This is a genomic window from Embleya sp. NPDC050154, from assembly GCF_044460165.1.
Lineage (GTDB): Bacteria > Actinomycetota > Actinomycetes > Streptomycetales > Streptomycetaceae > Embleya.
Genome location: NZ_JBITJP010000017.1, coordinates 56340 through 171682, shown reverse-complemented (window position 1 = coordinate 171682; position 115343 = coordinate 56340). Strand labels below are relative to the sequence as shown.

At 71.4% G+C, this 115343-nt stretch carries 91 protein-coding genes (2 of these 91 cut by a window edge); 51 read left to right on the top strand and 40 right to left on the bottom strand.

The window, feature by feature from the left end:
- Positions 1–653, bottom strand: partial view of an ATP-grasp domain-containing protein gene (locus ACIBSV_RS31775; protein ID WP_395869131.1) — the 5' portion only. It extends 556 nt beyond the left edge of the window; the window shows 653 of its 1209 coding nt (coding positions 1–653); the start codon lies at positions 651–653; the stop codon falls past the left edge of the window.
- A 186-nt stretch (positions 654–839) separates the two neighbouring features.
- Between ACIBSV_RS31775 and ACIBSV_RS31770 the strand changes: the two genes are divergently transcribed.
- Entirely contained in the window at positions 840–2027 is a 1188-nt protein-coding gene (locus ACIBSV_RS31770) for an FAD-dependent oxidoreductase (RefSeq protein WP_395869129.1), read from the top strand.
- A 76-nt stretch (positions 2028–2103) separates the two neighbouring features.
- Here ACIBSV_RS31770 and ACIBSV_RS31765 read toward each other — a convergent pair whose 3' ends face one another.
- The 6 genes from ACIBSV_RS31765 to ACIBSV_RS31740 all read right to left on the bottom strand — a co-directional run bounded on the left by ACIBSV_RS31765 (position 2104) and on the right by ACIBSV_RS31740 (position 12458).
- Positions 2104–4380: an FdhF/YdeP family oxidoreductase gene (locus ACIBSV_RS31765; protein ID WP_395869127.1), complete on the bottom strand. Its 2277-nt coding sequence runs from the start codon at positions 4378–4380 to the stop codon at positions 2104–2106.
- 86 nt (positions 4381–4466) lie between these two features.
- The gene (locus ACIBSV_RS31760; protein ID WP_395869125.1) at positions 4467–5630 is read right to left on the bottom strand and encodes a globin domain-containing protein; all 1164 of its coding nucleotides are present in this window, start codon (positions 5628–5630) and stop codon (positions 4467–4469) included.
- A 295-nt stretch (positions 5631–5925) separates the two neighbouring features.
- Complete coding sequence (locus ACIBSV_RS31755) at positions 5926–7506, bottom strand: extracellular solute-binding protein (protein ID WP_395869123.1); 1581 nt, start codon at positions 7504–7506, stop codon at positions 5926–5928.
- 169 nt (positions 7507–7675) lie between these two features.
- The gene (locus ACIBSV_RS31750) at positions 7676–10114 is read right to left on the bottom strand and encodes a serine/threonine-protein kinase (protein WP_395869121.1); all 2439 of its coding nucleotides are present in this window, start codon (positions 10112–10114) and stop codon (positions 7676–7678) included.
- A 167-nt stretch (positions 10115–10281) separates the two neighbouring features.
- On the bottom strand, positions 10282–11439 hold the full coding sequence (locus ACIBSV_RS31745; RefSeq protein ID WP_395869119.1) for an acyl-CoA dehydrogenase family protein: 1158 nt from the start codon (positions 11437–11439) through the stop codon (positions 10282–10284).
- The gene (locus ACIBSV_RS31740; protein ID WP_395869117.1) at positions 11439–12458 is read right to left on the bottom strand and encodes an acyl-CoA dehydrogenase family protein; all 1020 of its coding nucleotides are present in this window, start codon (positions 12456–12458) and stop codon (positions 11439–11441) included. The genes ACIBSV_RS31745 and ACIBSV_RS31740 overlap by 1 nt, the downstream gene beginning before the upstream one ends.
- Before the next feature lie 288 nt (positions 12459–12746).
- On the opposite strand from ACIBSV_RS31740, the gene ACIBSV_RS31735 reads away from it, so the two are divergent.
- From ACIBSV_RS31735 to ACIBSV_RS31725, 3 genes are all read left to right on the top strand, one after another.
- Positions 12747–13817 carry a hypothetical protein gene (locus ACIBSV_RS31735; RefSeq protein WP_395869115.1) on the top strand — a complete coding sequence of 357 codons (1071 nt, stop codon included), beginning with the start codon at positions 12747–12749 and terminating at the stop codon, positions 13815–13817.
- Between the two features lie 406 nt (positions 13818–14223).
- On the top strand, positions 14224–14658 hold the full coding sequence (locus tag ACIBSV_RS31730) for an ATP-binding protein (RefSeq protein ID WP_395869113.1): 435 nt from the start codon (positions 14224–14226) through the stop codon (positions 14656–14658).
- Between the two features lie 419 nt (positions 14659–15077).
- Positions 15078–15314, top strand: coding sequence for a DUF397 domain-containing protein (locus tag ACIBSV_RS31725; protein ID WP_020554482.1), 237 nt, complete (start codon positions 15078–15080; stop codon positions 15312–15314).
- A gap of 60 nt (positions 15315–15374) precedes the next feature.
- Here ACIBSV_RS31725 and ACIBSV_RS31720 read toward each other — a convergent pair whose 3' ends face one another.
- Positions 15375–16241, bottom strand: a complete 867-nt coding sequence (locus ACIBSV_RS31720; protein WP_395869111.1) for a helix-turn-helix domain-containing protein — start codon at positions 16239–16241, stop codon at positions 15375–15377.
- A gap of 486 nt (positions 16242–16727) precedes the next feature.
- Here ACIBSV_RS31720 and ACIBSV_RS31715 point away from each other — a divergent pair, with 486 nt between their 5' ends.
- The gene (locus ACIBSV_RS31715; protein WP_395869109.1) at positions 16728–18125 is read left to right on the top strand and encodes an SWIM zinc finger family protein; all 1398 of its coding nucleotides are present in this window, start codon (positions 16728–16730) and stop codon (positions 18123–18125) included.
- Positions 18122–20938 carry a DUF6493 family protein gene (locus ACIBSV_RS31710; RefSeq protein WP_395869107.1) on the top strand — a complete coding sequence of 939 codons (2817 nt, stop codon included), beginning with the start codon at positions 18122–18124 and terminating at the stop codon, positions 20936–20938. The genes ACIBSV_RS31715 and ACIBSV_RS31710 overlap by 4 nt, the downstream gene beginning before the upstream one ends.
- Positions 20939–21022: 84 nt before the next feature.
- Here the strand turns inward: ACIBSV_RS31710 and ACIBSV_RS31705 are convergent, their stop codons facing one another.
- Positions 21023–21694, bottom strand: a complete 672-nt coding sequence (locus tag ACIBSV_RS31705) for an O-methyltransferase (protein WP_395869105.1) — start codon at positions 21692–21694, stop codon at positions 21023–21025.
- A gap of 4 nt (positions 21695–21698) precedes the next feature.
- On the bottom strand, positions 21699–22544 hold the full coding sequence (locus ACIBSV_RS31700; protein WP_395869103.1) for an arylamine N-acetyltransferase: 846 nt from the start codon (positions 22542–22544) through the stop codon (positions 21699–21701).
- A 168-nt stretch (positions 22545–22712) separates the two neighbouring features.
- On the opposite strand from ACIBSV_RS31700, the gene ACIBSV_RS31695 reads away from it, so the two are divergent.
- The gene (locus ACIBSV_RS31695) at positions 22713–23126 is read left to right on the top strand and encodes an ankyrin repeat domain-containing protein (RefSeq protein WP_395869101.1); all 414 of its coding nucleotides are present in this window, start codon (positions 22713–22715) and stop codon (positions 23124–23126) included.
- Positions 23127–23203: 77 nt separating this feature from the next.
- Entirely contained in the window at positions 23204–23875 is a 672-nt protein-coding gene (locus ACIBSV_RS31690) for a hypothetical protein (RefSeq protein WP_395869099.1), read from the top strand.
- 33 nt (positions 23876–23908) lie between these two features.
- Here the strand turns inward: ACIBSV_RS31690 and ACIBSV_RS31685 are convergent, their stop codons facing one another.
- The 3 genes from ACIBSV_RS31685 to ACIBSV_RS31675 form a co-directional block, all read right to left on the bottom strand.
- Positions 23909–25276, bottom strand: a complete 1368-nt coding sequence (locus ACIBSV_RS31685; RefSeq protein ID WP_395869098.1) for a M16 family metallopeptidase — start codon at positions 25274–25276, stop codon at positions 23909–23911.
- Positions 25273–26610 carry a M16 family metallopeptidase gene (locus tag ACIBSV_RS31680; protein ID WP_395869096.1) on the bottom strand — a complete coding sequence of 446 codons (1338 nt, stop codon included), beginning with the start codon at positions 26608–26610 and terminating at the stop codon, positions 25273–25275. The genes ACIBSV_RS31685 and ACIBSV_RS31680 overlap by 4 nt, the downstream gene beginning before the upstream one ends.
- A 177-nt stretch (positions 26611–26787) precedes the next feature.
- On the bottom strand, positions 26788–27216 hold the full coding sequence (locus ACIBSV_RS31675) for an SRPBCC family protein (RefSeq protein ID WP_395869094.1): 429 nt from the start codon (positions 27214–27216) through the stop codon (positions 26788–26790).
- Between the two features lie 181 nt (positions 27217–27397).
- Between ACIBSV_RS31675 and ACIBSV_RS31670 the strand changes: the two genes are divergently transcribed.
- A complete protein-coding gene (locus ACIBSV_RS31670; RefSeq protein WP_395869266.1) occupies positions 27398–29632 on the top strand; it encodes an ATP-dependent RecD-like DNA helicase in 2235 nt (744 codons plus the stop codon).
- 88 nt (positions 29633–29720) lie between these two features.
- Here the strand turns inward: ACIBSV_RS31670 and pssA are convergent, their stop codons facing one another.
- The 4 genes from pssA to ACIBSV_RS31650 all read right to left on the bottom strand — a co-directional run bounded on the left by pssA (position 29721) and on the right by ACIBSV_RS31650 (position 34570).
- Positions 29721–30569, bottom strand: coding sequence for a CDP-diacylglycerol--serine O-phosphatidyltransferase (gene pssA / locus ACIBSV_RS31665; protein WP_395869092.1), 849 nt, complete (start codon positions 30567–30569; stop codon positions 29721–29723).
- Complete coding sequence (locus tag ACIBSV_RS31660) at positions 30556–31221, bottom strand: phosphatidylserine decarboxylase (protein ID WP_395869264.1); 666 nt, start codon at positions 31219–31221, stop codon at positions 30556–30558. Before ACIBSV_RS31660 ends, pssA begins: the two co-directional genes overlap by 14 nt.
- 394 nt (positions 31222–31615) lie before the next feature.
- On the bottom strand, positions 31616–33316 hold the full coding sequence (locus ACIBSV_RS31655) for an amidohydrolase family protein (RefSeq protein ID WP_395869090.1): 1701 nt from the start codon (positions 33314–33316) through the stop codon (positions 31616–31618).
- Positions 33317–33682: 366 nt separating this feature from the next.
- Positions 33683–34570 (bottom strand): NAD(P)-dependent oxidoreductase, encoded by an 888-nt coding sequence (locus tag ACIBSV_RS31650; protein ID WP_395869088.1) that lies wholly within the window; start codon positions 34568–34570, stop codon positions 33683–33685.
- 257 nt (positions 34571–34827) lie between these two features.
- Between ACIBSV_RS31650 and ACIBSV_RS31645 the strand changes: the two genes are divergently transcribed.
- Positions 34828–35322 carry a hypothetical protein gene (locus ACIBSV_RS31645; protein ID WP_395869086.1) on the top strand — a complete coding sequence of 165 codons (495 nt, stop codon included), beginning with the start codon at positions 34828–34830 and terminating at the stop codon, positions 35320–35322.
- A gap of 201 nt (positions 35323–35523) precedes the next feature.
- Positions 35524–36657 carry a hypothetical protein gene (locus ACIBSV_RS31640; protein ID WP_395869084.1) on the top strand — a complete coding sequence of 378 codons (1134 nt, stop codon included), beginning with the start codon at positions 35524–35526 and terminating at the stop codon, positions 36655–36657.
- 40 nt (positions 36658–36697) lie between these two features.
- Here ACIBSV_RS31640 and ACIBSV_RS31635 read toward each other — a convergent pair whose 3' ends face one another.
- Entirely contained in the window at positions 36698–37960 is a 1263-nt protein-coding gene (locus tag ACIBSV_RS31635; protein ID WP_395869082.1) for a phytanoyl-CoA dioxygenase family protein, read from the bottom strand.
- A 112-nt stretch (positions 37961–38072) separates the two neighbouring features.
- On the bottom strand, positions 38073–41585 hold the full coding sequence (locus ACIBSV_RS31630; RefSeq protein ID WP_395869080.1) for an ATP-binding protein: 3513 nt from the start codon (positions 41583–41585) through the stop codon (positions 38073–38075).
- A gap of 323 nt (positions 41586–41908) precedes the next feature.
- Between ACIBSV_RS31630 and ACIBSV_RS31625 the strand changes: the two genes are divergently transcribed.
- From ACIBSV_RS31625 to ACIBSV_RS31615, 3 genes are all read left to right on the top strand, one after another.
- The gene (locus tag ACIBSV_RS31625) at positions 41909–42787 is read left to right on the top strand and encodes an alpha/beta hydrolase (protein ID WP_395869078.1); all 879 of its coding nucleotides are present in this window, start codon (positions 41909–41911) and stop codon (positions 42785–42787) included.
- A 179-nt stretch (positions 42788–42966) separates the two neighbouring features.
- Positions 42967–43641 (top strand): peptidyl-tRNA hydrolase, encoded by a 675-nt coding sequence (locus ACIBSV_RS31620; protein ID WP_395869076.1) that lies wholly within the window; start codon positions 42967–42969, stop codon positions 43639–43641.
- Between the two features lie 340 nt (positions 43642–43981).
- Positions 43982–44362, top strand: a complete 381-nt coding sequence (locus ACIBSV_RS31615; protein WP_395869074.1) for an STAS domain-containing protein — start codon at positions 43982–43984, stop codon at positions 44360–44362.
- A gap of 501 nt (positions 44363–44863) precedes the next feature.
- Here ACIBSV_RS31615 and ACIBSV_RS31610 read toward each other — a convergent pair.
- Entirely contained in the window at positions 44864–45859 is a 996-nt protein-coding gene (locus tag ACIBSV_RS31610; RefSeq protein ID WP_395869072.1) for a B12-binding domain-containing protein, read from the bottom strand.
- Complete coding sequence (locus ACIBSV_RS31605) at positions 45856–47586, bottom strand: PP2C family protein-serine/threonine phosphatase (protein ID WP_395869070.1); 1731 nt, start codon at positions 47584–47586, stop codon at positions 45856–45858. Before ACIBSV_RS31605 ends, ACIBSV_RS31610 begins: the two co-directional genes overlap by 4 nt.
- A gap of 280 nt (positions 47587–47866) precedes the next feature.
- Between ACIBSV_RS31605 and ACIBSV_RS31600 the strand changes: the two genes are divergently transcribed.
- Positions 47867–48262: an STAS domain-containing protein gene (locus tag ACIBSV_RS31600; RefSeq protein ID WP_395869068.1), complete on the top strand. Its 396-nt coding sequence runs from the start codon at positions 47867–47869 to the stop codon at positions 48260–48262.
- Between the two features lie 168 nt (positions 48263–48430).
- Here the strand turns inward: ACIBSV_RS31600 and ACIBSV_RS31595 are convergent, their stop codons facing one another.
- Both ACIBSV_RS31595 and ACIBSV_RS31590 read right to left on the bottom strand, forming a co-directional pair.
- Positions 48431–49618, bottom strand: a complete 1188-nt coding sequence (locus ACIBSV_RS31595) for a phytanoyl-CoA dioxygenase family protein (RefSeq protein WP_395869066.1) — start codon at positions 49616–49618, stop codon at positions 48431–48433.
- Positions 49619–49931: 313 nt separating this feature from the next.
- On the bottom strand, positions 49932–50675 hold the full coding sequence (locus ACIBSV_RS31590) for a FadR/GntR family transcriptional regulator (RefSeq protein WP_395869064.1): 744 nt from the start codon (positions 50673–50675) through the stop codon (positions 49932–49934).
- Positions 50676–50938: 263 nt separating this feature from the next.
- On the opposite strand from ACIBSV_RS31590, the gene ACIBSV_RS31585 reads away from it, so the two are divergent.
- The 5 genes from ACIBSV_RS31585 (at position 50939) to ACIBSV_RS31565 (ending at position 55334) form a co-directional block, all read left to right on the top strand.
- A complete protein-coding gene (locus tag ACIBSV_RS31585) occupies positions 50939–51679 on the top strand; it encodes a (Fe-S)-binding protein (RefSeq protein WP_395869062.1) in 741 nt (246 codons plus the stop codon).
- Positions 51676–53247, top strand: a complete 1572-nt coding sequence (locus tag ACIBSV_RS31580; protein WP_395869060.1) for a lactate utilization protein B — start codon at positions 51676–51678, stop codon at positions 53245–53247. The genes ACIBSV_RS31585 and ACIBSV_RS31580 overlap by 4 nt, the downstream gene beginning before the upstream one ends.
- Positions 53244–53945, top strand: coding sequence for a lactate utilization protein C (locus ACIBSV_RS31575; RefSeq protein ID WP_395869058.1), 702 nt, complete (start codon positions 53244–53246; stop codon positions 53943–53945). Before ACIBSV_RS31580 ends, ACIBSV_RS31575 begins: the two co-directional genes overlap by 4 nt.
- 30 nt (positions 53946–53975) lie before the next feature.
- Positions 53976–54650 (top strand): hypothetical protein, encoded by a 675-nt coding sequence (locus ACIBSV_RS31570; protein WP_395869056.1) that lies wholly within the window; start codon positions 53976–53978, stop codon positions 54648–54650.
- 135 nt (positions 54651–54785) lie between these two features.
- On the top strand, positions 54786–55334 hold the full coding sequence (locus ACIBSV_RS31565; RefSeq protein ID WP_395869262.1) for a type 1 glutamine amidotransferase domain-containing protein: 549 nt from the start codon (positions 54786–54788) through the stop codon (positions 55332–55334).
- A gap of 33 nt (positions 55335–55367) precedes the next feature.
- On the opposite strand, the gene ACIBSV_RS31560 is transcribed toward ACIBSV_RS31565, so the two are convergent.
- Complete coding sequence (locus ACIBSV_RS31560; protein ID WP_395869054.1) at positions 55368–55937, bottom strand: hypothetical protein; 570 nt, start codon at positions 55935–55937, stop codon at positions 55368–55370.
- Positions 55938–56024: 87 nt separating this feature from the next.
- Between ACIBSV_RS31560 and ACIBSV_RS31555 the strand changes: the two genes are divergently transcribed.
- From ACIBSV_RS31555 to ACIBSV_RS31545, 3 genes are all read left to right on the top strand, one after another.
- Entirely contained in the window at positions 56025–56702 is a 678-nt protein-coding gene (locus ACIBSV_RS31555; RefSeq protein WP_395869052.1) for a response regulator transcription factor, read from the top strand.
- Positions 56703–56845: 143 nt separating this feature from the next.
- Positions 56846–58207 (top strand): sensor histidine kinase, encoded by a 1362-nt coding sequence (locus tag ACIBSV_RS31550; protein ID WP_395869260.1) that lies wholly within the window; start codon positions 56846–56848, stop codon positions 58205–58207.
- A 1132-nt stretch (positions 58208–59339) separates the two neighbouring features.
- Positions 59340–63326 carry a discoidin domain-containing protein gene (locus ACIBSV_RS31545; RefSeq protein ID WP_395869050.1) on the top strand — a complete coding sequence of 1329 codons (3987 nt, stop codon included), beginning with the start codon at positions 59340–59342 and terminating at the stop codon, positions 63324–63326.
- Positions 63327–63385: 59 nt separating this feature from the next.
- Here ACIBSV_RS31545 and ACIBSV_RS31540 read toward each other — a convergent pair whose 3' ends face one another.
- Together ACIBSV_RS31540 and ACIBSV_RS31535 are read right to left on the bottom strand one after the other, a co-directional pair.
- Positions 63386–64615, bottom strand: a complete 1230-nt coding sequence (locus tag ACIBSV_RS31540; RefSeq protein WP_395869048.1) for a styrene monooxygenase/indole monooxygenase family protein — start codon at positions 64613–64615, stop codon at positions 63386–63388.
- A gap of 110 nt (positions 64616–64725) precedes the next feature.
- Positions 64726–65883 (bottom strand): hypothetical protein, encoded by a 1158-nt coding sequence (locus ACIBSV_RS31535; protein WP_395869046.1) that lies wholly within the window; start codon positions 65881–65883, stop codon positions 64726–64728.
- Between the two features lie 175 nt (positions 65884–66058).
- Between ACIBSV_RS31535 and ACIBSV_RS31530 the strand changes: the two genes are divergently transcribed.
- The gene (locus ACIBSV_RS31530) at positions 66059–67258 is read left to right on the top strand and encodes a CaiB/BaiF CoA transferase family protein (protein WP_395869044.1); all 1200 of its coding nucleotides are present in this window, start codon (positions 66059–66061) and stop codon (positions 67256–67258) included.
- 260 nt (positions 67259–67518) lie between these two features.
- Here ACIBSV_RS31530 and ACIBSV_RS31525 read toward each other — a convergent pair whose 3' ends face one another.
- The gene (locus tag ACIBSV_RS31525; protein WP_395869042.1) at positions 67519–68046 is read right to left on the bottom strand and encodes a hypothetical protein; all 528 of its coding nucleotides are present in this window, start codon (positions 68044–68046) and stop codon (positions 67519–67521) included.
- Positions 68047–68213: 167 nt separating this feature from the next.
- Here ACIBSV_RS31525 and ACIBSV_RS31520 point away from each other — a divergent pair, with 167 nt between their 5' ends.
- Both ACIBSV_RS31520 and ACIBSV_RS31515 read left to right on the top strand, forming a co-directional pair.
- Positions 68214–70727 (top strand): DEAD/DEAH box helicase, encoded by a 2514-nt coding sequence (locus ACIBSV_RS31520; RefSeq protein WP_395869040.1) that lies wholly within the window; start codon positions 68214–68216, stop codon positions 70725–70727.
- A 33-nt stretch (positions 70728–70760) separates the two neighbouring features.
- On the top strand, positions 70761–71147 hold the full coding sequence (locus tag ACIBSV_RS31515) for a hypothetical protein (protein WP_395869038.1): 387 nt from the start codon (positions 70761–70763) through the stop codon (positions 71145–71147).
- Between the two features lie 88 nt (positions 71148–71235).
- Here the strand turns inward: ACIBSV_RS31515 and ACIBSV_RS31510 are convergent, their stop codons facing one another.
- The gene (locus ACIBSV_RS31510; RefSeq protein ID WP_395869036.1) at positions 71236–72555 is read right to left on the bottom strand and encodes an ammonium transporter; all 1320 of its coding nucleotides are present in this window, start codon (positions 72553–72555) and stop codon (positions 71236–71238) included.
- A gap of 212 nt (positions 72556–72767) precedes the next feature.
- Positions 72768–73661 (bottom strand): IclR family transcriptional regulator, encoded by an 894-nt coding sequence (locus tag ACIBSV_RS31505; RefSeq protein ID WP_395869034.1) that lies wholly within the window; start codon positions 73659–73661, stop codon positions 72768–72770.
- Positions 73662–73780: 119 nt separating this feature from the next.
- Between ACIBSV_RS31505 and ACIBSV_RS31500 the strand changes: the two genes are divergently transcribed.
- The 4 genes from ACIBSV_RS31500 to ACIBSV_RS31485 all read left to right on the top strand — a co-directional run bounded on the left by ACIBSV_RS31500 (position 73781) and on the right by ACIBSV_RS31485 (position 79139).
- Complete coding sequence (locus tag ACIBSV_RS31500) at positions 73781–74893, top strand: LLM class flavin-dependent oxidoreductase (protein WP_395869031.1); 1113 nt, start codon at positions 73781–73783, stop codon at positions 74891–74893.
- Positions 74894–74931: 38 nt separating this feature from the next.
- Positions 74932–76530, top strand: a complete 1599-nt coding sequence (locus ACIBSV_RS31495; protein WP_395869029.1) for an alpha/beta hydrolase — start codon at positions 74932–74934, stop codon at positions 76528–76530.
- Between the two features lie 119 nt (positions 76531–76649).
- Entirely contained in the window at positions 76650–78602 is a 1953-nt protein-coding gene (locus ACIBSV_RS31490) for a TerD family protein (RefSeq protein WP_395869027.1), read from the top strand.
- A gap of 102 nt (positions 78603–78704) precedes the next feature.
- Positions 78705–79139: an SRPBCC family protein gene (locus ACIBSV_RS31485; protein ID WP_395869025.1), complete on the top strand. Its 435-nt coding sequence runs from the start codon at positions 78705–78707 to the stop codon at positions 79137–79139.
- 96 nt (positions 79140–79235) lie between these two features.
- On the opposite strand, the gene ACIBSV_RS31480 is transcribed toward ACIBSV_RS31485, so the two are convergent.
- Entirely contained in the window at positions 79236–79955 is a 720-nt protein-coding gene (locus ACIBSV_RS31480) for a M50 family metallopeptidase (protein ID WP_395869023.1), read from the bottom strand.
- An 85-nt stretch (positions 79956–80040) separates the two neighbouring features.
- The gene (locus tag ACIBSV_RS31475) at positions 80041–81045 is read right to left on the bottom strand and encodes a hypothetical protein (RefSeq protein WP_395869021.1); all 1005 of its coding nucleotides are present in this window, start codon (positions 81043–81045) and stop codon (positions 80041–80043) included.
- Between the two features lie 181 nt (positions 81046–81226).
- Between ACIBSV_RS31475 and ACIBSV_RS31470 the strand changes: the two genes are divergently transcribed.
- Entirely contained in the window at positions 81227–82018 is a 792-nt protein-coding gene (locus tag ACIBSV_RS31470; RefSeq protein ID WP_395869020.1) for an ATP-grasp domain-containing protein, read from the top strand.
- Positions 82019–82071: 53 nt separating this feature from the next.
- Here the strand turns inward: ACIBSV_RS31470 and ACIBSV_RS31465 are convergent, their stop codons facing one another.
- Positions 82072–82551: a hypothetical protein gene (locus ACIBSV_RS31465; protein WP_395869018.1), complete on the bottom strand. Its 480-nt coding sequence runs from the start codon at positions 82549–82551 to the stop codon at positions 82072–82074.
- A 305-nt stretch (positions 82552–82856) separates the two neighbouring features.
- Between ACIBSV_RS31465 and ACIBSV_RS31460 the strand changes: the two genes are divergently transcribed.
- The 8 genes from ACIBSV_RS31460 to ACIBSV_RS31425 all read left to right on the top strand — a co-directional run bounded on the left by ACIBSV_RS31460 (position 82857) and on the right by ACIBSV_RS31425 (position 93278).
- A complete protein-coding gene (locus tag ACIBSV_RS31460) occupies positions 82857–83780 on the top strand; it encodes a helix-turn-helix domain-containing protein (RefSeq protein WP_395869016.1) in 924 nt (307 codons plus the stop codon).
- On the top strand, positions 83773–83964 hold the full coding sequence (locus tag ACIBSV_RS31455; RefSeq protein ID WP_395869014.1) for a DUF397 domain-containing protein: 192 nt from the start codon (positions 83773–83775) through the stop codon (positions 83962–83964). The genes ACIBSV_RS31460 and ACIBSV_RS31455 overlap by 8 nt, the downstream gene beginning before the upstream one ends.
- A gap of 240 nt (positions 83965–84204) precedes the next feature.
- Positions 84205–86811: a valine--tRNA ligase gene (gene valS, locus ACIBSV_RS31450; protein ID WP_395869012.1), complete on the top strand. Its 2607-nt coding sequence runs from the start codon at positions 84205–84207 to the stop codon at positions 86809–86811.
- 96 nt (positions 86812–86907) lie between these two features.
- On the top strand, positions 86908–87846 hold the full coding sequence (locus tag ACIBSV_RS31445) for a hypothetical protein (protein WP_395869010.1): 939 nt from the start codon (positions 86908–86910) through the stop codon (positions 87844–87846).
- A gap of 262 nt (positions 87847–88108) precedes the next feature.
- Entirely contained in the window at positions 88109–90076 is a 1968-nt protein-coding gene (locus tag ACIBSV_RS31440; protein WP_395869008.1) for a SpoIIE family protein phosphatase, read from the top strand.
- A gap of 155 nt (positions 90077–90231) precedes the next feature.
- The gene (locus ACIBSV_RS31435) at positions 90232–91164 is read left to right on the top strand and encodes a hemin ABC transporter substrate-binding protein (RefSeq protein ID WP_395869006.1); all 933 of its coding nucleotides are present in this window, start codon (positions 90232–90234) and stop codon (positions 91162–91164) included.
- A gap of 189 nt (positions 91165–91353) precedes the next feature.
- Positions 91354–92454 (top strand): FecCD family ABC transporter permease, encoded by a 1101-nt coding sequence (locus ACIBSV_RS31430; RefSeq protein WP_395869258.1) that lies wholly within the window; start codon positions 91354–91356, stop codon positions 92452–92454.
- On the top strand, positions 92454–93278 hold the full coding sequence (locus tag ACIBSV_RS31425) for a heme ABC transporter ATP-binding protein (RefSeq protein WP_395869004.1): 825 nt from the start codon (positions 92454–92456) through the stop codon (positions 93276–93278). Before ACIBSV_RS31430 ends, ACIBSV_RS31425 begins: the two co-directional genes overlap by 1 nt.
- Before the next feature lie 145 nt (positions 93279–93423).
- Here ACIBSV_RS31425 and ACIBSV_RS31420 read toward each other — a convergent pair whose 3' ends face one another.
- Entirely contained in the window at positions 93424–94347 is a 924-nt protein-coding gene (locus ACIBSV_RS31420) for an alpha/beta hydrolase (protein ID WP_395869002.1), read from the bottom strand.
- Positions 94348–94431: 84 nt separating this feature from the next.
- A complete protein-coding gene (locus ACIBSV_RS31415) occupies positions 94432–95610 on the bottom strand; it encodes an FAD-dependent monooxygenase (RefSeq protein WP_395869000.1) in 1179 nt (392 codons plus the stop codon).
- A gap of 169 nt (positions 95611–95779) precedes the next feature.
- Here ACIBSV_RS31415 and ACIBSV_RS31410 point away from each other — a divergent pair, with 169 nt between their 5' ends.
- On the top strand, positions 95780–96472 hold the full coding sequence (locus ACIBSV_RS31410; RefSeq protein WP_395868999.1) for a TetR/AcrR family transcriptional regulator: 693 nt from the start codon (positions 95780–95782) through the stop codon (positions 96470–96472).
- Positions 96473–96533: 61 nt separating this feature from the next.
- Positions 96534–98096, top strand: coding sequence for an APC family permease (locus ACIBSV_RS31405; protein ID WP_395869256.1), 1563 nt, complete (start codon positions 96534–96536; stop codon positions 98094–98096).
- A gap of 98 nt (positions 98097–98194) precedes the next feature.
- Here ACIBSV_RS31405 and ACIBSV_RS31400 read toward each other — a convergent pair whose 3' ends face one another.
- The 3 genes from ACIBSV_RS31400 to ACIBSV_RS31390 all read right to left on the bottom strand — a co-directional run bounded on the left by ACIBSV_RS31400 (position 98195) and on the right by ACIBSV_RS31390 (position 99806).
- Positions 98195–98794, bottom strand: a complete 600-nt coding sequence (locus ACIBSV_RS31400; RefSeq protein WP_395868997.1) for a hypothetical protein — start codon at positions 98792–98794, stop codon at positions 98195–98197.
- Between the two features lie 575 nt (positions 98795–99369).
- On the bottom strand, positions 99370–99558 hold the full coding sequence (locus ACIBSV_RS31395; protein ID WP_395868995.1) for a hypothetical protein: 189 nt from the start codon (positions 99556–99558) through the stop codon (positions 99370–99372).
- Positions 99555–99806 (bottom strand): hypothetical protein, encoded by a 252-nt coding sequence (locus tag ACIBSV_RS31390; RefSeq protein WP_395868993.1) that lies wholly within the window; start codon positions 99804–99806, stop codon positions 99555–99557. Before ACIBSV_RS31390 ends, ACIBSV_RS31395 begins: the two co-directional genes overlap by 4 nt.
- A 107-nt stretch (positions 99807–99913) precedes the next feature.
- On the opposite strand from ACIBSV_RS31390, the gene ACIBSV_RS31385 reads away from it, so the two are divergent.
- Together ACIBSV_RS31385 and ACIBSV_RS31380 are read left to right on the top strand one after the other, a co-directional pair.
- On the top strand, positions 99914–100732 hold the full coding sequence (locus ACIBSV_RS31385; protein WP_395868991.1) for a helix-turn-helix domain-containing protein: 819 nt from the start codon (positions 99914–99916) through the stop codon (positions 100730–100732).
- Positions 100729–100926, top strand: a complete 198-nt coding sequence (locus tag ACIBSV_RS31380; RefSeq protein WP_395868989.1) for a DUF397 domain-containing protein — start codon at positions 100729–100731, stop codon at positions 100924–100926. The genes ACIBSV_RS31385 and ACIBSV_RS31380 overlap by 4 nt, the downstream gene beginning before the upstream one ends.
- 70 nt (positions 100927–100996) lie before the next feature.
- Here the strand turns inward: ACIBSV_RS31380 and ACIBSV_RS31375 are convergent, their stop codons facing one another.
- Complete coding sequence (locus ACIBSV_RS31375) at positions 100997–101689, bottom strand: DNA polymerase beta superfamily protein (protein ID WP_395868987.1); 693 nt, start codon at positions 101687–101689, stop codon at positions 100997–100999.
- A 104-nt stretch (positions 101690–101793) separates the two neighbouring features.
- Positions 101794–102510, bottom strand: a complete 717-nt coding sequence (locus ACIBSV_RS31370) for a hypothetical protein (protein ID WP_395868985.1) — start codon at positions 102508–102510, stop codon at positions 101794–101796.
- A gap of 219 nt (positions 102511–102729) precedes the next feature.
- On the opposite strand from ACIBSV_RS31370, the gene ACIBSV_RS31365 reads away from it, so the two are divergent.
- From ACIBSV_RS31365 to ACIBSV_RS31330, 8 genes are all read left to right on the top strand, one after another.
- Positions 102730–103542: a hypothetical protein gene (locus tag ACIBSV_RS31365; protein ID WP_395868983.1), complete on the top strand. Its 813-nt coding sequence runs from the start codon at positions 102730–102732 to the stop codon at positions 103540–103542.
- Between the two features lie 355 nt (positions 103543–103897).
- Positions 103898–105496 carry an acyl-CoA carboxylase subunit beta gene (locus ACIBSV_RS31360; protein WP_395868981.1) on the top strand — a complete coding sequence of 533 codons (1599 nt, stop codon included), beginning with the start codon at positions 103898–103900 and terminating at the stop codon, positions 105494–105496.
- Between the two features lie 183 nt (positions 105497–105679).
- Positions 105680–107662, top strand: a complete 1983-nt coding sequence (locus tag ACIBSV_RS31355; RefSeq protein ID WP_395868979.1) for an acetyl/propionyl/methylcrotonyl-CoA carboxylase subunit alpha — start codon at positions 105680–105682, stop codon at positions 107660–107662.
- On the top strand, positions 107659–109446 hold the full coding sequence (locus ACIBSV_RS31350) for an acyclic terpene utilization AtuA family protein (protein ID WP_395868977.1): 1788 nt from the start codon (positions 107659–107661) through the stop codon (positions 109444–109446). The genes ACIBSV_RS31355 and ACIBSV_RS31350 overlap by 4 nt, the downstream gene beginning before the upstream one ends.
- A 3-nt stretch (positions 109447–109449) precedes the next feature.
- Entirely contained in the window at positions 109450–110616 is a 1167-nt protein-coding gene (locus ACIBSV_RS31345; protein ID WP_395868975.1) for an acyl-CoA dehydrogenase family protein, read from the top strand.
- A gap of 230 nt (positions 110617–110846) precedes the next feature.
- Positions 110847–112124, top strand: a complete 1278-nt coding sequence (locus ACIBSV_RS31340; RefSeq protein ID WP_395868973.1) for an alpha/beta hydrolase — start codon at positions 110847–110849, stop codon at positions 112122–112124.
- A 224-nt stretch (positions 112125–112348) separates the two neighbouring features.
- A complete protein-coding gene (locus tag ACIBSV_RS31335; protein WP_395868971.1) occupies positions 112349–113911 on the top strand; it encodes an AMP-binding protein in 1563 nt (520 codons plus the stop codon).
- A 52-nt stretch (positions 113912–113963) separates the two neighbouring features.
- Positions 113964–114923 (top strand): DUF1152 domain-containing protein, encoded by a 960-nt coding sequence (locus ACIBSV_RS31330; protein ID WP_395868969.1) that lies wholly within the window; start codon positions 113964–113966, stop codon positions 114921–114923.
- An 80-nt stretch (positions 114924–115003) separates the two neighbouring features.
- Here the strand turns inward: ACIBSV_RS31330 and ACIBSV_RS31325 are convergent, their stop codons facing one another.
- A protein-coding gene (locus ACIBSV_RS31325; protein ID WP_395868967.1) for a DUF6745 domain-containing protein crosses the window boundary here: on the bottom strand, positions 115004–115343 show its final stretch. 1217 nt of this gene lie beyond the right edge of the window; only the last 340 of its 1557 coding nucleotides appear in the window; the start codon falls outside the window, past its right edge — the gene reads right to left on this strand; its stop codon occupies positions 115004–115006.

Sequence of the window (115343 nt, the reverse complement as noted above, 5' to 3'; positions counted from 1 at the left end):
TGCGCGCTCTCGCGCGGCACGTACGCCTGCAACAGCACCCCGCGCGGCACGTGGACCGACGCGAGCAGGGCGCGCTCGCTGCGCACGAGGGTGGTGCCCCGCACCACCGGGGCGCGCAGTCGATCCCACGGCGCCAGGTTCTTGACCACCACCGGGTACCCCAACTCCCTTGCGTGAAAGAGGAGTTGCTCGCGATCGATGGGGAAGCGGGTATCCGGCGCGGACACCTCGTGGGCCAGGCAGCGTCGGTACAGCCCGCGCTTGTCCGCCAGGTCGGCGGGCAGGTCCGGGTCGATTTTCGGCAGCAGGAAACACTCCGCGAGCCGGTCCTGCGCGCCGGCGGCGAGCAGCGCGGCCTCGTCGTCGGTGGGCACCAGCACCGCGCGGGCGGGCAACCGGCGTCCGATCCACAACAACCGGTCGATCAGCGCCGCCGGGTCCTCCAGGCCGGTCGTGGGCCATACATGCCGCCGGCGCAGATGTCGGGACAGCGCGGTGGGGGTGAAGGCGTCCTCGACCACCGCGTGCACCGCCACCCCCGCGCGGCCGAGCGAGCGCACCGCGCCCACCGAACCTTGATGCAGCGGATAGCGGCCGACCTTGAACAGCAAGGCCGGCACCGCACGATCCAGCTCGACCCCTCGCCCGCCCATGTCGTCGCCTCCCCGTCCGGACCTTTCTAGCAGCGCGAACCGACTTTTCACCGAATAAGCCAACAATTCGTACGGAACGTCAAGCGCCGTGCACCGAGCACCGAGCACCGAACGCCGAGTACCGAACGCCGAAGAACAAAGGGTCGGAGAACAAATGCCGAAAACCGAACACCGAAGGACATCGTCATGACCGTCGCCATCGTCGGAGCCGGCCCCTACGGCCTCTCGCTTGCCGCCCACCTGCGCCGACTCGGGGTCACCACCCGAGTGTTCGGCGAACCCATGGAGAGTTGGCGGCGACACATGCCGGCCGGGATGCTGCTCAAATCCCGACCCGACGCGTCCTCGATCTCCGCGCCCGGACCCGGATACGGCCTGGCCGCTTTCCAACGTGCCCGGGGCGAGCGGCCGTCCACGGGTGACCAGCCGGTCCCGCGCGAGACCTTCGTGGCCTACGGTCGGTGGTTCGCCGATCGCCTCGTGCCGGATGTGGAGCGGGTGCGGATCACCGGCCTCGAACCGGCCGGGCACGGCTTCGTGCTCGGCCGCGAGGACGGTACCGAGGTCGAGGTGGACGCCGTCGTGCTGGCCACCGGGCTCGCCGCGCATCGCTACGTGCCGCCCGTGCTCGAACGCCTGGGCACCGACCTGGTCTCGCACCCCGCCGAGCACCCGGACCTGGCCGAACTGGGCGCGGACCGGGACATCGTGGTGATCGGCTCGGGCCAATCGGCGCTGGAGAGCGCCGCGTTGCTGCACGAGGGCGGCGCCGTGCGGGTGCGCGTGTTCGGCCGGGCGGACCGGGTGCGGTTCGGCACACCGCCCGTGCCGGGGCGGATCCGGCGGCTGACCCCGGACTCGCCGCTGGGCGAGGGGTGGTCGGTGGCCGCCGCGGCGCACGGACCGGCCGCGTTCCGGCTGCTGCCCGCGTGTGTGCGGGTCGACCTGGCCCGGCGCATCCTGGGGCCCTCGGCCGCGTGGTGGCTGCGGGACCGTCTGGACGGGCGGGTCCCGGTCCGGGACGCGCAGAGGGTCGTCGGGGCCCGCCGCGAGCCGGACGGACGGGCGCGGATGTTGCTCCGGGACCGCACCGGTTATCAGCGCGAGGTGCACGCCGACCACGTGCTCGCGGCGACCGGCTATCGGGTCGACCTGGCCGCGCTGGGTTTCCTCGCGCCGCACGTGCGGCGGCGGATCGCCACGGTGGCCGGACTGCCCGCACTGGACGCCGCGTTCGAGACCACCGTGCCGGGTCTGTACGTCAGCGGCCCGCCCGCGGCAGCCACCTTCGGCCCGGTGGTCCGCTTCGTGCACGGCACCGGCTTCGCCTCTCGCCGACTGGCGGCCGTGCTCGCGGCGCGCTTCCAGGGATAGCCGGCGCGGCGCCGGCGAGCGCCGGGCGGACCCGGGTCCGCCCGGCGCTCGTTCGGCACGCGAGCACGGCCGAGGCTCAGTGCGTGTGCGGCTCCAGACGGACCACGATCGACTTGGAGGTCGGTGTGTTGCTCTCGTCCGCCGTGCTGTCCAGCGGCACCAGCACGTTGGTCTCCGGGAAGTAGGCCGCGCAGCAACCCGCCGCGGTGTCGTAGGACACCACCCTGAACGACGGCGCGCGGCGTTCGGTGCCGTCCTGCCACTCGCTGACCAGATCGACCAGGGAGCCGTCCGCGACGCCGAGTTCGGCCAGGTCGGCCGGGTTCACGAAGACCACCCGCCGGCCCTGCTTGATCCCGCGATAGCGGTCGTCGAGTCCGTAGATCGTGGTGTTGTACTGGTCGTGCGAGCGCACCGTCTGCAGGATCAGCCGGCCCGCCGGCACCCGCAGCACCGCGAGGTCGTTGCGGGAGAAGTTGGCCTTGCCGGTCGTGGTCGGGAACCTGCGCTGGTCGCGCGGCCCGTGCGGCAGTACGAACCCGCCGGGCTCGCGCACCCGGCGGTTGAAGTCGGTGAAGCCCGGGATCACCCGCTCGATCCGGTCCCGGATCAGGTCGTAGTCGCGGGCGAAGTCGCGCCAGGGCACCGATACCCGGTCGCCGAGCACACGTTCGGCCAGCCCGCACACGATCGCCACTTCGGAGCGCAGGTGCGCGGAGGCCGGCGGCAGCTTGCCGCGCGACATGTGCACAGCGCTCATCGAGTCCTCGACGGTGACGAACTGGTCCCGCTCGGTGCGACCGAGCGTGGGCAGGATCAGCGCCCGCCGCCCGGTGACCGCGTGCGAGCGGTTGAGCTTGGTGGACACCTGGACGGTGAGCCGGGTCGCCCGCAACGCGGCCTCGGTGGCCGCCGTGTCCGGCGTCGCGGAGACGAAGTTGCCGCCCACCGCGACGAACACCCGAACCGCGTCGTCGCGCATCGCCCGGATCGCGTCCACCACGTCGTGCCCGTGGGCGCGCGGCGGGGCGAAGCCGAACTCCTTCTCCAACGCGTCCAGAAAGGCCGGCGAGGGCTTCTCGTAGATGCCCATCGTCCGGTCGCCCTGCACGTTGCTGTGCCCGCGGACCGGACACACGCCCGCGCCCGGCCGACCCACATTGCCGCGCAGGAGCAGGAAGTTGACCACCTCGCGGATGGTCGGCACGGAGTTCTTGTGCTGGGTCAGGCCCATCGCCCAACACACCACGATCCGTTGCGAGTCGAGCACCCGCCGATGGATGCGCTCGATCCCGTCGCGGGTCAGCCCGGTCGCCTCCAGCACGTCGTCCCACGGCGTGGTCCGTACGTCCGCCGCGAACTCCTCGAAGCCGTGCGTGTATTCGTCGATGAACGCGCGATCGAGCACGCTGCCCGGCGCGGCGTCCTCGGCCTCCAGGAGCAGTCGGTTCAGGGCCCGGAACAGCGCGAGGTCGCCGTTCACCCGGATCTGCGCGAACTCGTCGGTCAGTTGTGTGCCCGACCCGAGCACGCCGGTGACCTTCTGCGGATTCTTGAACCGCAGCAGCCCGGCCTCGGGCAACGGGTTCACCGCCACGATCGAGGCGCCCGCCTGCTTGGCCTTCTCCAGCGCGGACAACATCCGGGGGTGGTTGGTGCCCGGGTTCTGGCCCACCACGAAGATCAGATCCGCCTGATACAGATCCTCCAGCGACACGCTGCCCTTGCCCACGCCGAGCGTCTGGGTCAGCGCCGAGCCGCTCGACTCGTGGCACATGTTGGAGCAGTCCGGCAGGTTGTTCGTGCCGAACGCGCGCACGAACAGCTGGTACACGAACGCGGCCTCGTTGCTGGTGCGCCCCGACGTGTAGAACGCCGCCTGATCCGGCGAGTCCAGTGCCGCCAATTCCTCGGCGACCACCCCGAAGGCGTCCTCCCACGAGATGGGCGCGTAGTGCGAGGCGCCCTCGGCGAGGTACATCGGCTCGGTCAGCCGGCCCTGCTGGCCCAGCCAGTAGTCCGACTTCCCGGCCAGCTCGGCGACCGGGTGCGCGGCGAAGAAGTCCGCGCCCACCCGGCGCACGGTGGCCTCCTCGGCGACCGCCTTCGCGCCGTTCTCGCAGAACTCGGCGACGCTGCGGTGCTCCGGTTCCGGCCACGCGCACCCGGGACAGTCGAAGCCCTGCTTCTGGTTGACCTGGACCAGGGTCAGCAGGCTGCGCCGCACCCCCATCTGGCGACCGGCATGGCGCAGCGACCAGGCGACGGCCGGCAGACCGGCCGCGTACTCCTTCGGCGGGCCGACCACCAAGCCCTCGTCCCCGACGTCGTCCACGGGCGGCTTGCTCACCATGCGGGCGCTCCTGCTGCTCGAAACCGGCCGTTTCGATACGACCCTGTCGGCCGTACGTTACGCCCTCACCGCCGCGTGTCCGCAGCTCAGCACCCCTGGAGCAGCCGGGGGCCCTGGGCGATCCCGTCCAGGCTCTCGGTGTGCAGGCGCTGCGGCGCCACGCCCAGCTCGCCGGTCAGCCGGTGGGTGGTGGCCCGGACCATGGCCGCGGATCCGCTGACGAACACGTCGTGGTCGTGCCAGTGGCCGTACCGGGCCAGCACGTCCGGCAGCGCGCCCTGGTCGCCGGCGAACGAGCGGTCGTGGGTGACCGCGGGGATCACGTTCAGCCACGGGTACATCTCCGCCATCGCGGACAGCGCGTTCAGGTCGTACAGGTCCACCCCGTACTTCGCGCCGATGAACACGTGGGCGCGGTTCGCCAACTGGCGCTGCGCCATGTGCTGGACCAGCGCCTTGATCGGTGCCAGGCCGGTCCCGGAGGCCACGCACAACGTGCGGCGCAGGGTCTCGCCGCGCAACACCAGACCGCCGCGCGCGGGGCCCAGGCGGATGTGGTCGCCGACCCGGGCGCGGTGTACCAGCGCGTTGCTCACCCAGCCGGCCGGCACCGCGTGCACGTGCAGTTCGAGTCGGCCGTCCACGCGCGGGGCGTTCGCGATCGAGTAGTGCCGCCATATCCTCGGCCACCACGGCGTCTCCACGGTGACGTGTTGGCCCGGGTGGTAGGGCAGCGGGTGATCGGGCTGGACGGTGAGCACCGCGATGTCCCGCCCGCGCGGTTCATGTGCGGTGATCACCGCGTCCCACCAGGGCGGCGCCTCCTCGGCGTCGTCGGCGACGGCCTCGATCATCACCTCCGCCGCCCACGTGTAGACCTCCAGCCAGGCGGCCTGGAGCTCGGCTGTCCAGCGGGTGCCCAGGTAGCGGGCCAGCGCGCCGATCAGCGCGCTGCCGACCGCGTGGTAGTGCTCGTCGAGGACGCCGTACTTGCGGTGGTCCCGGCCCAACTGGCGCAGGAAGCGGCGCAACTCGTGCGGCTCGTCGCTGCCCGCGCCCAATCGCAACAGCGCGGCGAGCAGGCGGTCGCGCTGCAGGTTCATGGCCGGCGGGAACAGGGCGCGCAGATCGGGGCGTTGCAGGAACAGCAGGGCGTAGAAGTGCGAGACCAGATCGTGCGCGGCGGGGGCGACGGCCCGGAGGCTGCCGCGGAGCAGATCGGCCCGGGAGGGATCGGGACTTCCGGACATGGCGGACCGCATCCTCGTGTGCTCGGAGAGCGACCCCCGCGGTCGGACATGTACTGCCGAATCCGGAAACCGCGGGTCGCCCGAAAGGGGAAGTACCCGACGGTATGCGGCGGCTCGAATGCGGAGGGTGGGTAATGCGGGAAGCCCGCCGCGGGTGGCCGCGGCGGGCTTACGCTTGAGGATTTCTTGCGCCGTGTGGGTGATGGCGCGGTCGGGCCGGCGGCCGGCGCCCGACGCTCCGATCAAGCGGGGGGCGTCGCGTACGGTCGGGGCGACCCGTGCGCCCGACGCGCGATCAGACCTGGAGGTCCTTGTCGTACGTGGCGGCGATCATCGCGTCCGCGCGCCTGCCGGCCGTGTCCGGGTCGACCCCCTTCGCCAGCACGTCCTCGGCGAGGGTCTTGAGCGGGGCGGACGACCAGCCGGGCGCCTGCGGATACTTCCGCCCCTGCGCCAGCGCCGCCACGGTGGCCGCCCGCATCGGGTTCGCCGTGCCGGACGTGGTGGTCAGGCCGGCCAGCGCGGGCGGCATCTCGTTCTCGTTCGCCCAGCGCTCCTGCCAGGTCGCCGAGGCGAACACCCGGAGCAGATTGACCGCCCCCGCCGGATGCGCGGTCTTCGCCGACACCGCCAGCACCCCGCCCCACACGCCGACCGCTCCCGGCCGGCCCGGGTCGCGGCCGGGTATCGGGAAGGCGGCCAGGTTGCGCGCCGTCTCGGGCGCGGTGCGCAGCACGGACGGGAAGACCCAGTCGGGCTGGATCATCATCGCCGCCCGGCCGCTCCCGAGCACGGCGGTGATCGAGCCCGCCGGGTCCTGGAACTCCTCGGCGTCCTTGGCCGCGGTGGAGTACGCCTGGAGCCGCCGGAAGAAGGTGACCCCCGCACGACCGGCCGGGCTGCCCAGCCGGCCCGTCCAGCGCTCGTTCGCGGCTACGGCTATCTCGCAACCGTCCTCGAACAGGCAGGCCGCGAGCGTTTGCCAGGCCTTGCCGGCCAGATGCAGCGCCTCGATGTTCGGGTTGCCCGCGTGGTGGGCCTTGATCCTGTCGAGTTGGGCGAGCCACTCGTCGCGGGTGCGCGGCACCACGAACCCGGCCGGGTCGCACAGCCGTTTGTCGTAGACCACCACCGGCGCGTACACGTCCATCGGCAGTGCGTACAGCTTGCCGTCGAACGTACACGCGGCTCGGGCCGCGGGATGCCAGGCGTCGACGTTCAACCGGGCGGCATACGGCGTCAGGTCGAGCAGATCACCGCGTCGGACCCGACGGGCCAGGCCCAGGGTCTGCGCCTGGAAGACGTCGGGACCGTTGCCCGCCGCGATCGCGGTGTCCAGTTTTCGGGCGTCGATGGTGTCCTGGACCTCGACCCGGGCGGTCCCGTACGGATCCGCCTTGAGCAGGGCGGCGGCCAGGTCGGTGTTCGTCCGGGCCTGGTCGACACCCGCGGTCAGCAGCTTCTCCAGCCACAGCGTGAGGGTGTACGGGCCGCTTTCGGCGGTGGGCGGCCCCGCGGTGGCCGGTGGGGCCGGGGGAGCGGGCGGCCCGGAGGTCGGGTCGGGCCCCGGCCCCGGCGGCGCGGCCGTCTTGTCGTCGCCGCGGGTGAGCAGCCACGCGGCGACACCACCACCGGCCGCGACGGCCGCCGCGACCGAGCCGGCCACGATCACCTTGCGCCGGGACGAACCGCCGCCGGGCGGCGGCGGAGTGGGACCCCAACCCGGCGGCGGCATGTTCGGGTACTGCGGCGGCGGCCCGCCCGGGTGCTGCGGGGGCGGTGGCACGGCCGTCGGCGCGTACGTGGGCCGAGGGGGTGGGTTGGCCGACGGGTCATCCTCCGATGACGCCTGCGGGTCGTCGTTCCACGACGGCACGGTGCGGCTCCTCCGAGTTGGCGGGACAGGGGCGTGCGCAAACCCTAGGCCGGGCACTCTCCGTCACCGATGGGGAGATCCGTTGGGAACCGCCCGGGGCAGTCGGAACCCCCGGGGGATCCGTGGGGAACCACCCGGGAGAGCCGTCCGGTACCGCCCGCGAGATCCGTCAGGCCGGTGTCACCCCGAATTCGCGGGCCACGATCGCGTTCGCCGCCGCGGCCGCGGCCAGCGGATCACTGCCGGCCAGTGTCTGCCGGGACAATTCGGCCAGCGGGCGCTCGGACCACCCGGGGGCTCCCGGATACGCCCGCCCGCCCACGGGCAGCGCCGTGACCGAGGCCGGGATCATCGGGTTGTCCGGCGGCACGGACCGGTCCAGACCGGTGCGCACCGGTACCAACCGACCCTGGGCCGCGATCCGCGCGCGCCAGCGCTCGGTGGCCACCAGCGCCAGCAGATCGATCGCGGCCTCCTTGAACAGACTGGCGGCGTTCACCGCGAGCACCGTGCCGCGCACCCCGACCGCGGCCGGCTTGCCGGCGGTGCGGCCCGGGATCGGGAACGCGCCCAGCACCGCGCGCAACGCCGGATTCGCCGCCACCACGGCGTCGTAGAGCGTGGAATCGGCGATCGCGGACGCGATGTTGCCCTTCGCGACCCGGGCCGCGACCGCCGGGTCGTCGTTGCCCACACCGGTCGCGTCCGCGGCGTAGGACTGCAGGTGCCGGAAGAACCTGGCTCCCTCGACCGAACCCGGCAGGTCGAGCGTGCCGCGCCACGCGTCGCCCTCCTGGACCGCGATCGTGCCGTCGTCCTCCCACACGCACGAGGCCAGGATCGGCCAGGCCCCACCGGGTACGTACAGCGCCCGGTAGTCGGGGTTGGTCGCGTTGGCCAGGCGCAGCTTCTCCAAGTCCGCGACCCAGCTCACCCGGTCGGTGGGCACACCCACCTGCCCGGCCTGGAACAGCCCCTTGTCGTACAGCACCACCGGTACGTTCGCGGCCAGCGGCAGCGCCATGAGCCGGCCCGCGGAGGTGGCCGAGGCGCGTACGGCGGGGAACCAGGTGCCCGCGTCCAACCGGCTCTGATGCGGAGTCAGGTCCATGATCAGGTCGGCCGCCTTGAACCGGGCCAACGCGAGCAGGTCCAACTCGAACACGTCGGGCCCGCGACCGGCGCGCAGCGCCTGCTCCAGGGCCTGCGTGTAGCCGGCCTTCGGCTGGAGCCGGCTGCCCAGCCGCACCCCGGAACCGCTCTTGCCGAACTCCAGGCCCAGGTCGCCGAGCATCGCGGCGGGCAGCAGGTTCTCGGTGGTCCAGACGGTGAGTTCCTGGACCGCGGCGGGTGCGCTCGGGCCGGACGGGCGGGCCGGACTGGACGGTGGCGCCGGCTGCGTCGGCGTGGCCTTGGGCGACGAGTCGCCGCCCCCGCCGAGCGCCCAGGCCGCCGCGCCGCCGCCGACCACGGCGGCGCCGGCGGCGACCGCCAGGAAACCGCGGCGGGACTTGGCCCGGGAGCCGGCCCGGCGGGTGCGGGCAGGCGGCTGCTCCCGGGTGGGCGGCGTGGCGGGCTCGGGTGTGGCGGGCGCCGCCGAGGGGGCCGGGACCTCGGCCGGCGCGGGCTCGGGTTCGGCGGGCGTGGGAGGCGCGGGCTCGCTGCCGGGCGGTGGGGCGGGCACGGTGCCCGCCGCGTACGGCTCGCTGCCGGGCATCGGCTCGGGCGGCTCCCACGGGTTGGCCACCCGTTCGGCCACCCACGCGGCGGTCGCCGAGGGCAGCCAGGTCGGCCCCGGGGTGCCGGCCGCGACCCGGACCACCTCCTCGGGGTCGGGGCGTCGGGTCGGGTCCTTGACCAGGCAGGCGGCGATCAGGTTGCGCAACGACGCCGGCACGTCGCCGAGTTCGGGATCGCCTTCGGCGACCCGGTCGGCGGCGGAACCCGCGCCGCCGTGATCGAAGGGCCCCGTGCCGGTCGCGGCGAACGCGAGCACGGACCCGAGCGAGAACACGTCGGTCGGCGGACCCACGCTCAGATCCCGTACCTGCTCGGGCGAACGGAAACCGGGGGAGTCGAGCACGGTGCCGATCACCACGCCGTCGGCGGTCACCGACGAGCCGGTCGACCCGTGCGCGATCCCCAGTTGCGGCAGCAGGGGGCCGTCCGGGCCGAGCAGCACCGCACCGGGGTCGAGTCGCCCGTGGTACAGCCCGACCGCGTGCAACCGGCCGAGCAGCGCGGCCAGTTCACCGGCGAGTACGCGCAGCGAATGACCGGGCAGCGGGCCGTGCCGGCGGACCGTCTCGGCCAGCGTCGGGCCCGCGAGGTGGGTGGTGGCGTACCAGAGCTGACGGCCGGTGACGTCGGCGTCCAGGATCATCGCCGTGCCCGGCCCGGCCAACCGCCGCGCGGCGTCCACCTCTTCGGCGAACCGGGCCCGGAACGCCGGATCACGCCCGAGGTCGGCCCGGATCACCCGCACGACGACGGGGGCGTCGTCGTGCGCGGCACCCAGATAGGTACGAGCCGTGGTCCCTTCACCCAGGCGGCCCACCAATCGGTAGGCGCCAATGTTCGAAGGGTCCTCGTCGTGCAGCGGCCGCATGGCTGAAACTCCGTTTCGCTCACCGGTGTGAACGGTGCCGAAGTCTGCCATGAAGCGGCCGGTGATCCGGCCACCCGTTCGGCCGCCCGCCATCCGTGCCCGCCATATCCGTAAACACCGGGCAGCGCGTCACCGGTCGGCGCCACCCGGTGGCGCCGACCGGTCCGCTACCGGGCCCGAGGCAGTCCCAGGCGATGCTCGGCGATGTTGTTGCGCTGGATCTCGCTCGTCCCGCCGTAGATGGTGGTCACCGGAGCGTCCCGTGCGGCGTGGTCGACGAACCACGCGTCCCCCGGTTCGCCGAGCAGCCCCTCGGGTCCGGCCATGTCCAGGCACGCCTCGGCGGCGCGGTTGTACGACTCGCTCGCGTACAGCTTGGCGATCGAACCCTCGGTCGTCGGCAACCCGCCCGCGCTCGCGATCAGCGCCGGGCGCAACGCGAGCAGCGCGGTGATCTCGTTGTCGATCGCGATCCGCGCGAGCCGCTTGCGCACCGAGGTGTCGTCCATCGCCCCGGTCTCCGCCGCCCAACGGGTGAACCGCCGCAGCAGCGACACGCCCTGGTTCATGTTGCCGAACACGCCGCGCTCGTAGGCCAGCGCCACCTTCATCACGCCCCACCCGCCGTCGACCTCGCCGAGCCGCCAGCGGTCGGGCACCCGGACGTCGGTGAAGTAGGTGATGTTGGTGCGGTCCCCGCCCATCGTCTCCACCGGCTGGAAGGAGATGCCCGGCAGGTCCATCGGCACCAGGAACATGGTCAGACCGCGGTGCTTGGCCACGTCCGGGTCGGTGCGGGTCAGCAGGATCACGTAGCCGGCCTCGTGCACGAGCGTGGTGAACATCTTCTGCCCGTTCACCAGCCACACCGGCTCGTCCTCGGGGTGTCCCAGGATGCGCTCCGCGCGGGTGGCCGCCGCGGCCACGTCCGACCCCGACCCCGGCTCGCTGTAGCCCAGTGCCGCGATCGCCTCGCCGCGGTGGAATCGGGGCAGCACCTCGGCCAGATGGAACGCGCTGCCGATCTGTTCGACGATGCCCGCCACCAGCATCGTGTTGGCCAACCCGAAGAACGGCGCGTCGGCCAGCCCCAGTTCGTCGAAGAAGACGTACAACTCCAACGGATCGCGACCGGTGCTTCGCCCGGGCCCGGCCATGCCCTCGGCGATCACCCCGGTCGCGGCCAGCGCGCGATGGAACTCCCAGTCGTGGAAGGTGCCGGTGCGCCGGGCCCGCTCGATCATCTCCTCGGTCAGGTGTTCCGCGACGAACGCCCGGATCCACCGCCGGAACTCCTCGACCGATTCCTTGGGCTCGAAGTCCATCAGAGGCTCCCCACGGGTCCGAAGAGGTCGTCGGCCAGGCGTTGGTACTCCTCGTCCGGATCACCCAGGACCAGCGGCCAGCCGCGGGCCCGCCGGAAGTAGAGCTGGATGTCGTATTCGAGGGTCACCCCGTATCCGCCGTGGAAGTGCACCGCGCGATACGTGGTGGTGCGCGCCACGTCGGTCGCGGCCAGGAACGCCATCGTGGCGAGCCGGGCGGCTTCGGCCGGATCGCCCTCGTCGGCGCACCACGCGGCGCGCGCGGCCAGCAGCCGGATCCCGTCCAGCGGCCCGACCAGATCGGCCAACCCCTGCTGGACCGCCTGGAACGCGCCGATCGGCTTGCCGAACTGCTCGCGCTCCAGCGTGTACGCCACGGCGATCTCCAACGCGCGCTCGGCCAGCCCGGCCAGCGTGGCCGCCGTATACAACTGCCACTCGCGGCGCAGCGCCGCGTAGCGCCGCGCGGCCTCCTCACCGGCCGCCAGCACCACCCGCCCGCCCCGGTCGTCGCGTACGTACCGGTCGGCCAGCGGGGCGCAGGCGTGGTTGACCGGAGCGGTCATCGGCGGCTCGCCGCGGACGGCGACCAGTTCGTCCTCGTCCAGGGCCACCACGATGTGCGCGACAGCGCCGCCGGGGACCAGGCGGGCCACACCGTCCACGGCGGGGCGCAGCGCGGGCGCCGCGATCAACGTGCCCTCGGCCGCCTCCGCGCACCACGGCGTGTCGAGCAACAGCCGGGACGCGGCCAGGTGGCCGCTCAGCGGCACCGGCGCCAGTGCCCGGCCGGCCTCGTGCAACACCGGGGTCAGATCCAGACGGCCGGCCCCGCCGCCGCCGACCCGTTCGGGCAGCGCCATCCCGGGCGCGCCCATCGCGGCCAATCGTCGCCACAGGTCGGCCGCGAATCCCAGCGGCTCGGCCGCGCGGACCACGGAAATCGGGCATCGGTCCGTGAAGAACTCCGAAAAAGCGGCCCGTACCGCCTTTTGATCCTCCGTCGGTTCAAGATCCACCGGCGACCTCCGTTCACACCTCGCCGCTCGCACGAGCCGGCGAGCGCACGCTAGCCCCTGTCGGTACACCGATCCATGGCGTCGTCGGTCGAAGTGACCGATGTGCCGGAGATCTCGATCCCATGACATTACTTGCCAGTAGCTGACTGGCGGGTTGCTCTTTGCGAAGATCGGCTGCCCGAGTGACAAACAACGAGAACAGTTGCTTTCCGCCGTGCGGATCCCCGGTGATCGCGATGATCACCCATACGATCCGAGGAATAACGGAAAGCGAAGGGAGAACCCGCTGTGCGTGCATACCGCCACGTGGCGCTGGTGCTGATCGCCCTGCTGGGTGCGGCCCTGATCATCTTCCCGCTGGCCGCCGGCCTGCCGAAGAAGACGCAGGCTGTCGACGATCTGACCAATGACTTCCGCCCCGCCTTCACCCCGGCCGCGATCGCGCAGAGCCGGACCGACCTGGTCACGATGAACGAGATGCTCGCGCAGCTCCAGGCGGAGACGCTGCCCGGTCTCGCGAGCCAGGCCGGGATCACCACGCCGGCGTTGATCAACCTGATGGGGGTCACCGCTCCCGAGGTCGGCAAGGGCCTCAAGGAACTGCCCACGATCATGCCCCGGTTCAACAAGCTCGCGGGCACGATGGAGGCGCAGGCCGGGAACTTCCGCCAGGCCGACGACATTCCGACGGCCCACGCGCCCAACACCGCGGTCACGTACCTCTATCTGATCCCGGGCGTCGTGCTGCTCGTGGTCGGCGCGGGCGGTCTGCTGTTCTCCTTCGTCGGCACCAGGGTGGTGCTGAGCACGGTGTGTCTGGCGCTCGCGGCGGTGGTCGGTCTCGGCATGGTGATCGGTGTCTTCGCCACCGGCGTGATCGGCAAGACCAAGGCGTCCGAGAAGATGTTCACCGCCTTCCGGCCCACCTTCACCGACGCCGGCTACCAGCAGGCGCACAACGACCTGGACACGCTGGGCAAGATGGCGGTCGGGATGAAGACGAAGTCGATCCCGTCGATGGCCGCGCTGCTGCGCAAGCCGGTGCCGCAGTTCACCGCCGAGTTGGCCACGCAATACCCCAAGGTCGGCAAGGGGCTGGTGGAGACCGATCGCATCCTGGCCAAGTTCGACGCGCTCGTGGAGAACATCGGCGCGAACATCGACACCTTCGAGAACGCGGACAGCATCCCGGACAAGGACACCGAGGTGTCGGTCATGCCGTGGCTGCTGTTCGGCCCGGGTCTGGCGGTGTTCCTGCTCGCCGGTTCGGCCCTGGTGACCGGGTTCACAGGACGCGGCAACGGCACCGCCGAGCCGAGCGTGGGCGCGTCGCGGCAGCCCTCGGACGCGTCGGTCTGAGCACCCGAACGCACACGGTCGGGAGTCGGCCGACCGCCGTGCGCGTAGAATGTCCGGATTATTCCTGTGGTAAGACCAAAAGAAGGAAAAGACCGGTTCACTGATATGTCCGGGATCCGGACGGAAAGTGATCGTTGGTCGATCGAAATGCACGTGCATCGGCGCGGTGCAGACGCAGAAATCGTCGATGCACGTGCATCCGGTCTTGCAGTTGGGGTCGGCATCCTCATAATGAAGTGTGTGCATGTGCACGCGCATGTGCATGGACGCTCTGTGAGGCGAGTCCTCTGGCGGCGTTCCCAACAGGCCGGGGACCAGTACCCGCTCGGAGGCACGGATGACCGTCGCGAGTCCCGCAGGGTTCCGGACGTCGACGTTTCAGTGGATGGAGCCTCTGGCCGGGGATATGGGCCCAACATCCGATATCGCGATACAAGCCCTCGCCGCGCGCCGCGAGTCGGTCAAGGCCGCTCGTGACTTCACCCAGTCGGTGCTCGCCGGCTGGGGCGCCGCCTGCCTGGAGGACGACCTCGCCCTGGTCGTGTCCGAGCTCGTCACCAACGCGCTGTGCCACGGACTGGGCGCCGGCCGCGACGACGCGACCGACGTGGCGCACAACATCCAACTCGCGCTCCTGCGCAAGGGCGAGCGCGTCATGTGCGCGGTCCAGGATCCCGGTGAGAGCCTCCCGGAGACCCAGGCCGGCGGCGAGGACGAGGAGTCCGGGCGGGGCCTGTATCTGGTCGGCTGTTTCAGTGATTCGTGGGGCTGGTTCCCGCTCGACGGCATGGGTCGACGCACCGGAAAGGTCGTCTGGGCGATGTTCGAGATACCGGCCTGACAAACACGTTCCGCAGCTTGCGAACAGCATTGCGTTGCGGGATCGCGTTGCAGCTTTGTGGAGAGTTCTAATTCACATTCGGAAGCGGCAACCGAATTAGGGTGCCAAGCGTTTACCCGTCGATCCTTCGACGGGTTTTCTGCATTCTTACGCCCGTTTCGTCCCTCGCCGCTTAAGCAGCTTTTACGCTTCCTTTGAAACCTTGAGGAATGCATGAGCCCTCCCGTGTGAGTGAAGTCGGGCTGCGCTATCATCACCGTTGTACGCTGCATATGCATGGTCAGATGCACGTGCATGCGTAAGTCGGACCGGTTCTGGAAGAAATTGCGACGGACCGGGACGAAGGAACGACACGTGCCGCAACCGGGGGGCGGGCGACCGCCGTCGGGTCGCTCGGCGAGAGGTCCAGGAGAAGCGTCATGCAGGCAACGCACAACGGGGTATCGGCGACCGCGCTCGACGGGGTCACCTGGCAGAAGAGTCGCCGCAGCAACTCGCAAGGCAATTGCGTCGAAATGGCGGCGTTGCCGGACGGCGACGTCGCGGTCCGCAATTCGCGCCACCCCGACGGGCCGGCGCTGATCTATACGCGCGCCGAGATCGAGGCGCTCATCCTCGGGGTCAAGGACGGGGACTTCGACAACCTGCTCGCGTGAAAACCCGCCCGGGACGCTCCGCCCGGGTGGGCCGCCCGAGGGCGTTCACAAGCGGAATCCTCAGTTCTCCTTAAGGATCCGCTGCAGCAGGTCCACACTCTTGTCCGGCGGCATGCCGTCCACGCTGAGCCGGTCCATGACCTCGGTGTACGCGTCGACCTCGTCGCGCTTGTCCAGATACAGCGCGCTCGTGAGCTGTTCCAGGTAGACCACGTCGGGCAGGTCGCTCTCCGGGAACCGCAACAACAGGAACGGGCCGCCCTCGGCGGCGTGCGCGCCGAACCGGAACGGCATGATCTGGATCGTGACGTTCGGCAGGGCGGCCATCTCGATCAGGTGCCGGACCTGATCGCGCATCACGTCCCGACCGCCGATCGGGCGCCGCAGGGCCGCCTCGTCCAGCACGACCCACAGCCTGGGCGGCTTGTCGCGGTACAGGATCGACTGGCGCTGCATCCGCAGACCCACCCGGCGGTCCACCTCGGCCGCCGACGCGGACGGCTGCCCGGCGATCACCACGGCCCGCGCGTACTCCGCGGTCTGGAGCAGGCCGGGCACGAACTGCACCTCGTAGGTGCGGATCACCGAGGCGGCCTCCTCCAGGCCCACATAGACCTGGAACCAACTCGGCAGGATGTCGTTGTAGTTGTGCCACCAGCCCTGGGCGTTGGCCTCCGCCGCGAGGCCCAGGAGGGCGGCCCGCTCGGTCTCGTCGCCCACGCCGTACATCGTGAGGAGATCAGCCACGTCGCGCTCCTTGAAGCTGACGCGCCCCAGTTCCATTCGACTGATCTTGGATTCGGAGGCCCGGATCTCGTAACCGGCCTCCTCCCGCGAAATCCCCTTCGCTTCGCGCAGACGGCGAAGCTGGGAACCGAGGAGAATACGGCGAACCGTCGAGCCGCTCCCCGGCTGCGTTGCGGGCATCTGCTACCTCCGGCTGAATGGACCAGCGCATAGTATGCCGGCGCGTTGCCACGCGTCCTCGGATCATGGTTACAACAGCACTCTCTTGACGATGTGCCACCACCCACCCGAGTCGTCCGTGTGCCGCAGTTCGGCTTGTCACGTTCAGGCCCCGGGCCCCAGCCGCCCATGCTCGCACAGGTGATACCACCTAATCGATGCCGTGGCACCGCGAATCCCCCTCTACTGTCCGGTAATCCGGATGTTTCCGACGAACGAACGGCCCGATACGCACGCTCCGCGCGCGATCCGTGACACGTGCCGTATCCACCGCCGTGTGGGTGACCCGCGAGGCACCCGCACGCGGCGCGCCGAAGCCGTCCACGAGGGCTTTGGGGCGGTCCCGAAGGCGCGGTGAAAGTACGCCCGTCCGGGCGGTGTCGATGCCCGTGACGACGCGTAGCGGACCCGACTCCCGCTGTCGGACGCGGTGTCTACGGTTTCCACATGTCCTCCCCGGTGCACTCCTTCACCTATTTGCGATCGTCCGAGCTCGCCGCCGTCGACGGCGGACGCTCGCTGGGTCTGCAGACCTGCGGCGGCCTGAGTTCGCACGGCCTGACCCCCTTCCCGCGCTTCTTCGACGGCTTCCTGACCGCGCCGGAGGCGGCGGCGGGCGGGCTGCTCGCGGTCGCCGACGTCGCGGCGGCGCGGTACCACCAACCGATGCGCCCGGGCCTGCTCGACCCGGTGGTGACCGGAAACGGCGATCGGCTCCGCTTCGAGTCGTTCTCGGCGTGCTGCGGCGTGCACGCGCGCCTGGACGTACTGCCCGCCGGCATCGACGGCGAGATGTTCGGCACCGGCACCACCAACGTGGACGTCAACGCGCCGCTGCGCGAGGCGCTCGCGAAGGTCGGCGGCGCGGATCCGCTGCACCTGGCGGTCGGGCCCGACGACGTGACGGTGACCACCTTCGACGGGCCGGTCGTGGAGAAGAAGGTCCCGCTGCCCGAGCGCTGGCTGCGCGGATTCGCCGAAGTCCAGGTGATCTCGGGCGGGTTCGACCTGCGCGCCGAACTCGCGGCGGGCGAGGCGGTGCGCTTCCTGCGGGCCCTGCCGCGCGGCGCCCGGCAGGCGCTGTGGGCGGTCCCGGCCGGGCGTTCGCTGCGGCTGACCGCCCGCCCGCTGCCGGGCGCGGTGTGCCTGCCCGGGCCGGACCGACTCCAGGCGCTCACCCGGCTGCTGCGACACGCCCTCGCGCTGCGCGTGTACGGACCCGCGGTGCACGCGCGCAGCAGCGCGGTGTCGTCCGCGTGGGAGATCGAACTGCCGGGCATGCGACTGACCTTGACGCTCTCCCCGGACCCGGCCCGGGGCTTCTCCGGCGAGGGCGCGGTGCTCACCGGCCTGGCCGTCGACTCCGGCGCCGCGGACGCCGACCTGATCTCGGCCCTGCTGGCCTGGGAACCCCGGGTGGAGATCGGCGAGTTGGCCGCACGATCCGGGCTGGACACCGAGCGGGTGCGGGCCGCGCTGGTGCGCCTGGGCACCGGTGGCCGGATCGGCTACGACGTCGCGGAGGCGACCTACTACCACCGCGAGCTGCCCTACGACACCGGCAGCGTCGAGCGGATGAACCCGCGGCTGCGGGACGCGCACGCGTTGGTCGCGGCGGGCGCCGTGACGCTGACCGGGACCGGAGAGAGCGCCACCGTGCGCAGCGGCGAGCACACCTACGGGTTGCGGTTGGCCGGGGCGGGCAGTTGCACGTGCCGGTGGTGGGCCGAATACCGGGGCGGACGCGGACCCTGCAAGCATCTGCTCGCCACGCAGATCGTGCGCGGGCGGGCGCACACCGACCCGACCGCGACGGCGCCCGCACCGCAGGAGGCGAACCGATGACCGAGCCGACGACCGGGAGCGAGCCGACGACCGGCGCCGCATCGCAGGCCCGCGAGCCGCTCACCTGGGCGCGGGTCGAGGCAGCCCTGGTCGAACAGGACCGTGCGGGCGGGGCTCCGGCGCCGATCGTGGCCCTGTTCGCCGGGCGCACCGAGGCCGAGCGCCGCAAGCTGGTGCCGCGATACAAGGAGGCGGTCCGCTCGCACCGAAACTCCTCGCGCGGCCTGCGCACGCTGCGCTACGTGGGCGTCGCGTGCCTGGGTGGACCCGCCGGGATCGCCCAGTGGCTCTCCCGCGAGGACATGACCTGGCCCTCGGGCCCGGACACCGGCGAACAGGCCGTCCACACGCTGCTGGCCGAGCGCGACCCGGCCTGGATACCGGACATCGTGAACCGGCTCGCCACGAGGATGTCGGTGGACACCTGGGGCAACCACTGGGACGTGGTGGACGCCCTGGTGCGCGGAAGCGGCCTGCCCACGCCGACCACGGCCGGTTTCGTGGTCCGCTGGGTGGACAAGGTGGGCCGGGAGACCTTCGGCACCGGACCCGCGCTCGCGGAACGGCTGCGCGCCGACCCCTACTTCACCGACCTGCTGCCTGCGCTGTTCGAGGTCCCCGGCGTCGGACAGCTCCTGGAGAACCACGAGTCCTGGAGCCGGACCGGGTTCGCGGGCTGGGGCGCGACCTTGGCCGAGCTCGCCGACGCGAAGGTGATCGAGCGGGACACCGTCCTGGACGGCTGCGTCTCCCGCCTGCTGCGCGGCGAACGCCCGGGCTCACTGCGCGCATTCGTCCGCCTGCACGACGCGATGGCGCCCACCGACGACGAGCTCGCCGCCCGCGTCGACTCCTATCTGCGGCTGCTTCCGGACGCGCCGTCGCCGGTGGCCGGCCTGGCCCAGGACGTGCTGCGTCGGCTGGACGTGGCGGACCGACTGGACCCGGAGCGCATCGCCGAGGCGGCCCGGAGCGTGCTGTTTCGTACCGAGAAGAAACTCGTCCGCACCCAACTCATCTGGCTGGGCCAGGCGATCAAGCGCCACCCGGATCACGCCGGAATGCTGCTGGCCACCGCGGGCACCGCTTTCGGGTCGGTCGCCGTCGACCTCCAGGAGCGCGCGCTCGCGCTGATCACCAAACACGTCGGCAAGCTCCCGGCCGACCAGGCCGCTCTCGTCTACGACGAGGTGCGCGCGCAACTGTCGCTGCTCGGCGACGCGTTGCGTCCGGAGGCGGCGGCGCTGGTCGGCGAGAGCGCGGTCGTGGAGCCCGACCGGGGGATCGCCCTCGTGCCGCCGCCGGTGCGCGAGTTGCCGCCGCCGATCGGCTCGCTCGAGGAACTGGTCGAGGAACTCGCGGTGTTGTTCGCCCGCACCGACAACCCGTGGGTGAGCCCGCGTGGCCGCAACACCGACCCACTCGCGGTGGAGCGGATCGTCTCCGCGATGCTGCGCGAACACGAGCGCGACCGCGAGGCGTTGCACACCGCGCTGCTTCCGCTCACCGAGCGGCACGCGCACATCATCGAACAGCAGTGGTTCATCCATCAGGTACAGGGCGCGGTCGGCGCGATGGTGGCCGCCGCCACCGGTTACGGCGGCTCCCGATCCGGCTGGTTCCGCAGCCTGTTCGGCAAGGGCACCGAGGCCTCCGACCACGACCTGATCCCCGGCTCCAGGGTGGACGTCGAGCGACTCGAACCGGTGCAGCGCTTCCTGCTCGCGCGCCTGTACGAGGTGGGCACCCGGCTGCGGACGCCGCGCGGCGGCCCGCACCTGGCCGAGATCGCCGACGCCACCGGCCTGGTGGACCCCGAGGCCCTCGTGGCGGGCCTGGAACGGTACGAGGTCTCCGGGCACAGCCCCTGGCGGCGCGACGTCGACCAGGCACTGCTGCGGCTGCCCGCCGAGATCGACCCCGCGGTGCTCGCCCGAGCCGGCCGGCTCACCTCGCCCGCCGGCCTGCGGGTGGCCCGAATGCTGGCCGCGGGCGGTCCGCCGGCCGGGTTCGTCGAGCGCCGGCGCTTCGCCCGGATCCACCGCGAGTTCTCGTATCGGGACCGGGACTGGACGCACTTCGACGGCCCGCTGGCCCTGATCGCCCCCGGTGACCCCGACACGCGGCCGCAGGGCACGGTGCCCGAGAGCGCGCTGCCCATGTACGACCTGTCCGACCCGGGTGCCGCCGCCCGCAGGCCGGCATGGTCCGAGAACACCGAGCCGGATCTGCACTGTTGGCCACTCGTGCTGCCCCGGGACCGCGACGTGCTCGGCGCGCATCTGGCGATCCGGACCCAGCGCGGGATCGACGGGCCCTGCCGAGGCGCGGAGATCCTGCCCGCGTTGGCCGAGTCGCACGGACCGCTCGGATCCGGCATCTCGCTGGCGCTGGCCTACGCGCTGGGCGCACAGGCGGCCGAGGATCGTACCGCCGCAGTGGACGCGCTGGTCACCCTGGCGGCCAGGGGCGACGCGTGGGACACCCTCGGGCTGGGCCGCGACATCGGCGAGGCGGTCCGTACCCGGGGTCTGAAGACCACGCGCGTGGTCGCCTCGTTGCGCGAGGCGTCCCGGGCCGGCGCGGGCGAGGCGGTGTGGGGCGTGTTGAGCGGCTTCCTGCCCGACCTGCTCGCCGGTACCAAGACCACGGGCCTCGCGGACGCGCTGGCGGTGGCCGCGGAGAGCGCCGCGGGCGGCGGCGCGCGGGCGGTGTCGATCGCGGGGCTGGACGCGCTGGCCGACCGCAAGGGAAGCTCCCGCGCGGTCACCGAGGCGAAGCGGTTGCGCGCGATCCTGGCCGACGGGGGCTGAGGGCACGACGGCCGAGCGTACGGTGGATGGGCGCCCGGCACGTGGGCGCCGGACGGGTCGAGGACGGCCCGTCCGGCGCGCCGCTCACAACTCGTCCAGATCCTTCACCCGGGCCAGCGTGACGCCGTCCGCGACCGGGAGCATCACCGGCTCGACCCTCGGGTCGGCCCGCACGTGTTCGTTGAAGGCGTGCACGGCCTCCGGCGTCGGGTCGCCGCCCGGCTTGAGCACCAGGCCGCTGTAGAGCACGTTGTCGACGATCAGCAGGCCATTGGGGCGCATCCGCGGGACCAGCGCCTCCCAGTAGGAGATGTAGCCGTCCTTGTTCGCGTCCAGGAACGCCAGGTCGATGTGCGGGTGCGAGGGCAGCGCGTCCAGCGTCTCCAGCGCCGGCGCGATGCGCAGGTCGATCCGGTCCTCCACGCCCGCCTCGCGCCACGCCTCGCGGGCGATCGCGGTCCACTCCTCGGACACGTCGCAGCACAGCAGTCGGCCGCCCTCGGCCAGGCCCTTGGCGATGCACAGCGCGGAATAGCCGGTGAACGTGCCGACCTCGACCGCGACCTTCGGCCGGACCACACCCGAGAGCAGGGTCAACAGCGCACCCTGTTCGGCGGGCACCTGCAAGCCGGCGAACCGGCCCATCTCCCTGGTCCGTTCGATCACGCCGCGCTGGACCTCGTCCGGTGCGATCGAGTGGTCGAGGACGTAGTCGTACAGCTCGGCGGTGACCTGCACCTGCTTGTCGAAGGACATTGCCTCAACTCTCCTCTGGTCGCGCGGGTGGACGCGCACGCTCGGGCGGCGCGGGGAACACGGTGTCCCAGGGCAGCAACAGGCCGAAGTCGTGGACCAGGAGCCGAAGTACCTCGTGGTCGTCCTTCAACTCGCGCTCCTCTCGGGAGCCGTCGCTGCGCACCACGGTCAACAGGCGGTCCTCGATGTACGCGCGCTCGTGCGGACCGCTGCGCTGCACTCGCAGGGTATGCCGGAACGGCGAGCTCGGGTGCGTCGCGGCGTACCAGTTCGCCACCTCGAAGTCGACCGACTCGCGGCGCTCCAGGGTGAAGGCGTACACGGTGAACCAGCCCTGTCCGCCGTACACGGTCTGCAGCAGCCACAGATCGTCCTCGCGCACGAGCCGGAACCGCCAGGCTCCCTGCGGACTCGCCACGCCCGGCAGCAGCGGCAGCGGCTCCAACAGGCCGCCGCTGCCGAACCCGACGTCGGCGATATAGGGGTGCGCCTCGCCGGGCACCTCGACCGCGAGCAGCGTGTGGGTCATCGGCCGGATCGCGTCCGAGCCCATCCGCACCCGCGCGGCCAACCGGGTGACGCCGAAGCCCAGCGCCTCCAACACCCCGGCGAACAGGAGGTTGTGCTCGAAGCAGTAGCCACCGCGTCCCTGGCGGACCAGCTTGTCCTCCAGGTCGGCCGGCGCCAACGAGGGCACCCCGCCCAGGACGATCTCGACGTTCTCGAACGGAATGCCGACCACGTGCGCCAGGTGCAGCGAGCGCAGCGTGGCCCACGTGGGCGCCCGCTCGCCCGCCCAGCCGATGCGGGCGAAGTAGGCGTCGAGGTCCAGATGGTGCAGATGGCGCAAGAGCCGTCTCCTTCGGATCCGGGGCCGCAACTGGACCGATTCTCACACGCCCGCCGGCGCGGGCGGGACCGCTGCCGCGGCGCGCCACCCGATAGGTTCGGAACCGGTCGGGCCCGGTGTCGGCTCGACCGCCACATCCGCACGGCGTCACGTTCTCGGAGGTAGGTCATGAGCGAGCAGGAACCGGAGCAGCCGTCCGCGCAGGACGAGGAGCGGATCCGGGAACTGGCCGGGCGGTTGTTCGAGGCCGCGCGCACCGGCGACGCCGAGACGCTCGGCGGCTACGTCGACGCCGGCCTGCCGGTGAACCTGGCCAACGACCGGGGCGACACGCTGCTGATGCTCGCCGCCTATCACGGACACGCCGACGCGGTACGCGCGTTGCTCGCCCGGGGCGCCGATCCGGACCGGGCCAACGACCGTGGCCAGACCCCGCTCGCGGGTGCCGTCTTCAAGAGCGAGCGCGACGTGGTCGCGGCGTTGGTCGCGGCCGGCGCCGATCCCGACGCGGGCACGCCGAGCGCGCGCGAGGCGGCCCGGATGTTCGGCAAGGAGGACATGCTTTCCCCGACCGGTGGGTAACAAATGGATGACCCTCCGTCAGTTTCCGCCTGCGTCAGGGCCGGCCGGACGTGAGGACACCGGGGGAGGCACGAACGATGTCCGAGCGACCCGCGATCCCGCGTCTCGATCTGGACGGATTCCCCAGCGGCGTGGGCCTGTTGCACCTGCGCTCGGATCTGCCCGAGGCGCTGGACGGGACGTTCTCCCCGTGGTGCGACCGGCACCACGGCGACCTGTTGCGGACGCCCGGTTTCCGTCGGGCCCGCCGTTTCGTGTTGTGCGGGGCGTTCGGCAACGGTGAGGCCGAGGCGGGGCCGCCGGCCGCGCGCCACCTGACGCTGTACGACCTCAAGCACGTCGGAGTGCTCGCCGCCGCGGGCGGTGGCGACGTGCACGACACCGCGGGCACCCCGCTGCCGCCCGAACTGATCGGCGCGATCACCTCGTCGCGTCTGGACTGCCGGGAGATCCGGCGCTGGCCGAACGTGTCGGCGGGCCGGCTCTTCCCGGCCGGCGACAAATTGCTGCACCTGACCGCGCACGGCTCGGGCACCGCGATGGGGCGCTGGCTGCACGAGGAGGCGGTCGCCGAACTGCTGCGCTCGCCCGGCGCGGTGGGGCTGCGCTGGTTCGACGCGGGCGAGGGGCTGCACGTGGTGCTGTGCGAGGTGAGCGGCCCGATGTGGCCGCTCCCCCCGCACGTGCCGCAGGATCTGGGGCCGGCGATGTGGAGCGGCTATCGCCAGGTCTTCGTCGCGGAGGGGTGAGCGGGCGGGCGCGAGGGGCGGCCCGCCCGGGAGTCACACCTGGGACATCACCACGTCGAAGCCCGCCGCGCGCAGGTCCGGGACGATGCGCGCGGCGTCGCCCTCGACGACCACCGCGAGTTCGTCGGGGCGCAGGTGGGTGCCGGCGGCGCGGTTGACCGCGTCCGCGTCCGTGGCCAGGATCTCGGCGTACTCGCGGGTGACGTGGTCGTCCGGCAGGTCGTGCACGATCGCCTCGATCAGCCGGCCGCCGATGCCCGCGGGGGTTTGCAGGTTGATCGGCATGCTGCCGAGCGAGTGGGCGCGGGTGGCGGCGAGTTCGTCGGGCGTGACGCCGTCGGCGTGCATCCGGCGGACCTCGCCGATCGCGTCCACGATCGCGGCGGCGGTCACCTCGGTGTGCACGGAGGAGGACACCGTGAACGCACCGGAGCGGCGCCCGTGGCCGAAGCTCGCGTGCGCGCCGTAGGTGTAGCCCTTGACCTCGCGCAGCAGGTGGTTGAGCCGGGAGCCGAAGGCGCCGCCGAGCACGTCGGCGAACAACTCGATGGCGATCAGGTCCGGGGTCGAGCGGGGGGCCGCGGTGTGCCCGATCCGGAGCACCGACTGCACGGCGCCGGGGCGGTCCACCACGATCGCCCGCTCGGTCGAGGGGGTGCCTGCGAACGTGGCCGGGTCCGCACGCGAGGTGGTGCCGCCGGCGCCCGCGAAGACGGTGCGGCCCAGTGCGGCCAGGTCGATCGTGTCCAGGTCGCCGACCACCGCGAGGGTGCCGGGTGCGGTCATCCGGCTCGCGTGGAAGGCCCGGATCGCCTCCGCGTCCAGCGCCTGTGCCGTGTCGGGAGTGCCGCCGAGCAGGCCGCCGAGGCGGCTGTCGGCGCCGAACAGGGCCCGACGGAAGGCGAGTCCGGCGCGGGTGCCGGGCTGGGCCCAGGAGGTCTTCATCGAGCGCACGTGGTCGGCGAGGAAGCGCTCGACGTCCGCGTCGGCGAACGCCGGCCGGCGAACCGCCTCGGCGATCAGGTCCAGGCCCGCGCCGAGCCGATCGGCGGGCAGGTCGAGGCCGACCTCCTGGGTCTCCCAGCCGCACGCGAGCCGCCATTGCGCGCCCAGCGCCTCGATGGCGAGCCCGAAGGCGTCCGCGTCGCGGTCCAGGCTGCCCTCGTCGAGCAGCGAGCAGGTGATCCGGGCCAGGCCGTCCAGGCCGACCGGTTCGTGCAGCGCGCCGCTCTCCATGACCAGTTTGCTCCAGGCCAGGCTGCGGCCGGGCAGGTGCGCGCCGATCACCTCGCCGCCGGCCACCGCGACCCGGCGCACCTCCGGGAAGCGGTACGGGCGCGGGTCCGCGCCGGCGGGTCGCTCGGCGACCAGGGTGTGGCGGGTCGCGACGTGCTCGCTCATGCGGCGGCCTCCGGCTCGTTCGTGTCGATGTCGGCACCGGCTTCGGCGGCCTCGGGCCGAAACTCCAGCACGATCCGGTTGTCCGGGTGCAGCAGTTCGCGGGCCACCCGGTGCACGTCCTCGGCGGTGACCGCGAGCAATTCGTCGAGGTGGTCGCGGATCGACTCCGCGTCGCCGAAGCGGGTGGTGAACCGGCCGATCGCGTCGGCCCGGCCGCCCGCGGTGGCCAGCTCGCGCAGCCAGTCGCCGGACAACACGGCCCGGACCCGGTCGAGTTCGGCCTCGGTCACCCCCTCGCGGGCGACCTGGTCGCAGACCGCGACGTAGGCGTCGAGCAACTCGCCCGGCTCGACGCCCTCACTGGGCGCGCACGAGCCCATCAGCACCGATTCGAAGTGCAGGTGGCCCCACGCGGACAGGAACGCGCCGGAGGCCTGGGCCAGATTGCGCGCGGTGACCAACTCGCGGTACAGCCGACTGCCCCGGCCGCGGCCCACGGCGGTCGCGAGCACGCTGGAGGCGGCCGCGTCCGGGCTGCCGAAGCGTGGCGCGCGGTGGCACAGGAACAGGCGCGGCGCGGGCACGTCCCGGTGCACCCGCACGTGCCGGCCGGTCCCGAACCGGGGCGGCAGCGGCGCCGGGGTGGGCTGCGGGAACGAGCCGCGCGGGGCGATCCCGCCGAAGTACCGCTCGGCCAGGGCGACCACGTGCTCGGGCCGCACGTCGCCGACCACGGTCAGCACCGCGTTGTCCGGCGCGTAGTAGGTCTCGTGGAACGCGGTGAAGTCGGCGAGTTCGGCGCTGTCCAGCTCCGCCATCGAGCCGATCGTGGACGTCGCGTACGGGTGCCCCTCGGGGTAGGCGAGGGCCATCATCTCCTCGCTCCAGGTCCCGTAGGGCACGTTGTCGTAGCGCTGCCTGCGCTCGTTCTTGACCACCTCGCGCTGGTTGTCCAGGGTCTCCTGGGTCAGCGCGAGCGAGCCCATTCGGTCGGCTTCGAGCCACAGCGCGAGTTCGAGCTGCCCCGAGGGCACCGTCTGGTAATAGTTCGTGCGGTCCGCGCTGGTGGACGCGTTGATGCCGTCGCCGCCGCAGCCCTCGATCGCGGCGAAGTGACCGCCCTTGTCCACGTGCGCGGAACCCTCGAACATCAGGTGCTCGAAGAGGTGGGCGAAGCCGTGCTTGCCCTCGACCTCGTGCCGCGAGCCCACGTCGTACCAGAGGTTGACCGCGGCGAGCGGCACCGTGCTGTCGGGGCAGACCACCACACGCAGACCGTTGTCGAGCCTGGTCCGGTGCAGGGCCCACGGGAAGTGGGCGGAAGTCGACGGCACGTCGGGTTCCTCCAGGGGTTCGCGGCGCTCGGTGACGGATCGCCATTGTTCCAGGCGAACGCGGCGAGCGGGCGCACCCCGTACGCGCGACGACCATCCGCCCGGGTGTGCTCACCGGGGGATGGTCGTCGTGGGGCGTCGCCGGGTGGGCGGCGACGGCCGCGCGCGGCGCGCGGGTTACTTGACGAGCGCGGCGAACTTCGCCAGCGACTCGATCAGCGCCTCCTGGGTGGCCTTGGTGACCTTGCCGGCCATCATCTGCACCGCGCCGCCCTTGACCTCGGACTCGATCCGCAACACCGAGCCCTCGCCCGCGGCCTCGACGATGAAGACCTCGGTCATGATGACGCCCATCGGGCCCTTGCCGTCCAGAGCCAGCGACTTGCCCGCCTCGACGTCCTTGATCGTCCACTTGATGTCCGCCGGGAAGCCCATCAGCTTCATCTTCTCGTCGTACGTCACGCCGGCTTCGAGCTTCTCCGGGGCGCCGTTCGGAAACTCGACGTGCGGGACCATCCACTCGCCGAAGACGCTGTAGTCGGTCAGCTTCGCCCACACGGCCTCGGGGCCGGCAGCGATCTCGACCTGCTCGTTGATGACGGGCATGCGTGTGTCCTAACGGTCTTTGAGCTGCGGGAGCTTGCGGCTCGGAGCATGGAGTCCTCGGAACGTACCGCCGTTATGTGACACAGTCAATGGTGTCGACGAGCGTAAAGAGAACGTGTTCTAGTTCTGCTGTCACCCCGGTTGGCTAGTCTCGGGCGCTATGACAGGCACGTTGCCGGGCATGCCGCCCGGGGCCGATGGCGGGGCCGGGGGAGGGGCCGTTCTCGAAGCCGTTCTGGAGCGCATCACCTACCAGAACGACGAGAACGGCTGGACCGTCGCCCGAGTGGACACCGGCCGGCACGGCACCGAACTGCTCACCGTGGTCGGCGCGCTGCTCGGCGCCCAACCGGGCGAGTCGATCCGGATGCGCGGCCGCTGGGGCAGCCACCCGCAGTTCGGCAAGCAGTTCCAGGTCGATTCGTTCAGCACCGTGCTGCCGGCCACCGTGCAGGGCATCCGGCGCTACCTCGGCTCGGGACTGATCAAGGGCATCGGCCCCAAGACCGCCGACCGGATCGTCGAGCATTTCGGCGTGCGCTCGCTCGACGTGATCGACGAGGACGCCACGCAACTCATCCAGGTGCCCGGCCTGGGCCCCAAGCGGACCAAGCTGATCGCCGCCGCGTGGGAGGAGCAGAAGGCGATCAAGGAGGTGATGGTCTTCCTCCAGGGCATCGGCATCTCCACGTCACCCGCCGTGCGCATCTTCAAGGAGTATGGCGACGCGTCGATCACCGTCGTGCGCACCGAGCCGTACCGGCTGGCCGCCGACGTGTGGGGGATCGGCTTCAAGACCGCCGACGCGATCGCCAAGGCCGTCGGGATACCGCACGACGCGCCGCAGCGGATCAAGGCCGGATTGCAGTACACGCTGTCCGAGGGCTCGGACAGCGGCCACTGCTACCTGCCCGCCGACGTCCTGGTGGCCGAGGCGGTGAAGATCCTGGACGTGCCCTCCGACCTCGTAGTGCGCTGTTTGAACGAGTTGGTGGGCGAGGACGGGGTGGTGTGCGAGGAACTGCCCGGGCCGGTCACCGTCTCCGGCACCCAGGGCGATCCCGTCCAGGCGGTCTACCTGGTGCCCTTCCACCGCGCCGAACTCTCGCTCGCGGGCCGGGTGCGCGCCCTCCTGGGCGCGCGTGAGGACCGGCTGGCCGCGTTCGCCGAACTGGACTGGACCCGGGCGCTGGCCTGGCTGCGCGCCCGCACCGGCACCGCGCTGGCGGCCGAACAGGAACAGGCCGTCCGGCTCGCGCTGACCAGCAAGGTCGCGGTGCTCACCGGCGGCCCCGGCTGCGGCAAGAGCTTCACCGTGCGCTCCGTGGTCGAACTCGCCCGTGCGCGCGGGGCCAAGGTGATCCTGGCCGCGCCCACCGGCCGGGCGGCCAAGCGGTTGGCCGAGTTGACGGGGTGTGAGGCGGCCACCGTGCACCGCCTGTTGCAGCTCCAGCCGGGCGGCAACGCGGCCTACGACCAGGACAAGCCGCTGGACGCGGACCTGGTCGTGGTCGACGAGGCCTCGATGCTCGACCTGCTGCTGGCCAACAAGCTGATCAAGGCGATACCGACCGGCGCGCACGTGCTGTTCGTCGGCGACGTCGACCAGTTGCCCAGCGTGGGAGCCGGCGAGGTGCTGCGCGACCTGCTCGCCGCCGAGCGGGTGCCCCGGGTCCGGCTGACGCAGATCTTCCGCCAGGCCCAGCAGTCCGGCGTGGTGACCAACGCGCACCGGATCAACGCCGGCCGGCCGCCGATCACCGACGGCCTGACCGACTTCTTCCTCTTCCCCGCCGAGGAGACCGAGGACGCGGCCGGCCTCACCGTGGACGTGGTGGCCCGCCGCATCCCGCGCAGATTCGGCCTGGACCCGCGCCGCGACATCCAGGTGCTCGCCCCGATGCACCGGGGCCCGGCCGGCGCCGGCGCGCTCAACCTGCTGCTCCAGCAGGCCCTGACCCCCGCCCGCGAGGGCCTGCCGGAGAAGCGCTTCGGCGGGCGCACGTTCCGGGTCGGCGACAAGGTCACCCAGATCCGCAACAACTACGACAAGGGCGCGAACGGCGTCTTCAACGGCACCGGCGGTGTGGTGATCGCACTCTCCCCCGAGGAGCAGAAGCTCGTGGTGCGCACCGAGGAGGACGAGGAGGTCGACTACGACTTCGCCGAACTCGACGAGTTGTCGCACGCCTACGCGGTCACCATCCACCGCTCACAGGGCAGCGAGTATCCGGCGGTGGTGGTCCCGGTCACCATGGGTGCCTGGATGATGCTCCAGCGCAATCTGCTCTACACCGCGATCACCCGCGCCAAGCAACTCGTGGTCCTGGTCGGATCGCGGCGCGCGCTCGGCCAGGCGGTGCGTACCGTCTCGGCCGGCAAACGGTTCACCGGGCTGGCGCACCGGCTGAGATAGCACCGCCCCGGGCGGATCGCCGGCCGACAACGCGAAGCGCCGCCACCCCGGAGGGTGACGGCGCTTCGCGTTGTTCGTCGCGGTACGGCTAACGGATCATCCGCAGGCCGATGCGCTCGACGCCCTTGCGGGCCATCGCCATCGCGGGGACGAGCAGCGCCAGGGTGACCTGGGTGGTGGCGCCCATGTTGAGCATCCACTCGCTGCCCGGCGCGTCGGCGGCCCAGGCGATCAGGCAGCTCATGCTCAGACCGATGCCGGCCATCACCAGGATCGCCATGTTGCCCTGCGGCTTCGGGTACTCGATCCGGCTCACCATGAGCCCGGACACGGCCACGATCAGCACCGCGGCGGGCGTGAACGGCAGGTCGAGCAGCACGATCGAGACGACCGTCATCGCGGCCATCGGGATGGGCATGCCCTGGAACACCCCGGGACGCCCCGGGGTGGTCGCGAATCTCGCCAGCCGCAGTACACCCGCGATCAGCACCGACAGCGCCACCAGGACGGCTGCGGGCGCCTGCCCGGTGTTCAGCGGCACGGCCGCCCAGGTGACCACGAAGAACGCCGGTGCGACGCCGAACGTGATCACGTCCGCGAGGTTGTCCAACTGCGCGCCGAGCGAGGACATCCGCAGCTTGCGCGCCACCATGCCGTCGCACAGGTCGCACAGCGCGCCGATCAGCATCAGCACCACGGCCGCGGCCATGCTCCGCTCGGCCGACACACCGACGTCGCCGCCGCGCTGCGCCATGACCGAACAGGCGAGGAAGTAGATCGCCATGAAGCCACTCGCCGCGTTACCCAGCGTGAGTACGTCCGCGACCGAGATCCGCGCGGACAGGCACGCCTGCGGATCGTCCTCGACCGGGGTGCCCAGAATGTTCAGTTCGGGGGCTTCCAGGTCGGCCGTATCGTCGTAATCAGTCCCGGTCAAGACGTGTCTCTCCCGCCGTTGTCCGTTGTCCCACGGTCACCGCGGGCTCGACGCCCGGCGGCAGGTACACGTCCACGCGCGAACCGAACCGGATCAGCCCGATCCGGTCGCCGCAGGCGACCTCGGTACCCGGCTCCAGGTACGGCACGATCCGGCGCGCCACGGTGCCGGCGATCTGCACCAGCTCCACGTCGCCGATCGCGGTGTCGAAGATCCACACAACGCGTTCGTTGTGCTCGCTTTCCTTGTTGAACGCCGGGACGTACCCGCCGGCCTTGTGCTCCACGGACTTCACGACGCCGTCGAGCGGCGCACGGTTCACGTGCACGTTCAACGGACTCATGAACGTCGCGATCCGAGTGCGGCCGTCGGGCCAGGCGTCGATGCTCTGGACCACACCATCGGCCGAGGCGATCACGCCATCGGTGGGGATGGTGCGCTCCGGGTCACGGAAGAACCACAGCATGCCACCGGTGAGCGCCAGCGTCGGCACGGCCGCGAAGGCCCAGCGCCGGTTACGCAGTGCTGCCAAGCCGGTCAACGCGCCGGTCACAGCCGTCGGCACGAGCCAGGGAGAAGCTCCCTTGGCCAGGCGCGGCCGCTGCCTCTGCGCGTACCCCGCCGATGCCGGCGAGGGGGAATCGTCACTCATCGAGAACCTTTGTCGGGGGGCGTGCCCGTCGGTAACGGGCGGCACTCGGCGGATGCTACCTAGACGGAGGGCCATCGCGCTTCCGGCGGTGATCGCTCCTGGCGTGCCGGTCCCGCCCAAAACAGCGCAATTCGGACGCTGTTCGAGCTTTTTTCGGCCGTGGAAGCGGTTGCCCGTGTCCACAAGGTTGCCCTCCGCGCATGCCTGCTGTGAAGAGGCCCCAGGTCCGCTCCCCGTACGCGGTCCGTGGCATCGATCACGTTGGCCGTAGCGTCCCGTCGGCGCGTGTCGCATGACACCGCCTAGGGCGGATCGTCACAAAAACGTGACACGGCGGTGGGTCGGTGAACCCACCGCCGTACCTCAAGGGTAAGCGCGCTTGTGTGACGTTCCGTCAGTCGGGCCGCGAAACGAGCCCCACCATCGTGCCCGGCCGCTCTCCGGTGGGCTCGGCGTCGAGCACGGTGGGCACCCCGCGCACGATGGTGGCCCGTACGCCGGCCGGCCCCCGGGTGAACCGCCACGACCCGTCCGGGTTGTCGTAGCGCTTCTCCTCGGGTCGCACCTCGATCTCGTCGAGCGCGAACACCACCAGGTCGCCGGCCAGGCCCGGCGCGATCACGCCCCGGTCGCCCAGGCCGAAGAAGCCCGCGAGCTTGCCGGTCAGGTTGTGGACCGCCTCCTCGACCCGCATCAGGCCGGTGTCGCGCACGTACCGGGTGAGCAGGTACACGTTCTCGCCCGAACCGCAGAAGAGCTGCAGGTGCGCGCCGGAGTCGTTGATGTTGGTCAGCGTGTGCGGCTCGTTGAACAGGCCGGCCACGACCGGCTCGTCGAACGCGTCGGGGATGCCGCGCAGGCAGGACAGGATGCCGTTGTCGCCGATCCAGGTGGCCAATGCGTCGGAGATGTGCAGTCCCTCCCGGTCCGCGTACTCCTTGAGCGAGATGTCCAGTGGGCCGTGGCCGGTCTCGGAGATCGCGAAGATCAGCGACTCGGGGCGATCCAGTCGAGATGTCGACGACGAGACCCGGTTGTCCCAGTCCTCGCGGGCCTGCGCCCGCCACTGCGGATCGGCCAGCGTGGCGAGCTTGGTCTCGGCCGGACCGTTGATCCAGTGGTTCCAGGCGGCCACTCGCTGGAAGGTGAGCGCGCGCTCGAAGTTGAAGAACGGCTCCAGCGGCTTATGCGGGACATTGGGCCAGAAGTCCACGCCGTCCGCGCGCAGCCGGCGATGCAGCGCGATGGTCTGTTCCCGCAGGTAGTCCTCACGCACGGTGGACGGGATGGCGGTCCATTGGGCGCGGATCCCGCGCGGCTTGCAGATTCGGGCGAATCGCTCCACATCGGCGTCGATGCTCTCCGGCTCGTTGAACCGGGTGATCACCTGGAGCGTCGCGCCGGGATGCCGGGCGAGTACGTCGGCGAGCGCCTCGAACTCGTCGTCCTCGGCCAGCCGGGTCGGCACCGGCTCGAGGTAACGGTCCTTGTCGAACACATTGGTCGACAAACCGATTGCTCCATGAGTCAACGACTCGTCGAGCAGTGCGGCCATCTCGGCGATCTCCTCCGGCGTCGCCGCGCGCGACCAGGACGCCTCGGCGCCCATCACCGTGGTGCGCAGGGTCAGGTGCCCGACGAATCCGGCCACGTTGACCGCGACGGCTTGGCCCTTGACCGCGCTGCTGTACTCCGGCCAGCGCTCCCATGTCCACGGCACCTTGTCCTGGAAGGCGGAGAGCGGGAGGTCCTCGAGGAAGCAGAACAGGTCGAGCACGGGTCCGCGCGCGCTCTCCCGCAGTGGTGCGACCGACATGCCGCAGTTGCCGAAGACGACCGTGGTGGTGCCGTAGGCGGGCAGTGGGTCCAGGTCCGGGTTCCACCACATGGCGCCGTCGACGTGCGTGTGGGCCTCGATGAAGCCGGGGGCGACGTAGGCGCCGGCCGCCTCGACGACGCGCTCGGTGCCGCCGTTCGGGGCCAGGTCGGGGGCGACCTCGACGATCACCCCGTCCGTGATCCGCACGTCGGCTCGGATCGGGGCCGCCCCCGTTCCGTCCACGACGGTTCCTCCGCGTACCAGCAGATCGGCCATGGGCTGTTCTCCCTATTACTTGTGCCGGAATCACGAATGCCGGATCGGCGCGGCCGATTCAGGGCGGGCGAGTGCCGGCGGCGAGTCTCGGGGACGGGCGCGCTCCTCGGGATTTACGTTACGTGTTGTAACTTAACCTGGTGAACTATTCAAGGGGAGTGTCGGGTTGGAAGGGGGCATGGGCGTCGGGCCCGAGCCGGAGTCGACCGGAGCGGGCTCGGCCGGGCATGACGAAGCCCGATCCCGCCGCGTGGCCGGAACGCGGTGGATCGGGCGTGGTGGGTCGGGCGTGTCGGGCCAGGCGTGGTGGGTGTTTCCGGGGTCGCTGTGTCGACCGGCCTGCCGGGCCGCCGGTGCCGTGTCGGGTCAGGCGGGGGGAATCGGGCGGCGGATGCTCTCGAAGATCCGGGCGAAGCCGTCCTTGCCGTGGCCGGCCGCCACCTGGCGGTCGATCAGGGTCTGCACGGCGGCGACCACGTCGGTGCCGACGCCTTGGTCGCGGGCGGCCTCGGCGATGGTGTCGACGGCCGCCTTGTTGAAGTCCAGGCTCTGTACCTCGGTGGTGTAGTCGCCGCTGTCGTAGTACTCGGCGTGGTACGGCAGGGCCGAGAGCATCGCGTCGATCCAGGGTCCGGCCATCGCCACGAACTCGGCCGCCGCAACGCCCTCGCTCGCCACCATCGCGGCGCCCTGCGCCACACCGGCGAACATCGAGTACATCGACCCCAGCAGGGCCAGGTCGTACAGCGACGCCAGGCCCGCGTCGGTGCCGAACCAGCGAGCACCGCCGAGCAGTTCCAGCAGCTCGCGGTGGGTGTCGAAGCCCTCCCGCGAGCCGCTGTACAGCAGTGACGCGACCGGCAGGCCGATCATCTCCGGGGTCGCCATGATCGCGCCGTCGAGGTAATGAATGCCGTGCTCGACGGCCCAGGCCGAGGTCTGTCGGGCCTGCTTCGGGGTCACCGTGGTCACGTTGACCACCAGTCGGCCGGCCAGCACGTCGACGAGCGGGGTCAGTGTGCCGCGTACCGACTCGTCGTCGAGCAGACACACCACGACCACCGGCGACGCCTCGACGGCGGCGACCGGGTCGGCGGCGAGGGCGACGCCCTTGGCGACCAGGGAATCGGCCCGGCCGGCGGTGCGGTTCCAGACGGTGGTGGGGTGGCCGCCCCGATGGATCGTGTCGGCGATCGCCCGACCCATCGCGCCCAGGCCGAGGACGGTCACGGGGGTCCGGTGCTGCTCGCTCACAGGGTTTCTCCAAGCTTCGAAGGGGTGGGGCAGGCGTGGTGTCCGCCGCTGACACCATGCTTGACCGGCACACTCCTTCCTACAAGTACCTACTAATAAGTCAGGTACTGGCAAATAGGTAAGCATCCTGCTCAGAGGCGGAATCGAAAGCCCGGCAACCCGGCCATGCGTTTAGCCGGCCCGATACGCGGACATTCGTGCTGTTCGTACGCGGGCGTCCGAGTCGACCTCCGCGACCCACGCGAGGAGCGACGAACATGGCGAGCAAGTACGTGCGTACCGTCGGCGCGCTCTCGATCGCCGCCGCGCTGGCCCTGACCTCGGCGGCGTGCAGCGACGACAACGACGGCAACGGAGACGGCAAGTCGGTGCCCACGGCGGCGATCTCGTCGGCGCTGAACTCGGCGGGCTCGGAGGCGAGGGACGCGCTGTCCTCCGCGAGCGCCGCGGCGGCCTCGAAGCTGAAGGAGATCAAGGGCGGCCTGGACGCGACGGCGGACGCCTCGGTCGGGTCGATCCGGGCCGACGGCGACCGCACCGTCGCCGAGGTCACCGTCGTCAACAACACCTCCAAGACCGTCGACTACACGCTCTCGGTCGAGTTCCGCGACGCGGGCGGCAAGCTGCTGGACACGATCGTGATGAACATCGACGACGTCGAGGCGGGTACGCAGGCCAAGGGCACCGCGAAGAGCAATCGGAAGCTGACCGACCCGAACAAGGCGGAGATCGGCCACGCGGTCCGGCACTGAGCCGGGGCGGCGGGTGAGGTTCCCGGCCGCATGGTGAGCGGCGCGGCGGCCGACCGGAGAGCGGGGACGTCGACGAGTTCGTGAGCCGGCTCGCCGCCGCCCGGGGCCGAATCGGGGGATCTCCCCACGTCCTGGGAACCCCGATCCGCATTTCGCCCGGCCGCCTTTTCCCGTCCATCCGAGCCCGGCACAATCGCCGCCATGGCGATCGTCGAGACCCGCAGTACCGCACGCGTGCGGCTCAAGGCCGCCGTGTCCGGATTCCTGTCCGGCGGGGTGATCGGCGTCGCGCCGGCCTGCTTCGTGGTCGGGGCGATTCTCGAACGTTGGCTCGTGGCGGCGATCGGTGTGGCGCTGTTGGTGCTCAACGTGATCGTCGTCTCCGTCGCGGGTCGCCTCCACCGGGCACGGAACCCGCGCACGCCGGCCCGGACCGCGCTGGCCGTGATCGAGAGTCGCCGGGCGATCAGCGGCGAGTCGGCCAACGTGCCGGTCGAGTTCGTGCTGACGGTGGCACCGGACGAGCGGTCGGCGTACCGGGTCGAGACGCGCCAGGACATCAACCTGGTCGACATCCCCGACTACCGGCCACGCGATGTCGTGGTGGTGCGGTACCGCCCCGACGAGCCGTGGGACGTCGAGATCGTCACCGAGCCGACCGAGGCGTGGGCACGCCGGGCGGCGACCGAATCGGTGGACTCCGCCCCGGAGTCCGCGTTGCTCGCCGGCCCCAAGGACGAGGGCTCGTTCTGCCTGCTCGGCACGCTGGGCCTGCTGCTGGGCGCCGCGCTCGTGGTCCTGCCGTTCCGCGCGGACCTGTTCGCCGCGGTCGACGAGTCCACGACGACGTCCTCCTCGTCCTCCACGACCACGACCACGACCATGTCCGACGGCTTCTCGTGGCCGACGACCTCGACGACGACCTCGACGACGACCTCGACGGTCAGCGGGACGGCGAGTTCGGAGGCGATGCTGAGCGATGGCGAGATGCGGCGCGCGGCCGAATCGCTGATCAAGGGGATGCGCACGAGCAGCGCCGCCGAACTCACCATCGAGGAACACGTCATGGCGGTACGCGGCATCCTGGGCACTCCGGCCGCGCCCGGGACGGCGATCGACCTGAACGCCGTCCCCTACGAACGCCTGCCCGGCCTGGTCGGCGTGGCCCGGACCAGACTCGGCATCACCAATCCCACCTCCTGGCGCATCACCTTCGAGCCCGCCCCGAAGCCCGGCGTGCTCACCATCCACGTCTCGGTCACCGACGCCGAGGGTGCCAAAGCCTCCCTGGAAGCCGACGCCCAGGCCAGGATCACCGTCCGCCACCCCCGCTGACCACCGCCCGGCCCGCATCGCCCGCGAGCCCGTGCGCGGGCTACATCCGGGACATGGTCAGCAGGTCGCCGCTGCCGTAGCCGGGGATCACCTGTTCGTAGGTTTCGTAGGGGTTGGTGACGTCGAAGATGCGCGGGTTGTCGAACTGGACGTAGAGGGTGCGGCGGCGGGCCGTGCCGGTGGCGGCGGGGCCGGCGTGCAGGCCGCAGCCCATGTGCACGGTCACGTCGCCCGGTTCGGTGGTGATGCCGACCACCGGCAGGTTCTCCCACTGGGCCGGCGTATACCGCTCGTGCGCGACCGTGCCCCAGGAGCCGGCCAGCGCGTACAACTGCGAACTGTCCTGGCTCACCGCGTCCAGGCGGATGCCCACGTGCACCCGCGGACACGTGATCGGACAACCGCCGAGCGCGCAGTCCTTGTGCCAGGGCAGGTCCGGGACGGACAGCGGTTCGGGCGCGGTGCCGAACTCCTTGAGAACCGCGATCTGTCCGGAGTCGCGGTCGGTCACCGCGACCACGTCCTGACCCGCCAGGCCGCACAACATGCGCACCGTCGGGTCGTCGGCCAGCGCGGCGATCCGCGGCGAGCGCATGCCCAGATAGGTCAACCGGTACGGCGAGCGCAGGCCGTTGGGGCCGTCCGCCCACAGCGACCCGCGGTCGCCCTCGCGGCACAGGCCCCGGATCCGGTCCACTTCGCCCGCCAACTCCTCGACCCGGTCCGCGTCGAAGACCTGACGCACCACCAGGTAGCCGGTGGCGCGCAGGAAATGCGCCATGTCGTCCGGCTCGTCCCGGGTGGTGAAGTCGCGGTGCAGGTCGATCGGACGATCGGCGAGGTCGCGCAGGTCCAACGTCTCGGGGTGATAGATGGGGGTGCCGGAGTACATGCAGCGGATGGCCGGCTCCCACACGTCCCAGTCGGCGAACTCGCCGCGCACGAACCGCACCGCGTGCGACTCGACCAGCCCCCGACTGGTGCGCAGCTCGTAGAGGTAGTCCTGCCACGCGCCGGATTCGAGCTCGACCACCAACTCGGCGTCCGCGCTCACCCCGGGCACGATCCGCACCTCGCCGCGATCCTCGACATAGCTGTACGCCTGGCCGTTGGGCATGCACAGCGCGATCGGGGCCCGGCCGGCCACGTCCCACGCGACCCGCTCGCCGAGGCCGCCCTCCAGCCGGCGTGGCAACTCCACACGATGGAACGACTCGAAGCACACGACAGGCCAACCCAACACACTGAACGTGCCGCGGTCGGCGTCGTGCGCCACCGCCGATCCGGCGCCCGAAATCCCCATTGCCCCGTCCTCCCCGTTCCGCACCCGGCACACCGGCCGGGTCGTCACCAACGGTAGGCAAACAGCGTCAGAACAGCGTCAGAGCAGCGCGAAAGCGCAAGGTGACAGCCAGTCAGCGAAGCGGGGAGGTGCCGGTGTCCAACGGCTCACCGAGCAATCGCACGGCGTCCCCGAGTGTTCGCTCAGCGTGCCCGGGCAGCCCCAGTTCGACGCATCGGGCGTACGCGGCCTCGAACTGCGCGCGGGCCGCGACCCCGTCGCCGACGATCGCGGCCAGCCCGCCGAGCACCCGGCGCACCGGGCCGAGCGAGGAGCCGGTCCAGTCCAGATGTTCAGCGTACGGGGTCAGCGCCTCGCTCACGAGCAGCCCGCGTTCCACATCGCCCAGTTCGATCGCTACCTCGCCCAGCCGCATCAGCGACCCGGTCCACAACAGGTCCACCGGTATCGTCGCGAAGCCCGGCACACACAACGTGTGGAACTCCTCGCGCGCCGACTTCGGATCGGCCGACGCGGACGCCGCCCAGCACGCCTGCACCCGCCACCACGACACGTCCCGCGACCACCCGGCGGCCACCCCGGTCCGGCGCGCCATCATGCCCAACCGGCCCTGCTCCCAGCGCACCGCCAGGATCTGCGACAGGTTGAACGAGCGCACCGCCTCGCGCGGCAGCGCCGACCGCCGGGCCAGCCGCAGCGCCTCGGCCAGCACGTCGCTCGCCCGCGCGGTCCGCCCGCGCAGCAACTCCAGGCCACAGCGGTAGATCAGCACCTCCCACGTGAACCACGGGTGTCGCAACCGCCGGGCCACCCGCTGCGCCTGCGCGTACTCGCGCTCGGCGGCCGGGATCGACCCGCACACCACCAGGTCGTAGGCCTGGTTCAAGTGGCTGCGGAACAGCGACTCCTGATCCCCGGTCAGCCCGGAGAGCACGGTCAACTCGCTGCTCATCCGCAGCCGCTCGTCGACCAGGTCCGGCCCGGACGCGGCCAGGTGATGCGCCTCCAGGCCCTGCGCCAGCGCGTCGTGAGAGCCCGATTCGCGGGCCGCGTCCAGCGCCTCGTAGAGCATGGTCAGCCGGGCCTCGCGATCGTGCCCGAAGGTGAGCGCCACCGCGAGCGCGGCCAGCAGCAGCGAGCGAAGCGCGTTGTCGGCGGGCAGCCCGGACGCGATCGGCAACGCCGCCAGCGCCTCGCGCAACAGCGCGACCAACTCCAGGTCCACGCCCACCTGATAGACCTGCCCGAGGCGGACCATGGCCAGCGCGACCCGGCCCAGCCGGCGCGGATCGGCCAGCGCTCGGGCCTCCTCCGCGGCCCGACGCAGCACCTCCCGGCAGCGCCGATCGCCGCACCGATCCAGCGCCGCGCCGCGCGAGAGCAGCAGGTCGCAGCGGGTCTCCGGGGCCGGATCGCTCACCATCGGCAACACCTCCAGCGCCTGCCGGTAGTGCTCGGCGGCGACCTCGAACGCGCCGCCGTCCCGCGCCTCGTCGCCCGCGCGCCACGCGTAGTCCAAGGCGCGCCGGGCCTCGCCGAACCGGCAGGCCAGCCGGAAGTGGTGGGCCAACTCCGGCAGATGCGCGTCCCGGTCGCCGCGGGCCTCCAGGGCCAGACCGACCTTGCGGTGCAGTTGCAGCCGACGCGCGGTGGGCAACTCCTGGTAGAGCGTGGAGCGCACCAGCGCGTGGACGAAGGTGAAGCGGCCCGGACGATCGGTCTCCTCGGCGCGCACCACGTGGGCGCGCTCCGCGTCGTCGAGGGCGTCCACGACGGTGTCGAATCCGCCCGGGTGCACCGCCGCGACCAGGTCGATGTCGAAGGCCGGGCCGACCACGGCGGCCACGGTGAGGGCCTCCAGGGTGGACTGCGGCAGGCCCAGGAGCCGCTGCCGGAGCACGTTGCGCACCCGGCGCGGGACGTCCGCGGGCACGCTCTTGCCCAGCGCCGACCAGTCGCTGACATCCGCCCACTGGCGCAGCAACTCGGTGGCCAGCAGCGGATTGCCGTCGCTGAGCTCGCGCAGCACGTGTGCCCGTACACCCTCGGCGCGCGGCGGCAGCGGGCCGGCCAGCACGTGCGCGAGTTCGACCAGGGCCGCCACGTCCAGGCCGCCCAGCGGCACGTGCACGGGGTGCAGGTCGCGGTAGAGGTCGGCGATCAGCCGGGTCATCGGATGCACCGAGCCGAGTCCGGTGTCGCGGTAGGCGATCACCATCACCGCGCGGGTGCCGACCAGCGCCCGCGCCACGTGCCGCAACATCAGCATGGTCGAGGTCGAGGACCAGTGCACGTCGTCGAGCAGCAGCACCAGATCGCGCTCGGTCGCCGCGTGCCGGAACACCCCGGCCACCGCCTCGAACAGCCGGTAACGCTCGGTGTCCGAGTCGGGCGGGCCCTGAGGCTGGATCAGGCCGGCCGGTTCCAGCGGCAGTTCGGGCAGGAGCCGGTGCAACTCGCCGCCCAGGTCGCCGACCCGCTCGCGCAACTCCTCGGCCGCGACCTCGGCGAGATGCGCGCGCAACATCGTCACGAACGGTTGGAACGGCGCGGCCACGCCCTCGTCGCTGCGCCCGGTCAGCACCAGCGCGTCGCGGCCGGCCCGGGTGGCGAACTCGCTCAACAGGAACGACTTGCCGATCCCGGCGTCGCCGCTGACGAGCAGTACGCGCGAGCCGACCTCGGCCCGCACGGACTCCTCCAGCAGGCGCAACTCGGCCGAGCGGCCCACGATCGGCCCCGGCGCGCCGTGCGGGAACACGTCGTGCGCCGAGCGGGTGGGGGCCGGAGCGGGCGGCGCGTCCCCGCCGGGCGTGGGCGACGCGAAGCGCGCGGCGGGCGCGGGCACCGGCAGCGGTTGCGGCGTGGCGTCGCCGAGCAGGCGCAGGAAGGCCGACTCGGTCTCCGGCGACGGCCCCACCCCCAACTCGGTGTTGAGCAGCCGTCGACATCGTTCGTACGCGCGCAGCGCCGCCGCCCGGTCGCCGCCGGCCGCGTGCGCGGTCATCAGCAGGCGGTGGCTGCTCTCTCGAAAGGGGTCCAGGTCGACGAGTTGGGCGGCCCGGGTCACCGCCGCGTCGGCCCGGCCCAGGTGCAGTTCGGTGGTCACCGACACGGCGAGCGCGCGCAGCCGGGCCGAGCGCCAGCGGGTGCGCCGCTCGTTGACCCAGTCGCCGTCCTGTCCGGGCAAAAACGGCAGCGCCAGGATCTCGTGCGCGTCGTGGGCCCGGGATCGGGCCTGCGCGAACGCGCCGTGCACGGCGAGCGCCTCGGCCTCGATCAGCGCGCTCTCGGCTGCCTCCACGTCGACCTCGGTGCCCTCGGGCAGGGACAGTACGTAGCAGCCGGCCCGGTGGCGCAGCACCGAGGACGCGTCGTACCCGGCCTGGCCCAGGAAGCCGCGGACCCGGCTGAGCACACCGCGCAGCGCGCCCTCCCACGACTTGGGCGCCTGCTCCGGCCACAACAGCGCGGCCAACTCCTCGCGCGGCACCGGATGCCGGCGGCCCAGGGCCAGCGCGGCGAATACGAGTTGGGCCTGCGGTCCGCCCAGGAGATCCTCCGCGGCGCGGCCCGCGGGGCCGTCTACGCAGACATGGCCGAGAACACGTACCCGGACCACCATGTGACGGACCCCCCTCCTGCTGTCGTCTTCGCGACAACCGATTCCCCGGCGCCTGTCCGGGAGCGGTTCGAAGGACCCCGCGCGCCACATGGTACGAACCGAACGGTGCACCCGGCGGGCAATTGCGCCGGCCCCATGTCACAACCCGGCGAATCGCTTGATCCGTACCCGGGTTTGCCGGAGGCTTCCAGCCTCACGGGACTTCTCGCGCGCCGATCGGGGCAACCGATCGTCCCGGGGGCGTGGGTGATCCGGTATCGGGGCACCCGTCAGGTGGGCATCGGGCGCGTGGGCACCCGGATTTCGGTTGGGGAGGGGCACGAATGAGTCTGGACGGTTGGAACCTGCCGCCGGTGCGCGACGGGCGGGCCGCGTCGGACGAACTGGACGCGCGGCGGCGCGGCACGGCGGCGTATCGGCAGGACCCGGAGCCCGGAGTGACGGTGCGTCAGGAGTTGGTGGGCGGCGTGCCGTGCACGTTCCTGGAGGTGCCCGATCCCGCGCTGACGCTGCTCTACTTCCATGGCGGCGGTTACCGGATGGGCGACGCCGCGGGTTGGTTGGGCTTCGGTTCGCGGATCACGCTCGCGGCGCGGGCCAGGGTGGTACTGGTGGAATACCGGCTCGCGCCGGAGGATCCGTTTCCGGCCGCGCTGCACGACGTGGCGGGCGTGTACGACGCGATCGTGGCGGCGGGCGAGGACGGCGACCTCGCCCCGTTCGTGGGCGGCGACTCGGCGGGCGGCGGGCTCGCGGCGGCGCTGACGGTCGCGGCCCGAGGCGCCCCGGTGCCGCTGCCGTCCGGCATGGTCCTGTTGTCCCCGTGGTTGGACCTGACCGTGACGAAGCCCACGTACGACTCGAACGCGTCCACCGACCAACTGATCTCGAAGAAGTCGCTGCGCGAGGCCGCCGAGATCTACCTGCAACTGCACGATCCGGGAGACCCGTTGGCGTCCCCGCTGTTCGCCGACCTGTCCGGGCTCCCGCCGGTGCTGCTCCTGGCCTCGTGCCACGAGGCGCTGCTCGGCGACGCCACCGCCTTCGCCGGCAGGGCGGCGACGGCCGGCGTCCCCGTCCAGGCCCACCTGGTCCCCGACGTCCCCCACGCCTGGCCCGCCATCGACCCGACCATGCCCGAATCCCAAGAGGCCATAGGCACCATCGCCCGCTTCCTCACCACCAGAGCCCTCGAAGCCTGACCGGCCTCCCGGCCTCGGGGCGCCACCAGTCGGCCCCGAGGCCGGTAGAACCCAACCATCCACACCCAACGCAACGGGTGGGCGGTTGGGCGAAAGACACCCGACGCACCCAATCCGCACCGGCAACCCGTCCACGAGACTCAGGACTCCCAACGAGGCCATGTGGCCACGAGCAAGGCATGATCGACCCCGTGAGCACCATCGAATACGTCCTCCCCCTCGTGGCGCACATCGAGAAGGACGACCCGCCGGCCCGAACCGACGCCCTGGAGGCCGCCGCGCGAGCGGTCCTGGTCCTGTTGGCGGACCCGAGGTCGACCGACCCCGAAGGCGAGTGGCACGACGTGGTCGAGGCCTGGCAGGGCCACCGCATCCGCAAGGTGGTTCGGCGGGCCCGGGGCGGCGAGTGGCGGCGGGCGAACACGCTGCCGGGGATCACGGTGGCCCGGCGTACGGCGGAGGTTCGGGTGTACCCGCCGATCCCGCTGGACGCGTGGCCCAAGGACCTGGCCAAGTTGCAGGTCTCCGGCACCGACCTGGACGAGCCCGCCGCACCGCCGCCCGCCGAGCCCGGGCAGCCGGTGTTGTGGCTGAACCCGGCGCTGGAGATGACCGCCGGCAAGGCCATGGCGCAGGTGGGGCACGGCAGCCACCTCGCGTGGCTGGGCCTGGACCCGGCCGGGCGCAAGGAGTGGGCGGCGCGCGACTTCGACCTCGCGGTGCGGACCGCGGACCCGGCCGCGTGGCCCGCGTTGACCGCGAGCGGTCGGCCCGTCGTCCGGGACGCGGGCTTCACCGAGATCGCGCCGGGCTCCTGCACGGTGGTCGCGGACGTACCGTGGCCGCTGCGCTGAGCCGTGCCGTCGTGCGTGCGTCGGGCGGCGCTTGCCGACGTGTAGTCGAATGTGACGTTGCGTCATCACGCGTATCGATGGAGCGGGGGACGCTACTCCGAGGCGGCGTCGGATGATCCGTGTACGCTGCAACCGAGACCCGTACGTGACCGGATCGTCACTGCCCCAACTCCTGCGGCCCACTACGGTAGGTCACAGGCCGGGCCGACCACCCGGCTCCCGAGCCGCGTCCAGGACCCTCCCGGATCCGTCGGCGCATCCGATGGGGGACGGGTCGCCGAGCGTTCCGGGCATCCTGCCGCGCGAGTCGGGACACCATGGGCGAGGGGACTGCCGGCGCGTGACTCTTCAGGTGATCAAGGAAGATCTCCAGGGCTGGACCGTGCTGCACGTGCTCGGGGAGGTCGACTACGCGGTCGTGCCCGAGCTTCGCGAACACGTCAGACACGCGGTCGCCGACGGCGACCATCGGATCGTCCTCGAACTCACCGAAGTGGAATTCCTCGACTCCACCGGCATCGGCACGCTCGTCGCCGCCCGCCGCCTGCTCCGCTCCACCGGAGGCAGCCTGCGCCTGGTGATGCCCAGCAACAACGACCACCACGTCAACCGCGTCTTCACCGCGTTGGGCCTGCGCCGACTCTTCGACGTGCACCCCGACCTGGACGAGGCCCTGTGCGAGGACGCCCCGACGGACGAGGACCTGAGCGCCGCGGGTTGACCCGACGCCGCCGACGCGTCGCTCGGCCGAGCAGGTCGCGCAGACGCCGCGCCCGGCGCGCCGCGGTTCCGGGCGGATTCCGAGGGTTCTCCGGATCGTCCATCGACAGCAGAAAAGAGCCAGACCACCGCGAGTAGCCGCCGATACTCCGGCAGCCGGGCGCCTCGGCCGGTGTGAGGTCGAAGTGGCTCAGGAACAGCGGGACATCCAGGATCCCCGTCACCCGGCCCGACACATGTTCGGTGATCCCCGCGAGCTCGAACGCGCGGTCGCTGCGCCCCGAGTCCTCGAAGTCGACGACACGTGCCCGCACGCCGTCCCACAGGTAGTCGGCGAGGTCGCCGTCACCGGGCCCGAAGACCGCCGGGACCGGGATCCCCCCGTCGTCCGGGTCCGTCGCACTCCAGGAGTCGAGCCAGTCCAGCCCGTCCCGCACGGCGGCGGCCATCCTGTCGGGAGGTCACCGGCCGGTACGCCCGCCGATGGGGCGGTCGGTCCGGCCTACAACACCGCGCCCGCCGCTGTCAGGGTGGCGTCGGCTCCGGGGACGTGCGTCAGGCGCGCGGCGAAGGCGCGGTACGCGGCGGCGAGGGCCTCCCCGGGGACGCGGCGGTGGTCCAGGACGTCGGCGAACCATCGGGTGAAGTCGACGAACAGCGCGTGGTCGTCGACGAAGAGGGAGACCGCCAGCGCGTCGACCGCGGTCACCAGGCCGTCGCGCATCGTGGTGTCCGAGCGCTCGCCCTCGATCGGCACCAGCGCCGACATGCCCGCCGCCACCAGCGGTGTGCGCAGCAGGCCGACGCCGTCGTGCGCCGCGTCCGGGAGGTGGCGCAACCGCGGGGCCGGGGTGGTGACCGCGGGCCAGTCCGGGCCGGCCAGCGTGTCGGCGGCCCCTCGGGCGTCCGCCGCCCAGCCGTTCGCGCCGATCAGGCCCGCCCAGCGGCCGTCCGGGCCGAAGCCGGGGCCGCCGACCAGGACCGGTACCCCGACGCGGCGGGCCACCTCGACCATCGCCCGCGCGCCCGGCAGCGCGGTGGAGACCGTACAGCCGAGCGCGACCGAACCCGCCCCCGAATCCGGCAACATGCGGGCCAACTCGCCCGCGCCGGTGCCCGGTGGCAGGACCGTCGTGTCGATGCCGCGTACCCGCAACAGCGCGGCCAGGATCGTGGACGCGAGCCCGTGCCAGTCGCCCTGCGCGCAGCACACCACGACCCGGGCCTCGGATCGCGGTCGCGGCGTCGCGTCCGTGATCAGGTGCACGACACGACCGGCGACGTGCGAGGCGGAGTGTTCGCGCGCCACCGTCCACTCCCCGGTCGCCCACCGATCGCCCACCCCGCGCAGCGCCGGGATCACCAGGTCGGTCAGTACCCGATCGCCGGGCACGCCCTTGCCGAGCAGGTTCCGGACCAGGGTCAGTGCCTCGACCTCGTCCGCCTGTCCGAGGTAGGCGAGGAACAGGTCGAGTTCGTCGGAGACCACATGTGTCATTCGCCGTCCGGGTGTTCGGGTGGGATCGGGCCGTCGGGCTCGACCAGGTTCGGCAAGGTCTCGTCGTCGTCCCGGTAGGGGATGTGAATGCCCAGCAGGACCACGTCGTCCACGACGGGGGCGTCGCCCAGGTGTGCCATCAACCGTTGTTCGAGGCGTTCCACGAGCGCGTCCACCGGCATGCCCGCGCAGGACGCCAGGTCGTGCCGCAACGCCCGTACGCCGTAGGCTTCGCCGTCCGGATCGCGGGCCTCGGTCACCCCGTCGCTGTACAGAAGCAGCGTCGAGCCCGGCGCCAGCGGCAGTTCGTGCATCCCGAACACGGTGCCCGGAATGCCCGCGACCAGCGGATCGGTGAACTCCATCGCCTGCACCCGACCCGCCGGATCCATCCACAGCGGCGGCGGATGCCCGGCGCAGGTCAACCGGATCAGCGCCGAACCGTCCGGGTGCACCGAGCAGTCGCCGGTGATCGCGGTCAGCACGAGGGAGGGGTCGCCGAGGGTCAACTCCGCGTCCAGCAACGCCATGCGATGCGCGGGTGCGCAACCGGCGCTCGCCGCCGTACGCAGGATCAGCAACGATCGCGAGCTGAACATGCCCACGGGCGTGCCGCGTCCGCACACGTCGCCGACCGAGAACGCCCACGTACCGTCGACCGGGGTCGGGTGCACTGCGTAGAAGTCGCCGCCGAGGCCGTCGGTCAGCGAGACCGGCCGGTAGCGGGCCGCGATGCGTGCGCCGGGCACCTCCGGCAACGGGCCCGGCACCAGCGCCTGGGCCAACAGCATGGTGCGCCGGTCCTGTTCGACGTACAGGCGCGATGTGCGCACTGCGACGCCCACCCGCTCGGCGTAGTCGACGGCAAGCGAGATCTCCTCCTCGGTGAACGGGTCGGAGGTCGCCGAGCGCACGAACGTCAGCACGGAGGGCGCGTCGTCGTCGGTGGGCACCGGAACCACCAGCGCGCACCGGGCGTCCACCGCGATCAGGCCCGCGACCGCCTCGTCGGGCACCAGTCGGTGCAGCAACGCGCGGTCCATCAGCGGATGCAGTTCCTGGCGCCGGGTGCGCAGTACCCGACCCACTCCCGCCGGCGCCGTCCACGCGGTGCCCAGGCTGCTGGTCACCCGGGCGATCGGGGTGCCGGATCCGGGTGCGTACGTCGTGCGCAGCCGGCCGTCCTCCATGCTGGGCACGGACAGCGCGACCCAGTCGGCCAGTTCGCCCGCGGGCAGCGTGGTGACCAGATCGGTGAGCCGGCGCGGATTGGTGGTCGCGGATAACACCCGGCCCGCCTCGGCGAGGAAGACCTTGCGCCTGCGCTCGGCCAACAGGGTGTCCTCGCGCCGCCGTTCGGCGGTGGTGTCCTGGACGTACCACACGTAGTGGCCGTCGCCCAGAACCGCGCGTCGGCCGCGCACGCGCCGGTCGTCCACCTCGCCGTGCCAGGCGGTCCCGGTCGCGGGCAGCGTGGGATAGGCGGTGCCCGGAAGGCATTCCGGCAGGAGCCGTGCGGCCGCGGCGTTGAGATAGCGCACGGTGCCCTCGGCTGTGAACACGACCACGCCGGTGTCGCTCTCGTCCAGCACCTCGGCGGGAGACCACGCCGGCGGCGCGGGCTCGTCCGGGGCACCCGGCGGTTTGAAGCCGTTGGTTCGTCGACGGGCGGTCGGCTCCTGCGTGTCGCTGCCCCGCTCGTCGCCGGAGGGGCGTTGTCCGGTCATGGCTACGGAATCCCTTGCGTCCGTGCGTTTCGAGCCGGCTCGCGTCGGCCCTCGCGCAACCTTCAAGGTACGACCGCGACGGCCGCCGATGTGTGGGTTCCAGCGGAATCACACCTATAGGGGAAGACGGTCCACGAGGGACCGACTCGGCGAGTAGGGTGCCGATGCGGTCTTGTTGTTTCGGGACGGATGTGGGGTTTCTCCCGAGACGTGCGAACCGTACCGAGCGGTCGTGCGGCGCGCGACCGAAACCGACACTTGATCAGGTGGAGTGCTCCATATGAGCCTTGACGATCTCCCACCGGACGACGTCGATCACACATCGTTCTCGGCCAGACCATGCGTCGTGCACGTCGCGCTGGAGGCCGACCTGGGCGGCACGGTGTCCGTGCACGGCGACATGGACATGACGGCGGCGCCGATGTTCCGGCAGGCGGTGGACCGCCTCGTCGACGAGGGCGCGCACAGCCTGCGGATCGACCTGACGGGTGTGCCGTTCATCGACTCGTCCGGTCTGGGCAGTCTGGTGTACGGCTACCGCCGCCTACGCGATCGCGACGGCGACATCGTGGTGTGCGGCGTCGGACCGCAACCCGCACGGGTGTTGCGGATCACCCATCTGGACCGCATCCTCCGGGTGGAATGCGCGACCGTGCACGCTACGCCGAACCGCTGAGCGGGGCCGCCGCGGATCCGGCCGCGGGCGCATCCTGTGACGGCGAAGTCGGTTGCTCCGAACGCGCGTTCGTGTCGCATGCGGATTCCGTCCCGGCTGCCGCGGTCGGCCGCGCCGATCCCCTCGCGGCCGTCCCGGCCGCCCGCGCCGGAGCCGACGCGGGCGGGCTCAGCGGCCCAGCCCGGCGTCCAACTCGCTCGCGGTTCGACTGCGGATCAGGTCGTTGACCGCCTCGCCCGGACCGACGTGCTCGAACAGCGTCGGCGGGTGGAAGGTGACGTACATCGTGCGCCGTCCGCCCACGCCGGCCGGAGCGGGGGAGGCGTGCAGCACGTCGGCCATGTGCACCGTCACGTCACCCGGATCGGTGGGCACCGCGAGATAGGGCAGGTCGGCCAGGTCCTCGGCCCTCGGCTGCGGACAGGTGCGGCCGTGCGAGCCCGGGATCGCCTCCAGGTAGCCGTTGTCGGCGTTGGAGCCGGTCAGTTGGATGCCGATCGCCACCGACGGGCACATGATGTGGTGGCCGCCGAGCCCGCAATCGGTGTGCCACGGGATGTTCGCCAGGCCCTTGAGTCGGCCGGGCGGCTTGAGCAGGACCGAGATGCCCTCCATCCGGTCGGTGGACGCGGCCAGGTCCGGGTGGATCAGCGTGGCCAGGCGGACCAGGCGCGGATCGCGCGCCAGCGCGCCGATCGGCGCCGAACGCTCGCTCGCGTAGACGATCCGGCACAACACCGGTTCGCCGTTCTCGCGCTCCGCCCACCAGGACCGGTCGTCGTCCGGGCGGGCCTCGGCCGCGAGCCGGTCCACCTCGGCCTCGAACGTGGCGATCTCGGCGGCGGAGAACACCCCGCGTACACGCATCACCCCGGTAGCCGTGAAGTGTTCGGCGAGTTCGCGGTCGGAGTGATCGAGCGTCAGTTCGGCGGCCGGGTCCACCTTTCGGCCCTGTCGGTCGAACACCTCGGTGCTGTGCGGGATATAGATCTCGATGCCCTGATAGAGCGCCCGCAGCGCCGGTTCCCAGCGGAACAGGTCGACCAGGCTGCCGCGTTCGGTGTCCACGTCGCCCGCGATGGCCAGTGCCGCCGCGGTGCGCAGCAGGGTGACCAGATCGGTCCACGCGTCCGGGGACAACCGGATCACGCAGCCGGCGTCCGCGTCGATTCCCTCCACGATCCGCAACCGGGAGTCGTGCGGGCGATACGTCCACGCGCCGTCCCCGATCCGCATGCCGATCGGGTCGAGCCCGGCCAGGCCCGCCTCGGCCCGTCTGCCGTGCTCGCCGATGAGCAATCCGGGGACGATGTCCCGGTGGTACGTCTCCGCGTCGATCCGGTCGTGCCCGAGCATCCTCGCGACCTCCTGCGCTGTACGTTGCCGCGCAGTATGCCGGGCGAACGCGGCGGGTTACCAGAGCGTTTCGAGGTTTGCCCGAACGAGTGTCCGAGGCGGGCGGATCGCGCCGGGCGCGCCGCCGCGTTCGGGCAAATCACCTTGACGCACAAGGCGGGTGACGATTCGTCAGCTCCGGGTGACCGGGCGGGACGAGCCGCCGACGATCGCGCGAGGACGGCTCGGCCCCGGACGGAGGCGGGACGAGGCGTCGGCTCCCGACGGGACGCGGGACGAGGCCTGCACTCCGAGGCGGGCGTACGGCGACCCGTCAGCCCTCGTCGGGGCTCGCGTCCCGACGCACCCGGGCCACGTTCGGATACGCGCGGCGCAGGTGCACGGCCAACGCCTCGGCCGCCGCGCGTGGGTCGCGGGCCTCGATCGCGGCCAGGATCGCCCGGTGGTCCGCGCGCAACGCCCCGGTGTCCGGGCCCAGTTCGGCGACGGCGCGGCGCTGGTGCCGGCGTACCGTGTCGCGCAGCGCGCGCATGAAGGTGGCGACCAGCGCGTTCCCGGACAGTTCGGCGATCGCGGTGTGGAACTCGGTGTCCTGCTCGTTGAACCGCTCCGCCGACACATCCGGATCGTCCATCGCGGCCACGATCGTGCGCAGCCGGTCGAGATCGGCCTCGCTCGCGTGCCGCGCGGCGGCCTCGACCGCCCAGGACTCGATCAGCAGTCGGGTCTCCACCACATCGTCCACCGCGAAGTTGGCCAGGCCCAGGTGCAGGCCGAGGACGCCGGTCAGCGCCGGCCCGGCGGATCCGGCCAGGATCGCGCCCGCCTCCGGGCCACTGCCGGTGTTGGCGACCAGGACGCCCATCGCCTCCAGGACCCGCATCGCCTCGCGTACCGACGGGCGGCTGACCCCCAGCGCGGCGGCCAACGCGCGCTCGCCGGGCAACTTGTCGCCCGCGCGCAGTCGGCCGGTCGCGATCTGCTCCTCGATCTGCGCGACGACCTCCTCGAACGCGCGCACGCGCTTGACCGGGCGCCAGTCCGGACCGTCGTTCACTGGGAGGCTCCTCGGCGATTTCGGGGGTTTCGAATGGCTTCGACTGGTTTCGGGAGGCTTCGGCGGATCGACGGGTTACGTCGGAGCTTCGGGCTCGGGGACGCCGCCCGTGTCTTGTGGCACAGCATGACATGCCCTTAGCGTGTGCACACCACAGTGTGGTCAGACCACACGATTCGGCGTCGGACTCGGCGTCGGATTCCGCCTCGGACTCCTCCCAGGGCTTCGAGCCGGACCCGCCGATCCGCGAGGAGGCCGCCCGCATGCGCGTCGGGCTGTTCATCACCTGCGTGAACGACACGCTGTACCCCCGCACGGGCCGAGCCGTCGTGCGTCTTCTGGAGCGGCTGGGCTGCGCGGTGGACTTCCCGCTCGCCCAGACCTGTTGCGGACAGATGCACTGGAACAGCGGATACGGCACCCGCGTCGAGCCGATGGTCCGCCGGTTCGCGGACACCTTCGCGGGCTACGACGCGGTGGTCACCCCGTCCGGGTCGTGCGGCGCGATGATCCGGGACAACCACCCGCGCGCCGCCGCCCGGGCCGAGGACCCCACCCTCGCGGCCGATGTGGCCGCGGTGGTCCCGAAGGTGCACGACCTCACCGAGTTCATCGTGGACGTGCTCGGCGTCACCGACGTCGGCGCGTACTTCCCGCACAAGGTCGCCTACCACCCCACCTGCCACTCGCGCCGCCTGATGGGGCTCGGCGACCGTCCGACCGCGCTGCTGCGCGAGGTGCGCGGCCTGGAACTGCTCGGCCTGCCCGGCGAGGAGGAGTGCTGCGGCTTCGGCGGCACCTTCGCGGTCAAGAACCCGGACGTGTCCACCGCGATGGGCACCGACAAGGTTCGGCACGCGGCCGGCACCGGCGCCGAGGTGCTGTGCGCGGCGGACAACTCGTGCCTGATGCACATCGGCGGCCTGATGGACCGTCAGCGCACCGGGATGCGGGTCCTGCACCTCGCGGAAATCCTCGCCTCGACCGAGAAGGAGCCGGCATGAGCAAGGCCGTCCCGCCGGCGGGCGCCACGTTCGTCGGCATGCCCCCCTTCCCCCGGGCCGCCCGGGCCGCCGTGGGCGACGCGCAACTGCGGCACAACCTGCGCAAGGCCACCCACACCATCCGTGACAAGCGGGCCCTGGTGGTCGAGGAACTCGACGACTGGGCCGAACTGCGCGCGGCCGGCGCGGCGATCAAGGACCGGACGCTGCGCCGACTCGACGAACACCTGCTCGCGGTCGAGGCGGCGGTCACCGCCGCCGGCGGCACCGTGCACTGGGCCGCCGACGCGGCCGAGGCGAACCGGATCGTCGCCGACCTGGTCAAGGCCACCGGCGAGACCGAGGTGGTCAAGGTCAAGTCGATGGTCACCCAGGAGATCGGGCTGAACGAGGCGCTCGCGGCCGAGGGCATCCGGGCCTACGAGACCGATCTGGCCGAACTGATCGTGCAACTGGGCGAGGACCTGCCGTCGCACATCCTGGTGCCCGCGATCCACCGCAACCGGGCCGAGATCCGGGAGATCTTCGTGCGCGAGATGGGCGAGTGGGGCGTCCCCGCGCCGCCCGGCCTGACCGACGACCCGGCCGCGCTCGCCGAGGCCGCGCGCCGCCACCTGCGCGAGCGCTTCCTGTCCGCGCGGGTCGCGGTCTCCGGCGCGAACTTCGTGGTCGCCGAGACCGGCACGCTCGTGGTGGTCGAGTCGGAAGGCAACGGGCGGATGTGCCTGACCCTGCCGGACACGCTGATCTCGGTGGTCGGCATCGAGAAGGTGGTGCCGACCTGGGCCGATCTCGAGGTGTTCCTGCAACTGCTCCCACGCAGTTCGACCGGTGAGCGGATGAACCCCTACACCTCGATGTGGACCGGGGTGACGCCCGGCGACGGGCCGCAGGACTTCCACCTGGTCCTGCTCGACAACGGCCGCACCGACGTGCTCGCGGACCGTACCGGCCGGCAGGCGCTGCGCTGCATCCGGTGCTCGGCCTGCCTGAACGTGTGCCCGGTGTACGAGCGCACCGGGGGACACGCGTACGGGTCGGTGTATCCCGGGCCGATCGGCGCGATCCTGGTGCCGCAGCTGCGCGGGATCGCCGGGCACCGGGTGGACGAGCAGACGGCGTCCCTGCCGTACGCCTCTTCGCTGTGCGGCGCGTGCTACGAGGTGTGCCCGGTCGCGATCGACATCCCCGAGGTGCTGGTTCATCTGCGTGAGCAGGTGGTCGAAGGCGGCGGCCACCGCGCCGAGCGGGCGGCGATGCGGGCGGCCGAGTGGGTGCTGGACGATCCGGGCCGGCTGCGCCGGGTACAGCGGGCCGCGTCCCGCTCGCGCAGGCTGATCCCCAAGCGGGCGCCCGGCCCGGGCGCGGCCTGGACGGACAGCCGGTCGATCCCGGCGGTGCCGGCGGAGTCGTTCCGGGACTGGTGGGTGCGGGAGCGGAGCGGTCCGGCGGGTCCGGTGCCTTCGTCGGCGCCGGGCGTCGAGGCGATCCCGGGCGTCGAGGCCGCTCCGGGTGGCGAGGTTGCTCCGGGCGTCGAGGCGGACGAGAGCGAGGGGGAGGGGCGATGAGTTCGCGCGAGGTGATTCTGGCCCGGGTACGGCGGGCGCTGGTGGACGTGCCGCGCGACGAGGTGTTCCCGGTGCCGCGCGACTACGCGCGGGCCCACGTGGTCGAGGGTGTGCTCGAACTGTTCGTCGAGCACCTGCGCGACTACCGGGCGATCGTGCACGAGGTCGCGGAGGGCGGGCTCGCGGATGCCGTCGCCGGCGCGGTCGAGCGACGCGGGGCCCACCGCGTGGTGACGCCGGCCGGGCTGCCGGCGGCGTGGACGGCCGGGTTGGCGGCGGGGGTGTGTGTACCGGATGGCTGGACGTACGGCCCGATCGGCGAATTGTCAGATGATCCTATAAATAACAGGCCGCTGTCGCTTTCTCCGACGGAAGCTCACCACCTCACGACCGCCGAGTTGGACGGTGCCGACGGCGTACTGACCGCGTCGGCCGTCGCGATCGCCGAGACCGGCACGATCGTGCTCGACGCCGGCCCCGGGCAGGGGCGGCGCGCGCTGACCCTGGTGCCGGACTGGCACCTGTGCGTGGTTCGGGCGCGGGACGTGGTCGCGTCGGTGCCGCAGGCGTTGGAGCGGCTGACCCCGGGCCGACCGCTGACCTGGATCTCCGGCCCGTCCGCGACCAGCGACATCGAACTGGACCGGGTCGAGGGTGTACACGGGCCCAGGACTCTCGAAGTCCTGATCGTGCGGTGATGTCCCGCCGATCATTTACAGTCCATAGGCGTGGCACCTGATACGAAGGCACTCGTCCGCTCGACCAAGAACCTGATGGAGATGGTCGACCTCCTGGGCAACACCAGCCCGCCCGAGGCATACGACGCGATCGCCGAGCAATTGGCGAACACCCGCCGACTCCTCGGCCAGTTGGCCGCGCCCGTACCGACCACCTTGTGCAACGAGCATCCGTACGGTCCGGTCGACGAGGATGCGCGGGACAAGTGTCTGTTCTGCGAGAACCGCAGGCGGCGTGGTCGGGCCCGGGACGCGGCCGACGCGCGGCCGCGCTCGGCGCCGTGCCCCAGGCACCCGGAGCGCGGGCTGCTCGCGTTGGGCGAGGTGTGTGCGCTGTGCGGGGGGCCGGAGGGCGGGTCGACACCGCGTCAGGGTGTGCCGAGTGTGCGCGATCCGCGTCCGGCTCCGCTGTCCGGTGCGCGGGGTGTGGACATGCGGCTGACCGTGCTCACCCGGCAGCTCGCCGCGATGGCGGGCGAGGCCGGCCGGGACGCGCGCGGCGAGGCGCTGCTCGCGGCGGCGGTCGATGTGCTCAAGGGCGCCCAGGGTCTGATCCAGGCGGCCAACGCGTTCACCGACGGGCGCGGCGACGAGGCGTACAACACGGCCACGCGGGCCGCCCGGGGCCTGCGGGCGACCGCCGCCGAGGTACTCGAAGACCTCTAGGACGGGGTTCGCCGGTCCTGCCGGCGCCGGTGCCGCGCCGGGTTTACGGCCGGGGTGGTCGGGCAGGCGGAGACCCGACCGTCGCAACCGTTCCGTACGGAGGGGTGTGCCCGCATGGCATCCGAGCTCGAGGGCTTGACCGTGGCATTCCTCGTCGCCCCCGAGGGCTTCGAGCAGGTGGAGCTGACCGAGCCGTGGCAGGCCGTGGAACGGGCCGGCGGATCACCCAAGCTGATCTCCACCAAGGCCGGCGAGGCGCAGGGCTTCGACCACTACGACCGGGGCGACACCTTCCACGTGGACGCCGGGATCGACGCGGTCGGGTCGGGCGACTTCGACGCGCTCGTGCTGCCCGGCGGGGTGGCCAACCCCGATTTCCTGCGGACCCAGCCCAAGGCGGTGGAGTTCGTCCGGCGCTTCTTCGCGGAGGGCAAGCCGGTCGCGGCGATCTGCCACGCGCTGTGGATCCTGGTCGAGGCCGACGTCGTGCGCGGGCGGCAGCTCACCTCCTGGCCGAGCCTGCGCACCGACTTGGAGAACGCGGGTGCCCTCTGGGTCGACGAGGCGGTGGTGGTGTGCACGGCGGGCACCAACACGCTGATCAGCTCCCGCAAGCCGGACGACCTGGCGGCGTTCGACAAGGCGCTGGTGACGGAATTCGCCCGGGCCGGGAAGAGCCGGTAGCGCACGGGTCCGCCCGGGCACGGCGGTGGGCGCTCAGGCCTCGTAGGTCGACGCGATCGGGTCGTGCCCGTTCCAGACCACGAACACGGACGAGGTCCGGCCACGGCTGACGAAGTCGACCCGGATCCATTGGTTGCCCGGCCACACCTTGACCGCCCACCCCGAGTTCGGCGTCGCGGCGATCAGGGTCGCGGTGGTGCCCTGGTAGCGGAACGAGGCCCGTCCGCCGCGCACCTCGAAACTCTGCACCACGGCGACCGGCGGGCCCTCCCGGAGCCGGACCGGCGGCGCGGCCGGTGTCGTCGCGGCCTTGGGCGACGGCGGAGCCGAGGACGCGGACGGCGACGGGGACGACGAGGTCGGTGGCGGCGTGCGGTTGACGGCGGAGATCAGGTCCGGCTCCTCGGTACTCGGCACCGCGCCGGACGCCGTCGACGGGGTGTCCACCGGCGGCGGCGGTTCGTCCCCGGCGACCAGGGTCGGCGCCCGCGGCGGCTCGAACACGGTGTCGCGCAGCACGCTGCGCACGCCCCACCACGACAGCGCGACGGCCATCGCGGTGACCGCGAGCCACACCGATATCGACGTGATGGTCCTCCGCACGAGCCCTATCCTCTCGCCTGCGTTCCCGGCCCGGTGTTTCCCCTCCCGGGCCGGCCGGGGCGGAGAGTACGGGTACGGTTCCGAACCATGGCACAGGTGCTCGTGGTCGAGGACGATCAATTCGTACGTTCGGCGCTGATCCGATACCTCACGTCGTCCTCCCACGCGGTGCGCAGCGTCGGAACGGCCCTGGAGGCGTTGCGCGAAGTAGCCCTTTACCCGTTCGACGTGGTCATTCTGGACCTCGGTCTGCCGGACTTGGACGGATCCGAGGCGTTGAAGATGCTTCGCGGTATATCCGACGTCCCGGTGATCATCGCGACCGCCCGGGACGACGAGGCCGAGGTGGTCCGGCTGCTCAACGCGGGCGCCGACGACTACGTGACGAAGCCGTTCTCCGGGGAACACCTGGGCGCGCGGTTGTCCGCCGTGCTGCGCCGTGCGCGTGGGCGGACCACGGCGGACGTGTTCAGCGTCGGAGGTCTGCTCATCGACGTCCGGCGCCGGGAGGCACGGCTGGACGACCGGGAGCTGGAACTGACCCGACGCGAGTTCGACCTGCTGGCGTTCCTGGCCGCGCGGGCCGGGACGGTGGTGCCGCGCCGGGAGATCCTGGCCGAGGTGTGGGGCCAGTCGTACGGCGACGACCAGACCATCGACGTACACCTGTCCTGGCTGCGCCGAAAGCTGGGCGAGAAGGCGCGGGAGCCGAGGTATCTGCATACCGTGCGGGGTGTCGGGGTGAAACTGGAGCCGCCGGCGTGAGGCCCGGCCCGCGCGGGGGCGGGACGGCCGGGCGGCGGGAGGATGCGGCGGATCGGGCCGGCGCGCCGGGGCGAGCGGGTGGCTCGGGTCGGGTCGGTGGTGCCGCGGGGCGGGAGGTGAAGCCGCCGCGGGCGCCGAAGGGCGTGCGGGGCACGCTCGTGCGCGTCTCGTTGGCGGTCACCACGATGGTCGCTCTCGCGTTCTTGATCCCGCTGGTCCTGGTGATCCGGGAGATCGCCGCGGACCGCACCTTCACCGACGCCGAGCGGCAGGCCGCCGCGCTGCAGCCGGCGCTGGTGATCACCACCGACCGGGCGACGCTGGAGCCGGCCATCGCGAGCGTGCCGGCCGGCTCCGGCGGCCGGATCGCGATCCATCTGCCGGACGGGTCGGTCCTGGGCCGGCCGCGCGCGAGCGAGCACAGCGTGGCCACCGCGCGGGAGTCGGCCCGTTCGTTCCGAGTTCGCGCGGGCGGCGGGTGGGCGCTGTTGCAACCGTTGTTGTTGGACCAGGGCAGGATCACCGTGATCGAGGTGTACGTCCCGGACGACGACCTGGAGCACGGCGTGAATACGGCCTGGCTGGTGCTCACCGGGGTGGCCGTGGTCCTGGTCGGCGGCTCGGTGGTGGTCGCCGACCGGCTCGGTGCGCAGGTGGTGCGCTCGGCCCGGGGGTTGGCCGTGGCGGCCCGCTCGTTGGGTACCGGCGACCTGGCGGCGCGGATCACACCCCAGGGGCCTTCCGAACTCCAGGAGGCCGCCACGTCGTTCAACACGATGGCGGATCGGGTCGAGCAACTGTTGGCCAACGAACGGGAGATGGCCGCCGACCTGTCGCATCGACTGCGTACGCCGCTGACCGCGCTGCGGTTGAACGCGGCGGCGCTGGGCGAGGACCCGGTGGCCGAGCAGACCCGCAACGCGGTGGCGCAGTTGGAGCGCGAGGTCGACGAACTGATCCGGACCGCACGGCGATCGAGCGCGTCCATCGAGGCGGTGGGCTGCGATGCGGCCGAAGTGGTGCGCGAGCGCATGGACTTCTGGTCCGCGTTGGCCGAGGACGAGGACCGACCGTGGCAACTGGTGGGCGCGGCCGAACCGGTGCGGGTCCCGGTGCCCCGGGGCGACCTGGCGGCCGGCTTGGACGCGATGTTGGGCAACGTGTTCCGGCACACCGAGGAGGGCGTGCCGTTCTCGGTGACCCTGCACTCGGGCCGGGACGCGGTGATCCTGCTGGTGGCCGACGGAGGGCCCGGGATCGCCGACCCGGTGAGCGCCCTGCGGCGCGGACACGGCCAGGGCGGTGACGGCTCGACCGGGCTCGGCCTGGACATCGTCCGGCGGCTCGCGGAGGCCACCGGCGGCGAGGTGGGATTGGGTCGCTCGGTACTGGGCGGCGCGGAGATCAGCGTGCGGCTGGGCGGGGGTACGACGGAGTCGGTCGTTCGGCGCAGCCGGCGGGCGGGCAAGAGCCGGCGCGGGCGACGGCGGCCGGGGGCGGGGTGAGGGGGTGCGGCGGTGCCGCGGTGCGCTGCGATGCTGCGGTGCTCTTCGGGTGGGTGGCGAAACGGGGATTTTCTCACTGTGAGTCACGGCGCGTGTGCCGGCCGGCACCTGGACCTTGATCCAACCTTATGTGGGCCTTAAACCCTTGCCTCGGGTCGAATCGGGTTGGGTGGACAGGTGTTCTTCGGCCACGGTTTTCACTAGCCTTCAGAACAGCGGTCCATTCGGAACCAACGGGACTCCCCCCTTTCCGAATGGCCCAGGCGCAGCCCAATCCCCCCCAGGGTCTGTAGCCGTTCGGGGATCTCGCATCCCCGGCCGCTCGTGTCCCCACCCCCACCCGGGGCACGACGGCAACCCGACCCGAGAGCGAAAACTCTCGGGTCGGGTCTTTTTTGTTGGGTTGCTTGTTGGGCGACTGCGTCGCCGGCTCGCGAGGCGCCGCTTTTTCTTTCCCCCGCTTCGCTCCTCCAAGAAAAAGCGGCGCCTCGCTCGGGACGGCGTGTCCCTCCGCTTCGCTCCGGGCCACACCGTCCACACCTGCGGCTCCGCCGCTCTCCGCGCTTCGCGCGTCGATCACCGGGGTGGGGGTGGGTCGGGGGCGCTGACGCGCCGGGGGTGGGCGGGGGCGGGTTGTCTGGGGCGGGGGGCGGAAGTGGAACGTAATTTGGGCGCAATTTTGCGGGCTGCTTGCGCGCCGGAGGGGTGGCGTGGCTCGTTTCGGGCCGCCGGCCAGCGCGGTCTCGGGGGTCGTGGCACGCAAGCGTCGACAGCGCGTGGCGGTCGATCGCGCGGGGTCGTGTCCCGGGTGCGCTCGGCCGGGATCGGAGCGTTGACGGGTCCGTAACGCGTCTGTAACTCTGATTTCGCGCACTGCAAAAAGTTCACAGATTGTTGGGAACTTGCGGCCTAGAGCCGCAAATTTCGATCCGTGACCCGAACGCGCCGGTTTCCCGGCGGCGTTCCCCACCGCCGGCGGGACCGGCTTCACCGGCACCGCGATCCGGTCGACCACATGCCGACCCGGCCTTCGGCCTGCCCCGGCACGCACCGGCCCGCTCTCCGACCACGCGCGGCTCCTCCCGTACCTCCCGTGCACGTCCCCCGCGAGAGAACCGAACAGAGGAATGCGATGAGGCCACCCATCCCGAAATCCGCCGGCGCCACACTGGCGACCGGTCTGCTCGCGCTCGCCGTCGCCGTCGGGCCCGCCGGCGCCGCGACGTCCGCCGGGTCGGGCGACCGGGCCCGGGTCGCGAGCACCGATGTCGCAGCCGTCGCCGACGGCGACCAGGACACCTACTGGCAGGGCACCGGCTCGGAGTTCCCCCAAGCCGTCCAGGTCGATCGAGGCCGCAGCACGAGCATCGACGGCGTCGTACTCAAGCTGCCCCAGGGCTGGGCCGCGCGCAGTCAGACGCTGGCAGTGCAGGGCAGCGAGGACGGCACGAGCTTCAAGACCATCGTCGGCCGGGCGACCTACAGCTTCGAGCCCGCCTCGGCAAACACCGTCCGGATCCGCTTCCCGGCCACCCAGGCCAGATTCGTCCGGCTCGACGTCACCGGCAACAGCAAGGCGCCCGCCGCGCAGCTCGCCGAACTCGGCGTCGAGACCGCGGCCGACTCGACGACCAACCTCGCCCGCGCCGGGACCCTGACCGCGAGCAGCGCCAACGGGCCATATACGGCGGCCAAGGCCGGCGACGGCGATCAGGCGAGCTACTGGGAGAGCGCCAACAACGCGCTGCCGCAATGGATCCGGGCCGATCTCGGCGCCTCGGTCGGGGTGAACAAGGTGGTGCTCAAGCTGCCCGCCGGGTGGGAGCGCCGGACCCAGACCCTCTCCCTCCAGGGCAGCACCGACGGGACGACCTTCACCGACATCCTCGCCTCGGCCGGTCGGGTCTTCGACCCGGCGAGCGGCAACACCGTCACGCTCGCGTTCGACACGGTGACCACCCGCTACCTGCGGGTCGAGGTGATCGCCAACACCGGATGGCCGGCCGCCCAGGTGGCCGAGTTCGAGGTCTACGGCCCGACCACGGGCGACACCCAGGCACCCACGGCGCCGACCGCACTGGCCTACACCCAGCCGGCCACCGGCCGGATCCGGCTCACCTGGGCCGCCGCGACCGACAACGTCGGGGTCACCGGCTACGACGTGTACGCCGACGGCGTGCTGCGCAGCACCGTCGCCGCCGGCACGCTCGAATACACCGACAGCCTGCCGGACACCGCGACGGTGACCTATCACGTGGTCGCCCGGGACGCCGCCGGCAACAGTTCGCCGAACAGCAACCAGGTGACCCGTATCGGGTCCGGCGGCGGCACCGGCACGAACCTGGCCGTCGGCAAGCCGATCACCGCGTCCTCCACGACGCAGAACTTCGTCGCCACGAACGCCAACGACGACAGCGTGAGCACCTACTGGGAGGGCAACACCTACCCGAACACGCTGACCGTGGCGCTGGGTTCGAACGCGGATGTCCAAGCCGTGGTGGTCCGACTCGACCCGGATCCGGTATGGGGCCCACGCACCCAGACCATCGAGGTGCTCGGTCGGGAACAAAGCGCCGCCGGCTTCACCACCTTGGCCCCGGCGGCCGTCCGCGCCTTCGCGCCCGGCGCCGGCGGCAACACCGTGAGCATCCCGGTCACCGGCCGGGTCGCCGACCTGCGCCTGCGGATCACCGCCAACTCCGGTGCGCCGGGCGGTCAGGTCGCGGAGTTCCAGGTGATCGGCGTGCCCGCGCCCAACCCCGACCTGACCGTCACCGCGCTGACCGCGAGCCCCGTCGCACCGGTGGAGACCGACGCGATCACGCTGTCCGCGACGGTGAAGAACATCGGCCCGGTCGCCGCCGGCGCCACCGCAGTGAACTTCCGACTCGGTGACACCCCCGCCGGCACCGCCCAGGTGGGCGCGCTCGCCGCCGGCGCCACCACCACGGTGTCCACCACCATCGGCACCCGTCCCGCCGGCAGCTACGCCCCGAGTGCCAGGGTCGACGAGGCCAACGCGGTGATCGAACAGAACGAGACCAACAACGCCTACAGCGCGCCCGCTCCGCTCGTGGTCACTCCCGTGGCCAGTTCCGACCTGATCGCCTCGGCCGTCGAATGGACCCCGGACAACCCGGCCGCCGGCAACGCGGTCGCCTTCACCGTCACGCTCGAGAACCAGGGCACAATCGCGAGCGCGCCCGGTGCCCACCCGGTCACGCTGACCCTGATCGACGCCGCCGGCGCCGTGGTCCGCACCCTCACCGGCTCGTACACCGGTGTGCTCGCCCCCGGTGCGAGCAGCCCCCCGATCTCGCTGGGCGGTTGGCCGGCCGCGGACGGAACGTACGTCGTCAAGACGGTGATCGCCGCCGATGCCAACGAACTCCCGGTCAAGCAGGCGGACAACACGACTACCCGGCCGCTGTTCGTGGGCCGAGGCGCACACCTGCCCTATGACATGTACGAGGCCGAGGACGGCCTCCTGGCCGGCGGCGCGGCGGTGATCGGACCGAACCGGGTGATCGGCGATCCGGCCGGCGAGGCGTCCGGTCGCAAGGCGGTCACCCTCGAATCGACCGGCAGTTCGGTCGAGTTCACCACCCGTGCGAGCACCAACACCCTGGTCACCCGGTTCTCCATCCCGGACGCCCCGGGCGGCGGCGGCATCGACGCGACACTCGACGTGTACGTGGACGGCATCTTCCTCAAGGCCATCGCGCTCACCTCGAAGTACGCCTGGCTGTACGGCAACGAGGCGGCTCCCGGCAACTCGCCCGGTGCCGGCGGTCCCCGGCACATCTACGACGAGGCCAACATCATGCTCGGGACCACCGTCCCGAAGGGCAGCCGGATCAAACTCCAGAAGAACGCGGCCAACACCAGCGACTACACCATCGACTTCGTCAACCTGGAGCAGGTCGCGCCGATCGCCAATCCGAACCCGGCGACCTACGTCGTCCCGGCCGGCTTCACCCACCAGGACGTGCAGAACGCCCTCGACCGGGTCCGGATGGACCCCGGTGGCACGCTGGTCGGCGTCTACCTGCCGCCCGGCACGTACCCGACCGCGAGCAAGTTCCAGGTGTACGGCAAAGCGGTCAAGGTGACCGGAGCGGGTCCCTGGTTCACCAGGTTCGAGGCTCCCACGACCCAGGAGAACACCGACGTCGGGTTCCGCGCCGAGGCGTCCGCGAACGGCTCCTCGTTCACCGGCTTCGCCTACTTCGGCAACTACACGTCGCGGATCGACGGGCCGGGCAAGGTGTTCGACTTCGCCAACGTGTCGAACATCCTGATCGACGACGTCTGGAACGAACACACCGTCTGCCTGTACTGGGGCGCCAACACCGACAACGTCACGATTCGCGACAGCCGGATCCGGGACACCTTCGCCGACGGCGTGAACATGACCAACGGCAGCACCGACAACCACCTCGACAACATCGAGGCCCGCTCGACCGGGGACGACAGCTTCGCGCTGTTCTCCGCGATCGACGCCGGCGGCGCGGACGAGAAGAACAACGTGTACGAGAACCTGACCGCGATGCTGACCTGGCGTGCGGCCGGCATCGCGGTCTACGGCGGCTACGCCAACACGTTCCGCAACATCCGGATCGCGGACACCCTCGTCTACTCCGGCATCACCATCAGCTCACTCGACTTCGGCTATCCGATGAACGGCTTCGGTACCGAGCCGACCAACTTCCGAAACATCTCCATCGTCCGCGCGGGCGGCCACTTCTGGAACGGGCAGGTCTTCCCGGCGATCTGGGTCTTCTCCGCCTCGAAGATCTTCCAGGGCATCCGGGTGAGCGACGTGGACATCGTCGACCCGACCTACGGCGGGATCATGTTCCAGACCAACTATGTCGGCGGACAACCGCAATTCCCGGTCAAGGACACCATCTTCGACAACATCTCGATCACCGGCGCACACCGCAGCGGCGACGCCTACGACGCCAAGTCCGGCTTCGCCATCTGGGCCAACGAGCTCCCCGAACCGGGCCAGGGCCCGGCGGTCGGCTCGGTCACCTTCAACGGTCTGCGGATGAGCGACAACGCGCAGAACATCCGCAACACGACGTCGACCTTCACCATCACCGTCAACCCCTGACCCGACGGTCGCCGCCCGCGCCCCGCCGGGCGGGCGGCGACCACGCGGCCGGTCAGGGCCTAGATCGCGCCGACCTTGGTCAGGAACGCCTTCGTCTTCTCCGGGTCGTAGAAGAACTCCTCGAACTCCACCGGGTTGTCGAAGGCGCTCATGATCGCGTCGCACACGGCGGGGCAGGTGTTGCCGGCGCCCATCAGCATCTGGACGTGCTCCGGGGGGACGCCGAGCAGTGAGGTGGAGAACTTGACGCCGTGGCGCGCGCGGGACCAGAACGTGTCGAAGAGCGATTGCATCCACGCCGCGTCGAAGGGGCGATCGCCGTGCGCCACGATCGCGTCGAGGTACAGGTCGGCGGCTCGCGCGGCGTTGTTGGATCCCTGGCCGCTGAGCGGGTCGTTGGTGACCAGTACGTCGCCGATGCCCAAGGCCAGCCCACCGGAGGGAAGTTCGCCGACCGGCTTGCGCACGATGGGCGAGAAGCCGCCGCTGAGCACGCACATCGGATCGGTGAGTTCGGCGCGGCTGATCCGGTCGTGGTCCCACGGCGCGAACCGCCGGACCAGGTCCAGCATCAGTGCCCAGTGCGTGTCCGGGTCGCGCACGTCGCGGAACACGTCGAGCGGACCGCCCGGTACCGCCTCCAGCAGGATAATGTCGCACGGGCCGGACAAGGTCAGGCCCGGGAACATGATGATCTCGCCGGCCCCGGGGATCCCGTTGACATGCAGCGCGTCGTGGCCCACCTCCGGTCGCGGGGTCGCGCCGTGGAAGTACGCGACCGCCAACTGGCGTTGCGGCGTGGTGAATTCGGACTTCTCATGGTCGCGGTCGAACATCGACACCAGTTCGCCCTTGCCGGCGGCCACCACGACCAGGTCGTAGTTGCGGGTGTACCAGTCGATGTCGGACACCGCGACCGGGTGCACCACGAGGTTGCCGCCGCGCGCCACGAACAGCTCCATCCACGCGGGCATCTTCATCCGTTGGTCGACCGACTGGGCGCCGCCCATCTCGCCCAGCCAGTTCACCACCGGCGTGCCGTCCGGGCCGGGAATGGTGAACCCGGCCCGGGGTATCGGCGGCACCAGGTCGGCCCACAGGTCCAGGCCGTGCGGCTGTTCCAGCGCGATCGTGGACGGCATCATGATCTGGGTCGAGGTCACCCGCCCCGCGCGGATCTCGTCGGGGGTCCGCTCGGTCATCACGGTCACGTCGTAGCCGTGGGCCAGCAACCCCAGGCCGAGTTGGAGCCCGGATTGGCCGGCACCGACGATGAGGATCCTGCGCATGGCTGACGTCCCTTCCCCTGATCGAGTCGGAAGCATCGTATGGCTCGCGCTGCGTGTTCACCGGAGTACAGATCAAGAAGTCCGGCGCGGAGGAGAGCCGCGCACGAGCCCTACATGAACGAGGACTCCGCCGTCAGTCCCGACTCCTGGTCCGCGCCCGTGACGATGGGTTGACAGTTGCCCCACCCGACCCCGCCGCCCACCGGGTCGGTGACCCGCACCACCGTGTCCCGGATCTGGTGCAGCCGGCGGGCCTGTTCGGGCGTCGAGCAGTCCGCGATCCGCTCGCCCTCCACATGCAGTTCGCCGCGCCACTCGCCGTGGTGTCGCCCGTCCAGACCGAAGTACAGGCCCGCGCCGAGGTGGAAGCCGGTCGCCGAGACCACCTCGATCTCCAGCGGCCTGGCCGACCCGTCGGCCATCGTCGCGTGCAGCCGGCCGCCGCGCAGCCGCCGATTGACCGGGTCGTAGCTCAAGTTCGGTACCAGGTCCGCCCAGGCGTCCACGCGCCCGTCCGGGTGCTCGACCCCGCCCATCACCCGCTTCTGCACGAACCCGGGTGCCCGGGTGATTTGGTAGTGCAGGAACAGGGCGTAGCGGCTGCCGTCCTGACGTTCCATCAGGATCGGCGCCCAGATCATCCGGAACGATGTCGACGCGGGCATCCCGGTCGGCTCCAGGTCGGTTGCGGGCGTGCCCACGTCGTACCGGGTGCCCCACGAGTGGTCGCGGGTGGATACCCACGTGTCAGGGGTGATCTCGGTGCGTTCTCCGTCCACTTCGACCCAGCCGGACGCGACTCCCGTCTGGTGGTAGCGCACCAGGTCGGCGGTGGTGCGATAGGAGCGGCGGTTGTGGGTGCGGTCCTCGCAGACCGCCGGGACGACCGCCTCGAAGGTCCAGTCGAACGCGATCGGTTGGGCCGCGTTCGCCTCCAACACGAAGCGCACCACCTTGAGCGGTTCGACCACCTCGTACCGGATCGGTCCCACCGTGGTGGTGTGCGGCTCGGGGGCCAAGCGGCGTGAGCCGCGTACCGTGAGCTGCTCGACGCCGCGGGAGACGCCCGCGTAACCGTCCATCACGTTGCGGTTCGCGTACTTGCCCAGTCCGAAGCCCAGTTGCAGGCTGCCGTCCCGGGCCGCGGCCATCGCGCAGACCTTCTCGGTCCACGACGGGTCCGTCGTGGCCACCGTCGCGAACGTCTCGGCGACCTGGTGGTGAAAGCCTTCGTCGGCCGCGGTGAGCGGCCCGATCGGGTTGGTCACGAATCCTCCGTCGATCTGCGTCGCGCCCCGGACACCGGGACGCTGCCGGATTCTCCGCCGGACCTCGCCAACAGGCCAGAGTCTTGACCTGTGACAGAGAACCTGTTTTCGTCATGCCGTCACGCGAGCTCTCGCGTGGGCGACACACGTGGGCGACACACCAGGGGAGCGCCGCATGGAACGTGTCCCGATCGACGGACCACTCGCCGGCGTGCGCGTCGTGGACCTGTCCACGGCCGCCACCGGCCCGTACGCGGTGACCCTGCTCGCCGATCAGGGCGCCGAGGTGATCAAGGTCGAGCGTCCCGGGATCGGCGACATCTCGCGCTGGATCGGCACCGCGACCGGAGGCATCAGCGCGCTTTACCAGATGTGCAACCGCGGCAAGCGCTGCGTCGGCGTCGACCTGCGCACCGACGAGGGCCGCGACCTGGTGCGCGCGCTGATCGCCCGGGCCGACGTGGTGGTGCAGAACTGGCGGCCCGGCGTGGCCGAACGGCTCGGCCTGGGTTACGCCGACGTGCGGCGGGACGACCTCGTGTACTGCTCGATCTCCGGCTTCGGGGCGCACGGGCCCTACGCCGGCAAGGGCGCCTACGACACGGTGATCCAGGCGTACGGCGGGATCGCGGAGAACCAGAAGGACCCGGAGAGCGGGCGTCCGAGGTTCTCGAACCAGGCCCTCGCCGACAAGGTCACCGCGCTCACCGCCGCGCAGGCGATCACCGCGGCCCTGTTCGCCCGCGAGCGCGGGCGCGGCGGCCAGCACCTCGAACTGTCCATGCTGGACGCGGTGATCTCGTTCATGTGGGTCGACTCGGCCGGCAACGACGTGCTGCGCGACGGCGACGGCAGCCAGCCGGGCAGCTTCGTCGCGGACGTGCGTCCGTACGCGTTCGTGGACGGGTGGGGCATCGCCACGCCCACGTCGGACGCGGACTTCGCCGGCATGTGTCGCGCGTTCGGCGTGGAGGGGTACGACGACCCGCGCGTGGCCACGATCGCCGAGCGTCGGCGCAACCGCGAGGTCGGCCACGCGCTGGTGACCCGCTGCCACGAGGTCGCGACCAAACTCACCGTCGCCGAGGGCATCGCCCGGCTGGAGGCGGAGAACGTGCCGTGCGGGGTGGTCCGGGGCCCCGGCGACCTCGCGGCCGACCCGCACATCGCCGCCATCGGGCTGCTGGAGGACGACGTGCACCCGACCGCGGGGCGGCTGCGGCAGCCGCGGCATCCGGCGCTGTTCGGCGGCACGCCCGGGCGGCTGGGCGCGCCGGCTCCGGTGCTCGGGGCCGACACCGACGCGATCCTGGGCGAACTCGGTCTCGGCATGGAGCGCGTCGCGGAGTTGCGGGCGGCGGGGGTCGTCTGCTGAGGCAGTGGCCTGCGGCCCGGTCGTCCTCGAACGCCGGACGGGCTGGTTCGGCTTGCGGCCGCTCGGTGGCTGCGGTTGGGGGTGGCCGGCGCTTCCTTGTCCTCAAGCGCCGGACGGGCTGGAGTTTGGTTGCCCGGGGTTCGGTGGTTGTGGTGTGCGGATGGCCGGCGTTGCTTTGTTCTCAAGCGCTGGGCGGGCTGGAGTTTGGTTGCCCGGGGTTCGGTGGTTGTGGTGTGCGGATGGCCGGCGTTGCTTTGTTCTCAAGCGCTGGGCGGGCTGGAGTTTGGTTGCCCGGGGTTCGGTGGTTGTGGTGTGCGGGTGGCTTGCGGTGCGTAGTCCTGGGGCGTCGGGCGGGCCGTCCACCGGGTTTTGGGGCTCCAGGGGGAGTCGTGGCCGTGGGTGTCGCGGATTCGGACGGTCCAGTAGTAGGTCGCACCCGGTTCGTAGCGGAAGCCCGATGGGCGGATGCCCGTATGTCGGGTGGAGTGGACCAGGCCGCTGTCCCAGGCGTTCGGGTCCACGCCGCCGCGGGTGATCGTGTCGACGGCGTAGGGATCGGTCGAGACGACCAGGCGGTAGCCGGCCTGAGGAGGGGTCCTCCCGACCGGGCGTAACGTCCAGCCGATCCCGCCGGTGTCCCCGTTCGGGTCGTACGGCAGCGCCTCCACCGTCGGTGCGACGTCGGATGCGGCGGTCCGGCCGTGGGTCGTGCAGCCGAGCAGGCCGGCCGCCAGGGTTCCCGCGAACGCCACGCGCCCCAACTGCCCCATGCGTCGTGCGGGCCTCACGAGCACCCCTGTCCCCGGTGACGGATGATCACCGCGACCCTAGGGATGTGACACGCGTCACCGGAAGCCGGGCGGCCCGGCGCCCGGACCGCCCGCGGCGACGCGCGGGGATCGGCGGTATCCGGGTTGCGTGCGGGCGCGGGGCCGGGAGCAGGCAGGATAGACGGGTGACTCTCATCGATCTGCTCCCCGCCGAGGCCGACCCCGACGCCCTGTACGAAGCCTTCGCGGCGTACGCGGAAGAGCGCGGCCTCACCCTGTATCCCGCGCAGGAAGAGGCGCTGATCGAGCTGGTCTCGGGCAACAACGTGATCCTGAATACGCCGACCGGCTCGGGGAAGAGCCTGGTCGCCGCCGGCGGGCACTTCGCGGCGATGGCCCGCAAGGAGCGCAGCTTCTACACCGCGCCGATCAAGGCGCTGGTCTCGGAGAAGTTCTTCGACCTGGTGGCCCAGTTCGGCACCGAGAACGTCGGCATGATGACCGGCGACGCCTCGGTCAACGCGACCGCGCCGATCATCTGCTGTACCGCCGAGGTGCTGGCCAACATCGCGCTGCGCGACGGCGCGGACGCGGACGTCGGCTTCGTGGTGATGGACGAGTTCCACTACTACGGCGACCCGGATCGGGGCTGGGCCTGGCAGATCCCGCTGATCGAACTGCCGAAGGCGCAGTTCCTGCTGATGTCCGCGACGCTCGGCGACATGGACCGCTTCCGGAGCGACCTCAAGCGGCGCACCGGTCGGACCACCGCGATCGTCAAGTCGGCCACCCGCCCGGTCCCGCTGTACTTCTCCTATCGGGTCACTCCGCTGCACGAGACCATCGAGGAGCTGCTGACCACGCGTGAGGCGCCGATCTACATCGTGCACTTCACCCAGGCGTCGGCGGTCGAGCGGGCCCAGTCGCTGATGAGCATCAACATGTGCACGCGCGCGGAGAAGGACCAGATCGCGTCGGTGATCGGCGGTTTCCGGTTCACCACCAAGTTCGGCCGGCAGCTCTCGCGGTGGGTGCGGCACGGGATCGGTGTGCACCACGCGGGCATGCTGCCCAAGTACCGCCGGCTGGTGGAGCGCCTGGCCCAGGCCGGTCTGCTCAAGGTGATCTGCGGTACGGACACGCTGGGCGTCGGGGTCAACGTGCCGATCCGCACGGTGTTGTTCACCGCGTTGTCCAAGTACGACGGCCAGCGGGTGCGCCGGCTGCGGGCGCGCGAGTTCCACCAGATCGCCGGGCGGGCCGGGCGGGCCGGCTTCGACACGGTGGGCAACGTGGTCGCGCAGGCCCCCGAGTACGAGATCGAGAACATCAAGGCGCTGGCCAAGGCCGGCGACGACCCGAAGAAGCGCCGCAAGGTGGTCCGCAAGAAGGCCCCCGAGGGCTTCGTCGGCTGGAACGAGGAGACCTACACCAGGCTCCAGGAGGCCGAGCCGGAGCCGTTGGCGTCGCGCTTCCGGGTCACCCACGCGATGCTGCTCGCGGTGATCAACCGGCCCGGCAACGCGTTCGAGGCGATGCGGCACCTGCTCACCGACAACGACGAGCCGCGCGCCCAACAGTTGCGGCACATCCGGCAGGCCATCGCGATCTATCGCTCGCTTTTGGACGGCGGCGTGGTGGAGAAGCTCGCCGAGGCGGACGAGGAGGGCCGGACCGTCCGCCTCACCGTGGACCTCCAAGCCGACTTCGCGCTCAACCAGCCGCTGTCCACCTTCGCGCTGGCCGCGTTCGACCTGCTCGACCCGGAGGCACCGACCTACGCGCTGGACGTGCTCTCGGTGGTCGAGGCCACGCTCGACGATCCGCGCCAGATCCTCGCCGCGCAGCTCAACAAGGCCAAGGGCGAGGCGGTCGGGCAGATGAAGGCGGACGGGATCGAGTACGAGGAGCGGATGGAGCGCCTCGCCGACATCCAATACCCGCGCCCGCTAGAGGAGTTGCTCGAACACGCCTACGCGATCTACATGCGCAGCCACCCTTGGGTCGGTGACCACCCGCTGTCGCCCAAGTCGATCGTGCGGGACATGTACGAGCGGGCGATGACCTTCGGCGACTACGTCGGCTGGTACGAACTCGCGCGCACCGAGGGCATCGTGCTGCGCTACCTGGCGAGCGCCTACAAGGCGCTCAACCAGACCGTGCCGGACGACGCGAAGAACGAGGACCTGCACGATCTGATCGCGTGGCTGGGCGAGTTGGTCCGCCAGGTCGACTCCAGCCTGCTCGACGAGTGGGAGAAGCTGGCCAATCCGGACGCGACCCAGGAGGAACTCGACGACATCGAGGGCCGCACCACGCCGGTCACCGCGAACGAGCGGGCGTTTCGGGTGCTGGTGCGCAACGCGCTCTTTCGTCGGGTGGAACTCGCGGCGTTGCGGCGCTACTTCCAGCTCGGCGAGCTGTCCGAGCAGGAGGGCGACGGCAACTGGGACGCGGAGCGCTGGCAGGACGCGCTGGAGGGTTATTGGGACGAGCACGACTCGATCGGCACCGGTCCCGACGCGCGCGGCCCCAAGCTCATGCAGATCACCAAGGAGGACTCCGCGTGGCGGGTCCGCCAGGTGTTCGACGACCCGGCCCAGGACCACGACTGGGGGATCACCGCCGAGGTGGACCTGACCGAGTCGGACGAGACCGGGCGCGCGGTGTTGCGGGTGGTCGCGGTCGACCGGATGTGAACCCGGGGCCCGGCGTTGGGGCAGACTGGGCCCATGACGAAGAAGCGGTCCACCGTCGACGCACACGGTTCGATCCTGTCCTGGCGCTCGCACAACTCGGTGTTGTCGATCGCGTCGGAAGGCTCGGTGTTGTCGATCGGGTCGGTGGGTTCGGTGTTGTCGGTGGGCTCGGTCGGCTCCGCGCTGTCCCTCGGCTCGATCGGCTCGGCGCTCTCCGCCGCGTCGATCGGCTCCTACCTGGGGGCGGCATCGGCGTTCTCGGCCCAGTCGGTGTGGTCCGCCTTCTCGATCCAGTCCAGCGGCGCCGTCTTCGACCACCACAACGCCCGAAAGCTCGCCGCCCGCCGAGCGCTCCTGCCGGCGAGCGCCGCGATCGCCGGCCTCGCCACGGCGGCAATCCTGGTCCGCCGATCGCGCTGACCCCCTCGGCCGTACGCGCCGGCCCGGCCGCTCCTGAGCGCCGGCCGTACGCGGACGCGGCCGAAAGGAGCCCGACCGGCGAGTCGGCTCAGTCCGCGTCGAGGCCCTCGGCCGGTTGGGTGCCGGGGCGGAAGGGCATGCTGCCGGTTCGTTTGGTGCCGGCGAACGCGGTGAGGTCGTAGGCCGTTTCGGCGTGTACCGCCAGATCCAGGCCCAGTTGTTCGTGGTCGGCGTGGGCGCGGAAGCCGATGGTGCGGTCGATCGCCTTGGCGATCGTGTACGTGACGCCGAAGGAGAACGCGGAGACCACCACGATCGCCACCAACTGCTTGCCGAGCAGCGCGGCGCCGCCGCCGTGCAGCAGGCCCTCCGGGCCGCCGGTGACGTCCTTGGCCGCGAACAGGCCGATCAGCAGCGTGCCGACCACGCCGCCGACGTAGTGCACGCCGACCACGTCGAGCGAGTCGTCGTAGCCGAAGCGGTGCTTCCAGCCCACCGCGAAGCTGCACAGGACACCCGCCGCCAGGCCGATCACCAGTGCGCCGGGCAGGTCCACCACGCCGCAGGCCGGGGTGATCGCGACCAGGCCGGCGACCGCGCCGGAGGCGGCGCCGAGCGTGGTGGCGTGTCCGTCCCGGCGCTTCTCCACCGCGAGCCAGCCGATCAGCGCGGTGCACCCGGCCGCCTGCGTGTTCACCAGTGCCTGTGCGGCCAGGCCGTTCGCGCCCAGCGCCGAGCCGCCGTTGAAGCCGAACCAGCCGAACCACAGCAGACCCGCGCCGAGCACCACGAGCGGCAGGTTGTGCGGTCGCATCGGATCCCGCTTGAAGCCGATCCGGGGGCCGAGCACCAGGGCCACCGCCATGCCCGCGGCGCCGCAGTTGATCTCGACCACCAGGCCGCCCGCGAAGTCGAGCGCGCCGAGCCGGTGCGCGATCCACCCGTTCGGCCCCCACACCCAGTGCGCGAGCGGTACGTACACGCACAGCACCCACACCGCGCAGAAGAGCACCCACGCCTTGAACCGGGTGCGGTCCGCGATCGCCCCGGAGATCAGTGCCACGGTCAGGATCGCGAAGGTCAACTGGAAGGCCATGAACAGCAGCTCGGGCACCGTGCCGTGCAGGTCGGTGGGCTTGATGCCGGCCATGAACGGCTTGTCGAGCGCGCCGAGCAGTCCGCCGCCCAGATCGTCGCCGAACGCCAGGCCGTAGCCGAAGGCGATCCACACCACGGTCACCACGGCGATCGCCACGAAGCTCATCATCAGCATGTTCAGCACGCTCTTGGCCCGGACCATGCCGCCGTAGAAGATCGCCAGGGCGGGGGTCATCAGCAGCACGAGCGCGGTGGCCACGAGCAGCCACGCGGTGTCTCCGGCGTTCAGGGCGTCGGTCGCGACGGTCATGCGGCTCCCTCGTGGGCCTGATCTGGTCTCAGGTCAGGGTGGGCAGGCCGAGTTTCCTGGCGTATACCTCGGTGTTACGCGCGGGTTAAGGAACCCGCCCCGTGTTACGCGCGCATTGCCCGACGATGAGCGAGTGCGCACGCGGTGAGCGGGTCGACACGTACGTGAAACACGACCCGCCCGGCGGGGCGAGTGCCCGATCGGCGCCCGGCCTACTCCGGTACCCGGCCGCCCGAGCGGCGGGTCACCAGCCGCGCGACCGAGCCCAATCGTTCGCCGTGGGCCATCACCTGACGGCCCGTCACGCCCTTGAGCCCGTTCAGGGTGAGAGCGACCGCGACCCGGCCGGCGGCGTCGAAGACCGGGGCGACCAGGGTCGAGATGTCGTAGACGGTGTCCGGGTCCACCGCGATCAGCTCGTACTCCTCCTCGCCCAGCGCGGCGGCCAACTCGGCCAACCGGTCACGCAGCAGCGCGGCCTCGCGCGGATGTTCGGCCATACGCTCCAGCGTGCCGCCGATCCGGGTCCGGGTCGGGCTGTCCAGGGTGATCGAGTACCCGCGCTCGCGGACCGCGGCCAGGGTGGGCGGCAGATGCACCCGGGCCGTACCGCGCACACGCTCGTCCAGCCGGTCCAACCACGCGTCGACCTCGGCCGGCGCCGACCACGCGTGGAAGACCTGGCCGAGCGGCGGCACCATGCGCAACCGCTGACCGACCCGGACGTCGGCCGAGGCCAACTGCGGCCGGCCCTCCACGGCCAGGATGACGATCTCGTCACCCACCGCGACGCTGGCGATCAGCTCGGTGGCGAACTCGTCGGCCAGCCCGCGCATCTCGGCCCGGGCCAGGTCCACCGCCCGATTGCCGCGCAGCGCCGCGTCGCCGAGCGCGACCAGGGCCGGGCCCAGCTCGTAGGTCTTGCGGCGCGGATGCCGGACCAGGTAGCCGGCGTCCTCCAGGGCCTGAAGCACCGACAGGGCGGACGCGAGGTTGATGCCCAGGGCGGAGTGCAGCTCGGACAGCGTGTAGGCGTCGCCCGGGTGGGCGGCGAAGAAGTTCAGGATCTCCACCGCGCGACCGGCGGCGAGGGCGGGACGGACCATGACGGCGACTTTCCGACCCGGCGGGCACCTTGTGGCCGGTACCTGGGCGGGTCACACTCGGGACCACGGAATACGGGATTCGAAAACATTTTTCAGCATATCGAAAATGGGGTGCTCCGATGAAGCTCGACGTGCTCTACGAAGTGGACGTGCCGCGCCCGTGGCACGGTGAACACCCCTACGGCCAGCGGCGCGAGGAGCAGCGCGCGTATCGCGAGGCGATCGAGCAGATCCGGCTGGCCGACCGGGTCGGGTTCCACACCGTCTGGGCGGTCGAGCACCACTTTCGCGAGGGCCGCTCGCACATGCCCGCCTCGGAGGTCTTCCTGGGCCACCTGGCCGGGATCACCGAGCGGATCCGGATGGGCTTCGGCGTCACGCTGACCCCGTTCGGCTTCACCCCGCCGCAGCGGATCGCGGAGAAGGTCGCGACCGTGGACATCCTGTCCGGCGGCCGGGTCGAGTGGGGCACCGGCCGCTCCACCCCGATGGAGCAGACCGCGTTCGGCGTGGACATCGCCAAGTCCCGGGACGACTGGCGCGAGGCGATCGAGATCGTCACCGGCATGTGGCGCGAGGAGTACTTCGAGTACGAGTCGGAGCGGTTCTCCTTCCCGCGCCGGATGGTCACCCCCAAGCCGTTCCAGGACCCGCACCCACCGTGCTGGATGGCAGCCACCTCGCAGGGTTCGGCGGAGATCGCCGGTCGCAACGGGCTGGGCATGTTGTCCTTCTCGATCATGCAGCCGTTGGAGACGATGGCCGCCCAGGTCGCCGCCTACCGCGCGGCGGCGGCGAACCCGACCCCGCTCACCGACGTGACCACGAACAAGGTCGCGGCCTACACGCTGGTGCACACCACCGGGAGCAAGCAGGTCGACCGGCGGGTCTGGGACTCGGTCGCGTGGTGGTACAAGAACCTGGCCATGTTCACCCTCGAATGGGAACTGCCGCACCTGTCCCCGGCCGAGCAGGACAAGACCTTCCCGCTGCTCAAGCCGATGTTCGAGGGCAACGTCCCGGTGGAGACCTTCGACGCGGCGGACATGATCGTGATCGGTGACGTGGAGACCTGCGTACGCAAGATGAAGCGCTACGCGGACCTGGGGGTGGACGAACTGATCTGCTACGTCCAGTGGGGCTTCCTGGAACACCAGGACATCCTGCGGACGATCGAAATCCTCGGCAAAGAGGTCATTCCGGAACTGGAGAAGTATCAGCCAAACAAATAGTGGGCACAGTCGGTCGGTTACTGATAATCCTTGGCGCCGTGACCACCTCCATATACGCGTCGCGCCTGCGACGCATCGCTCCCGTCGGCCTCGCCCTCGTGCTGGCCGCCGGGTGCGGCGGCTCCGGCGGCGGAGCCGAGTCGAAGACCGAGCGGCGGCCCACCGCCGCGCCTTCGCCCACCGGTACCGCCACCGCGAGCACCCCGACGGCCAAGCCGATCGGTGCGGACGACCCGGCGCTCAAGGAGTTCTACGGCCGGAAGCCGGCCTGGGCGAAGTGCGCCGACGACAAGGCCACCAAGGCGGACGAAAGCCTGCTGGAGTGCGCGAAGTTGCGGGTGCCGCTGGACTACGCGAATCCGGCGGCCGAGGCGATCGAGGTGCAGGCGTACCGCAAGAAGGCCACGGGGGAGCGGCTGGGCGTGCTGGCCGTCGACCCCGGCGGCCCGGGATCGGGCGTGCTGCGCATGGTGGCCGGGTTCGGGCAACGCCCGGCGCTCGCCGAACGCTACGACGTGGTCGGCATCGACCCGCGCGGCACCGGTGACAGCAACCCGGTCACCTGCGTCGACAACGCCGGCATCGACCGGCTGCGCGGCCTCGACCCGACCCCGGACGACGCGGCCGAACTGGCCTCGATCTCGGCGTTCTACGCGGAGTTCGCCGACGGCTGCACCGCGCGCGGCGGCAAGCTGCTCGCGCACCTGGGCACCCGGGAGGTGGTGGGCGACCTCGACGTCCTGCGCGGTGCGCTGGGCGAGGACAAGCTCAACTACTTCGGCTACTCCTACGGCACCTTCCTCGGCGCCGTGTACCTGGAGACGTTCCCGGGCCACAGCGGCCGGATGGTGCTGGACGCGCCGATGAACCCTGCACTGGACCGGGTCGCGGCCGCGCGCAGCCAGGCCCGCGGCTTCGAACAGACCTTCCGGGCCTTCCTGGCCGACTGCCTGAAGCAGTCGGACTGCCCGTTCGAGGGCACGGTCGACGAAGCGGTGCGCACCCTCGCCGACCGGCTGCACAAGCTGGGCGAGAAGCCCTTCAAGGCCGCGGGCGGTCGCACCATCGGCGAGGGTGAGGCCGTCAACGCGATCTCCCAGGCGGTCTACAGCGAACAGGCCTGGAAGGACCTGCGCGCGACCCTGGCGATCTACCTGGGCGACGACGCGCGCCGGGCCGCCTCGGCCACCGACTACTGGCTGGGCCGCGAGGAGGACGGCTCCTACCCGCGCGACCACGCCGCGGCCAATGTGACGATCAACTGTGCCGACGGACGGCAGTTGACCATCGCCGAGGCCGACGCGCTGGCCAAGGAACTGGCCGACCCGCTGCCGATCACCGGACCCGGCGTGGCCTGGTCCTTCGCCGCGCAGTGCCGACCGGCCGGCGCCGATCGGGCCCGCCCGATCAGCGCGCCGACCGCGCCGCCGGTGCTGATCGTCGGTTCCACGGGCGACCCGGCGACGCCGTACGAGCAGGCCCAGGCGCTCACCCCGCAACTGCCCGGCGCGGTCCTGCTCACCCGCGAGGCCAACGGGCACGGCTCCTACAACCGCGGGAACACGTGCGTGGACACCGCGGTGGAGACCTACCTGATCAAGGGCGAACTGCCGGCGGCCGGTACACGCTGCACGTGACCCGGGCGGACATCCGTCGAAACCGTCGGTGCCGCACGATGTCGAGCGGGCTCGCACACCGCGCCCCGGATTGCGCGCTCTGCCCGGCACGTTCCACCGGCGCGTTGTACGGTCCGTGAGTGACAGTCACATCCCTGGTTCCCTGGCCCGCCGACTACCCCGGCGACTACGCGGTCGTCGACGTCGAGACCACCGGGCTGCGAAGTTCGGATCGCATCGTCTCGGTCGCCGTGGAGTTACTCGACCGAGCCGGTACGGTGACCGACCGCTGGTCGACGCTGGTGGACCCGCGACGCGATCCCGGACCGGTGCACATCCACGGCCTGACCCCGGAACGGCTCGCGGGCGCGCCCACGTTCGACCGGATCGCCGACGACCTGGCCGAGTACCTCGCCGGACGAGTCCTGGTCGCGCACAACGCGCCGTTCGACTGGGGCATGTTGACCGCGGAGTTCGGCCGTCTGGACACGCCGTGGCCGATGCGGCGGCGGTTGTGCACGATGGCGCTGGCCCGGCACCTGGAACTGCCGATCGGCGACTACCGACTGGCCACCCTCGCGGCGCACTACCGGGTGCGGCAACTGCGCGCGCACGACGCGGTGGACGACGCCCGGGTGCTCGGCGAGATCTTCCGGTACAGCCTGCACGAAGCGGCGGGCGCCGGCCTGCCGCTGCCGCTGACCGTGCCGGACGCCGGCTCCGGGCTGCGCCGCGCCGCCGCCGCCCGCACGCGCCGTCCCGAGCGGTCGGTGTCGGCCAAGGCGCCCTGCCCGTGGACGAATCCGGGCCGGCTCGACCTGGGGGTGGGGCTGATCCAGGGCATGCGGGTGGCGTTCACCGGCGGGGGCGGCCGATCGCGCGAGGAGTCGGAGCGGCGGGCGACCGAGGCCGGTCTGTACGTGGCGACCTCGGTCAGCGGGAAGACCTCGGTGCTGGTGACCGACGACGCGGGCAGCGGCAGCGGCAAGAACCGCAAGGCCGCGCAACTGGGTACACCGGTGATCGACGAGGCCACGTTCGCGCGCTTGTTGGCGCGGGTGTCGCCGGGCACGGCGGTGGCCCGCCCGACGGCGGCGCCGGTGGTCGCGCCGGCGGTGCTTCCGGCGCCCCGTACGGAGCCCGACCCGGAGCCCGAGACGGATCGCGGGCCGGCATCCGTGGCCGGCGCGGCCGGTGCGATCCAGGCGCCCGTCCCGGCCGAGGCGCCGAGCGCGCCCCCGTCGGGCCCGGCCCCGGTCGCTCCGCCGCGCGTCCCCATTCGCCCGACGGTGCGTCAGGTCCTGGTCCTCCAGGGCCGGGACGAGCACGGCGAGGGCGGCCGGGTGCGCCAACTCGTCCTCGACTCCGGCGCTCGGCTCCGGATCAACCTCACCTCGACCGTGGACACCGTGGTGGTGCTGCCCGGCGCGGCGACCGATCCCCGGATCGCCCGGGCGCGGGCGTTCGGCGCGGTGTGCCTGACCGAGGCGCAATGGCACGCCTCACTCGCCGACGCGCCCGAGTCCGGCCCCCGAGCCGAGCCCGGGGCCGGCCCGGCCGGTAGGGGCGACAACCTCCCGCGCGGCGGCACCGTGCAACTGCCCGGCGGCGCCGACCCGGGCCGGTGGACGCTGAACGCGTCCTGGGCCTGGGAGCGCCCGGACGAGGACATCGACATCGTGGCATTTCTGCTCGACGAGCACGAACGGGTACGCGGCGACGCCGATTTCGTGTTCTGGAACCAACCGGCCACCCCGTCGGAGACGGTCGCCCTCGACGCGTCCGGCCCGGCCGAGCAGACGGTCACGCTCGAACTGGATGCGCTGCCACGTGACGTACGTCGCGTCGTCATCGCGGCCTCGGTCGACGGAGCGAGCACATTCGCGGCGGTCGGGCCGATCGAGATCGACGTGGCGCCGTTCCAGGCCACCTCGTTCGTCCGCTCGGTGCTCGACGCCGCCACCGTCGAACGGGTGTTGCTGCTGGGCACGTTCTACCGCCACGGCGCCGGCTGGAAGTTCCGTACGGAGGGCCAGGGCTACGAGTTCGACCTCGCCGCACTGGCCGGCTCGTTCGGCGTGGAGATCGCCTGAGACCCGTTGCCGACCGGCCGCTGGGGGGAGTGCGATTCGGTACCCGGGCGGCGGAGTGGTTTGCTTGACCCGGCCGACAGCAATCGAGGGCAAGGAGTGGTCATGGCGCAGGTCAGGGCAACCGCACAGACGACTGTGGCGGCGAAACCGGAAACGGTTTTCGCGGCCGTCGCCGATTACGCGGACGTGCGGCCCAAGCTGCTCACCGAGCACTTCTCGGAGTACGACGTGCGCGAGGGCGGCAAGGGCGCCGGCACGGTGGCGCACTGGCGGCTGCAGGCCACGAGCAAGCGGTCGCGAGACTGCCTGGTGACGGTCACCGAGCCGGCCCCCCTGACGCTGGTGGAGACCGACGCCAACTCGTCGATGGTCACCACGTGGACCGTGTCGCCGGCGGGCGCGGGCAGCCGGGTCGAGGTCGTCACGGTGTGGAACGGGGCGGGCGGCATCGGGGGCTTCTTCGAGAAGACCTTCGCGCCCGCCGGGCTCAAGCGGATCTACGACGGCGTGCTCGCGAAGCTGCCCGACGCGCTCTGATCGCGGGTTCCACGAGACGTGGGACGACGCCGGCCGGCCCCACCGCGAGGTGGAGCCGGCCGGCGTCGGGCCGATCGTTTTGGTGTGCGGCAGCGCTCAGGTGAGCAGCGAGCCCGCGCCGATGCCCAGGGCCGCGGCCGAGACCAGGCCGAAGAAGCCGACCCACACCGTCCCGGGGATCTTGGTCAGGTCGGCGAGCTGATCCGCGTCCGACCACGGCGCGCGGCCACGACCGCGCATTTGCTGAAGCTCGAAGACCGGCCGCACCCCGGACACCAGCAGGAACCACACCAGCAGGTACGCGAACGCCGCCTGGATCCGCGCACTGGCCAGCCAGGAGATCGCGAAGATCACCCCGCCGGTGGTCAGCAGCACCAGCGCGCCGAACCAGTTGCGTATCGCGATGAACATCAGCGCGAGCAGCACCAGCGCCACCCACAACACCATGGTGATGTGCGCGCCCGCGAGCAGCGCCGCACCACCCGCGCCCAGGATGGACGGCGTGATGTAGCCGGCCATCGCGGTGAAGATCATGCCCAGGCCCGTCGGCTTGCCCACCGACACGGTCACCCCGGAGGTGTCCGAGTGCAGTCGGATGCCGGACAATCGGCGCCCGCTGAGCAGCGCGACCATCGCGTGCCCGCCCTCGTGCGCGATCGTCACGACCGAGCGCAGCGGTCGCCAGGTCGGGCGGTACAGCACCACCACGACCGCGACCGCCCCGGTCACGAGCGCGAGCCAACTCGGCGGATCCGGTTGGGTTCCGACCACCCGGTCCCACAGGTCCTGCAACGACACCGTGTCGACGCTGCTCACGCCACCCCTCTCGTCTCACGTCCGCCCCCGCCCCGCCTCGAACGCTACCGCCCGCCGAGCCCTGCGGTTCGCGCCCGCCCCCGGCTCATCCCCGCGGTACGGCCCGCCGCGCCACGTGCTCGGTGTGCTCGACGTCGCGCGGCGCGGCCTTCGGGTCGAAGTCGTGCGCGCCGACCTCGACGCGCACACCGCCGCCGAGCACGAGCCGGTCGCGCGGGGCGAGCATCTCCTCCACGTCGACGGCCAACGGCCGACCGGGTTCGTGGCCGGCTCCGTTCCAGCGCTCGATCTCGGTGCCGTTGGCCGAACCCAGGTCGACCGCGAGCACCCGCTCACCGGCGCGTCCGGTCGCGAAGCGCAGCAGTAGGTGCTGCCGGCTGACGTAGCGCACCGCCTCGCCGAATCGGCGCTGCCGGGTGCCCAGGTTGTAGCCGTTCGCGATCCGGCCCCGGCCCAGGACCAGATTGATGCCCAACTCCAGCGGCAGGCGTTCGATCGACTCGCCGGTGGCGTGGTCGGCCAACTCCACCTGTCGGGTCGCCCGCCGGGGGCCCTGGGCCGCGAGCACACTCGCGCACTCCGGGCAGAGCGCCCGCGCGCCGACGTCCACGCGCGGCCACACCGGGATCAGGCCCGTCCACGTGCGCGCGTACGGACAGCGCGGTTCGATGCACCGCCACCGGGTGTTCAGGATCTCCGGGCCCGGGTGCGGCCGCGCGGACCCGTCGAGCCCTTCGACGTCTTCCTCCGGCGCGAGCGGTCGGAGCGGCTCGGGGTCGATGCCGCGCGGGACGAAGTGCACGCCGTGCTCGTCCTGGTGCCAGTGATGGAAACGTTCCGGGTGCGACCGGACCCACGGATGCCGAGCACGGAAGTCGAGGAAGAGGTCCCCGCTGAGCACGTGCAGCCCCTCGGCCTCGGCGCGTTCGAGCAGGAACGTGTCCGCGACCGCACGCACGCTCACCTCGCCCCGGGCCGCGCGGCGCGACAATTCGCTGCGGTCGGCCGCGTCCAGAGCCGGCAACAGCGCCTTGGCCAGCACGAGTTCGACCCGGACGCCGGCACCGTGCCGGGCCCGCCACGCGCTCACGACCGCGTCGAGCCGGGCCGCAAAAGGCCCCTTCGCGCCGATCGGATGAAGCCCTTCGGAGTGACACACATCGGCCACATCCACGATCGCGTTCCACACACCGTCCCCCTGACCGAGCCCTCGTGCAATTCCTATCCGAAACCCGGTCGCCGCGCCGGGCTACACGCCCTAACGTGCGATCGTGATCGAGACCCTGGCCCTGTCCGCGCAAGCCACCACGACCGCAGACCTGTTGGCCCGCGCCGCCGTCGAGCGCGGCATGGCGGTCGCCGTGCTCGACGGTCCGCGGCCCGACCTGCGCGGATCGGCGGTCTACTACGGCGGACCCCGGTTCGCCGACACGGTGGCCGAGTCGCTGGACATAGCTTTGCTGGAGCCGGCCGACCACTGGCTGACCACGCTGGACGAGCGCTGGACCCGGCGGGCGATCACGCGGACGACCATGGCCGAGGCGCGGCGGCTGCGCGTGCCGGCTTTCGTCAAGCCGCCGAGCGACAAGTCGTTCGAGGCGGCCGTGTACGCCGACGGCACCCGACTGCCGCCCGCCGTTCCCGGCGAAACCCCGGTCCTGGTCAGTGAGATCCGGACATTCGTCGCCGAATACCGACTGTTCGTGCTGGACGGCGTCGTGCACACCGGCTCGCGCTACGCGCGCTTCGGCCGACTCGACCCGCTGCCGCTCACCAAGGATCCGCAGGCCGGCGAACTCCTGGCGTTCGCCGCCGAGATGCTCGCCCACACCGCCGCCGACCTACCCGGCGCGGTCGTGGTGGACGTCGGCCTGGCCGGCACCGCCGACACGGCCGAGGAGCACTGGGTGGTGGTCGAGGCCAACATGGCCTGGTTCAGCAACATCTACGCCGCGGACCCACCCCGCTGCCTCGACGCGATCCGAACCGCCGCCGGTCCGCGCGCCTCGCTACGCCCGACCGACACCCCTTTCGTCCGCCCGTACCCGCTCACCCACACGTAGTTCGGGCCCGTTTCCGGCTTCGACGGGCCGTGGCCTCGGGTGCCGGGGGCGGCTCAGGGCGTGGGGTCGGGGCGGTGGGATTCGGCGTGGAGGTAGGCGGCGGCCAAGGTCGGGACGCAGGTCAGGTTGGTGCTCAGGCCCGGGCGCACGATCCAGGTCATCGACGAGCCGGGGTAGGGACGCGGGCCGGGCAGGGTGAGGCAGCCGCCGTGGCCGACGTAGTGGTATCGGGTGCCGTCGGCCGGGCCGACGGCGGGGCCGACGGCGGCGAGCCAGGCCTCGGCGCTGCCGGGGCCGATCAGATAGGCCCACTTGCCCGCGTGTTCCTCGGCGATCACCGCCCCGACGGGTTCGGCGGCGGCCGTGAGCAGGTCGAGCACGGCGGCGCCGAGGTCGACCCGCATCACCACGGCGTCGAACAGACGGCCGGTGTCCGCGGCGCGCCGTGCGCCCGGGTTGGTCAGCCACGTGTACCGCGTTTCGCGCGGATCGCGGGTGGCGGCGCTGATCCACGCGATCCCTGCCTGGTTCACGCCGGCATCTTGCTCCTGCAGCACGTTCCCTCGCCTCCCAAAGGTCGGGAAAAGGCGCGATCGGTCACTTGCGAGCAGCCCGACGGGTGGTCGAGGTGTCGCTGTAAGTAGCGTCCTCGGTGGGCGCAATAAGTGCAATCAAACAACTCACTCGACTTGCAGAGTGTCGGACATGAGTACCATGACGGGCGACTCGCCGCGGTGAAGCCCGGAAAAGCCGTTGAAGCCGGTAAAGATGATGAACGGCTCGAAGCCTCGGCGCGGCCGGAATACCTCGACGGAAGTGCTCGGGAGCGGGAGGAAAAATGGGCGCGGAGCAATACCCGACGGTGCGCAGACGCGTTCTGGGTGCCAACCTGCGTCGCCTGCGCGAGGACAAGTCGCTGTTGCTGGAGGACGCCGCCGACGCCCTCTCCTGCCATCCGGCGAAGGTCAGTCGGATCGAGTCCGGACGCAGTGGGATTCGGGCGCTGGATCTGAAGGCGCTGCTGGATCTGTACGAGGTGGGCGACGCACAGGCGCGGGAGGGCTGGCTGGCGCTCGCCCGCGAGGGCCGCCGACAGCGCTGGTGGCGCGACCTGGCCGATCAACTTCCCCAGGACTTCCTGGACTTGATCGGACTGGAGGCCGAGGTGGCGTCCTGCCTGGGCTTCCAGCCGAGCATCATTCCCGGGTTGTTCCAGACCGAGGAGTACGCGACGGCGGTGATCCGCGGCGGCACGGTCGGACCGGTCGACGAGCAGTGCCGCACCAGGGTCCGGGTGCGGCTGGATCGACAGCGCGTGCTCACCCGCGAGGAACCGGCCCCACTGGAGGTGTCGATGGTGATCGGCGAGGCCGCTTTGCGCCAGGAAATAGGCGGCCATCGGGTGCTTCGGGAACAACTCGTGCACTTGATCGAAATTGCACAACTATCGAACGTGACCGTGCAAGTACTACCCTTTTCGGCAGGCGCCTATCCGGGCGGCCCCACGCCGTTCTCGATCTACGGATTCCCTCCCCCGTCGGGGATGGAAGTGGTTTCGCTGGAGAACATCACCAGCCACGCGTACCTGGAAAGAGCCCAGGACACCGCTCACTACGGCAAGGTCTTCGCCGACTTGCGGGGCATCGCGCTCAGCCCCGTCGAGTCGGAGGCCTTCATCGCGGCCAGTGCCCAGCAACTCGCAGACCGAGCCGCTCGAAACCGGAGCGACTCGCCCACCGAGAAGGAAGAACGCCATGCCTGAGAACAACGCCCCCCGTTGGTTCAAGAGCTCCTACAGCATGCAGAACGGCGACTGCACCGAGATCCGCCCGCACCCGGACGGCGCCGTCGAGGTACGGGACAGCAAGGACCCGGCCGTCGGGCTGCTGACCCTCGCCCGCACCCCCTGGCGCACATTCGTCAGCGCGCTGCGCACCGACGCCTGACCCCTGCGTCACCGGCCCCCGAGGTCCGCGAGCCGCCCGCCCCCCCGATGGGCGACTCGCGGACCTCCCGTCGTTCCGAGGCACCCGCGGCTCCCGCGGGCTCCGCCGGGCCCGCCGATCCGGCCGGCCCGGCCCACCGACCGGCCACGACACCCACTGCCGGCTCCGGAATCGGTTCGAGTCCGGACGAGGCGCCCGGTACGCTCCGGGGGCATGGCTGCCCCGACTGGTTCCCCCCGCATGCCCGACAAGCCCGCCCTCGACGGGCTGGAAGCGAAATGGTCGCGCGTCTGGGAAGAGACGGGCGTATACCGCTTCGACCGGAGCCGGACCCGCGACGAGGTCTACTCGATCGACACCCCGCCGCCGACGGTCAGCGGATCGCTGCACGTGGGCCACGTGTTCTCCTACACCCACACCGACGCCATCGCGCGCTACCGCCGGATGTGCGGGCGCGAGGTGTTCTACCCGATGGGCTGGGACGACAACGGCCTGCCCACCGAGCGGCGCGTGCAGAACCACTTCGGCGTGCGTTGCGATCCCGCGCTGCCCTACGACGCCGACTTCGTGCCGCCCACGTCGCCCGGCAAGCAGCAGATCCCGGTCTCCCGGCGGAACTTCATCGAACTGTGCGAGCGGCTGACCCACGAGGACGAGAAGGCGTTCGAGGAACTGTGGCGGCTGCTCGGGCTGTCCGTCGACTGGACGATGACCTACCAGACCATCGACACGGTCTCGCGGACCGCCTCCCAGCGGGCCTTCCTGCGCAACCTGGAGCGCGGCGAGGCCTATCCGGCCGAGGCCCCCACGCTGTGGGACGTCACCTTCCGCACCGCCGTCGCACAGGCCGAGTTGGAGGACCGCGAGCGCCCCGGTGCCTTCCACCGCCTGGCGTTTCGCGCGCCGACCGGTGATGCGCTGGAAATCGCGACCACCCGACCGGAGTTGTTGCCGGCGTGCGTCGCACTCGTCGCACATCCCGACGACACCCGCTACACCCACCTGTTCGGGAACAGCGTGCGCACGCCGCTGTTCAACGTCGCGGTGCCGGTGTACGCGCACCCGCTGGCCGATCCGGACAAGGGTTCCGGGATCGCCATGGTGTGCACGTTCGGTGACACCACCGATGTCACCTGGTGGCGCGAACTGCGCCTGGAAACGCGGGCGGTGCTCGGCTGGGACGGCCGCTTCCTGAGCGAACCGCCGAGCGGGATCGACGCCCCCGAGGCGGTCGCGGCCTACGCGCGACTGGCCGGCGCGACCGTGTTCACCGCGCGCGAGCGAATCGTGGCGATGCTGCGCGAGAGCGGCGAGCTGATCGGCGAGCCGAAGCCGATCACGCACACGGTGAAGTTCTACGAGAAGGGCGACAAGCCGCTCGAGATCGTCACCACCCGGCAGTGGTACCTGCGCAACGGCGGACGCGACGCCGACCTGCGCGCCCGACTCCTGGCCAGGGGCGCCGAGTTGACCTGGCATCCGGCGCACATGAAGGTGCGTTACGACAACTGGGTCGAGGGCCTCAACGGCGACTGGCTGGTCAGCCGGCAGCGTTTCTTCGGTGTGCCGGTGCCGCTGTGGTACCCGCTCGACGCGGACGGCCGGCCGCGCCACGACACGCCGTTGCGCCCGGCCGAGGCGGACCTGCCGATCGATCCGTACACCGATGTGCCGCCCGGATACCAGGAGCAACAGCGCGGCGAGCCCGGCGGGTTCGTCGGCGACGCGGACGTGATGGACACCTGGGCCACCTCCTCGCTCACGCCGCAGATCGCGGGCGGCTGGTGTCGCGACGAGGACCTGTTCGCCCGGGTCTTCCCGATGGACCTGCGGCCGCAGGCACACGAGATCATCCGCACCTGGCTGTTCTCCGCCGTGGTGCGGGCGGACGCCGAGCACGAAAGCCTGCCGTTCGCGCACGCGGCGATCTCCGGCTGGATCCTGGACCCGGACCGCAAGAAGATGTCCAAGTCCAAGGGCAACGTGGTGACCCCGGTCGACCTGCTCGCGCAACACGGCTCGGACGCGGTGCGCTATTGGGCGGCGAACGGCCGGCCGGGCGTGGACACCGCGTTCGACGTCGGCCAGATGAAGGTCGGCCGGCGGCTCGCGATCAAGCTGCTCAACGTCGGCCGCTTCGTGCTTTCGATCGGCGCGGCCGAGGCGGGCGGCCCGGACCCGGTGGCCGAGGCGGACCCGGCGGTCGAGGCGGACCCGGCGGTCGAGGCGGACCGGGCACACGATGCGGTCGAGGTCCCCGAGGCGGTGACCGAACCGCTGGACCTGGCGCTGCTGGCCGAACTGGCGGAGGTGGTCCGTGCGGCGACCGAGGCGTTCGAGGACTACGACTACGCGCGGGCGCTGGACCGGACCGAGCGGTTCTTCTGGTACTTCTGCGACGACTACGTGGAACTGGTCAAGGCCCGCGCCTACGGCGAGGCCGGGTCGCCGGCGGGCGCCGCGTCGGCCCGGGCCGCCCTCGCGAGCGCGCTGTCCGTACTGCTGCGGCTGCTCGCGCCGGTGTTGCCGTTCGTGACCGAGGAGGTGTGGTCGTGGTGGCGGGACGGCTCGGTGCACCGGGCGAGTTGGCCCGAGCCGCACGCGCCGGCGGCCGATCGGGCGTTGTTGGGTACCGCGTCCGAGTTGATCGCCGGTGTGCGCAAGGCCAAGTCCGCCGCGCAGGTGTCGATGCGGGCCGAGGTGGCGGGCGTCACGATCACCGGCGCCCCGGCCGAGTTGGCCCGGGCGGCCCTGGTCGAGACGGATCTGCGCGCGGCCGGACACATCACCCGGATCGACCGCGTTGCCGCGGAGGGACCGCTCACAGTGGACGTCACCCTCGAATAGCCGGCACGGCGGTCGCCCGCCGGGCTGAGCGGTCGCCCACGGTGCTCGTCGGCGAAAGTCATTGACTCGGCCAAGTACCCGTAGTACCCGTTGGCCATGACCACTCACCACCCCGACGACATGTTCCACCCGCCGACCAACGACGACCCGTACTGGTCGGAGACCTCCTGGTTCACCTTCACGGTTCCGGAAAAGCGGCTGTCCGGGCAGCTCTATCCGTTCTTCCAGGCGAACCAGGGGGTCGCGGCGGGCGGCGCGTACTTCTGGGACGACAGCGGGCAACATCCGCACGAGGCGGTCTACGCCAAGAACTTCTGGCATCTGCCGATCCCCGACCAGGACCTGACCGACCTGCGCCTGCCGAACGGCTTCCGGGTGCGCTGCGTGGAACCGCAACGGGTGTACGAGGTCGGCTACGACGACCCGGACGGCGGCGACGAGATCCACGTCGACCTGACCTTCACCGGGGTGCTGCCGCCGCACTACCTCGGCGAAAAGCACGTCGACCAGCCCGGCCGCTACACCGGCACGCTCGTGCTGCGTGGCGAGGAGATCCCGGTCGACTCGTACGGTTTCCGGGACCGCTCGTGGGGACCGCGCTCGCAGTTCGGTCCCGGCCTGATGCAGTCGCCCGCCAGACGCGGCGGCTACAGCTACGCGACTGCCTCCGACCGGGACGCCTTCCACAGCATCACCATGGACTTCGGCACGGGCTGCGTGTCCATCCACGGCTACCTGCTCCGCGACGGCACCTGGGCCAAGCTGGCCAAGGGCCGCCGTGAGGTGGTCGAACGCGAGGACACCACCGGCTGGGCCACCCGGATCGTGCTCGACGCGGTGGACGAACTCGGCCGCGAACTGCACGCCGAGGGGCGCATGCACAACCGGCTCGGCTTCTTCCTGAACCCGAACCTGTTCACCGTCAACGGCCTCACCGAGTGGACCTTCGACGGCGTCACCGCGTGGGGCGAGGACCACGAGAACTTCTCCGCGGCCGAGATCCGCCGGCACAGCCGGGCCTGGCGCGAGCGCTGAAACGACCGCGCGGCGCGCGCAACGGGCGCCTCGGACCGGGCGGCGCGGATCGCGCGGCGCGGACTCGGCGGCGCCGAACGAACGGGTCCAAGGTCCCCGTGCGTGGGGTGCATGGTCCCTGAGCGAGGTGTCCCGGACCCGGCTACGGTCGAATCAGGAGGACGGGCCGAGCCCCCACGCCGCCGCGGCGTGTCCACGCATGCGCATGTGTGGCGACCGGCCCGACACGGCGATGAGGCGAGGCGGAGAAATCACGGAGATCGTGCTCGACCCGGCCGTCGCGGCCGCCCGGGTGGGAGCGGACGGCCGGATCCTGGCCCGCACGCCACGCTTCGCCCGGGCCGTCGGCCTGCTCGGCGAGGCGCCCGGACAACCGCTCCCGTCCCTGATCGGCGACCGACTCGGGCCCGACGCCCGGGAGGCGTGGCGGGAGCTGGTCCGCGAGGCGCGAGCCACGCCGGGGCGGCCGGCGACCAAGGTGGTCGAGCTGCCGACCGCGGACGGCATCGCGGTGGTCTGCCTGTTCGAGGCGGTCGCGCACGGACCCGACACCGTGCTGCGCGAGCTGCGCGGGCACAGCGAGCTGGAGGCCCAGCTCGTGCACTTCCGCCTGGCCGCGAAACTGGGCGGATTCGGACTGTGGACGTGGGACCCGGACTCGGGCACGTGGCGCTGGCACGGCGGCCGGCCACGGCTGCACGCTCCGGACGCGGACGCCGAAGGCGGCGACGCCGGCCCGCGTTGGCTCGCCGACGTCCACCCCGAGGATCGGGCGGACCTCACCCGACGGATCGAGGCGCTTCGCCCCGGGGGCGTCGACGAGGACCGCACCATGTTCCGGGTGCGCGGCGCGGACGGTTGGCACTGGGTCGAGTCGCACATGCGCAGGCTCCGGCTGGGCATCGACGGCCGCGACGTGATCGTGGGTGTCGACCACGACCAGACCGAGGTGGTCCGGCTGCGCGCCGAGGCCGAGCGGCGTCTGAGCGCGGCGCGCGAACGCGGCGAGCGACTGGCCGAGGTGTCCGCGGCGCTGATCCGCGCGGTCACCGAGGACGAACTGAGCGCGGTGATGCTCGACCGGGTGGCCCCGGTGTTCGGCGGTACGGGCGCCCTGGTCGCGCTGGTGGACCACGACCGGCTGCGGATGTCCTTCGGGCCCGGGGTACGGGCGGACCTGATGCCCGCCCTGGAGCGGATCGCCCCGACCGCGGATCGTCCGCTGGGGTGGGCGATTCGCACCGGAGAGCCGATCTTCGTCGAATCGCTCGCGGAGCACACCGCGGGATGGCCCGACGCGCCCGAACTGATCGAGGCCACCGACGCCCGGGCGTACGCGATCATCCCGTTCGCCGGCGGCGACCGTCCGATCGGCGGCCTCGCGGTGACCTACGACCGTGAGCACCGGCCGACCCAGGACGAGCGGGCGCTGATGCGCACCTTCGGTCAGTTGGCCGGTCAGGCGATCGAGCGGATCCGGCTGCAACAGGCCCGCGCCGAACTCGCCGAGGCGCTCCAGCGCACCATGCTGCCCGCGCGCCTGCCGGTGGTGCCGGGCCTGGAGGTCGCGGTGCGCTACGCGCCGGCCCGGGACGGGTTGTCGGTGGGCGGCGACTGGTACGACGTGATCGCCCGCGATGACGGCACCGCGTTGGTGGCCATCGGCGACGCGCAGGGCCACGACGTGGACGCGGCCGCGTTCATGGGGCAGGTGCGCACCACCAAGCGGGCCTTCGCGGCCGAGGACGCCGACCCGGGCCGGGTGTTGCGCCGGACCAACGACCTGCTGGCCGCGCTGCACCGGGACGCCTTCGCCAGTTGCACGCTGCTGGGCATCGACCCGGCGACCGGTGCGTGCGCGGTGGGCCGGGCGGGCCACGTACCGATGATCGTGCTCACCCCGGACGGGCGATCGCAGGTGCTGGAGACGCCCGGCGGGCCGGTGCTCGGCATCCTGGAGGGCGCGGACTACCCGACCCACGAGCTGCGGCTGACCCCGGGCTCGATCGTCGTGCTGGTCACCGACGGAGTGGTGGAGTCGCGCGAACGGCCCATCGACATCGGCCTGCAGCGGGCGGCCGAGCGGGCCCGCGGGTGCGCCGACGCGGGCGTCGAGGCGATCGCGGACGCGGTGCTCGCGGCGGCGGACGAGACCGGCAACGTCGACGACGCGGCGGTGTTGGTGCTGCGCCTGCCGCTGCCGGGGGAGCGGACCGCGGCTCGCGTGTGACGTTGTCCACCCGACCCGGGCTTGAAGTTAGGCAAGCCTCACCTTTAAGTTGCGCAGTAGGACAGGCAAGGCTTGCCTAAGAAATCGGGCCGCTCGTCCGCCTACTCCACAGCTCGAAAGGCCGCCGGATGCGTCTGCGTCGAACAAGCTTGAAGGTGGCCGCGGCCGTCCTCGCCATCACCGCGTTCGCCACGGCGTGCGGTGGCGACGACGAAGACAAGTCCGACGGCAAGACCGGCCAGGCCGCGGCCGGTACGGCGTTGCCCGCCACGGTGGACACCACGATGGGCAAGGTCACCGTCAAGGACGCGAGCCGGATCGTCCCGCTCGGCGGCGACATCGCACAGACGGTGTACGCGCTCGGCCTGGCCTCGAACGTCGTCGGCGTGGACACCTCCGGCGCGGTCCTGCCGGAGAGCAAGGGCAAGGCGACCTTCGGCAACTCGCGGACCCTCAACCCCGAGGGCATCCTCGCCCAGCGGCCCACGATCGCCATCGGCAGCGCCTCGGTCGGGCCGCGCAGCGCGATCGACCAACTCAAGGCGGCCGGCGTACCGATCGTGCTGATCCCGGACAGCAGCAAGCCCGAGGACGCGATCACCCGGATCACCACCATCGCCACCGCGCTGGGCGTGCCGGACAAGGGCAGGACGCTCGCCGACCGGACCGCCGGCGAGATCGCCACGGCCAAGGCCAAGGGCGCGCAGGCCACCACCAAGCCGCGCGTGGCGTTCCTGTACATCCGCGGGCAGGCCAACCTGTACCAGATCGGCGGCAAGGGCCTGGGCCCGGACAGCATGATCACCGCCGCCGGCGGCATCGACACCGGCACCGAGTTGGGCGTGGAGATGTCCGCCGCGCTGACCCCCGAGGCGATGGTCGCGGCCAAGCCCGACGTCATCCTGGTCTTCCAGAAGGGCCTGGAGTCGGTCGGCGGCGTCGACGGCGTGCTCAAGCTGCCGGGTGTCGCACAAACGCCCGCCGGCCAGAACCGCAAGGTCGTCGCGATGGACGACCTGGAACTGGGCGGTGGCGGTCCGACCGCGGGCGTCGCGCTGAACAAGCTCGTCGATCTGCTGCATGGCTAGGGTCGGCCGAGCCTCGGCCCGTGCCGCCGCGCAGGCGCCGGCCGTGCCCTCTCGGTCCGCGCGGCGCCCGCGGACACACGACGGGAAGGTACAGGGGAGCCCGTGGCAACGGTGACGGAGCGTCAAGAACCCACGGACGAACCGGCTTCACCGCCGCCCGTGGTCGAACTCACCAAGACCGCGGCGCCGGTGGCGGCGGATCCGGAGACGGCGGCCTCGGAGCCGAAGGCTCCGGACGCGGCTGCCCCCGTGGTGGCGACCCCACGCAAACACGGCCGGTGGCTGATGCCCACGCTCGTGCTGCTGCTCCTGGCCACGAGCGTCGTGTCGGCCGGCATGGGCGCCTTCGACATCCCGTCCGATCAGGTGCTCTCCTCGGTACTACACCACCTGGGCCTGGACATCGGCCACGTGTCGCAGGCCAACGAGGCCGTGTTGTGGAACATCCGCTTCCCGCGCATCGTGCTCGGCATCATGGTCGGCGCGTGCCTGGGCTGCGCCGGGGCCGCGATGCAGGGCGTGTTCGGCAACCCGCTCGCCGAGCCCGGCGTGATCGGGGTGTCCTCCGGCGCGGCACTGGGCGCGGTGGGCGCGATCGTGATGGGCGTCTCCACGTTCGGCTCCTGGACGGTGACCGCCTTCGCTTTCGCCGGCGGCCTGATCACCACGCTGTTCGTCTACCTGCTCTCCCGTGCGGACGGCCGCACCGAAGTGGTCACCCTGGTACTGACCGGCATCGCGATCAACGCGCTGGCCGGCGCCGCGATCGGGCTGTTCACCTTCGTCGCCGACGACGCCGAACTGCGCAGCATCACCTTCTGGAACCTGGGCAGCGTCGGCGGGGCGAGCTGGAAGATCATCGGCGCGCTCGCGCCGTTCGCGATCATCGGCCTGCTGATCCTGCCCCGGTACGCCCGGGCGTTGGACATCATGGCGCTCGGCGAACGCGGCGCCCGACACCTGGGCGTGGACACCGAACGGGTCCGCATCGTGGTGGTCGTGCTCAGCGCCACCCTGGTCGGTGCGGCGGTCGCCGCGGCCGGGGTGATCACCTTCGTCGGCCTGGTCGTTCCGCACATCATCCGGCTGATCGCCGGTCCCCGACACCGGCTGCTGCTGCCGGCGAGCGCCGTCCTGGGCGCGCTGGTCACCGTCGGCGCCGACCTCGCGGCGCGCACCATCGCGATGCCCAAGGAGGTACCGCTCGGTGTGCTCAGCGCGCTGATCGGTGCCCCGTTCTTCCTGTGGCTGCTGCGCAGGACCCGTTCCCGGCAAGGAGGTTGGGCCTGATGAGGCTGCTCGCCCGGAACCGCGGCGCGGCGACCGCGCCCACTCCCGAGTCCGGCGCGATCGGCGTCGAGGCCGAGGACGTCACCTTTGCCGTCGCCGGCCGCAACCTGGTCGACGGCGTCTCGCTGAACGTGCGACACGGCGAGATCGTCGCGGTGCTCGGACCCAACGGCGCGGGCAAGTCGACCCTGCTCGGCCTGCTCACCGGTGATCTGACGCCGCATCAGGGCACCGTGCGGATCGCCGATCGGCCGTTGTCCGACTACTCGCAGCGCGAACTGGCCTTGCGCCGCGCGGTGTTGCCGCAGAACGTCACGCTGTCCTTCCCGTTCACGGTGGACGAGGTGGTGCGGATGGGCCGCGCGCCGCACGCGGGACTGCCGAGCGAGGAGTCCGAGGACGCCATCGTGGCGCGCTGCCTGGCCGAGACGGATGTCGCGCACCTGGCCGACCGGGCCTACCCGTCGTTGTCCGGTGGCGAGCGGGCCCGGGTCTCACTGGCGAGGGTGCTCGCGCAGGGCGCACCCGTGCTGTTCCTCGACGAGCCCACCGCGGCGCTGGACCTCAAGCACACCGAGGACGTGCTGCGGCTGGCCCGCGCCCGGGCCCGCCGGGGTGACGCGGTGGTGATCGTGTTGCACGACCTCAACCTGGCCGCCGCCTACGCGGACCGGATCGCGCTGCTCGCCGGCGGCCGTCTGGTCGCGTGCGGTCCGCCGGACCGGGTGTGCACCGCACCGGTGTTGTCCGACCTGTACGGCCATCCGGTGGACGTGCTGCGGCGGCCGGGCTCGGACGAGTTGCTGATCCTGCCGTCGCGCTGACGGCGGCCTTGCGCTGTCGCGCCTTCGCCGCAGCCCTGTTGGGTCCGCGCCTGTCGCGTCCGTCTCCGCCCGGTCCGCGTCCGCCCGGTCCGCGTCCGTCGGGCCCGCGTCCGCCCGGTCCTAACCGCCCTACAGGTGCCGTGCTTTACGGGTGCAGTGCCTTGTGCAGTGCGGTGAAAGACCCCGAGGCGCACTCCTCGCAGCGCGGGATCAGGTCCACGAAGCTCATGAAGCCGTGCACCATGTCCTCGAACAGCTCGCACTCGACGGTGTTGCCCGCCGCGCGCAATCGCTCGGCGTAGTCCGCGCCCTCGTCGCGCAGCGGATCGTAGCCGGCCAGCACGACGTGCGCCGGCGCCAGCCCGGACAGGTCCTCGATGGTGCCGATCCGGGCGTACGGGCCCAGTTCGTCGAACCCCCGTCCGCCGAAGTAGTGGCTCATGAACCACGCGATCGAGGCGGCGGTGAGCAGCGGCGCGTGCGCGTTCTCGGCCCGGGACACGGTGTCCTCGACGCCGGTCGCCGGATACCACAGCATCTGCAGGGCCGGCTGCGGGAGGCCGTGGTCGCGGGCCAGCAGACACGTGGTCGCGGACAGGGTGGCGCCCGCGCTGTCGCCGGCCAGGGCGATCCTGGCCGGGTCGGCGCCCAGTTCGGCGGCGTTGTCGAGCACCCAGCGGTACGCGGCGAACGCGTCCTCGGTCGCGGCCGGGAACGGGTGCTCGGGGGCGAGCCGGTAGTCCACCGAGATCACCACGCACTCGGCGTGCCGGGCGATCCGCCGGGCCAGCGCGTCGTGGCTGTGCAGACCGCCGATCACGAACCCGCCGCCGTGGAAGAACACGGTCACCGGCAGATCGGGCTGTTCCGAGGGCCGATAGACCCGAGCGGGCAGCGCGTCGACGGCACCCGGGATGGTGCGATCCTCCACCCGGGCCAGCTCGGTCATCACCGGCAGCAGTCCGATCCCGGCGTCGATGGTGGCCCGCGCGGTGGCCGCGTCGCCCACGAACAGATCCTCCGGCATGACACTCAACAGCTCCACGAGCTGCGGATCGATCGCCACCACGTTCCCCCTCCGTCAACCACATACCGGCCGGTACGGAATGTACGGCGCATCCCTCGCGGGTGGAACCCGCAAACACCCGGCGGTTCAGGCCGAAGCCACCGGCGGGCGCCAGGCCAGGACCGTGTCCAGCGGGCGCAGGGCCGCGTCCGGCGCGACCCGGCCGGCAACCCGCAACAACGTGTCCCGGACCGCGACGGCACCTCGGCCCTCCCACTGCGCCATGGCCCCCATGCGGCGCGACTTGCGCACCACATCGGAGGTGCGCGGCAGCCGCCGCGCGGTGTACGCGGGCAGCGCGTCGACCACGCCGTCGGCGTCCGCGCCCGAAAGCACGTCGGCCAGTTCGATCGCGTCCTCCAGTGCCTGATTGCCGCCCTGACCCAGGTTCGGCGTCATCGCGTGCGCCGCGTCGCCGATCAGCACGACCCGTCCCCGGTGGTGGGCCGGCAGCGGCTCGGCCATCTCGTGCACGTCCAGGTGCAGGATTTCCCCGGCCGGCGCCGCTGCGATCAGTTGTGGAATGGGCGCGTGGAAGTCCCGGTACAGGTGCAGCAGTTCGGCCCGCTCGTCACCGTGCGTCGCGCCCGCGGGGCGGTTCGCGGTCGCGTACCAGTACACCCGGCCGTCGGCGAGCGGCATCGCGCCGAAGACCAGGCCGCGGCCCCAGGTCTCGCCGGGGACGATGTCCATGCCCGGCACGATCGCGCGCCACGTGGTGAATCCGGCGTAGCGCGGGCCGGGGTGCTCGGGGAAGAGCGTCCGGCGGATCGGCGAGCGGATCCCGTCCGCGGCGACCACGAGGTCGGCGGTCAGGATGTCGCCGGCCGCGGTGGTCACCGAGGCCCGCTCGTCCGGGCCGCCGGGGCGCACGGTCAGCACGGTCGTCCCGGTGCGCAGCGCGTGCGCCGGCAGGCTCGCGTGCAGTACGCGCATCAGTTCGGCCCGGGGAGCGAGCACCACCGGTTCGCCGAAGCGCTCGACGAAGGCTTCGCCGCTGGTCGGCGCGAGCACCCGCCCATCCGGGCGACGCAGCGTCGCGGCGCCCTGGATCGCGGCCAGTTTGCGCAGAGGACTGCCCGCGTCGACCGCGTCCAGGGCGCGCAGCCCGTTGGGTGCGACGACGATGGCCGCGCCGATCGGCTCCAGCGTGGCGGCGCGTTCCAGGACCAGGACCGACCACCCGTTCCGGTGCAGGGCGGTCGCGGCGGTCAGCCCGCCGGGTCCGGCGCCGACGATGATCGCCTCGGGCTTCGTGACGGACATGGTTCCCCCGGATGGGTCGTTCCTTCTCGACATCCACTACAGGTGTAGAGGACGTGTCAATGACTCTACATGTGTAGTGGACAGGATCTCTACGCCTGTAGTGGGCAGATCTCTACGGGTGTAGTGGGTCGGATCTCTACATCCGTAGTGGCGTGGCAGGCTGGCTCGCGTGACCACCGCGAAGCGCACCAGCCCTGACCGTTCGGACCGACTCGTCCTGATCGCCGACACCGCGATCCGCCTGCTCGTCGAGCGCGGCATGCGCGGACTGACCCATCGCGCCGTGGACGAGGGCGCCGGCCTGCCGCCCGGCTCCACGTCGTACTACGCCCGCACGCGTGCCGCGCTCCTGGAGGTGGCGTTGGCGCGGATGACCGTCCTGGAGGCGGGCAAGTTCGCGCCCGCGCTGACCGACGGCGAGCTGCCGGCCGCGCTGCCCGGCGATGTGGCGGGCATCGCCGACCTGGTCGCGGTGATCGTGGGCGACGCGATCCGGGACGGGCGGGAGCAGAAGATCGCCCGCTACGAACTGGCGCTGGAGGCGACCCGGCGGCCCGAGTTGCGCGGGGTGTACGACGAGGCGGGCGCCGCGTTCCGGGGTGCGGCGGTCGGTATGTTGGCCGCGCTCGGCTCGCCCGCGCCCGAGCGGCACGGCCGGTCCCTGGTCGCGTGGTGCGAAGGGGTGATGTTCGACTCGATCGTGGGCGCCGGGTGGGCGACGCCGCCGTCGCGGGACGATATCCGGGTCGGGGTCACCGAACTCCTGTCCGGAATGCTCGGCGATGCGGCCCTTCGGTCCACCGGTCGGTCCGCTGGAAAAGCCCCAACGAGTGACATGAGCGACTCACCGGATCGTTCGTGACCCCCTTGGTCAAAAGTCGTTTCATCCTGACTTAGTCTGTTCGCTTGTGAAGAACGAGCACGTGCGCCACAGGGGCGATAGGCACCACCGGGTAGGGGAGTCGCACTACCTCCCGGAGTCCGATCTCAAGGACAAGGGCCTGAACCGAAATTCCATCGGCCTGCTGGGGAGCGTGGTCGTCGCCATCTCCACGGTGGCGCCGGTGTACACCCTTACCGGCGCGCTCGGCCCCACGGTCAACAAGGTCGGCACACAGGCCCCGGCGATCTTCCTGGTCGGCTTCATCCCGATGTTGCTCGTCGCCTTCGCCTACCGCGAACTCAGCAAGGCCGTGCCGGACGCGGGCACCTCGTTCACCTGGACGGTCAAGGCGTTCGGCCCGAGGGTGGGCTGGCTGTGCGGCTGGGGCCTGGTGATGGCGACCGTCATCGTGCTGTCCAACCTGGCCGGCATCGGCACGTCGTTCTTCTACCTCGCGCTCGGCGAGGCGTTCAACAGCGACTGGGTCAAGGAGCTGGACGACAACAAGCTGGTGCACGTGCCCACGTGCCTGGTCTTCATCGCGATCGCGACCGCGATCAGCTATCGCGGGATGACCGTGACCAAGCGGGTCCAATACGTACTCGTGGCGCTGCAACTGGCGGTGCTCGCGCTGTTCGTCGTGATGGCGATCGCCAAGGCCACCGGCGGTGACGTGCCCACGTCGATCCCGTTCTCGTGGAGCTGGTTCAACCCGTTCGAGATCGACGGCGGCTTCACCGCGCTGACCGCGGGTCTGTCGTTGTCGATCTTCATGTACTGGGGTTGGGACACCGCCCTGAGCATCAACGAGGAGACCGCCGGCGGTCCCAAGGTCCCGGGGCGGGCCGCGATCATCTCGGTCCTGTTCATCGTGGTCGCCTACCTGATGACCGGCGTCGCCACCCTGATGTACGCGGGCACCGGAACCACCGGGCTGGGCCTGAACAACGACGAGGACGACAACATCTTCGCGAAGCTGGCCGACCCGGTGATGGGTTCGGGTCTGGGCATCCTGATGTTCGTCGCGGTGCTCGCCAGTTCGATCGCCAGCCTCCAGACCACCTTCATCCCGGTGGCCCGCACGCTGCTGTCGATGAGTGCGTACGAGGCGGTGCCTAAGGTGTTCTCGCGCGTGCATCCCACGTTCAAGACACCGGGCTTCGCGACCGTCTCGGCCGGCGTCGCGACCGGCGCGTTCTACACGATCATGACGATCCTGTCGGAGAACGTGCTCACCGACACGATCTACGCGCTCGGCCTGATGATCTGCTTCTACTACTCGCTGACCGCGTTCTCCTGCGTCTGGTACTTCCGCAAGGACCTCTCGCGCAGCCTGCACGAGGCGATGATCAAGGGCGTGATGCCGGCGCTGGGCGGCCTGATGCTGGGCGCGATCTTCATAAAGACCCTGGTCGACGTGGCCGACCCCAACTACGGCGACGGCAACCGCGTGGCCGGCGTCGGGAGTGTCTTCATCATCGGCGTCGGCCTGCTGGTCCTCGGCGCGGTGTTGATGGAGGTGCAGCGGCTCAGGAGCCCGGCGTTCTTCCGAGGAGAGATTCTCAAGCGGGACACGCCGGTACTGGTGCCGGACACGGACTGACGAACCCACCGCGCGCACGGCGGCCCCCGCGCACACGCCGGCCGGTTCGGGGACGGTCGGCGTGCGCGGGGAGGGGTGGCGGGTGCGCGCCGGGGTGGTCAGCGGTTCTGGATGGCGTCCATCGCGACCGCGACGCAGATCGCCAGGCGGCGGTCCATGGTCGAGTCCGGCAGCTTGACCAGGTACTGGTCGCGGAGCTTCATCTGGCGCTCGACGGTCAGGACGGCGTTGCCGGCCTCGTCGACGAAGTCGAAGTGGTAGGTCGGGGCGGGCAGCCACGCGCCGACCACGGGTATGAAGCCCCAGACGCGACGCAGGATCGCGCCGAAGAGGCTGCGCTCCTGGCCGACGGCCTTGGCGGCGTCCGGGCGTTCGAGGTTCCAGGTGGAGCGCAGGAGGGACTTCTTGAAGTCCTTGGAGAACATGCCGAGGTTGGTGCCCTCGACGCCGGTCACGTCGTGCTGGGCGCGCACGTCGAGCATCTGGCGTGCCTTGAAGCGGGCGAGTTCGGTGGTCTTGGTGTCATCCGTGTAGAGGATGACCTCTTCCTTGAGCTTGCCGCGCTTCTGCTGGGCGAACGCGATCACCGGTCCGTGTTGCCCGTCCGGACCGACCAGGTGAACCACGTACTGGTTCACGATCGGGCGGAAGTTCTGACGGATGATCAGCTGCGTTTCGTTCTGGAACGGCATGGTCATGACGTGCGGGATCCCCCAGGGATACGGAGCGTTGGAGACCCAGAGATTCGGGGCCTCGGGAGCGCACAACCTATCGGTGTTCCAACGACATCGGCAGCGAGATTTCCAGTGGAAACCTCTCGTTGCGCATTCGTGTTCAACGCGTTCGCCGAGGACGCCCCATTTCGTCGTTCGGACCTGCCGAACCGCACTTTGTGTAGTCGGGGCGCTACGCGAGCGGGGCTGCCGTGTGGGTGCTTTTTTGCGGCACGGTGAAAATGCTCATCGGTGGGGTGGTGCGTGCTCGACTTCGTGGATCCAACGAACCCAGAACACGCCGCCGTCGAGGGGCTGTACGCACACGGATCGCCCGGGTGGGAAATCGTCGAGCGCGATCACCGTGCCGGCGGGTTGTCCGAGGCGCTGGGTGGGATCGATGATCCGCACGTGATCGCCCAGCCGGATCGGGGGGCGAGGGTGTGGGCTCGGCGCGTCGTGGCGTTCGTCGCTCTTGACGATGCGGACGAGCTCCGCGCCCGGATCGGAACTCCCGGGCCCGGGCGCGGCGAAACGACGGCGGGGCGTGCCGCGCGGGTTCACGGCGCGATCCGGTGGCTTCGACGCGCCTCGTGCACCGGGACGGCGGCCGTTGCGTCGTTCCGCCCTCGAACGTCGGCGGATACACCCGGCAGCCGGACGGCCCGGCGCACGAGCACCGCCAGGTAGGCGGTTCGCTCCGCCGCGACGGTCGACTCGACTTCACGCGCTTCGTTGACGTCGTTCATCGGGTCTCGCCGGTGGCCTCTTCGTCCAGCACCACGAGGTTGGCGCAGTGGGTGCGGAACTCGGTCCCGCCCGGAAGACGCACAAACGCTTGCATGTGGATGACCGCCGCGAAGACGCCAATACGGCCCGAGAGTTCACAGCGGACGACGCTTTTGTTGTTCGCCTTCCAGAAACGGGTCACGTCATCCCTGGTCCAGTCGCAGGGCTCGGTGGGATATGCCTCGGCGGTCTTCCTGTCGATGGGCATGGATGCATCTCCGTTCGTCGCTTTCCGTGTTCAAAGCGTGACGCATTCTCATAGGCTTCGACAGGAGGGCGCTGTGGCCCACGAGCTGGACAACAAGGGGACTTGGCATGGTTGAGCGCGACGTCGAAGACGACTATTCGGCCCGAGAGGTCCTGGCGAACCAGCTCAGCCGTCTGCGGGAAGCCAGCGGGAAATCACTCGCCCAGCTCGCCGAGGACACCCGATACGACCGCTCCTACCTGCATCGCCTTGAAACAGGCGAACGTCTATCCGAGCGTCCTGTCATGAAGGCATTGGACGACGTCTACGAGACCAGGGGCTTGTTGGTGTGGTTGTGGAAACGAGCGCGGAAGGAGGCGGCCCGAGAGCGCTACCACGAGTTCATGTACTGGGAAGCGCAGGCCACGATCATGCACAAGTACATGCTTGCGGTGCCGGGCCTGTTGCAGACGGAGGCGTATGCGAGAACTGTCCTGTCGTCGCAACCGATGACCAATAAGGACGAACTGGAGGCGCAAGTCGCCGAGCGTATTGCCCGACAGGATCTGCTGTACCGGGATCCGCCGCCGAGCCTGCGGGTCATCCTGGACGAGGCTGCGATCAGGCGCCCGCTCGCGGACTCGAAGCTCTGGCAGGCGCAACTCGCGCGGATCGTCGAGGCGGCGCAAACTCCGCACACCGTCATTCAGTTGCTTCCATTCGCAGCGGGATCACACGACCTGATGGGTGGTTCCCTTTCGCTGCTTTGGATGTCGGACGGGACCGGGGTTGCCTACCTGGAAGGAAGCAAGTCGGGTGAACTCATCGAGGATCCGGGCGAGGTTGGGCTGCACCGCCTGTCCTACGATCGAGTACGGGACTCGGCGCTCTCCCCGGACGAGTCCGTGAGCTTCATCAAGCGGGTCATGGAGGAAGAAGCATCATGAACGAGACCCCCATCGCGAAGGCTGCGGCGTGGCGTAAGAGCACCTACAGCAATGGGGGCGATGCCAACTGCGTGGAGGTGGCAGTCGGCGTTTCGGGTGTTGTCCCGGTTCGAGACAGCAAAGACGTGCGTGTCGGTCACCTCTTGGTGCCCTCTGCCTCGTGGGCGGCCCTGACGGCTGCGCTCACCCGCTGATCAGGGCATAGAGCCGCCCTGGCGACTTGGCGGCTCCGCTACGAGATGAAGGTCGGCTGACCCATCGGGTTCACCCCGTGAGTGCGGCCAGCCGGAGGTCGACCACGAGGGTGTTGATCGCTTCGCGGTCGGGGCGGTCGGGGAGGACCGAGTCGATGGCGTCGAGGGTGGCCTTCTCGCGTTCGAAGCGTTGCGTGAACGCCTCGGGGTTCTCGGCGGCGAGCCGACCCGCAGCGAAGAGGTCTTCGCGGTGGGCGCTGACGTCGAGCAGCAACTCGCCCGTGCGGAGCACGTGTTGGGCCTGGAGCAGGAGTCGTAGGCAGTGCCGGCCGTGTTTGGCGGTGCGCTTGGCCGTGTCGGAGGAGAAGCCATCCTTGCCCGCCTCGTGCCGACCCAGCAGCCGCTTGGCCTGTTGGATGGCGTAGCCGCCGTAGGCCGACCGCACGTATTCGGTGGACAGGAACGCGCCGCGCAGGGACCGGAGTCGGCGGCCCGCCTCGGTCTCGACCCGGTACTCGGGGAGCCAGAGCAGCTCGGTCACCGTCGGGTTGCACTTGAGCGCCAGCCCGCAGTACTTGCCCAGTTCGTGCATCGTCACGTCGGGCTTCGTGGTCACCTTGGAGCCGCTCGTCACCGTGGCGCCGTTCAGCCCGAGGACCTCGCGCGAGTCGGCGATGTACACGCCGAGCAGGTCCTCGTCCGACTCCGCCGTGGCCAGCCCATAGGCGGTCGAGCCGACCACTCCCATCAGCAGTGTGCGCATCTCGCCGATCCTCGCTCCCATGATCCTGCGGCCGAGCCCGAAGTATCCGACATCCCGCGCACGATGCGAATCCCGTTTTCCCGCCCGCGCACCCATCGACGCCGTCAGGACCGCCGGGACAACGCGTGGCCCAGGGCGACGACCCAGACCAGCAGCAGCGGCAGGGACAGCAGGGCCAACTGCGCGAACGCGGTGTTCAGGAGCAGGTAGCCGAGGCCGGAGCCGACGATCGTGGCGGCGAGGGCATGGCCGGTGAGCGATTCCCAGCGGCGCAGCGGCACGACCCGGCGCGCGGCGACACCCACGCCCAACGCCAGCGCGGCGAGGGCGAACATCTTGACCCCGTCGATGCGCTGGACCAGCTCGAACAGCCCGCCCGCGAGTCCGGGATCGGCTGCGTCGGCCCGGCCGATGGCGACCAGTTCGAGCACCAGTTGCACGGCGGCGAGCACGGCCGAGGTCAGGCCCGCCCAACCCGCGAAGCGGGTGGCCCGGTCCCGGCCGCCGGCCGCCCGGCGCAGCAGCGCGACACCGAGTACGGCCAGCGCGCCGGCCGCGAGCCCGTGTACGAGGACGGATTGCGCGACGGCCCGGCTCGCGTCGTCGACGTACGCGGAGGTGATCTGGGCGGCCGAGTCGCCCAGCTCCGGCGTGGTGCCGGCCGCGACGGTGAGGCCGGCGACCCAGGCGGCGGCGTGGGTGACACCGGCGACGAGCGGTTGCCGGTTCCGTGCGCCGGGTGCGTGCGGCAGCGGCGTGGCCTGCTCGCCCGAGGCGGGCGTCGCGGTCATCGTGTCCGTCGTGTTCATGGTGATGGTCATGAGGTCGTCTCCCGAGATTCGATCGGCTAACGGCGTTAGCCGCTTGGGTTCATCATCCGGCTAACGATGTTAGCCGTCAAGCCATCCCGGTCACTTCGCTTCATCTCCGCTTGCCTGAATACCCCCAGGGGGTATAAATTCCGGTTGTGGCCGCGACCGAGGCCACCGAACGGCCGGACCGGCCCGCTCGACCACACCACTCGATTCCGGGAGCCCGTCATGACCGTCCACGCCCACCACGCCGCAGCCCCCGCCACGCCCGAGGGCCTCCAGGTCTCCCGCGACGGCTACACGCTGGTCCCGGTCGCGGCGCCCGCCGGCACCTTCGCGTTCCGGATCGACGGCCCCGACGGAGCTCCGGTGCGCGAGTACCTACCGCAACACGACAAGGACCTGCACCTGATCGTGGTCCGCCGCGACCTGAGCGGCTTCCGGCACGTTCACCCGGTGCTGGGCGAGGACGGCGTCTGGACCCAGGAACTCACCCTCGACCGGGCCGGCACCTACCGCGTCTTCACCGATTTCGCCCCGGCCGCCACCGGCACCCCGCTCACCCTCGGCGTGGACATCCACGTCGCCGGCGACTTCCGGCCGGTGCCGCTGCCCGCGCCCGCGCCGACCGCCGAGGTGGACGGGTACACGGTGACCCTGGCCGGTGAGCCGGCCGCCGGGCAGGGCGCGCACATCACCCTCGCGGTGGCCCGGGACGGCCGCCCCGTCACCGACCTGGAGCCGTACCTCGCCGCGTTCGGGCACCTCGTGGTGCTGCGCGAGGGCGATCTGGCCTACCTGCACGTACACCCGGGCGGCGCACCGGGCGACGGGATCACCCCGGCAGGCCCGGAGATCGCCTTCCACACCGAGCTGCCCAGCGTCGGCACCTACCGGTTCTTCCTCGACTTCCAGCACGGCGGCGTGGTGCGGACCGCGGAATTCACCGTCGAGGCCGCGAGGCCGACCGCCGCGCCGACCGGCGAGCCCGCCGACGCGCACGCGGGCCACCACGGTCACCACGGCCACCACCACGGCTGACCCGGACCGCCGGACCGACCCGACCCCGACACCGACGCGATCCCGCCATCCCGGGCCCGCGTCGGTGTCGTGTTTTCCCGGGCAGGGGGTACCGGAGCGGTGATCCGCCACCCATCCCGCCGCCCCGGAGGACCCACATGGCCGACGCCCGACCGCGACCAGCCCCCGCCGTCACCCCATCGGCCCACTCCGCCCGCGCCGCCACTCCACACCCACCCGGAGCCCTTCCGCGCCGTCGATCGCCGTACCGCGCCGACCCTTCCGTAGCCAAGTGACCGGCCGTTAACATCCGGAAGCTGCCTTCGACATGCGTCGATATGCGTCGACGTGCTTCGTCAGGCGAGGAGGCGACGTCGTGCCCGTACTTCGTTCCCGGCTCGATCCCCGGTCGGACACCTACCGGGACAACCGCACGGCGCAGCTCGCCGCCCTCGCGGCGCTGCACGAACAGCTCGACCTGGCCCGCGCCGGCGGCGGCGAGCGCTACGTCGAACGGCACCTGGCGCGCGGGCGGCTGACCGCACGTCAGCGGATCGAGCTGCTGCTCGACCAGGACGCGCCCTTCCTGGAACTGTCCTCACTCGCCGCGTGGGGAACCGAGTTCACCGTCGGCGCGGGTCTGGTCACCGGCATCGGCCCGGTCTCCGGCGTGGAGTGCGTGCTGATCGCCAACGACCCGACGGTGCGCGGCGGTTCGCTCAACCCCTACGCCCTGCGCAAGAACCTGCGTGCGCTGGAGATCGCCCGCCGCAACCGGCTGCCGGTGATCAGCCTGGTCGAGTCCGGCGGGGCCGATCTGCCCACCCAGGCCGAGTTGTTCGTCCCCGGTGGGCGGGTCTTCCACGACCTGACCGAGCTGTCCGCGCTGGGCATTCCCACCATCGCGCTGGTGTTCGGCAACTCGACGGCGGGCGGCGCGTACATCCCGGGGCTGTGCGATCACTCGGTGCTCGTGGCCGGGCAGGCCAAGGTGTTCCTGGGCGGTCCGCCGCTGGTGCGGATGGCCACCGGCGAGGAGGCCGACGACGAGGAGTTGGGCGGCGCCGCGATGCACGCGCGCGTGTCCGGGCTCGCCGATCACTACGCCGTCGACGAGTACGACTGCCTGCGGATCGGGCGGCGGATCGTGGCCGACCTGAACTGGCGCAAACGCGGACCCGGACCGACGAAGCCGGCGGACGAGCCGCTGTACGACATCGACGAGGTGCTCGGCCTGGTCTCGGCGGATCTGCGAGTCCCTTTCGATCCACGGGAGTTGCTGGCCCGGGTCGTGGACGGCTCGCGGTTCGGCGAGTACAAGCCCGGCTACGGGACCAGCCTGGTCACCGGATGGGCGTCCGTGCACGGCTTCCCGGTCGGCGTACTGGCCAACGCGCGCGGCGTGTTGTTCGGCGAAGAGTCGAAGAAGGCTGCCGAGTTCATCCAGTTGGCGAACCGCTCGGACACGCCGCTGCTGTTCCTCCAGAACACCACCGGCTACATGGTGGGCACCGCGTACGAGCAGGGCGGCATCGTCAAGGACGGCGCCAAGATGATCAACGCGGTGACCAACTCGACCGTGCCGCATCTGACCCTGAACATCGGCGCGTCCTTCGGCGCGGGCAACTACGGCATGTCCGGCCGCGCCTTCGACCCGCGGCTGCTGTTCGCGTGGCCGACCGCGAAGCTCGCGGTGATGGGCGCCGCGCAACTGGCCGGCGTGTTGTCCATCGTCGGCCGACAGGCCGCCGCCGCGCGCGGGATGCCCTTCGACGAGGACGTGGACGAACTGCGGCGCGGCGCGATCGAGGCGCAGATCGAGCGTGAGTCGCACGCCTTCTTCGTCACCGCGCGGCTCTACGACGACGGCGTGATCGACCCGCGCGACACCCGCACCGTGCTCGGCATCGCACTGTCGGCGGCCCACTCGGCACCGATCGCGGGCACCACGGGATACGGGGTCTTCCGGATGTGACCCGCCTGGCAACCGCCGCCGGCGGCAACACCGCAAGCGCCGCCCACACCCCAAGCACTCGACGCCAGGCACCCGAAACCGAAACCGACCCCACCCGGCACCGACCCGAACCGCACCGATTTGCAACCGGAATCAACCGGGAAACCCGCACCGACCCGGAAACCCGCACCCCGAGGGGATCGTATGCCGCTCATCCGCAGGCTGTTGATCGCCAACCGCGGCGAGATCGCGGTTCGGATCGCCCGCACCGCGCACACGATGGGCATCGACACCGTGGCCGTGTACGCCGACCCCGATGTCGACTCGCCGCACGTGGCGGCGGCCGACCAGGCCGTCCGGCTGCCGGGTGACGCGGCCGCGGACACCTATCTGCGCGGCGACCTGCTGGTCGAGGCGGCCCGCACCACCGGCGCCGACGCGATCCACCCGGGCTACGGGTTCCTGTCCGAGAACGCCGACTTCGCCCGGCAGGTCGAGGCCGCCGGGCTCGTGTTCGTCGGACCCGCCCCGGACACCATCGCCGCGATGGGCGACAAGCTCGCCGCGAAAAAACTGCTGGGCGCCGCCGGTGTGCCGGTCCTCCCGGGTGGCATCGTCCGTGAGGACGCGAAGGCCGAAGCGCTCGACGCGCTCGGGGCCCGGCTCGGCTTCCCGCTCCTGGTCAAGGCCGCCTTCGGCGGCGGCGGTCGAGGCATGCGCGCGGTGCGCGAACAGGCGGACCTGGCCCGGGCGGTGGCCGCCGCCCGGCGCGAGGCGGGCACCGCGTTCGGCGACGACACCGTCTTCCTGGAGCGCCTGGTCGAGCGACCGCGGCACGTCGAGGTACAGATCTTCGGGGACAGCCACGGAAACGTGCTCGCGCTCTTCGAACGGGACTGCTCGGTCCAGCGCCGGCACCAGAAACTGATCGAGGAGAGCCCCTCGCCCGCCGTCGACCGGGCGCTGCGCGAGCGGCTGTGCGCGGCGGCCGTCGCCGCGGGTCGGGCGATCGGCTATGTCGGCGCGGGAACCGTCGAGTTCGTGCTCGACCCCGCCGGCGCCTTCCACCTCCTGGAGGTCAACACCCGACTCCAGGTCGAGCATCCGGTCACCGAACTGACCACCGGACTCGACCTGGTCCGGCTGCAACTCCTTGTCGCCCAGGGCCACGCCCTGCCCGACGCACCGGTCGCCGTCGGCCACGCGATCGAGGCCCGGCTGTACGCGGAGGACCCGGTACGCGACTACGCCCCCTCGGTCGGCATACTGCACCGCTTCGAAATCCCCGAGACGGACGGCATCCGGGTGGACGCCGGCGTGGTCACCGGCAGCCGGGTCGGTCCGCACTACGACGCGCTGCTGGCCAAGGTGATCGCGTACGCGCCGACCCGCGACGAGGCCTGCCGCAAGCTCGCCCACGCGCTTGCCCGGGCCCGGCTGCACGGCGTACGCACCAACCGGGACCTGCTCGTGGGCATCCTGCGCTCGCCGGAGTTCGCCGCCGGTGACGCGGACACCGGCTTCCTGACCCGGCATTCGGCCGCCGACCTGTGCGCCGCCGACCCGGCGGTGTCCGCGATCCACGCCGCCGCCGCGGCACTTGCCGGGCAGGCCGAGCGGCGCGCGGCGGCCCGCGTACTGACGGGCATCCCCAGCGGCTGGCGCAACGTCCGCAGCGCCGACCAGCAGGTGACCTACTCGCACGACACGGACGGCCCTACGACCGTCACCTACCGCCTCCCGGACCATCTCGCCATCGACGGAAAGCCCCTGCCCGGACTGGTCGTTCACGCCGCGCACGCGGATCGGGTGGACCTGGGCGCGGACGGCGTGCGGCGCACGATCGCGGTGCACCGGGTCGGCGACACGATCTACCTGGACAGCCCGCTCGGCGCGAGCGAGTTGATCGAACTGCCCCGCCTGCCCGAACCCGCCGAGTCCGAGGCCGAACCCGCCGGCTCGCTGCTGGCCGTGATGCCCGGCACCGTGGTGCGGGTCGCGGTCGCCGAGGGCGAGCACGTGGTGGCCGGACAACTCGTGCTGGCGGTGGAGGCGATGAAGATGGAGCACGAGGTGACCGCGCCACACGGGGGCGTGGTGACCCACCTGCCGGTCGGCCCCGGAGAACCGGTGGACGCCGGCGCGGTGTTGGCCGTGGTGACCGCCCCGGTGGAGGCGGCCGGATGAGCGGGACGCGACGACGAGAGGACCCTGCGGGTGACGAGCGTGCCGCCCGCCGCCCGGTGCGGATCGCGAACTGCTCCGGTTTCTACGGCGATCGGCTCGCCGCCGCCCGCGAGATGGTCGAGGACGGCCCGATCGACGTGCTCACCGGCGACTATCTCGCCGAGCTGACCATGTCCATCCTGTGGAAGGCCCGGGCCAAGGATCCCGCCGCCGGCTACGCGCGCACCTTCGTGACCCAGCTGGAACAGGTCATGGGCACCTGCCTGGACCGGGGCATCCGGATCGTTTCGAACGCCGGCGGCCTCAACCCGGCCGGCCTCGCCGAGCGGCTGCGGGCGAGCGCGGAACGCCTGGGCCTGGCCCCACGGATCGCCTACGTCACCGGCGACGACGTGCTGGACCGGATCGACGCCGGCCCGCGCGCGGTGACCGCCAACGCCTACCTCGGCGGCTGGGGCATCGCCGAAGCGCTCGCCGAGGGCGCGGACATCGTGATCTGTCCGCGGGTGACCGACGCGTCGCTGGTGGTCGGCCCGGCCGCGTGGTGGCACGGCTGGCGGCGCACGGACCACGATCGGCTCGCCGGCGCGATCGTCGCCGGCCATGTGATCGAGTGCGGTCCGCAGGCCACGGGTGGCAACTACCCCTTCCTCGGTGACCTGCCGCGCCTGCAACGCCCCGGCCGCACCGCCGACTTCGCGCTGGACACCCGTCGCCCCGGCTTCCCGATCGCCGAGGTCGCCGCGGACGGATCCTCGGTGATCACCAAGCACCGCGGCACCGGCGGCCTGGTCTCGATCGGCACGGTCACCGCGCAACTCCTGTACGAGATCGCCGGACCCGCCTACGCCAACCCGGACGCCGTGGCCCGCTTCGACACCATCACGCTGGGCCGAGCCGGCGCGGACCGGGTCCGGATCCGCGGCGTACGCGGCCTGCCGCCGCCGCCCACCCTCAAGGTCGCCGTCAACGAGCTCGGCGGCTACCGCAACACCATGACCATGGTGCTGACCGGCCTGGACATCGAGGCCAAGGCCGCGCACGCCGAACGCATGTTGTTCGACACGCTCGGCGGCCGGGATCGATTCGCCGAGGTAGACGTGCGGCTGATCCGCTACGACCGACCCGACGCACCGACCAACGAGCAGGCCACCGCGCATCTGCGGGTCACCGTCAAGGACCCCGACCCCACCAAGGTCGGCCGGGCCTTCTCCGGCGCGGTCGTCGAACTCGCGCTGGCCGGCTACCCGGGCTTCCACACCACCACGCCACCCACCGCCGAGACCGCGTACGGCGTCTTCCGCGCCGCGTGGATCCCGGCGACCGAGGTCGAGCACACCGTGGTGCTGCCCGACGGCACAGCCAAGGTGATCGCCCCGCCCGAACACACCGCACCGCTGCCCGATCCCATGCCCGCCCCCGAACCCGCGGCCCGCGACGGGGGACCGACCCGCCGGGTCCCGCTCGGACTGGTCTGTGGCGCGCGTTCCGGCGACAAGGGCGGCGACGCCAACCTCGGCCTGTGGGCCCGCGACGACGTGGGATTCCGCTGGCTGCGCGGACACCTGACGGTGGATCGACTGGGCGAACTGCTCCCCGAGGCTGCCGAATTGCCGATCCGGCGGTACGTGCTGGAGAACCTGCGCGCGGTCAACTTCGTGATCGCCGGCCTGCTCGGCGAGGGCGTCGCGGCCTCCACCCGCCCGGACCCGCAGGCCAAGGGCCTGGCCGAGTACATCCGGTCCCGGCACACCGACATTCCCACGACGCTGCTGGACGGGTGAGCCATGCGATTCGACGAGAGCGACGAACACCGGGCCCTGCGCGCGGCGGTGGGGGCGATCACCGACGGATTCGGCCCCGGCTACTTCGCCGAGCACAGCCGCGACCGCCGGCCCACCACCGAACTGTGGCGGGCCCTCGGCGAACACGGCTACATCGGCGTCAACATCCCGCAGGAGTATGGCGGCGGGGGCGGCGGCCTGGTCGAGCTGGCGATCGTATGCGAGGAGGTCGCCGCACACGGCTGCCCCCTGCTGCTGCTCCTGGTCTCCGGCGCGATCGCGGGCGAGGTGCTCACCCGGTTCGGCACCGCCGAGCAGAAGGGCACCTGGCTGCCCCTCCTGGCGTCGGGCAGGGGCAAGATCGTGTTCGCGATCACCGAGCCCGACGCGGGCTCCAACACCCACCGCCTGGCCACCACCGCGACCCGGGAAGGCGAGGGCTGGTTGTTGCGGGGCACCAAGCAGTTCATCTCCGGCGTCGACGAGGCCGACGCGATCCTGGTGGTCGCCCGAACCGGCACCGACCCCGGCTCCGGGCGCGGCCGGCTCTCGCTGTTCCTGGTGGACGCGAACCACCCGCGCCTGACCGCGAACCCGCTGGCGATCGAAGGCGCGGCGCCGGAGCGGCAGTTCACGCTGTTCTTCGACGACGTACCGGTGTCCGCCGACCGCCTGATCGGTACCGAGGGCGACGGGCTGCGCCAGGTGTTCCACGGCCTGAACCCGGAGCGGGTGACCGGCGCGGCACTGGGCGTGGGCATCGCCCGCCACGCGCTCGCCCGAGCCGCCGAGTACGCCCGTACCCGCGAGGTGTGGGGCGCCCCCATCGGCACCCACCAGGCCATCGCGCACCCGCTCGCCGAGGCCGCGATCGAGGTCGAGCTGGCCGCGCTGATGACGGCCCGGGCGGCCTGGCTGCACGACGCGGGCGAGCACATGGTCAAGGCCGCGGGAGAGGCCGCGAACATGGCCAAGTACGCCGCCGCCGAGGCCGCCGTGCACGCGGTCGACGCCGCCATCCAGACCCACGGCGGCAACGGCATGAGCCGCGACTACGGACTGGTCCCGCTGTGGGGTATCGCCCGCACGCTGCGGATCGCCCCGGTCAGCCGGGAGATGATCCTCAATCATGTGGCGCAGCACACACTCGGATTGCCGCGTTCGTACTGACCACGCTCGACCATGGCCCGACCACGTCCGGGGCGCGCCCGGAGGGCGGAGGAGCCGGCGGGCTCGCGTGCGACTTGTGAATGACGCGGCCATGGACTCTGGATCGACGCGCGCACGCGCCGCCGGGCACAGGATGGACGGGCAGGCTGCTCCGCTCCCGGCGCGACTGTGTGGGGTGCGGGCCGGGATCGGAGCTATCGGTCGGGCCCGGCGAAGAAGGCAGTGGGAGCGTGGATCAAGAGTTGGCGGGACGCCCCTTCTGGGACGTGGACATCACGAGCATCTGGTTCGTCATAGGCATGGCGGTCGTCACCGCCGGCACCGCGTTCGCCACCGTCTGGTTCTGGAACCGCCCCACCCTCCAGCGCACCCGCCGCATCTGCACCCTGCTGTTCACCCAGCTCATGGTGACCTTCACCATCCTGGCCGCGGTCAACGCGCAGATGTACTTCTACTCGACCCTGTCCGACCTGATGCACATCGCCGACGGACCGTCCGTGCCGGACGTGCCGGTGGCCACCGTGAAGGTCAAGCACCTCGACCCCAAGCCGGCCGTCCCGTTCTCCGACGACGGCGGCAAGGGCCTGCCGTTCATGGTCACCAAGCCCCCGCTGACCGACCAGCCCAGGGCCCCGCACCCCCGGCGCAAGGGCGCCGACCCCAAGCACGGCGTGCTGGTCAACACGAGCATCCAGGGCCCACGTACCGGCTACCGGCTGGACACCTTCGTCTACCTGCCCGCCGCCTACTTCGCGCCGGAGAACACCCGCGCCCGCTTTCCGGTGATCCAGCTCACCTCCGGCTTCCCCGGCACGCCCGACACCTGGCTGCGCCGGATGAAGGTGCACCAAATGCTCGCCGGCCTGATGGAATCGGGCCGGATGCCGCCGACCATCGTGGTGATCGCGGCCCAGAACCCGATCGCGGGCCGGGACAGCGAATGCGTGGACGCCCCGGGCGGCTCCCGCGCGGACACCTACCTCGGCCAGGACGTGCCGGACGCCATCACGGCCAACTTCCGGACCGCGCCCGCGCCGGCGCACTGGGGTCTGCTCGGCTACTCCACCGGCGGTTTCTGCTCCGCGAACCTGATCCTGCGCCACCCCGACCGCTACGCGGCGGCGGCCAGCCTCTCCGGCTACTTCAAGGCGATCACCGACATGACCACCGGCGACCTGTATCGCGGCGACGAAGGGCTGCGCCGGGCCAACAGCCCGCTGTACACCATCGAGGACGCGCGCAGGCCGCCGGTGCGGATGTACCTGTTCGCGGCCAAGGGTGAGGGCAAAACGGCCCGGGAAGCACGCGACTTCGCTCGCAGGTTCCGGCCGACGGACACCGTGAAGGTGCGGATCGAGCCGTCCGGCGGGCACAACTTCGGCACCTGGGCCAAGGGTCTGCCGGCCGCGTTCGAGTGGCTGGGGCGCGAACTGGCGCCGCCGGCGGGGGATCGGCCCGGCGGCGAGGTACGCGGACCGGCCTTCGCGGGTGGGCGACCGCTGCACTGAGCGGGCTTCGAGAGCGCTCGGAGCCGCCCCGGGAGGGCCCGGGGACCCGCTTGAACGCGCACGGACCGGGCACGTGCGTCGCGGACCCGCTCGGCGCGGACGCGGGCGGTGTCTTCAATACGGCTGGGTACGGTGCGAGACTTCTGCGGCGCCATCCGAACGGAAGCTCAGGAGCCCGCGCCCCGCTCGGGAGCGGGACCGTCGCACCGAGACGAGGATCGCCCATGCATCCCGGTGTCATCGCCGCCGCGCACCCCGATCGCCCCGCCGTGATCATGGCCGGCACCGGCCGTGTCGTCACCTACGCCGAACTGGACGCGGAATCCAACCGCTTCGCACACCTGCTGTACGACGCCGGGCTGCGTCCCGGCGACCACATCGCCATCGCGCTGGAGAACCACCCGCTCTACCTCGCGCTCACCTGGGCCGCGCAGCGCTCCGGGTTGATCTACACGCCGATCGGCGTTCGGCTGCACCCGGACGAGCTGGTGTACGTGGTGGACAACTGCGGGGCCCGGGTGTTCGTCTCCTCGGCCGCGCAGGCCGAACTCGCGAGTGCCGTCCTCGGGCGCGCGCCCCGGGTGGAGCGGCTGCTGATGCTGGACGGCGCGGCGCCGGGTTTCGAGCCGTACGAAGTCGCGGTCCGACCGTACCCGAGCACGCCGATCGCGACCGAGGTCGAGGGCGCGGACATGTTGTACTCCTCCGGCACCACCGGTCGCCCCAAGGGCGTGTTGCCCACCCGCGAGGACCACCCGGCGGGCACCGGACCGGCCCTGACGCTGTTTCACCTGATCGGCGCGCTGTACGGGATGAACACCTCGGGCGAGGGCGGCGACGTCTACCTGTGTCCCGCGCCGCTCTACCACGCGGCCCCGTTGCGCTATTGCATGCAGTTTCTGCGGGGCGGGCACACCGTGGTGGTCCTGGAGCGCTTCGACCCCGAGGCCGCGCTCGCCGCGATCGAGCGGTACCGGGTGACGCACAGCCAGTGGGTGCCGACCATGTTCGTCCGGATGCTCAAACTGCCGGTCGAGGTGCGCGAGCGGTACGACCTGTCGTCGCTGCGCTACGCGGTGCACGCGGCGGCGCCGTGTCCGCCCGAGGTCAAGGAACGCATGATGGCCTGGTGGGGGCCGGTGTTGTACGAGTACTACGCCGGTACCGAAGGCAACGGCTACGTCGGCTGCACCCCGGAGGAATGGCTCGCGCACCCGGGCACGGTGGGGCGGGCGATCCTGGGCACCCCGCACATCTGCGACGAGGAGGGCCGCGAACTGCCGGTAGGCGAGCACGGCATCGTCTATTTCGCCGACGGGCCGCGGTTCTCGTACCACCGCGACCCGGCCAAGACCGAGGCCGGCCGCGATCCCGGCGGCCGGGGCTGGACCACGCTGGGCGACATCGGCCGGCTGGACGCGGACGGCTACCTGTATCTGACGGATCGTCAAGCACACATGATCATCAGTGGTGGGGTGAACGTGTACCCGCAGGAGGTGGAGAACCTGCTCGCACTGCATCCCGCGATCGCCGACGTCGCGGTGTTCGGCATTCCGCACGAGGACCTGGGCGAGCAGGTCAAGGCGGTTGTGCAACCGGCCGAAAGCGCGTTGGTGGGACCTGAGTTGGCCGACGAGCTGATCGCCTACTGCCGCGCACGGCTGGCCCACCACAAGTGTCCTCGGTCGGTGGACTTCCGCGCCGAACTGCCTCGGCACGCGACCGGGAAGCTGTACAAGCGCCTGCTGGTCGAGGAGTACCGCGCGGCCGCGGTGGGTTCGTCCTGAGCACGGCCAATTGCCTTGACGCGCGGCATGATCACCTTGGTACGGTCCGCGCGTGTTCACCCTCACCGAACCCCCGATCTTCGGCCGTCTCCGGGACGCCCGCTCCGTGTTGATCGCCGGTGCGGGCGGCGGCTTCGACGTGTTCGCCGGCCTGCCGCTCGGTCTGGCGCTGACCGAGCAGGGCAAACGGGTGCACTACGCGAACCTGTCGTTCGTGACGGTGGATCGACTCCCCTCCCGCGACCGGCTGTTGCCGGGACTGGCGGCGGTACGGCCGGACACGCCGGGCAACGACGACTACTTCCCGGAGCGGGCACTGGCGATGTGGCTTGCGCGCAACGGACTTCCGGAGACGGTGTACGCGTTCGGGAAGACCGGGGTCGAGCCGTTGCGGGCCGCCTACCGCCGGTTGGTCAAGGACCTGGACGTGGACGCGATCGTGCTCGTGGACGGCGGTACCGACATCCTGATGCGCGGCGACGAGGCGTCGTTGGGCACTCCGGAGGAGGACATGACCAGCCTCGCCGCGGTGGCCGGCGTACGGGTGCCGACCCGGCTGGTCGTCTCGCTCGGCTTCGGCATCGACTCCTACCACGGCATCTGCCACGCCCAGGTGTTGGAGAACCTGGCCGCGCTCACCCGCTCGGGGCACTACCTCGGCGCGCTGTCGATCCCGCGCAAATCGCGCGAGGGGGCGCTGTATCTGGACGCGGTGGCATACGCGAATCGGCTCACCCCGCGGCGACCGAGCATCGTGCACGGATCGGTCGGCGCGGCGTTGCAGGGGCGGTTCGGCGACGCGCATTTCACCGAACGCACCGGCAACAGCGAGCTGTTCATCAATCCGTTGATGAGTGTGTACTTCACCGTCGACCTGGCCGGGCTGGCCGAACGCTCGTTGTACCTGTCGCTGTTGGAGGGCAGCGTGACGATCTGGGACGTCGCGCGCCGGATCGACGAGTTCCGCGACGGGTTGGCGACCACTCGGCCGAGGCAGACGATCCCGCACTGACGTGCGGGGGCGCCGGCCCGGGACGGTGTTCGGGACGCGAGGCGGTCGTGCCGCGGCATGGCGGGGCCGGTGACCGGGCGTCAGGTTTCGCGCAGTGGGCGGTAGTCCTGCGGGCTCAGGCCGAACGTCCAGGCCACGCCCTCGCGGGCGGTCTCGGTGTCCGGCGGTACGCGCAGCCAATAGGTGCGGGTGGTGCCGTCCGGTTCGGGGGTGGAGTTGAGCACCTCGACCATCACGATCGGCTCGTCGTCGTCGAGTTCGATCTCCCACAACACGCCGGTTTCGTCCCGGTCCAGCGGTTGCGCGCCGACCTCGCGCAGGTAGCGGTCGTAGCCGTAGATCTCCAGCATCACCCGGCGCAGCTCGGCGTTGTCCTCGTTGTGGATCGCGCGTACGGTCAGCCGGCTGCCGCCGGGGCCG

What these genes read in the sequence shown, in the direction of transcription:
- ACIBSV_RS31770 (WP_395869129.1), top strand. Translation starts at nt 840, where the DNA reads ATGACCGTCGCCATCGTCGGAGCCGGCCCCTACGGCCTCTCGCTTGCC.
- ACIBSV_RS31765 (WP_395869127.1), bottom strand. Translation starts at nt 4,380, where the DNA reads ATGGTGAGCAAGCCGCCCGTGGACGACGTCGGGGACGAGGGCTTGGTG.
- ACIBSV_RS31760 (WP_395869125.1), bottom strand. Translation starts at nt 5,630, where the DNA reads ATGTCCGGAAGTCCCGATCCCTCCCGGGCCGATCTGCTCCGCGGCAGC.
- ACIBSV_RS31750 (WP_395869121.1), bottom strand. Translation starts at nt 10,114, where the DNA reads ATGCGGCCGCTGCACGACGAGGACCCTTCGAACATTGGCGCCTACCGA.
- ACIBSV_RS31745 (WP_395869119.1), bottom strand. Translation starts at nt 11,439, where the DNA reads ATGGACTTCGAGCCCAAGGAATCGGTCGAGGAGTTCCGGCGGTGGATC.
- ACIBSV_RS31730 (WP_395869113.1), top strand. Translation starts at nt 14,224, where the DNA reads ATGGGCCCAACATCCGATATCGCGATACAAGCCCTCGCCGCGCGCCGC.
- ACIBSV_RS31725 (WP_020554482.1), top strand. Translation starts at nt 15,078, where the DNA reads ATGCAGGCAACGCACAACGGGGTATCGGCGACCGCGCTCGACGGGGTC.
- ACIBSV_RS31720 (WP_395869111.1), bottom strand. Translation starts at nt 16,241, where the DNA reads ATGCCCGCAACGCAGCCGGGGAGCGGCTCGACGGTTCGCCGTATTCTC.
- ACIBSV_RS31715 (WP_395869109.1), top strand. Translation starts at nt 16,728, where the DNA reads ATGTCCTCCCCGGTGCACTCCTTCACCTATTTGCGATCGTCCGAGCTC.
- ACIBSV_RS31710 (WP_395869107.1), top strand. Translation starts at nt 18,122, where the DNA reads ATGACCGAGCCGACGACCGGGAGCGAGCCGACGACCGGCGCCGCATCG.
- ACIBSV_RS31705 (WP_395869105.1), bottom strand. Translation starts at nt 21,694, where the DNA reads ATGTCCTTCGACAAGCAGGTGCAGGTCACCGCCGAGCTGTACGACTAC.
- ACIBSV_RS31695 (WP_395869101.1), top strand. Translation starts at nt 22,713, where the DNA reads ATGAGCGAGCAGGAACCGGAGCAGCCGTCCGCGCAGGACGAGGAGCGG.
- ACIBSV_RS31690 (WP_395869099.1), top strand. Translation starts at nt 23,204, where the DNA reads ATGTCCGAGCGACCCGCGATCCCGCGTCTCGATCTGGACGGATTCCCC.
- ACIBSV_RS31685 (WP_395869098.1), bottom strand. Translation starts at nt 25,276, where the DNA reads ATGAGCGAGCACGTCGCGACCCGCCACACCCTGGTCGCCGAGCGACCC.
- ACIBSV_RS31675 (WP_395869094.1), bottom strand. Translation starts at nt 27,216, where the DNA reads ATGCCCGTCATCAACGAGCAGGTCGAGATCGCTGCCGGCCCCGAGGCC.
- ACIBSV_RS31670 (WP_395869266.1), top strand. Translation starts at nt 27,398, where the DNA reads ATGCCGCCCGGGGCCGATGGCGGGGCCGGGGGAGGGGCCGTTCTCGAA.
- ACIBSV_RS31660 (WP_395869264.1), bottom strand. Translation starts at nt 31,221, where the DNA reads ATGAGTGACGATTCCCCCTCGCCGGCATCGGCGGGGTACGCGCAGAGG.
- ACIBSV_RS31655 (WP_395869090.1), bottom strand. Translation starts at nt 33,316, where the DNA reads ATGGCCGATCTGCTGGTACGCGGAGGAACCGTCGTGGACGGAACGGGG.
- ACIBSV_RS31645 (WP_395869086.1), top strand. Translation starts at nt 34,828, where the DNA reads ATGGCGAGCAAGTACGTGCGTACCGTCGGCGCGCTCTCGATCGCCGCC.
- ACIBSV_RS31640 (WP_395869084.1), top strand. Translation starts at nt 35,524, where the DNA reads ATGGCGATCGTCGAGACCCGCAGTACCGCACGCGTGCGGCTCAAGGCC.
- ACIBSV_RS31635 (WP_395869082.1), bottom strand. Translation starts at nt 37,960, where the DNA reads ATGGGGATTTCGGGCGCCGGATCGGCGGTGGCGCACGACGCCGACCGC.
- ACIBSV_RS31630 (WP_395869080.1), bottom strand. Translation starts at nt 41,585, where the DNA reads ATGGTGGTCCGGGTACGTGTTCTCGGCCATGTCTGCGTAGACGGCCCC.
- ACIBSV_RS31625 (WP_395869078.1), top strand. Translation starts at nt 41,909, where the DNA reads ATGAGTCTGGACGGTTGGAACCTGCCGCCGGTGCGCGACGGGCGGGCC.
- ACIBSV_RS31620 (WP_395869076.1), top strand. Translation starts at nt 42,967, where the DNA reads ATGATCGACCCCGTGAGCACCATCGAATACGTCCTCCCCCTCGTGGCG.
- ACIBSV_RS31610 (WP_395869072.1), bottom strand. Translation starts at nt 45,859, where the DNA reads ATGACACATGTGGTCTCCGACGAACTCGACCTGTTCCTCGCCTACCTC.
- ACIBSV_RS31605 (WP_395869070.1), bottom strand. Translation starts at nt 47,586, where the DNA reads ATGACCGGACAACGCCCCTCCGGCGACGAGCGGGGCAGCGACACGCAG.
- ACIBSV_RS31600 (WP_395869068.1), top strand. Translation starts at nt 47,867, where the DNA reads ATGAGCCTTGACGATCTCCCACCGGACGACGTCGATCACACATCGTTC.
- ACIBSV_RS31595 (WP_395869066.1), bottom strand. Translation starts at nt 49,618, where the DNA reads ATGCTCGGGCACGACCGGATCGACGCGGAGACGTACCACCGGGACATC.
- ACIBSV_RS31585 (WP_395869062.1), top strand. Translation starts at nt 50,939, where the DNA reads ATGCGCGTCGGGCTGTTCATCACCTGCGTGAACGACACGCTGTACCCC.
- ACIBSV_RS31580 (WP_395869060.1), top strand. Translation starts at nt 51,676, where the DNA reads ATGAGCAAGGCCGTCCCGCCGGCGGGCGCCACGTTCGTCGGCATGCCC.
- ACIBSV_RS31575 (WP_395869058.1), top strand. Translation starts at nt 53,244, where the DNA reads ATGAGTTCGCGCGAGGTGATTCTGGCCCGGGTACGGCGGGCGCTGGTG.
- ACIBSV_RS31555 (WP_395869052.1), top strand. Translation starts at nt 56,025, where the DNA reads ATGGCACAGGTGCTCGTGGTCGAGGACGATCAATTCGTACGTTCGGCG.
- ACIBSV_RS31545 (WP_395869050.1), top strand. Translation starts at nt 59,340, where the DNA reads ATGAGGCCACCCATCCCGAAATCCGCCGGCGCCACACTGGCGACCGGT.
- ACIBSV_RS31540 (WP_395869048.1), bottom strand. Translation starts at nt 64,615, where the DNA reads ATGCGCAGGATCCTCATCGTCGGTGCCGGCCAATCCGGGCTCCAACTC.
- ACIBSV_RS31530 (WP_395869044.1), top strand. Translation starts at nt 66,059, where the DNA reads ATGGAACGTGTCCCGATCGACGGACCACTCGCCGGCGTGCGCGTCGTG.
- ACIBSV_RS31515 (WP_395869038.1), top strand. Translation starts at nt 70,761, where the DNA reads ATGACGAAGAAGCGGTCCACCGTCGACGCACACGGTTCGATCCTGTCC.
- ACIBSV_RS31510 (WP_395869036.1), bottom strand. Translation starts at nt 72,555, where the DNA reads ATGACCGTCGCGACCGACGCCCTGAACGCCGGAGACACCGCGTGGCTG.
- ACIBSV_RS31505 (WP_395869034.1), bottom strand. Translation starts at nt 73,661, where the DNA reads ATGGTCCGTCCCGCCCTCGCCGCCGGTCGCGCGGTGGAGATCCTGAAC.
- ACIBSV_RS31500 (WP_395869031.1), top strand. Translation starts at nt 73,781, where the DNA reads ATGAAGCTCGACGTGCTCTACGAAGTGGACGTGCCGCGCCCGTGGCAC.
- ACIBSV_RS31485 (WP_395869025.1), top strand. Translation starts at nt 78,705, where the DNA reads ATGGCGCAGGTCAGGGCAACCGCACAGACGACTGTGGCGGCGAAACCG.
- ACIBSV_RS31460 (WP_395869016.1), top strand. Translation starts at nt 82,857, where the DNA reads ATGGGCGCGGAGCAATACCCGACGGTGCGCAGACGCGTTCTGGGTGCC.
- ACIBSV_RS31455 (WP_395869014.1), top strand. Translation starts at nt 83,773, where the DNA reads ATGCCTGAGAACAACGCCCCCCGTTGGTTCAAGAGCTCCTACAGCATG.
- valS (WP_395869012.1), top strand. Translation starts at nt 84,205, where the DNA reads ATGCCCGACAAGCCCGCCCTCGACGGGCTGGAAGCGAAATGGTCGCGC.
- ACIBSV_RS31445 (WP_395869010.1), top strand. Translation starts at nt 86,908, where the DNA reads ATGACCACTCACCACCCCGACGACATGTTCCACCCGCCGACCAACGAC.
- ACIBSV_RS31425 (WP_395869004.1), top strand. Translation starts at nt 92,454, where the DNA reads ATGAGGCTGCTCGCCCGGAACCGCGGCGCGGCGACCGCGCCCACTCCC.
- ACIBSV_RS31415 (WP_395869000.1), bottom strand. Translation starts at nt 95,610, where the DNA reads ATGTCCGTCACGAAGCCCGAGGCGATCATCGTCGGCGCCGGACCCGGC.
- ACIBSV_RS31400 (WP_395868997.1), bottom strand. Translation starts at nt 98,794, where the DNA reads ATGACCATGCCGTTCCAGAACGAAACGCAGCTGATCATCCGTCAGAAC.
- ACIBSV_RS31395 (WP_395868995.1), bottom strand. Translation starts at nt 99,558, where the DNA reads ATGAACGACGTCAACGAAGCGCGTGAAGTCGAGTCGACCGTCGCGGCG.
- ACIBSV_RS31390 (WP_395868993.1), bottom strand. Translation starts at nt 99,806, where the DNA reads ATGCCCATCGACAGGAAGACCGCCGAGGCATATCCCACCGAGCCCTGC.
- ACIBSV_RS31385 (WP_395868991.1), top strand. Translation starts at nt 99,914, where the DNA reads ATGGTTGAGCGCGACGTCGAAGACGACTATTCGGCCCGAGAGGTCCTG.
- ACIBSV_RS31380 (WP_395868989.1), top strand. Translation starts at nt 100,729, where the DNA reads ATGAACGAGACCCCCATCGCGAAGGCTGCGGCGTGGCGTAAGAGCACC.
- ACIBSV_RS31375 (WP_395868987.1), bottom strand. Translation starts at nt 101,689, where the DNA reads ATGCGCACACTGCTGATGGGAGTGGTCGGCTCGACCGCCTATGGGCTG.
- ACIBSV_RS31370 (WP_395868985.1), bottom strand. Translation starts at nt 102,510, where the DNA reads ATGACCATCACCATGAACACGACGGACACGATGACCGCGACGCCCGCC.
- ACIBSV_RS31365 (WP_395868983.1), top strand. Translation starts at nt 102,730, where the DNA reads ATGACCGTCCACGCCCACCACGCCGCAGCCCCCGCCACGCCCGAGGGC.
- ACIBSV_RS31355 (WP_395868979.1), top strand. Translation starts at nt 105,680, where the DNA reads ATGCCGCTCATCCGCAGGCTGTTGATCGCCAACCGCGGCGAGATCGCG.
- ACIBSV_RS31350 (WP_395868977.1), top strand. Translation starts at nt 107,659, where the DNA reads ATGAGCGGGACGCGACGACGAGAGGACCCTGCGGGTGACGAGCGTGCC.
- ACIBSV_RS31345 (WP_395868975.1), top strand. Translation starts at nt 109,450, where the DNA reads ATGCGATTCGACGAGAGCGACGAACACCGGGCCCTGCGCGCGGCGGTG.
- ACIBSV_RS31335 (WP_395868971.1), top strand. Translation starts at nt 112,349, where the DNA reads ATGCATCCCGGTGTCATCGCCGCCGCGCACCCCGATCGCCCCGCCGTG.